Source organism: Paenibacillus sp. GCM10012306, assembly GCF_042649265.1.
Taxonomy (GTDB): domain Bacteria; phylum Bacillota; class Bacilli; order Paenibacillales; family Paenibacillaceae; genus Paenibacillus_AQ.
The window spans coordinates 346,030-461,372 of record NZ_JBHRYW010000001.1 but is presented as its reverse complement, the minus strand read 5'-3'; the positions used below and the strand labels follow the sequence as shown (position 1 = coordinate 461,372).

General features: G+C 49.7%; 99 protein-coding genes, 1 other RNA gene and 2 pseudogenes (2 of these 102 only partly in view). 10 read left to right on the top strand and 92 right to left on the bottom strand.

The window, feature by feature from the left end; genetic code table 11:
• From rnpB to ACFORK_RS01835, 32 genes are all read right to left on the bottom strand, one after another.
• Positions 1–50, bottom strand: an RNA gene (gene rnpB / locus ACFORK_RS01990) — RNase P RNA component class A; it reaches 362 nt to the left of the window's first position.
• A 60-nt stretch (positions 51–110) separates the two neighbouring features.
• Complete coding sequence (locus ACFORK_RS01985) at positions 111–1,226, bottom strand: Nif3-like dinuclear metal center hexameric protein (RefSeq protein WP_379195077.1); 1,116 nt, start codon at positions 1,224–1,226, stop codon at positions 111–113.
• A complete protein-coding gene (locus ACFORK_RS01980; protein ID WP_379195075.1) occupies positions 1,202–1,978 on the bottom strand; it encodes a tRNA (adenine(22)-N(1))-methyltransferase in 777 nt (258 codons plus the stop codon). Before ACFORK_RS01980 ends, ACFORK_RS01985 begins: the two co-directional genes overlap by 25 nt.
• On the bottom strand, positions 1,975–2,823 hold the full coding sequence (locus ACFORK_RS01975) for a hypothetical protein (protein WP_379195073.1): 849 nt from the start codon (positions 2,821–2,823) through the stop codon (positions 1,975–1,977). Before ACFORK_RS01975 ends, ACFORK_RS01980 begins: the two co-directional genes overlap by 4 nt.
• Positions 2,824–2,876: 53 nt before the next feature.
• On the bottom strand, positions 2,877–4,010 hold the full coding sequence (gene rpoD / locus ACFORK_RS01970; RefSeq protein ID WP_066364230.1) for an RNA polymerase sigma factor RpoD: 1,134 nt from the start codon (positions 4,008–4,010) through the stop codon (positions 2,877–2,879).
• A 41-nt stretch (positions 4,011–4,051) separates the two neighbouring features.
• Positions 4,052–5,872, bottom strand: a complete 1,821-nt coding sequence (dnaG, locus tag ACFORK_RS01965) for a DNA primase (RefSeq protein ID WP_379195749.1) — start codon at positions 5,870–5,872, stop codon at positions 4,052–4,054.
• Between the two features lie 39 nt (positions 5,873–5,911).
• On the bottom strand, positions 5,912–6,391 hold the full coding sequence (locus ACFORK_RS01960) for a YaiI/YqxD family protein (protein WP_379195070.1): 480 nt from the start codon (positions 6,389–6,391) through the stop codon (positions 5,912–5,914).
• A gap of 230 nt (positions 6,392–6,621) precedes the next feature.
• Entirely contained in the window at positions 6,622–8,697 is a 2,076-nt protein-coding gene (glyS, locus tag ACFORK_RS01955) for a glycine--tRNA ligase subunit beta (protein WP_379195068.1), read from the bottom strand.
• Positions 8,690–9,577, bottom strand: a complete 888-nt coding sequence (gene glyQ / locus ACFORK_RS01950) for a glycine--tRNA ligase subunit alpha (RefSeq protein WP_066365582.1) — start codon at positions 9,575–9,577, stop codon at positions 8,690–8,692. The genes glyS and glyQ overlap by 8 nt, the downstream gene beginning before the upstream one ends.
• A 459-nt stretch (positions 9,578–10,036) precedes the next feature.
• A complete protein-coding gene (gene recO / locus ACFORK_RS01945; protein ID WP_379195066.1) occupies positions 10,037–10,792 on the bottom strand; it encodes a DNA repair protein RecO in 756 nt (251 codons plus the stop codon).
• A gap of 36 nt (positions 10,793–10,828) precedes the next feature.
• Positions 10,829–10,972, bottom strand: coding sequence for a YqzL family protein (locus ACFORK_RS01940; protein WP_379195064.1), 144 nt, complete (start codon positions 10,970–10,972; stop codon positions 10,829–10,831).
• Between the two features lie 101 nt (positions 10,973–11,073).
• On the bottom strand, positions 11,074–11,970 hold the full coding sequence (era, locus tag ACFORK_RS01935; RefSeq protein WP_379195062.1) for a GTPase Era: 897 nt from the start codon (positions 11,968–11,970) through the stop codon (positions 11,074–11,076).
• A gap of 337 nt (positions 11,971–12,307) precedes the next feature.
• On the bottom strand, positions 12,308–12,703 hold the full coding sequence (locus ACFORK_RS01930) for a diacylglycerol kinase family protein (RefSeq protein WP_379195060.1): 396 nt from the start codon (positions 12,701–12,703) through the stop codon (positions 12,308–12,310).
• Positions 12,703–13,200 (bottom strand): rRNA maturation RNase YbeY, encoded by a 498-nt coding sequence (gene ybeY, locus ACFORK_RS01925; protein ID WP_379195058.1) that lies wholly within the window; start codon positions 13,198–13,200, stop codon positions 12,703–12,705. The genes ACFORK_RS01930 and ybeY overlap by 1 nt, the downstream gene beginning before the upstream one ends.
• Positions 13,197–15,452, bottom strand: coding sequence for an HD family phosphohydrolase (locus tag ACFORK_RS01920; RefSeq protein WP_379195056.1), 2,256 nt, complete (start codon positions 15,450–15,452; stop codon positions 13,197–13,199). Before ACFORK_RS01920 ends, ybeY begins: the two co-directional genes overlap by 4 nt.
• A 14-nt stretch (positions 15,453–15,466) precedes the next feature.
• Positions 15,467–16,438 carry a PhoH family protein gene (locus ACFORK_RS01915; protein WP_379195054.1) on the bottom strand — a complete coding sequence of 324 codons (972 nt, stop codon included), beginning with the start codon at positions 16,436–16,438 and terminating at the stop codon, positions 15,467–15,469.
• Positions 16,439–16,444: 6 nt separating this feature from the next.
• The gene (gene yqfD / locus ACFORK_RS01910) at positions 16,445–17,635 is read right to left on the bottom strand and encodes a sporulation protein YqfD (RefSeq protein WP_379195052.1); all 1,191 of its coding nucleotides are present in this window, start codon (positions 17,633–17,635) and stop codon (positions 16,445–16,447) included.
• Positions 17,632–17,925 carry a sporulation protein YqfC gene (gene yqfC / locus ACFORK_RS01905; RefSeq protein ID WP_379195050.1) on the bottom strand — a complete coding sequence of 98 codons (294 nt, stop codon included), beginning with the start codon at positions 17,923–17,925 and terminating at the stop codon, positions 17,632–17,634. Before yqfC ends, yqfD begins: the two co-directional genes overlap by 4 nt.
• Before the next feature lie 256 nt (positions 17,926–18,181).
• Positions 18,182–18,769, bottom strand: a complete 588-nt coding sequence (locus ACFORK_RS01900) for a hypothetical protein (protein WP_379195048.1) — start codon at positions 18,767–18,769, stop codon at positions 18,182–18,184.
• Positions 18,770–18,785: 16 nt separating this feature from the next.
• Positions 18,786–19,790 carry a flotillin-like protein FloA gene (floA, locus tag ACFORK_RS01895; protein ID WP_379195046.1) on the bottom strand — a complete coding sequence of 335 codons (1,005 nt, stop codon included), beginning with the start codon at positions 19,788–19,790 and terminating at the stop codon, positions 18,786–18,788.
• A gap of 259 nt (positions 19,791–20,049) precedes the next feature.
• A complete protein-coding gene (locus tag ACFORK_RS01890; protein WP_379195044.1) occupies positions 20,050–21,435 on the bottom strand; it encodes an NfeD family protein in 1,386 nt (461 codons plus the stop codon).
• Between the two features lie 121 nt (positions 21,436–21,556).
• The gene (locus tag ACFORK_RS01885; protein WP_379195042.1) at positions 21,557–22,000 is read right to left on the bottom strand and encodes a GatB/YqeY domain-containing protein; all 444 of its coding nucleotides are present in this window, start codon (positions 21,998–22,000) and stop codon (positions 21,557–21,559) included.
• A 15-nt stretch (positions 22,001–22,015) separates the two neighbouring features.
• The gene (rpsU, locus tag ACFORK_RS01880) at positions 22,016–22,189 is read right to left on the bottom strand and encodes a 30S ribosomal protein S21 (protein ID WP_005547957.1); all 174 of its coding nucleotides are present in this window, start codon (positions 22,187–22,189) and stop codon (positions 22,016–22,018) included.
• Positions 22,190–22,327: 138 nt separating this feature from the next.
• The gene (locus ACFORK_RS01875; protein ID WP_379195040.1) at positions 22,328–22,687 is read right to left on the bottom strand and encodes a histidine triad nucleotide-binding protein; all 360 of its coding nucleotides are present in this window, start codon (positions 22,685–22,687) and stop codon (positions 22,328–22,330) included.
• 432 nt (positions 22,688–23,119) lie between these two features.
• Entirely contained in the window at positions 23,120–26,548 is a 3,429-nt protein-coding gene (locus tag ACFORK_RS01870; protein ID WP_379195038.1) for an AAA family ATPase, read from the bottom strand.
• A gap of 1 nt (position 26,549) precedes the next feature.
• Positions 26,550–27,731, bottom strand: a complete 1,182-nt coding sequence (locus ACFORK_RS01865; protein ID WP_379195036.1) for an exonuclease SbcCD subunit D — start codon at positions 27,729–27,731, stop codon at positions 26,550–26,552.
• Positions 27,732–28,212: 481 nt separating this feature from the next.
• Positions 28,213–32,397: a UvrD-helicase domain-containing protein gene (locus ACFORK_RS01860; protein WP_379195034.1), complete on the bottom strand. Its 4,185-nt coding sequence runs from the start codon at positions 32,395–32,397 to the stop codon at positions 28,213–28,215.
• Entirely contained in the window at positions 32,394–35,924 is a 3,531-nt protein-coding gene (gene addB / locus ACFORK_RS01855) for a helicase-exonuclease AddAB subunit AddB (protein ID WP_379195032.1), read from the bottom strand. Before addB ends, ACFORK_RS01860 begins: the two co-directional genes overlap by 4 nt.
• A gap of 281 nt (positions 35,925–36,205) precedes the next feature.
• Complete coding sequence (locus ACFORK_RS01850; protein WP_379195030.1) at positions 36,206–37,945, bottom strand: ABC transporter ATP-binding protein; 1,740 nt, start codon at positions 37,943–37,945, stop codon at positions 36,206–36,208.
• Positions 37,942–39,747, bottom strand: coding sequence for an ABC transporter ATP-binding protein (locus ACFORK_RS01845; RefSeq protein WP_379195028.1), 1,806 nt, complete (start codon positions 39,745–39,747; stop codon positions 37,942–37,944). Before ACFORK_RS01845 ends, ACFORK_RS01850 begins: the two co-directional genes overlap by 4 nt.
• A 118-nt stretch (positions 39,748–39,865) precedes the next feature.
• Positions 39,866–40,924 carry a helix-turn-helix transcriptional regulator gene (locus tag ACFORK_RS01840; RefSeq protein ID WP_379195026.1) on the bottom strand — a complete coding sequence of 353 codons (1,059 nt, stop codon included), beginning with the start codon at positions 40,922–40,924 and terminating at the stop codon, positions 39,866–39,868.
• Positions 40,925–41,371: 447 nt separating this feature from the next.
• Positions 41,372–42,775, bottom strand: a complete 1,404-nt coding sequence (locus ACFORK_RS01835; protein WP_379195024.1) for a class I SAM-dependent rRNA methyltransferase — start codon at positions 42,773–42,775, stop codon at positions 41,372–41,374.
• Positions 42,776–42,868: 93 nt separating this feature from the next.
• Between ACFORK_RS01835 and ACFORK_RS01830 the strand changes: the two genes are divergently transcribed.
• Complete coding sequence (locus ACFORK_RS01830; RefSeq protein ID WP_379195022.1) at positions 42,869–43,855, top strand: Na/Pi cotransporter family protein; 987 nt, start codon at positions 42,869–42,871, stop codon at positions 43,853–43,855.
• A 187-nt stretch (positions 43,856–44,042) separates the two neighbouring features.
• Here ACFORK_RS01830 and ACFORK_RS01825 read toward each other — a convergent pair whose 3' ends face one another.
• The 23 genes from ACFORK_RS01825 to gpr all read right to left on the bottom strand — a co-directional run bounded on the left by ACFORK_RS01825 (position 44,043) and on the right by gpr (position 69,300).
• The gene (locus ACFORK_RS01825) at positions 44,043–46,244 is read right to left on the bottom strand and encodes a translocation/assembly module TamB domain-containing protein (protein ID WP_379195020.1); all 2,202 of its coding nucleotides are present in this window, start codon (positions 46,242–46,244) and stop codon (positions 44,043–44,045) included.
• A gap of 386 nt (positions 46,245–46,630) precedes the next feature.
• The gene (mtaB, locus tag ACFORK_RS01820) at positions 46,631–47,965 is read right to left on the bottom strand and encodes a tRNA (N(6)-L-threonylcarbamoyladenosine(37)-C(2))-methylthiotransferase MtaB (protein ID WP_379195018.1); all 1,335 of its coding nucleotides are present in this window, start codon (positions 47,963–47,965) and stop codon (positions 46,631–46,633) included.
• A gap of 3 nt (positions 47,966–47,968) precedes the next feature.
• A complete protein-coding gene (locus ACFORK_RS01815) occupies positions 47,969–48,733 on the bottom strand; it encodes an RsmE family RNA methyltransferase (RefSeq protein ID WP_379195015.1) in 765 nt (254 codons plus the stop codon).
• Between the two features lie 156 nt (positions 48,734–48,889).
• The gene (locus tag ACFORK_RS01810) at positions 48,890–49,573 is read right to left on the bottom strand and encodes a site-2 protease family protein (RefSeq protein WP_379195013.1); all 684 of its coding nucleotides are present in this window, start codon (positions 49,571–49,573) and stop codon (positions 48,890–48,892) included.
• Positions 49,574–49,575: 2 nt separating this feature from the next.
• A complete protein-coding gene (gene prmA, locus ACFORK_RS01805) occupies positions 49,576–50,628 on the bottom strand; it encodes a 50S ribosomal protein L11 methyltransferase (protein WP_379195011.1) in 1,053 nt (350 codons plus the stop codon).
• 86 nt (positions 50,629–50,714) lie between these two features.
• The gene (locus ACFORK_RS01800; RefSeq protein WP_379195009.1) at positions 50,715–51,293 is read right to left on the bottom strand and encodes a DNA-3-methyladenine glycosylase I; all 579 of its coding nucleotides are present in this window, start codon (positions 51,291–51,293) and stop codon (positions 50,715–50,717) included.
• Positions 51,294–51,433: 140 nt separating this feature from the next.
• Positions 51,434–53,092, bottom strand: coding sequence for a DUF4179 domain-containing protein (locus tag ACFORK_RS01795; protein ID WP_379195007.1), 1,659 nt, complete (start codon positions 53,090–53,092; stop codon positions 51,434–51,436).
• Entirely contained in the window at positions 53,052–53,612 is a 561-nt protein-coding gene (locus tag ACFORK_RS01790) for an RNA polymerase sigma factor (protein WP_379195005.1), read from the bottom strand. The genes ACFORK_RS01795 and ACFORK_RS01790 overlap by 41 nt, the downstream gene beginning before the upstream one ends.
• 149 nt (positions 53,613–53,761) lie before the next feature.
• On the bottom strand, positions 53,762–54,136 hold the full coding sequence (locus tag ACFORK_RS01785) for a hypothetical protein (RefSeq protein ID WP_379195003.1): 375 nt from the start codon (positions 54,134–54,136) through the stop codon (positions 53,762–53,764).
• A gap of 54 nt (positions 54,137–54,190) precedes the next feature.
• Positions 54,191–54,973, bottom strand: a complete 783-nt coding sequence (locus ACFORK_RS01780; protein ID WP_379195001.1) for a GNAT family N-acetyltransferase — start codon at positions 54,971–54,973, stop codon at positions 54,191–54,193.
• Between the two features lie 58 nt (positions 54,974–55,031).
• Positions 55,032–55,703 (bottom strand): 4'-phosphopantetheinyl transferase family protein, encoded by a 672-nt coding sequence (locus ACFORK_RS01775; protein WP_379194999.1) that lies wholly within the window; start codon positions 55,701–55,703, stop codon positions 55,032–55,034.
• A gap of 122 nt (positions 55,704–55,825) precedes the next feature.
• On the bottom strand, positions 55,826–56,005 hold the full coding sequence (locus ACFORK_RS01770; RefSeq protein WP_379194997.1) for a YfhD family protein: 180 nt from the start codon (positions 56,003–56,005) through the stop codon (positions 55,826–55,828).
• Positions 56,006–56,051: 46 nt separating this feature from the next.
• A complete protein-coding gene (locus tag ACFORK_RS01765; protein ID WP_379195746.1) occupies positions 56,052–56,411 on the bottom strand; it encodes a hypothetical protein in 360 nt (119 codons plus the stop codon).
• A 179-nt stretch (positions 56,412–56,590) separates the two neighbouring features.
• Positions 56,591–57,715 carry a molecular chaperone DnaJ gene (gene dnaJ, locus ACFORK_RS01760; RefSeq protein ID WP_379195744.1) on the bottom strand — a complete coding sequence of 375 codons (1,125 nt, stop codon included), beginning with the start codon at positions 57,713–57,715 and terminating at the stop codon, positions 56,591–56,593.
• Positions 57,716–57,876: 161 nt separating this feature from the next.
• Entirely contained in the window at positions 57,877–59,721 is a 1,845-nt protein-coding gene (dnaK, locus tag ACFORK_RS01755; RefSeq protein WP_379194995.1) for a molecular chaperone DnaK, read from the bottom strand.
• 157 nt (positions 59,722–59,878) lie between these two features.
• Positions 59,879–60,439 carry a nucleotide exchange factor GrpE gene (gene grpE, locus ACFORK_RS01750; RefSeq protein ID WP_379194993.1) on the bottom strand — a complete coding sequence of 187 codons (561 nt, stop codon included), beginning with the start codon at positions 60,437–60,439 and terminating at the stop codon, positions 59,879–59,881.
• Between the two features lie 48 nt (positions 60,440–60,487).
• A complete protein-coding gene (gene hrcA / locus ACFORK_RS01745; protein WP_379194991.1) occupies positions 60,488–61,519 on the bottom strand; it encodes a heat-inducible transcriptional repressor HrcA in 1,032 nt (343 codons plus the stop codon).
• 219 nt (positions 61,520–61,738) lie between these two features.
• On the bottom strand, positions 61,739–62,227 hold the full coding sequence (locus tag ACFORK_RS01740; protein ID WP_379195742.1) for an N-acetyltransferase: 489 nt from the start codon (positions 62,225–62,227) through the stop codon (positions 61,739–61,741).
• A 95-nt stretch (positions 62,228–62,322) separates the two neighbouring features.
• Positions 62,323–63,495, bottom strand: coding sequence for a radical SAM family heme chaperone HemW (gene hemW, locus ACFORK_RS01735; RefSeq protein ID WP_379194989.1), 1,173 nt, complete (start codon positions 63,493–63,495; stop codon positions 62,323–62,325).
• Between the two features lie 213 nt (positions 63,496–63,708).
• A complete protein-coding gene (gene lepA, locus ACFORK_RS01730) occupies positions 63,709–65,523 on the bottom strand; it encodes a translation elongation factor 4 (protein WP_379194987.1) in 1,815 nt (604 codons plus the stop codon).
• Positions 65,524–65,743: 220 nt separating this feature from the next.
• A complete protein-coding gene (locus tag ACFORK_RS01725; protein ID WP_379194985.1) occupies positions 65,744–66,232 on the bottom strand; it encodes a hypothetical protein in 489 nt (162 codons plus the stop codon).
• 29 nt (positions 66,233–66,261) lie between these two features.
• A complete protein-coding gene (locus ACFORK_RS01720) occupies positions 66,262–67,683 on the bottom strand; it encodes a stage II sporulation protein P (protein WP_379194983.1) in 1,422 nt (473 codons plus the stop codon).
• Positions 67,684–68,301: 618 nt separating this feature from the next.
• Positions 68,302–69,300 carry a GPR endopeptidase gene (gene gpr / locus ACFORK_RS01715; protein ID WP_379194981.1) on the bottom strand — a complete coding sequence of 333 codons (999 nt, stop codon included), beginning with the start codon at positions 69,298–69,300 and terminating at the stop codon, positions 68,302–68,304.
• A 180-nt stretch (positions 69,301–69,480) separates the two neighbouring features.
• Here gpr and rpsT point away from each other — a divergent pair, with 180 nt between their 5' ends.
• The gene (rpsT, locus tag ACFORK_RS01710; protein ID WP_066364350.1) at positions 69,481–69,753 is read left to right on the top strand and encodes a 30S ribosomal protein S20; all 273 of its coding nucleotides are present in this window, start codon (positions 69,481–69,483) and stop codon (positions 69,751–69,753) included.
• A 163-nt stretch (positions 69,754–69,916) separates the two neighbouring features.
• Here rpsT and holA read toward each other — a convergent pair whose 3' ends face one another.
• The 4 genes from holA to ACFORK_RS01690 all read right to left on the bottom strand — a co-directional run bounded on the left by holA (position 69,917) and on the right by ACFORK_RS01690 (position 74,106).
• Complete coding sequence (holA, locus tag ACFORK_RS01705) at positions 69,917–70,936, bottom strand: DNA polymerase III subunit delta (RefSeq protein WP_379194978.1); 1,020 nt, start codon at positions 70,934–70,936, stop codon at positions 69,917–69,919.
• A gap of 379 nt (positions 70,937–71,315) precedes the next feature.
• The gene (locus ACFORK_RS01700; protein ID WP_379194974.1) at positions 71,316–72,566 is read right to left on the bottom strand and encodes an anti-sigma factor family protein; all 1,251 of its coding nucleotides are present in this window, start codon (positions 72,564–72,566) and stop codon (positions 71,316–71,318) included.
• Positions 72,563–73,111, bottom strand: a complete 549-nt coding sequence (locus ACFORK_RS01695) for an RNA polymerase sigma factor (RefSeq protein ID WP_175372810.1) — start codon at positions 73,109–73,111, stop codon at positions 72,563–72,565. Before ACFORK_RS01695 ends, ACFORK_RS01700 begins: the two co-directional genes overlap by 4 nt.
• A 353-nt stretch (positions 73,112–73,464) precedes the next feature.
• On the bottom strand, positions 73,465–74,106 hold the full coding sequence (locus ACFORK_RS01690; RefSeq protein WP_379194972.1) for a bifunctional 2-keto-4-hydroxyglutarate aldolase/2-keto-3-deoxy-6-phosphogluconate aldolase: 642 nt from the start codon (positions 74,104–74,106) through the stop codon (positions 73,465–73,467).
• Between the two features lie 323 nt (positions 74,107–74,429).
• Between ACFORK_RS01690 and ACFORK_RS01685 the strand changes: the two genes are divergently transcribed.
• Entirely contained in the window at positions 74,430–75,380 is a 951-nt protein-coding gene (locus ACFORK_RS01685; protein WP_379194970.1) for a sugar kinase, read from the top strand.
• A gap of 184 nt (positions 75,381–75,564) precedes the next feature.
• Here the strand turns inward: ACFORK_RS01685 and ACFORK_RS01680 are convergent, their stop codons facing one another.
• The 13 genes and pseudogenes from ACFORK_RS01680 to ACFORK_RS01620 form a co-directional block, all read right to left on the bottom strand.
• A complete protein-coding gene (locus tag ACFORK_RS01680; RefSeq protein ID WP_379194968.1) occupies positions 75,565–76,578 on the bottom strand; it encodes a LacI family DNA-binding transcriptional regulator in 1,014 nt (337 codons plus the stop codon).
• 82 nt (positions 76,579–76,660) lie between these two features.
• Positions 76,661–77,722 carry a hypothetical protein gene (locus ACFORK_RS01675; RefSeq protein WP_379194966.1) on the bottom strand — a complete coding sequence of 354 codons (1,062 nt, stop codon included), beginning with the start codon at positions 77,720–77,722 and terminating at the stop codon, positions 76,661–76,663.
• Positions 77,719–78,267 carry an RNA polymerase sigma factor gene (locus ACFORK_RS01670; protein ID WP_379194964.1) on the bottom strand — a complete coding sequence of 183 codons (549 nt, stop codon included), beginning with the start codon at positions 78,265–78,267 and terminating at the stop codon, positions 77,719–77,721. Before ACFORK_RS01670 ends, ACFORK_RS01675 begins: the two co-directional genes overlap by 4 nt.
• A gap of 232 nt (positions 78,268–78,499) precedes the next feature.
• Positions 78,500–78,826: an AzlD domain-containing protein gene (locus tag ACFORK_RS01665; protein WP_379194962.1), complete on the bottom strand. Its 327-nt coding sequence runs from the start codon at positions 78,824–78,826 to the stop codon at positions 78,500–78,502.
• Entirely contained in the window at positions 78,817–79,554 is a 738-nt protein-coding gene (locus ACFORK_RS01660) for an AzlC family ABC transporter permease (protein ID WP_379194960.1), read from the bottom strand. The genes ACFORK_RS01665 and ACFORK_RS01660 overlap by 10 nt, the downstream gene beginning before the upstream one ends.
• 33 nt (positions 79,555–79,587) lie before the next feature.
• Positions 79,588–80,172 carry a helix-turn-helix domain-containing protein gene (locus ACFORK_RS01655; RefSeq protein ID WP_379194958.1) on the bottom strand — a complete coding sequence of 195 codons (585 nt, stop codon included), beginning with the start codon at positions 80,170–80,172 and terminating at the stop codon, positions 79,588–79,590.
• Between the two features lie 905 nt (positions 80,173–81,077).
• On the bottom strand, positions 81,078–82,229 hold the full coding sequence (locus ACFORK_RS01650; RefSeq protein ID WP_379194956.1) for a serine hydrolase domain-containing protein: 1,152 nt from the start codon (positions 82,227–82,229) through the stop codon (positions 81,078–81,080).
• A 227-nt stretch (positions 82,230–82,456) separates the two neighbouring features.
• A pseudogene (locus ACFORK_RS01645) lies at positions 82,457–82,568 on the bottom strand (DUF2441 domain-containing protein); the annotation flags it as partial.
• Between the two features lie 46 nt (positions 82,569–82,614).
• Positions 82,615–83,469, bottom strand: a complete 855-nt coding sequence (locus tag ACFORK_RS01640; RefSeq protein WP_379194954.1) for a DUF2785 domain-containing protein — start codon at positions 83,467–83,469, stop codon at positions 82,615–82,617.
• A 920-nt stretch (positions 83,470–84,389) separates the two neighbouring features.
• Complete coding sequence (locus ACFORK_RS01635; protein ID WP_379194952.1) at positions 84,390–84,656, bottom strand: hypothetical protein; 267 nt, start codon at positions 84,654–84,656, stop codon at positions 84,390–84,392.
• Between the two features lie 135 nt (positions 84,657–84,791).
• Positions 84,792–87,485, bottom strand: coding sequence for a ComEC/Rec2 family competence protein (locus ACFORK_RS01630; RefSeq protein WP_379194950.1), 2,694 nt, complete (start codon positions 87,483–87,485; stop codon positions 84,792–84,794).
• 270 nt (positions 87,486–87,755) lie between these two features.
• Complete coding sequence (locus ACFORK_RS01625) at positions 87,756–88,274, bottom strand: deoxycytidylate deaminase (RefSeq protein WP_379194948.1); 519 nt, start codon at positions 88,272–88,274, stop codon at positions 87,756–87,758.
• A gap of 106 nt (positions 88,275–88,380) precedes the next feature.
• Positions 88,381–89,136: a ComEA family DNA-binding protein gene (locus tag ACFORK_RS01620; RefSeq protein ID WP_379194946.1), complete on the bottom strand. Its 756-nt coding sequence runs from the start codon at positions 89,134–89,136 to the stop codon at positions 88,381–88,383.
• A gap of 186 nt (positions 89,137–89,322) precedes the next feature.
• Between ACFORK_RS01620 and comER the strand changes: the two genes are divergently transcribed.
• Positions 89,323–90,174, top strand: coding sequence for a late competence protein ComER (comER, locus tag ACFORK_RS01615; protein ID WP_379194944.1), 852 nt, complete (start codon positions 89,323–89,325; stop codon positions 90,172–90,174).
• A gap of 111 nt (positions 90,175–90,285) precedes the next feature.
• Here the strand turns inward: comER and leuS are convergent, their stop codons facing one another.
• The 8 genes from leuS to cymR form a co-directional block, all read right to left on the bottom strand.
• Positions 90,286–92,736, bottom strand: coding sequence for a leucine--tRNA ligase (gene leuS / locus ACFORK_RS01610; protein WP_379194942.1), 2,451 nt, complete (start codon positions 92,734–92,736; stop codon positions 90,286–90,288).
• Between the two features lie 608 nt (positions 92,737–93,344).
• Complete coding sequence (locus ACFORK_RS01605; protein WP_379194940.1) at positions 93,345–94,412, bottom strand: AI-2E family transporter; 1,068 nt, start codon at positions 94,410–94,412, stop codon at positions 93,345–93,347.
• 229 nt (positions 94,413–94,641) lie between these two features.
• Positions 94,642–94,851: a hypothetical protein gene (locus ACFORK_RS01600; RefSeq protein ID WP_066364384.1), complete on the bottom strand. Its 210-nt coding sequence runs from the start codon at positions 94,849–94,851 to the stop codon at positions 94,642–94,644.
• Positions 94,852–94,865: 14 nt separating this feature from the next.
• Positions 94,866–95,387, bottom strand: coding sequence for a PRC-barrel domain-containing protein (locus tag ACFORK_RS01595; protein WP_379194937.1), 522 nt, complete (start codon positions 95,385–95,387; stop codon positions 94,866–94,868).
• 97 nt (positions 95,388–95,484) lie between these two features.
• Positions 95,485–96,636 (bottom strand): cysteine desulfurase family protein, encoded by a 1,152-nt coding sequence (locus ACFORK_RS01590; protein WP_379194935.1) that lies wholly within the window; start codon positions 96,634–96,636, stop codon positions 95,485–95,487.
• A gap of 527 nt (positions 96,637–97,163) precedes the next feature.
• Positions 97,164–97,622 carry a 2-thiouracil desulfurase family protein gene (locus ACFORK_RS01585; RefSeq protein WP_379194933.1) on the bottom strand — a complete coding sequence of 153 codons (459 nt, stop codon included), beginning with the start codon at positions 97,620–97,622 and terminating at the stop codon, positions 97,164–97,166.
• Positions 97,623–97,751: 129 nt separating this feature from the next.
• Entirely contained in the window at positions 97,752–99,026 is a 1,275-nt protein-coding gene (locus ACFORK_RS01580; protein WP_379194931.1) for an MFS transporter, read from the bottom strand.
• A gap of 595 nt (positions 99,027–99,621) precedes the next feature.
• A complete protein-coding gene (gene cymR / locus ACFORK_RS01575; protein WP_379194929.1) occupies positions 99,622–100,041 on the bottom strand; it encodes a cysteine metabolism transcriptional regulator CymR in 420 nt (139 codons plus the stop codon).
• Between the two features lie 324 nt (positions 100,042–100,365).
• Between cymR and mnmA the strand changes: the two genes are divergently transcribed.
• Together mnmA and ACFORK_RS01565 are read left to right on the top strand one after the other, a co-directional pair.
• Complete coding sequence (gene mnmA, locus ACFORK_RS01570) at positions 100,366–101,490, top strand: tRNA 2-thiouridine(34) synthase MnmA (protein WP_379194927.1); 1,125 nt, start codon at positions 100,366–100,368, stop codon at positions 101,488–101,490.
• 233 nt (positions 101,491–101,723) lie between these two features.
• A complete protein-coding gene (locus ACFORK_RS01565) occupies positions 101,724–101,984 on the top strand; it encodes a hypothetical protein (RefSeq protein WP_379194925.1) in 261 nt (86 codons plus the stop codon).
• A 188-nt stretch (positions 101,985–102,172) separates the two neighbouring features.
• On the opposite strand, the gene ACFORK_RS01560 is transcribed toward ACFORK_RS01565, so the two are convergent.
• The 4 genes from ACFORK_RS01560 to ACFORK_RS01545 form a co-directional block, all read right to left on the bottom strand.
• Positions 102,173–102,988, bottom strand: coding sequence for a class I SAM-dependent DNA methyltransferase (locus ACFORK_RS01560; protein ID WP_379194923.1), 816 nt, complete (start codon positions 102,986–102,988; stop codon positions 102,173–102,175).
• 251 nt (positions 102,989–103,239) lie between these two features.
• Positions 103,240–104,859 carry a sigma-70 family RNA polymerase sigma factor gene (locus ACFORK_RS01555; RefSeq protein ID WP_379194921.1) on the bottom strand — a complete coding sequence of 540 codons (1,620 nt, stop codon included), beginning with the start codon at positions 104,857–104,859 and terminating at the stop codon, positions 103,240–103,242.
• Between the two features lie 189 nt (positions 104,860–105,048).
• Positions 105,049–106,038: a MerR family transcriptional regulator gene (locus ACFORK_RS01550; protein ID WP_379194919.1), complete on the bottom strand. Its 990-nt coding sequence runs from the start codon at positions 106,036–106,038 to the stop codon at positions 105,049–105,051.
• Positions 106,039–106,250: 212 nt separating this feature from the next.
• Positions 106,251–106,688: a GNAT family N-acetyltransferase gene (locus ACFORK_RS01545; RefSeq protein WP_379194917.1), complete on the bottom strand. Its 438-nt coding sequence runs from the start codon at positions 106,686–106,688 to the stop codon at positions 106,251–106,253.
• A gap of 230 nt (positions 106,689–106,918) precedes the next feature.
• On the opposite strand from ACFORK_RS01545, the gene ACFORK_RS01540 reads away from it, so the two are divergent.
• Positions 106,919–107,185: a helix-turn-helix transcriptional regulator gene (locus ACFORK_RS01540; RefSeq protein WP_379194914.1), complete on the top strand. Its 267-nt coding sequence runs from the start codon at positions 106,919–106,921 to the stop codon at positions 107,183–107,185.
• Positions 107,186–107,257: 72 nt separating this feature from the next.
• Complete coding sequence (locus tag ACFORK_RS01535) at positions 107,258–107,521, top strand: hypothetical protein (protein ID WP_379194912.1); 264 nt, start codon at positions 107,258–107,260, stop codon at positions 107,519–107,521.
• Positions 107,522–107,526: 5 nt separating this feature from the next.
• Here the strand turns inward: ACFORK_RS01535 and ACFORK_RS01530 are convergent, their stop codons facing one another.
• The 3 genes from ACFORK_RS01530 to trpB all read right to left on the bottom strand — a co-directional run bounded on the left by ACFORK_RS01530 (position 107,527) and on the right by trpB (position 110,181).
• Positions 107,527–108,111, bottom strand: a complete 585-nt coding sequence (locus tag ACFORK_RS01530; RefSeq protein WP_379194910.1) for a TMEM175 family protein — start codon at positions 108,109–108,111, stop codon at positions 107,527–107,529.
• A gap of 67 nt (positions 108,112–108,178) precedes the next feature.
• Entirely contained in the window at positions 108,179–108,568 is a 390-nt protein-coding gene (locus tag ACFORK_RS01525; protein ID WP_379194908.1) for a hypothetical protein, read from the bottom strand.
• Between the two features lie 452 nt (positions 108,569–109,020).
• Positions 109,021–110,181, bottom strand: coding sequence for a tryptophan synthase subunit beta (trpB, locus tag ACFORK_RS01520; protein WP_379194906.1), 1,161 nt, complete (start codon positions 110,179–110,181; stop codon positions 109,021–109,023).
• 251 nt (positions 110,182–110,432) lie between these two features.
• Between trpB and ACFORK_RS01515 the strand changes: the two genes are divergently transcribed.
• Both ACFORK_RS01515 and ACFORK_RS01510 read left to right on the top strand, forming a co-directional pair.
• Positions 110,433–111,263 carry a class I SAM-dependent methyltransferase gene (locus ACFORK_RS01515; protein WP_379194904.1) on the top strand — a complete coding sequence of 277 codons (831 nt, stop codon included), beginning with the start codon at positions 110,433–110,435 and terminating at the stop codon, positions 111,261–111,263.
• A 93-nt stretch (positions 111,264–111,356) separates the two neighbouring features.
• A pseudogene (locus tag ACFORK_RS01510) lies at positions 111,357–111,506 on the top strand (AraC family transcriptional regulator); the annotation flags it as partial.
• Between the two features lie 67 nt (positions 111,507–111,573).
• Here ACFORK_RS01510 and ACFORK_RS01505 read toward each other — a convergent pair.
• The 5 genes from ACFORK_RS01505 to ACFORK_RS01485 all read right to left on the bottom strand — a co-directional run.
• Positions 111,574–112,146, bottom strand: a complete 573-nt coding sequence (locus ACFORK_RS01505; protein WP_379194902.1) for a GNAT family N-acetyltransferase — start codon at positions 112,144–112,146, stop codon at positions 111,574–111,576.
• 28 nt (positions 112,147–112,174) lie between these two features.
• On the bottom strand, positions 112,175–112,702 hold the full coding sequence (locus ACFORK_RS01500) for a GNAT family N-acetyltransferase (RefSeq protein WP_379194900.1): 528 nt from the start codon (positions 112,700–112,702) through the stop codon (positions 112,175–112,177).
• A gap of 112 nt (positions 112,703–112,814) precedes the next feature.
• Entirely contained in the window at positions 112,815–114,119 is a 1,305-nt protein-coding gene (locus tag ACFORK_RS01495; RefSeq protein WP_379194898.1) for a replication-associated recombination protein A, read from the bottom strand.
• Between the two features lie 142 nt (positions 114,120–114,261).
• Complete coding sequence (locus ACFORK_RS01490) at positions 114,262–114,543, bottom strand: CD3324 family protein (protein ID WP_379194896.1); 282 nt, start codon at positions 114,541–114,543, stop codon at positions 114,262–114,264.
• A 769-nt stretch (positions 114,544–115,312) separates the two neighbouring features.
• On the bottom strand, positions 115,313–115,343 hold the 3' portion of the coding sequence (locus ACFORK_RS01485) for a tetratricopeptide repeat protein (protein ID WP_379194894.1). Its footprint extends 1,532 nt past the window's final position; only the last 31 of its 1,563 coding nucleotides appear in the window; its start codon lies off the right edge, out of view; its stop codon occupies positions 115,313–115,315.

The following is a 115,343-nucleotide window of genomic DNA, read 5'->3' as shown; positions in this document are numbered from 1 at the left end:
CGGACTTTCCTCCCGCGGCTTGCGCCGCCGGCGATTGTCTGTCAAACTTTCCGAACAACATTTATATTATACAGACTTAAGTCAGCCTGCACAAGTGTAATTGTTTGGAATTATAGAAAATTGAATGGCTCTGTATTCACCTGCGAAGCATGGACTACTGTCTCATAGCGCCCTTCGGTAAGCTTCTGGGTCATCCACTCCGCAACTTTCTCCTTCATGATTTTCTCCGCGTTATGCCCGGGATCAATCAGAGTAATACCTGCCAGCAGCGCATCCTGAGCTGTGTGGTAATCAATATCTCCAGTAACCAGCACGTCCGCTCCACGGAAAATTGCACTGTTGTAGTACTTAGCCCCGGAACCGCCCAAAACGGCAGCCTTGCGGATCGGACGATCGAGATCGCCAACCACACGCACCTTATCCACCTTCAGTCCCTGTTTGACAGTTTCCACGAAGTCTCCGAGGGTCGTAGCTTCTTTAAGCTTCCCTACTCGGCCCAGACCAAGGCTGCGGCCCTTCAGATCCATCTGATACAGATCATAGGCCACTTCTTCATACGGATGCGCCTTCAGCATGGCCTGCACCACTTTGTTGCGAATTCCCTGCGGCACTATCGTCTCAATACGCATTTCCTCAGCACGCTGCATTTTACCCGGCTCCCCAATATAGGGCTCTGTTCCTTCACCAGGCAGAAAAGTGCCGTATCCCTCAATATTGAAGCTACAGTGACTGTAGTTGCCAATTGAGCCCGCACCTGCGTTCAGAATGGCATCCAGTACCTTCTGATGATGATCCTTCGGAACAAACACAACTAGCTTGGACAACTGCTCCGAATGAATATCCTTAATCGGTGCACTGTTCTCGATGCCGAGTGCTTCCGCCATCCAGTCATTCATTCCGCCTTCGGCCACATCCAGATTCGTATGGCTAATGTACACAGCGATATCATTCTTGATGAGCTTCTCATACAGTCGACCAGCTGGCGTATCGGTAAGAATACCCTGCAAGGGACGGAAAATAATCGCATGGTGGGCAATGATTAGATTACAGCCCAGGGAAATGGCTTCCTCCACAATCTCCTCATTCACATCCAGTGCAACCAGAATCCCGGTAATCTCCTTCTGCAAAGTGCCCAGCTGCAGCCCAACCTTATCCCAATCCTCAGCGATATGCTTTGGGGCAAGCTGCTCCATATACTGAACTACAGTCTGTCCTTTCGCAAGCATTCCAGCACCTCCGTGATTTCCTTGATCTGTCCTGTAACGACTTTCCGCTTGTACTCTGCAGAAGCCAGCTCGGAGCGAGACAGCGAGGCCAAAATGCTTTCCAGCTTCCGAATCTCACCCTGCCATTTATCAAAAAACACATCATTCGGCGATCTCAGCAGCCAAGGCCCCATCTGAATCAATCTTTCCTTGCTGCAGACAACTTCGCCGCCCGCCAGTTTCAGATCGCTGTACACCTCAGCATTGGTAAGGGTTCCCGCAGCTTCCGGCACCGCGGTCAAGACCTCATAGATCTTGCCGTCTTCCTCTAGAATGTGCTCAGCAGTGAGCACCCAGCCGTGCTCCAGCAACCAACGGCGAAGGTTATCTTCGCCAACATTCGGTTGAAGCGACAGCGTAGTCACGCCTTCCAGCTTCCCTTGCTGCCGCCCCCGGTCCAGAATCGCCGCAATCAGCGATCCCCCCATACCGGCGATAGAGATACTGTCCACCTCGCCGGGCTCCAGCACCTCCAGGCCATCTCCGCGGCGAACTGAGATCACCTTTCCTTTGCCAGCTTCCGCCACGCCTCTGCGTGCAGCTTCAAAAGGTCCCTCATTGACCTCTCCTGCGACAGCAAACACAGCACGTCCGCTCTCCAAAGCCGCTACAGGCAGCAGCGCATGATCGGAGCCAATATCGGCCAGCCGGCTGCCCTGCGGAATCTGCTCCAGCACCAGCTGAAGCCGTTCAGATAATTTAGTATTGTTCATGTAGCCACCCACGCAATCCATTTTTTTCGGAAAAGAAACAACAACGCCAGCTCTGCAGCAATCTTCGCTAATAGTAAAAAGGCAATCCACTGCGGATAATTATGGCGCAATAGAAGCGCATCCAGCTCTGGCAGAAGCCAGAGCGTGGCTCCCACTGCAAAGTAAACACCGGCAACTCCACTTACCCGGTAATGCAGCAACCAGCTCAGCCAGATCATCAGCACACACAACGGGAGCCAGAGCAGTTCCAGCTCAAAAATCGAAGCATCCGGACGCATCCCGCCGAAGAAGCTGCCATACAGCAGCGCCCAGAAGGCATAACCGCAGTATTGCAATAGCCCGATACGAAGGACAAAGCCAAGCACACACCAGAGCAAACCACAGGTTCCAATAAGAATTGGCCGCCAGAAGCCCGGATCAAGATCATGCAGCGAAATGAGCCACAGCCCGAATCCCAAGGTCAGCATGCTCCCGACTCCTGCCAGCAGCAGGCTGATCGTCCGGTTTCGCTTTGTGTAAATTGCTGCATATCCATAGCAGACAACCAAGACAGACAGGACGGTTGCGATTTGCAAAGGCCAAGGAAAAACGCTAAAATATATACTAATCAAGAAAAACAAGGAAATAATGCCAAAACCAAACAACCATATTTTGATGCTGCCCTGCTGCAGATTTTGCAGCGAGATCGGGTTGCTGTCCTTGACCGCAGTTTCGTCGTCATACAGGTTAGTCAAGAAATCACAGTATTGCTCCGGTAGCAGTCGGCTCTTTCGCCAATACTGAATTTCTTTCAAGATCGTGTCGCGTTTCTCCAAATTCACCGGCTCATCCCTCTCTCCGTCCATTAAACGAAAAGAACCTCCTGCCACTGAGCAGCAGAAGGTCCAGTTCATACATCCTATTCGAGGAAATCCTTCAGCCGTTTACTACGGCTAGGGTGACGCAATTTTCTAAGCGCCTTGGCTTCAATCTGACGAATCCGTTCCCGGGTTACGCCGAAGACCTTGCCAACCTCCTCCAGTGTTCTCGTCCGGCCATCATCCAGGCCAAAACGCAGACGAAGCACGTTCTCTTCACGCTCGGTGAGCGTGTCCAGTACATCCTCCAGCTGTTCCTTCAGCAGTTCGTAAGCCGCCGCATCCGCAGGGGCCAACGCTTCCTGATCCTCAATGAAATCGCCCAGGTGAGAATCATCCTCTTCACCGATCGGTGTTTCCAGCGATACCGGCTCTTGGGCAATCTTCATGATTTCTCTTACCTTTTCTACCGTTAATTCCATTTCCGCTGCAATTTCTTCTGGCGAAGGTTCACGTCCAAGCTCCTGCAGCAGTTGGCGGGAGACACGGATCAATTTGTTGATCGTCTCTACCATGTGCACTGGAATACGGATCGTTCTGGCCTGGTCCGCAATCGCACGGGTGATCGCCTGACGAATCCACCAAGTGGCATACGTACTGAATTTGAAGCCTTTGTTGTGGTCGAACTTCTCCACCGCTTTGATCAGACCCATGTTGCCCTCCTGAATCAAATCCAGGAACAACATGCCACGGCCTACATAACGCTTCGCGATGCTGACTACGAGCCGCAGGTTCGCTTCTGCAAGACGGCGTTTGGCTTCTTCATCGCCGTTCTTGATCCGCATGGCAAGCTCCACTTCGTCGTCTGCCGACAACAGGGGAACACGGCCGATTTCTTTCAAATACATCCGCACAGGATCATTGATCTTGATGCCCGGAGGCAATGACAGATCATCATCGAAGCTGAAGTCGTCATTATCGCTGCCTTCGTTGTCCTCACTTTGTCGAAGAGTCGTAACCTCTTCGTCATTCTCGTTCACAACTTCAATCCCCAAATCGCTAAGCTGCTCATAGAACTCTTCCATTTGCTCGGGGTCTTGATCAAACGGCGATAATTTCTCCATGATATCTTTGTAATTCAGTGATGATCTTTTCTTGCCATGTTCAATAAGTTGATCCTTAACCTGATCCAAAGTAAATTCCGCTTCGAGTTCAGTATGCTGATCGTTCGCCATAATTCGACTCCCTCCTCCCTAGGTACATCCTGCCAGGCATTTCATTGTCTCTCTAGGGCTATAATCTCACTTGCTATTTGTGCCGCACGCAAAAAGTCACCTGTTTTTTCGGCCTGAATCATTTCTTCTCGCTTCTGTTCCATCCTGCGCTGCAGGGGGTATTTCCGCACTTCACGGATGTAATCGTCCAGCACCTGCGTATTCCAGTCTGGAGGGGTATCCATCATAGAAATGGCAGTCGCCGTTTTTTCCAGACGGTCATCCTGAAGAGATGAGAGAAACCGGCTGATTCCCGGTGGTTTTCCTTGAGCGTAATAGGCGTATAGATAAGCGGCAATTGCCGCATGATCATCGATGTTGAACTCTTCTCCGAGGCGTTCGCCCACATATGTGGCGGCTTCCGGGTCCTGAATCATGAAGGACAACAGGCGCCGTTCTGCGACATGGTAAGCGGGTAGCAGCGTAGGTGTCTGCACTTGCCCTTTTTTATGCCTACCATTATTCCACCTATTATCGTTATTATCCCCTTCGGGGATGTTTTTTTGCATCGATGCCCGGAGTAAATTGCAATCCTGCTTTAAACTATCATATGACAGCTCCAGCTCGGAGGCGATTTCCCGCAAATAAACTTCTCGTTCCGTAGAGGAATGCAAGGATGCAATAATCTGAAGTGCTTCTTTTACGTAAGCAATTTTACCGTCTTCCTCTAGGAGTATATGGTTTTTTTTCAGATATATAAGCTTAAATTTCACGGATGAGACCGCCGACTCAATCACCTGTTCCCTGAACCGCTCCCCGCCAAAACGGGAAATAAATTCATCCGGGTCCAGTCCGCTGGGCAGCACGGCAACTTTCACGCGGAACCCCGCTCCCTCCAGCATAGGAATAGCCTTGATGGCAGCAGCTTGTCCCGCCCGGTCGCCATCATACGACAGCACAATCTCATCAGCCAGATTTTTCATCATTGCCACATGATTCTCGGTGAGCGAGGTCCCCATGGTGGCAACGCCGTTCAGCACACCTGATTCCCAGGCTGAAATGACATCCCCATATCCCTCTAACAGAACGATTTGCCGCGTTTTGCGAATGGATGCTTTCGACTGGTGCAGATTGTACAGAACCCTGCTTTTGTTAAACAGCTTGGTGTCCGGGGAATTCAGATACTTTGGTTGGCCTTCCCCCAGAATTCTTCCGGCAAAAGCAATCACCTTGCCTGTGCGGCTCGCAATCGGAAACATAATCCGGCCGCGAAAACGGTCGATGAAGCCTTTACCCTCGCCTCTGACAGACAATAGTCCGCCCCGCTCCATCTCGGCGAGATCAAATTGGCGCTTCTCCAAAAATTGCTGGAGTGTATCCCAGCGGTCCGGCGCGTACCCGATCTGGAACTGGTCAATCATTTTATCGCTGAAATTCCGGGATCTTAAATACTCCATGGCGGCAGTGCCGTGCTCCGTATTCTTCAGCAGAAAATGATAGAACTTCGCAGACCATTCATACGCTTGCAGCAGCCGGTCCCGTTCCGGGTCAGGCGGAGACAATAGCCCGCTTTTCCCTTCCGGAAGAGGAATGTCGCTTTCTTCGGCCATCGTTCTAACTGCCTCGGGGAAGGATAACCCTTCGATTTCCATCCTGAATTTGATGGCATTTCCGCCCATACCGCAGCTAAAGCAATGAAACACTCCACGCTCTGGAGTGACCGTGAAGGAAGGGGTTTTCTCCGAATGAAACGGGCAGAGGCCCCATAAATATTTCCCCCGCTTGGTCAACTGGACAACTTTACCGACGGTATCGACAATATCATGGCGTGCCAGCACGCTCTCGATGACCTCTTCCGGGATACTTCCCTGTCCGCTAGCCATTTCAACCACCTTCATCTCTTAACAAATAAATATAATTCGCTACAGCTGAACATTCTCCTGCAAAATTGTTAAAAGTTTTGTCAGTTTATGTTGAAAAAAGTTTTTCTCCTCAGCAGTGATGGGTTTTGGCCCTTTAGAATAGCGTCCCCGCCTTCGTTCCACTGCTCTGGCATGCCTTCCCTCCAGCATGAAATCCATCGTGGAATCCTTATAATCCTGGCCACGAAATGAAAGCACACTGCAGCGTTTGCCCAGCGCCAGTGCGGCCAGTCCATAATCCTGCGTCAGCACCACATCGCCTGCGGAGATATGATTGGCAATATACAGATCAGCACTCTGATCGCCCCGGTCCACCTGCACAACCGTTACCCCTTCTTCACTCTTAAGCGCATGGTCATAGGAAGATACCATAACCACTGGAATCCCAAAGGAGCGGCCTACAGCGGCAATTTCTTTTTTGACCGGACAAGCATCTCCGTCTACGACAATTGTTCTCACCGGAGACTTCTCCATCTTCATCACCAATTTCCCGTGTAGTATATATACGCGCTTCTGGTATAAAATCCTTCTTTATTCAATATAATCTGAATCCCGAAACGTGAGCTGACAATTTGGCAAAATCATAAATACGGAACAGTTGTCAAGCTGACGCTTTGGCACTGTTCCGTATATTTATACCCTAAACCATCAATCTATACCATAAAACACTTAACTTTTTTATAGCCAGGAATAAAGGAAGCGTCCTTTGTTTACCACACCAGCTTGCCGAAATCAGCGAAAATCTTCGAGTCGGCATCAATGCCAGCCAGCAGGGCCAGACGGTTAGCGCGCACCTTCTCATCCTCTGCCATAACCATAACGGAATCGAAGAATCCGGTAACGGCATCCTTCAAGCCGGAAAGAATAGACAATGCTTCTTCAGCTTGCTTGCTAGCAAGGGCGTCACGGTAAGGCGTGTGCAGAGCCTGCCATGTCTCATACAGTTTCACCTCAGCAGCTTCCACCAGCAATGCAGGGTCGATAGTGACTTCCGTTGCCTTGGCGGCAAGGTTGCTGACCCGGGTCAGGGAATCCACAGTAATCTTGAAATCCTCTTGTCCGGTGACGGAATCCATCAATGCCTTGCTTCTGGCCACTACATTCACTACATCATCAAAACCGGCAGCAATGACAGCATCCACTACATCATAACGAACATTGTCGGACAGTAGGCGTTTCACGCGCAGACCAAAGAACTCGTAAAGAGTATTACGCAGTTCCTCACCCGAATGTTTCAGATTTCGTGAACTTTCATGCACTTCAGTTGCAGCGGCAAAAATATCCTGCAGTGAGATTGGAAGCTGACGCTCCAGCACGATCTGCACGATCCCTGCAGCCTGGCGGCGCAGTGCATAAGGGTCCTGAGATCCAGTCGGAATGATGCCAATGGAGAAGCAGCCGACAATAGTATCTATTTTATCCGCAAGGCTGACTATCGCACCTGCATCTGTCGATGGAACCTGATCCCCGGCGAAACGCGGCTGGTAGTGTTCAAAGATCGCTTTGGCAACCGTCTCCGGTTCTCCGGCTTTACGTGCATAATCTTCACCCATGGTGCCCTGGAGTTCAGGGAACTCATAGACCATTTGGGTAACCAGATCGAATTTGCAAATATCAGCGGTGCGGCTGACTTCAGACGCAGTTGCCGCAGGCAGATTCAGCTTCGCAGCCAGCAGATCCGCGATCTTGCGAATTCGACGGACTTTATCGCCGATACTGCCGATTTCTTCGTGATACACGATATTTTCCAGCTTGGCCAGTGCGTCACTGATTTGCAGCTTCTGATCCTCTTCATAGAAGAACTTGGCATCAGACAAGCGAGCACGAAGCACTTTCTCGTTCCCCTTCGCAATCACATCCAGTGATTCCGCGTTTCCGTTACGGACAGTAACGAAGAATGGCAGCAGCTTGCCTTCTGTATCCAGTACCGGGAAGTAACGCTGATGCTCGCGCATCGAGGTAATCAATACGTCCTGCGGAATATTCAGGAAGGATGGGTCGAAGGTTCCGAACAGAACTGTTGGCGTCTCCACCAGGAACAATACTTCTTCAAGCAAATCTTCCTTGATGGCGATGGTCCAGTTTTTCTCAGCAGCCAGCTTGTGAATCTGATCTAGGATCAGGCTCTCACGTTCCTTCACATCAGCCAGCACATGCTGTGACCGCAGGCTCTCTACATAAGCGGCAGGCTCGGCAATTACAGTCTCGCCCCCGAGGAAACGATGTCCACGACTCGTATTACCGGCTTTGACACCAGTGATCTCCAAATCAATAATGTCCTGGCCGAACAAGGCAACCAGCCAGCGGATCGGACGTACGAACTTGAAGTCATAGCTGCCCCAACGCATGTTTTTCGGGAACGTCATGGCATTAACGATGTCCGTCAGACCTTCTGCCAATAGTGTGGATGTTTCTACACCAGCACTGCTTTTCGTAGCGTATATATATTCAACGCCTGCCAGTTCCTTAAAGGTAAACTGCTCTGGAGATACCCCTTGGCTACGGGCAAAACCAAGTGCTGCCTTGCTCCATTCGCCGCTTGCGTCCAGAGCAATTTTGCGTGACGGCCCCTTGACTTCTTCACTGATATCGGTCTGCTTATCCGCGGCATCCTTGACCAGAACAGCCAGACGACGGGGCGTTGCATAGGCGGTAACCCCGCTATGAGAAATACGCGAGGATTCCAGCCATTTGGACATTCTGTCTTCAAGCTGCTCCATCGCAGCACGGATGAAACGGGCCGGAACTTCCTCCAGACCGATCTCGAACAAGATATCTTTAGCCACGGTCAGCACCTTCTTTCTTCAGCAGCGGGAAGCCAAGCTTCTCGCGTTCCTCCACATATGTTGCAGCTACCGTACGAGCCAGATTACGTACTCTCGTAATAAAGCCGGTGCGTTCAGTTACACTGATTGCTCCCCGTGCATCCAGCAGGTTAAAGGTATGGGAGCATTTCAGCACATAATCATAAGCCGGGAACACCAGATGGTTCTCCATCGCTCTGCGGGCTTCTTCTTCATATGTGTTGAACAGTGTGAACAACATTTTGACATCGGAAACTTCAAAGGTATATGTGGAATGCTCCACTTCCGGCTGATGGAATACATCTCCATAGCTGATTCCGTCCACCCACTCCAGGTCGAATACATTTTCCTTCTCCTGGATATAGGAGGCGAGACGTTCCATACCATAGGTGATTTCAACAGCTACCGGATGTGTCTCGATACCGCCCACTTGCTGGAAGTACGTAAACTGTGTGATTTCCATCCCATCCAGCCATACTTCCCAACCAAGGCCCGCGCAACCAAGGGAAGGATTCTCCCAGTTGTCCTCTACAAAACGAATGTCATGCAAGAGCGGATCTACGCCAAGCGCCTTCAGACTTTCCAAATAAATCTCCTGGATATTGTCCGGGGACGGCTTGATAATCACCTGGAACTGGTGATGCTGGTACAAACGGTTAGGGTTCTCCCCGTAACGTCCGTCTGACGGACGGCGTGAAGGCTCTACATAAGCCACCTTCCACGGCTCTGGTCCCAGTGAACGTAAAAAGGTCATAGGGTTCATCGTACCCGCCCCTTTTTCCGTATCGTACGGCTGGACGATAATACAGTTGTGTGCTGCCCAAAACTGCTGCAGTGTCAAAATCATCTGCTGAAAGTTCATGCTACCGACTCCTTCGCTTACAAGTTTTTTCATGCCTGATGCCTTCTTTAGGCCTTGCGCTGGAGGCGGCTCTTCTCTATTCTTGCAGCGCACCGGAAGACTCTCCGGCTAGCCACAGGTCAAAAAGCTCCCGCCCCCATGCCTGATATACAGACATAGGGACGAGAGCTTAACATGTTCTCCCGCGGTTCCACCCTACTTGATCCGTCCCGTAACTGATCATGAAAAAACCAAGAACAGGGTGACGAATCCACTTTTCGCTTGGTGCCGCTTCGTACTCCCGGGTGCCATGTTCATGAACTTTGCCCTGCCAGGCTTCCACTGCCCCCGACTCGCTGATATGACAATACGGTTCATTACTTTCCCGATCGATGCACGTTCTCCTTAACGGAGCTATTACGGCAGACCACAATTAATAAAAGTAAACTGCCACTATATTAACGGAAATTTCGAGATTCGTCAAATCTCGTATTTATCCAGCTGGTCCAGAAAGTTCTGCGATTTCAGCCGTAGCCCAAGCTGCATATCCATAAATGATCGCATAATTTTCTTGAGTTCCAAACGGGTGGCTTCCTTCACATCCACATTGCCGAGCCGGGTCAGATCCAGTGCCGCGAATAAGCGTAGCAGCTTCAGCGCCCGGGGTGAAATCGTAAGTGCTGGAGGGTCCTGATGCTTGCAGCTTCGGCACAGCACCCCGCCGAGGCGGGGACTGATCAGAAGCTGGTCATCAGGTTTTTGCGAGCCACAGATGATACATGTATCCAATTCCGGACCATACCCCGCTGCCTGGAGAAGCTTCATTTCGAAAATATTAATAATCACACCGGGTTCCTTATCTTCTTCCAGCGCATTTAGGCAGGCCGTCAGTTGGCGAAACCAAAAGCTTCCGGTCTCCTCATCATGCAGCACACGATCCAGCAGCTCGCAGGCGTAGGAGGCGTAGGCCGCTTTGATCAAATCCTCACGCAGTGGATGATGAGATTGCGTAATCTCACCGGAGTTCAGCGTACCGAGTCCCCCGTTATTTCTGAAAAAAACAAATTCTCCAACTGTAAACAGCTGAATCAGCGCAGCATGGCGGCTTTTGACCTTCTTGGCACCGCGTACGAGCACACCTACTTTGCCCGCGTTCTCGGTGCAAAGCGTAATGATCGCGTTCCCTTCACCGTAGTCCATGCTGCGGATGACGATCCCTTCCACCCTGTGTAGCATGCCTCTTCCCCCAACCATTCGGCAAGCAACCAGTCCCTATTGCGCTTCTTCATCATAGACCTGCTCTTCCTCCGCCGGTACAGGTCCGCTCTCGGGGAGCGAGCCTGCAGCTTCCCTATACAGCAGATAAGCATCGACATCTCCAGTCATTGCAAAATACTTCCACGAAAAATCTCGCATTCGTATTCATCCTTTCTTCGGAAACACGATGTCTCTTCGAAATTAGGATGTGCGATGTACCGGGTTCTATCCTTGCAATTCCTGCCAAGGTGGCGAAGTCATTATTGATCTTTATGAAAACCCAAGTCACGCAGGACACGGTCCTGATTGCGCCAGTCTTTTTTCACCTTTACCCAAAGCTCCAGAAAAATCTTCGATCCCAGCAGACGCTCAATGTCCATACGAGCACGCTTGCCGACTTCTTTCAGCAGCGCCCCTTGCTTGCCGATAATGATTCCTTTCTGTGAATCGCGCTCGACAAAAATAACAGCTGAGATGTGTACCACACCGTTCGACTCCACACGCATATCTTCAATGGCCACCGCGATGGAATGCGGCACCTCTTCACGGGTCAGATGCAGGATCTTCTCTCGCACCAGCTCGGCAACGACAAACTGCTCAGGGTGATCCGTAACCTGATCCTCCGGATAGTACTGTGGCCCTTCAGGCAGATACTTCTGTATCTGCTCCAATAGCGTGTTGACATTGTTGCCCAGCTTGGCGGAGATCGGTACGATCTCGGCAAAGTTGTGCAGCTTTTGATATTGCGTGATCAGCGGCAGCAACGCTTCCGGCTCAATTTTGTCAATTTTGTTCATCACAAGAATAACCGGCGTCTTCAGCCCTTGTAACTGCTCCGCAATAAAACGGTCGCCTCCGCCCAGTCCATCTGCAGCGTCCACCAGGAACAATACAGCCTCTACTTCGCCCAATGTGCTCATCGCTGTCTGATTCATGAAATCACCCAGCTTGGACTGTCTCTTGTGAATCCCCGGTGTATCCAGGAATACGACTTGTGATTCATTCGTTGTATATACCCCGTGAATTTTATTTCTAGTGGTTTGCGGCTTGTCCGACATGATGGCGATTTTCTGTCCAATCACCTGATTCATAAGTGTCGATTTACCTACATTCGGTCTCCCGATAATGGCAACAAAGCCTGATTTGAACTTCTTCATCTAATCTTCCTTCCTTGAATGAACAATAATTTATTCTGGAAATCATTTAACTGGAATATATCCCGTTAAATTATGCATCGCCGTTCCTGGCGAATCATCCAGCCCATCGGGCTTGCCATATCGGCGGCAGCGCGCAACAACTTGCGTGGTATGTGCATCAGCATGAAGCCCATTAATACATTTCCCTAGAGATGGCTTCGTAAGTTACTACCCTAGTATTCCCGGCAAAGAAACGTAAGAGTCCTTGCCCACTTCAAAAAGGGCGGAATCGCAAACCGCGAAATCCGCCCCTGGGTATGCCTGCAATCTTTATGCTATGAAATCTGAGGTACACTGATTATGACATAAGTCCGGTAATCCAGTCTATCACAGGGTGATAAAACACATAAATCCCCATAATTACAGCAAACACCGCCGATAGAAGCACGGCTCCTGCGGCGGTATCTTTGGCTTTCTTGGCCAGTGGGTGAATCTCCGGCGAGACCAGATCAATCGTCGCTTCTATAGCCGTATTCATCAGTTCGGCGGCCAACACCAGCGTAATCGCCAGCAGCAACAGCAGCCAGCTACCCGGAGGCAGTCTGAATACCGCTGCAGCGAGAAGGACGATTACAGCAAGACCGCAGTGCACTTTCATGTTCAATTCCGATTTGAATGCCGCGACGATGCCTTGTGCGGCGAAGCGAAAGGAATACCAGAACTTTTTGCGCCCTACTGCCGTGTTCTTAACCATTAGCGCGTCAGTCCGACCTGAGCCAGAACATGCTCTTGCTTGGACATCATTTCAGCTTCGGAGGCGTCATCCTGATGGTCGTAACCTAGCAGATGCAGAAAGCCGTGCACGAACAGGAAGCCAAGCTCACGTTCTAAAGAGTGGCCGTATTCCAATGCCTGCTCCTGAGCACGAGGGACAGAAATAATAATATCCCCAAGCACCTCCGGAACATCCTCCAGTGTCTCGCCTTCCTCCAGCTCATATATAATTTCCGGTTCATCTTCCGCCGATTCGTTCATCGCAAACGACAGTACATCCGTCGGGCGATCAATGCCGCGGTATTCCCGGTTTAATTCATGGATTCGCTCATTGTCTACGAAAGTCAGATCGACTTCGCCGCTATCAATGCCTTCAGCCTCCCCCGCTTTTTGCAGGATACTCTCCAGCAATGCAATGAGACTGTCGTTGATTTCAAATTGCTCTTGTTCATTATTCCATACCACATTCAGGCTCATGTACCAACAGCCCCTTCCTCTTTTTTCGGCTTACGCGCTTCCTCCGGATACTCAATCCGGGAGTGGAATATGCCCATCACCGTTTCTTTTAACGTGCGCGCAATGATGTCCAGTTCCTTGATAGTGAGATCACACTCGTCAAACTGATGGTCATCGAGGCGGCTCTTGATGATCTTCTCGATCATTGTTTCCACCTGCTCAACGGTCGGCTTGCGTAAGGATCGAACAGCAGCTTCCACACTGTCCGCTATGCCAACCACCGCTGATTCCTTGGATTGAGCCTTGGGCCCCGGATAACGGAAATCATCTTCTTCGAAATCAGGTGTAGTCCCCTTCTCTTCAGCAAGACGTAGCGCCTTATGATAAAAATAATGCAAAAATGTTGTTCCATGATGCTGCTCGGCGATGTCGCGGATCGGTTTGGGGAGCTTGTACTCCTTCAACATCTCGACCCCGTCCCGGGCGTGAGCCACAATAATGGATTTACTGAGCATCGGCTCTATAGAGTCATGTGGATTCTCCATATTGTTCTGATTCTCGATGAAATAAAACGGCCGTTTGGTCTTGCCGATATCATGATAATAGGAGCCTACCCGGCAGAGTAATCCATCCGCACCGATCGCTTCCGCCGCTGCTTCCGACAAATTGCCAACCATCACACTATGATGATATGTGCCGGGTGTTTCCGTCAGTAGCTTGCGCAGCAGAGGATGGTTGGGATTCGACAACTCTACCAGCTTAAGAGCCGATAGAATGCCAAAGGTAGCTTCGAAGAACGGCATCAAGCCGATAACCAGCACAGCCGTCAGAAGACCGCCGGTAAAAGCAAACCCGAGCGCATACAGCGTATCCATTTCTTTCAAGACACCACCGCTTAACAGCGTAAGCATAAAGACCGTCACACTGCCGAACAATGATACCATAATTCCGCCTTTTAGCAAGGCGGAGCGTTGTCCAGCCCGATGAGTGGCAAAGATCGCAACATAAGACACGACCAGGGCAAAAAAGCCAAACGTAAAGTCAAATACGGTATCCAGCTGCACATTCAGGATAACGCTAGCCAGAATGGCGAACAGGATCGAGCAGAAGTACGCCAGCGTCATATCCAGTAGCATCGCTACCAGCATGGCGCCGATGGCGACCGGAGCCAGAAAACCAGTATAAGGACGTACATCGCTCTGGAGAAACGCTGCAAGACGCATCAAGACGATTGTAATTACAAAGACCAGAACCAGCATCAACAGCTGGGAGTTATTATACTTGAAGCTGGATGGGCCTCCAGTATAGCGGATAAACATCAAGAGGCCGGTAGACAACATCGCAGCGAGCATCAATAGGCCAAGCTGTGGCCAATAGTTGACTTTGTTGTTCAAAAGGCCGCTCTCATCCAGAAGCTTGTACAGCTCTGGCGTGATCATTTGGCCCTTGGCAACAAGTACATCCCCTTGCTCAATGAACACCTTCGGTGCATTTTCGCGGGCCTGAACCTCAGCATCCTTGGTGGCATCCTCATCATAGAATTTGTTGCTCGTAATGACGAGACGTACCAACTCCTGCACGACTTCCCGGGCGGTACGCTGGCTGAGCGCACTGATGCTAACCTGTTCAGCCACCTTAGCCCTTGCGGTCTGAGCGTCCGTAATCTGGTCGTTCATCAGTCGATTGACAATATCACGAGCCACAGGCTTCATCTCGATGATGTCCTGGGAAGTCAGCCGCGGGATTTTGATAAACGTCTCTTCTGGAATAACATAGGTCTGATCCTTGATCACCGACTGCATTTCATCCAGTAGATGATCTGAGTATGTACCGTTATTTCGGCTTGTGCTTACAAAGTTCAGAATGAAATCACTGGCCCGCTTCGGAATCTCCTCACGGTATATGCCTGTTTTGTCGCTCTGGGAGATTAGGTCATCCTGATTAAGCCGGTCAATCCGGTCGAGCAATGACGTAACCGAATTGTCCGCTCGCATGGGGATGATTTTATAGCGTGGCTCCACATTCTCAGCAGCCTGCTCCTGTGCCTTAAGTGTAGCTTTGTTGTCCTGAATTCGCTTAGGTGATGTAATCTCCTTTGCACTCTGGGTCCCTTCCTTGATATCGTACCGCTTAGGTAACAGGTCGGGTGCGAGAGAGAAGTAGAACACAATTCCGAGCAACAGGAAAAGAGCATAGCGCGTCACCGCGCTATACTTCCATCCGTTATTGCTGTATACAAATCCGCTTAATTTCGTAGGTTGCTTTGAATCCATGGAGACAGTCCCCTTTATTCAAGGTTTTCGGCAGCCCGGTCATAGGCGACAATGATCTTTTGCACCAATGAATGCCGTACTACATCCTGTTCCGCAAAATAGACAAAGCCCAGCTCTTCTATACCGGATAAAATCGCTTTTGCTTCAATCAGGCCGGATTTTTTGCCACGAGGCAGGTCAATCTGGGTCACGTCCCCAGTAATAACCATCTTGGAGCCGAAGCCGAGCCGAGTCAGGAACATTTTCATCTGCTCCGGTGTCGTGTTCTGCGCTTCATCGAGGATGATAAAGGAATCATCCAGCGTACGCCCCCGCATATAGGCCAGAGGGGCGATTTCGATCAATCCCCGTTCTAGTGCCTTCGCCACCTGATCGGGCCCCATAACGTCGTACAGGGCGTCGTAGAGCGGTCTGAGATACGGATCTACCTTCTCCTGCAGATCTCCAGGAAGGAAGCCCAGGCTCTCCCCTGCTTCAACAGCCGGACGAGTTAGCACAATTCGCTTAACCGCGCCTTCCTTCAGCGCCGCAACGGCCAGAACTACGGCCAGATAAGTCTTACCCGTACCAGCCGGGCCAATCCCAAAAACAATATCCCGTTTCTTGATCGTAGTCACATAATGCTTCTGTCCAACCGTCTTCACACGGATCGGCTTGCCGCGGAAGGTTGTTGTAATTTCGCCTTTGAACAAGTCGAGCAGCTGATCGGCGCGATAATCCTTCGCAAGCTCCACAGCATACTGCACATCCCGCTCACTGAGTATGTATCCGCTGCGGATCAGAGACAGCAGCACATTGAACAGTTGACCCAGCTTGTCTACTTTCTGTTCTGCACCGCGCACCGTAAGCTCCGCCTCGCGGGAATCAATGGTTGCCGGAATTTCACTCTCGATGATTTTCAGAAATCCATCCTGCGGGCCGAAGAGGGATTGCGCTTCTCCCGCATTTTGCAAAGATATACGAATGCTTGCAGTCTGTTCTGACAAGTAGCCTCATTCTCCTTGGTTGTTTACTATCGGAAGTTCTTCCGCGATACTCTCTTCTACTTCAAAAAGTACTTTCATATAAACTTTACCATTCTCTTTCTTCTCATGCAAAATTTTTTGACTTTTGATGACGCTTTCGGTGCCGTAACGCGCGAAAATATCAGCTTTGGCCCGCTCCAGCCCCTCCGCTTTGGCCTCTTCTACCGTACGCGTGGCGGATGTCTCCCGGACCTCCATCTCCTTTTCTGTCATCCAACCCACTGGAAGCTCGATGGACCGCCAGGTCAGCGGGTCCATTTCGGTCAGCGTTCTCGATGCCTCGAAAGTCGATTTTCCATAGCCCCACAGCTGGATCGCCCACTTGCCGAGCACGAGATAGCTGCGATCCTTCCGTTCACCAGTGTAGGAGCTGCCCTTCGTTTCAAGTGGAACCGTGATATTGTATTCATGCCAGACAAGTCCCTTGACTTCCCCCTTGGCAACCACAGCCTTGGAGAACTCTTCGTCACCGAGGATACCAGAGATCAGGACATCTCCTTTCTTCACGCGGGAGTTACGGGCGACAACCGGCCTACCCTGCTCCGCGTATATATTGGTTACCACCGCATCGGTGCGGCTAATCAAGTGACGATTGCTAAGCAGCGGTTTTCGCTCCGGCTGGGCAGCTTCTACCACCTGTATGACTACACTTGTCCCTGTTCGCTCCATGCCTACCCATGAGACACCCGGCAGATGGTTCGTCAGTTCTGTAGCCAGCTTGTCCGGGTCCTTCAGACGCCAGATCCATTGATAGGTATAAAGCCCCTCTTTACGGGCGGCCGTTAAAATATCCTCTGAGGCAATGCGGTTATTCCCCTCCACCTTGATACTCCAGACCATAGAGCATAGAAGTAGGAGAGAGACACCGAACAGTACCACGCCCACGGCAAAAAATTTACGTTTCCACAGAAGGACCATCTTAAAGGGCAGACCATGCCGTCCGGTGACATGCATGCGGCAGCCTGTCCGCTTCAAGAGCGGCCGGAGGTTATAGAAATCGTCCAGCAGCAGCTTCAAGGAAGCGCCGTTCCCGGCAGGCTTCACGTCCCAGATGACTATGCCTGCCTCGGCAACAGCGTTAATGAATCCTTCCACCTGCGGTCCCGTCACTTGCAGAGTAACGAACCCCCGCAGTGATGACAGAGGCGGTTCCTTCATGATCTCTCCTCGCTTTCCTTGTACCTGATTTCCCCGATTATCCCCTCTATAGCCAGCTCCTGGCCAAGAATATTCCGGATCATAAGCCCCTCGCCTGTGATTTCCAGCGAGCCCTTGGCTAACGCAAGCTTCAGCTGCCCGGAGGAAAAGTGCAGCACGCCGCGATGATTCTCAATATGCAGCTCCTTATTGCCGATCAGGGTGATCCGGGGCATATCCTGCAGCAGATCCTGCGGCAGATCCAGCACCCCGTTTGTCCATCCCCGCAGCCTGCGGCCAATACGGGTCATAAGTAGACGTTCCCCCTTCCTGCCTTCTGTACACCATATGCGATAGCGCACCACTTTATGAGAAGAACTCATGGAAAAAAGCCCGCAGAACGGGATAGTTCGGCAGGCAATTCAGTAGGGAGAATCCGGCAGAAGCCTCCGCATACGAAAAAAACCTCTGACATTCCTGCAACCAGAAATGCCAGAGGCTTATGTTCTTGCTCAGATCAAATAATTGGTTCTTGCCAAAGGTCAGACATTAATATAAACAGTCCTGTTAGTTTTCTTTGCGGTAAGCATGCGGACGCTTCGAACGCGGAGGGCCGAGAATCTCTGCCCATATGAGACCTTTCCGCAGATCCTCACGGCTGGTCGCCAGAACCGGCCTTGAGGCCATACCGGCGTTCACTGGCTCGGAAGCATGCTTCACGCTTGGGGCGGGCTCACCAGACATTTCATCAAAGACAGCATGGAGCCGCTCCAGTTCCTGCTGCATTTTTTCAGTACGAGCATTTACGCTATCCAGTTCTTCCCCCTGCTCCACCGTCATTTCATTTCCGGTATCGGTATCTGCATCGGAACCAGGAATCCATTGCTGTTCCCGTTCCATCGGAAAGCTCTCTTCCAACTCACGCTCTTCCCGTGCAAGCTCCCGAGTCTCCCTGGGAACCGGAGCACCTGGTGGCGGGAACGTCCTGCCCTGCTGACCCACGTCACGCTTGACCCGGCGAAGCGGGCTGTCGTCCCCGCCTCCGAAGGTGGGCATGCCGCCCGGCGGCGCTCCCTTACCCTTCGTTTTATTAGCCTTGTTCACATTCGAGACGATGGCAAAAATAATCACTGCAACGATATAGATCCAGCTCACGGGATATCACATCCCCTTATTTGTTGTTTTTCGGACCGCTATTCTCGTCCTGATCATTCATTTTGCCGAGAGAACCGCGCATTTGCGTATCCGCCTCAATATTCTTGAGGTTCATATAATCCATCACACCGATCTGACCGCCACGTAGCGCTTCAGCCATAGCAAGGGGAACCTTCGATTCAGACTCCACCACAAGCGCCTTCATTTCCACGACGCGGGCCTTCATCTCCTGCTCATGCGCTACAGCCATTGCTCTGCGCTCTTCTGCTTTCGCCTGCGCGATGCGTTTGTCAGCCTCGGCCTGCTCTGTCTGGAGGTAGGCACCGATGTTCTTACCGACATCAACGTCAGCGATATCAATGGACAGAATCTCAAAAGCAGTACCTGAGTCCAGACCCTTGGACAAAACTGTACGGGAGATGGAATCTGGATTCTCTAAAACGTCCTTATGAGAGTTACTGGAACCAACAGTGGTTACAATCCCTTCACCTACACGGGCAATAATCGTTTCTTCACCGGCACCGCCGACGAGACGATCAATATTCGCACGTACGGTAACCCGGGCTTTAACTTTGACCTCGATCCCGTTTTTCGCTACCGCAGCAACAGTTGGAGTCTCAATGACCCGCGGATTAACGCTCATCTGTACCGCTTGCAGTACATCACGACCTGCTAGATCAATAGCAGCAGCACGCGTGAATTCCAACGGAATATTGGCACGTTGTGCCGCAATCAGGGCATTAACAACACGGTCGACGTTACCGCCAGCCAGATAGTGACTTTCAAGCTGGTTAATATTCAGACCGAGTCCGGCCTTTGTTGCCTTAATCATCGGATTGACGATCCGGCTTGGTGTAACCCGGCGCAATCTCATGGCCACCAGCGTAATAATGCTGATTCTGACTCCGGAGGCCAAGGCCGAAATCCAGAGCATGACCGGAAAGAAGCTTAAGAAAACACTCAGAACAATGATCACGACCACCGCGATCAGCAATATAGGAATCAAAGTTGCCTCATTCATACGTTGTTCAAACCCCCATCATTAAATAAATTCATTGGTGTAAAGTTCCGTCTATAAATGTTGAACTTAAGATACTAACGTAAGGATCGGCGTCGCTCCGGTGAAGCTTGGACTTTCGGTCGCTGTTGTCTCCAGATTTCATCTAAACTAATCGCTTATGCGGTTGAAATCCGGAGACAAAGGCGATCGCTTTCGCTCCTACAGTTCCAATCTTCCCCTTCACTCCTTCTCCCCTTTTCGTTCCTTTCTTCAGTTCACCTTACTTAGCCAGTTCTTTAACCACAATCCGTGCACCTTCCACGGTCACTACGGAGATTTCAGCACCAGCAGCAATAAAACTACCCTCGGTGACCACATCTATCCGTTCTCCATTCACCATAGCGGTGCCCGCCGGACGCAGTGGAGTAAGACTGACCCCAATCCCACCGACGAGATTCAGCTTCTCAAGCACAGGTATATAACCCTGCTCCTTGGTCAGACTTTCCTTCAGAATGAACCGGTTCCAGATGCCGCGCTCTTTGAATACAACGGCCACAATAATAATGACCACCGTCGCTGCCGCAAAAGCAATACCAAGGCTAAGCAGCGCATTCGTGTAGCTGTAAGCCGCCCTGACCACTCCTGCCACAAGACTTGCCGACCCTAACAGTCCCAAGATGCCAAAGCTCGGCATGAACAGCTCCAGCACCAGCATGACTAGCCCAAGGATGAACAGCAGCCAAGTCTCGGAACCAGCGAAACCTGCCACATAATTCCCGAAGAAATACAGGGTAAAGGCTAATGTTCCGATAATGCCAGGCGCTCCAAACCCAGGAACGATCAACTCAATAACGACCCCTGCAATGCCGACGAACAGCAAAATCGTCATAACAACCGGATTAGTCAGAAATTGCGATATCTTCTCAGCACCGGTGTGTTGCACCCGAAAAATATCGTCCGTAGTATACCCCATCCAGACTATCGCTTCTTCCGGAGTGTCTGCTATGTAATCAGCATAACCAGCTTTTAGCGCCTGATCGCTGCTAAGGGCAATAATCTCACCGCTACCCTTGCTCACGCCAAGCTTCGGCTTCTCTACAACAAGATTAATATCGGTCATTCCCGCAGCAATCTCCGGGTCCCGGCCGTTCAGCTCCGCAGCCCCCATCATCTTTGATTTCCAGTAGGATATCAGCTTCGGGTCCTCAACGTGACTTCCACTCTTGTCCACCAGCGAGGCTGATCCAATCATACTCCCCGGCTTCATCACAATCTTATCGGCGTTCAGTGCAATGTAACTGCCCGCGGAAGCTGCATCACTTTTAATAAAAGCTAGCACCGGGATAGCGCTTTCCCTAATTAGCTTACCAATCTGTTCAGCCGCACTAACTTGACCTCCTGGCGTATTGATATCCAACACAATCAGCACCGCACCGTAATTGTTCGCTTCCGCAAAACCCCGCTCCAGAAAACTCTGTAGACCCCGTTCGATTGCCTGATCAACAGGAATGATGAAGACCGGCCCCTTGACGGACTCTCCAGCTGCCAGCTCAGGCTGCCTAGGTGGATCAACATCAGCACTTGCCAGGGATGACAGCGGCACGAACAACAGCAGAAACAGCAACCCTGCAATGCAGGCATATGTAGTTTTACGAAGCCCTCTCATCTCTTCTCCCTCCCTTCTTAGAAAAATGGACATAAGCACATAATCAGTAGTACGAAAGTCGGGAGCATTCGTTTCAAAACAAAGAAAAACACCCCTTATAAAAAGGGGTGCTGACGTTCTATTATTGCAGAAATTGCTGAACCACTTGGTTCACAAGCTTACCATCGGCGCGACCTTTGACTTTCGGCATTAGCGCGCTCATGAGCTTACCCATTTCACTTTTCGAAGAAGCACCGGTTTCCTGGATGGTCTGCTGTACAATTACTTTAATTTCTTCTTCGGAAAGTTGCTCGGGAAGATACTTAATGATAATCTCGATTTCTGCCTTCGTACTCGCGGCAAGCTCGTCGCGACCCGCTGTCTCAAATTCTTGGAGGGCATCTTTGCGCTGTTTGATTTCACGACTAAGGATATCAAGCACTTCGCTGTCGTCTAATGTTCTCTTTAAATCTATTTCAAGATACTTTATCGTAGAACGAACCATTCGAATGGTGGAGAGTGTGAACTTGTCCTTACTCTTCATCGCTTGCTTCATATCTTCGTTCAATCGATCGCTAAGATTCATGCTTGGGTATTCCTCCTAAAACTTTCTCTTACGAGCAGCCTCAGACTTCTTCTTGCGCTTTACGCTTGGCTTTTCATAATGCTTGCGTTTCTTCACCTCAGCCAAGACACCATCTTTAGCGATGGAGCGTTTGAACCGACGAAGTGCAGCATCAATTGTCTCGTTTTTGCGAACTTTAGTTTCAGACACCAGTTTTCCCTCCCTCCGACCAGACCGTCCAAGAGCATAACACGGTTCATCAACTTTCATTATAGGTGAAACAGAAATACAGTGTCAACTGTGTAACACCTTTTTTTTATAACATACCCTCAAATCAACTCTTCAGTCTTACTCATGGGAATCCGAGATTCCCGTCAGAGCGCCCAATTTGGCCCCTCCGAGCAAGTGGTAATGCAAATGCGGTACAGTCTGTCCACCGTCAGGTCCGCTATTGTTGATCAACCGATAACCGGATTCCGCAATCCCAAGTTGAATGGCAAGCTGCTGGGCGACACTGTGAATCTCGGCAATCAGCGGCAGATCCTCAGGCGTAACCTCATTCATCGACCCAATGTATTTCTTCGGGATAATCAACACGTGCACCGGAGCCGCAGGCGCGATATCATGAAAGGCCAAAATGCGCTCATTCTCGAATACTTTGTTAGAGGGAATGCTGCCCTCAATGATTTTGCTGAATATGGTTTCCATACTGCGACTTCCTCCCCGAATTGGTTGTCCTATTATCATACAGGATAATCATGGTTAACGAAAGTCGGACAGAGCCTGCTACTGTAAAACCTGTCGACGGTATTAACTGGCGGTTGTATTAAAGTGAAATTAAACCTCAAACAGTCTTATCATACACTCTCTTTTTTCCGTGGCTTTGTTTATCACTTTAATGCGTTCTATAAATAAATTTTGATAACTGTATCTGCTACAGCTCAACAAACCACTCAAAAGGACAAAAAAAAGAAACACCCTTCACAGCTTAGAAAGCTGATCGGCGGCGGGCGTATGAAAAGGAGTCTTGCTCCCGGTCATACGTCCGCCGAGGTGTTTCAAAAATGATGTCGGCTTAGCTGTATTATAACAGGGGGGTGGTACTGTCTCTGTGACTGTTATCACACTGTTTGCCAAACCTCACATTTTTTCCAAAATAATACGTGACCCTCCTCCACCTTGCTCGGCAGGGACAACAACCAGCTTGCGCGGCAGCCGGGCCCGCAGTTCTGGAACGTGGCTTATAATGCCTACGGACAACTGATCATTATGCAGCCGCTCCAGCGAAGTTATCACGGTATCCAGCAGATCAGGGTCCAGTGTGCCGAAGCCTTCATCCAGGAAAAAGAACTGGAGTGGATACTGTCCACGCAGCTGAATCTGGGCAGACAAGGCCAAGGCCAGCGATAGTGAGGTCAAAAAGGTCTCGCCGCCAGACAGCGTTGATACCGGGCGCTTCACTCCGCCGTTGCCATCGTCGCGAATGACGAACCCACCGCCGGAATCAACCTCTAGCGCGTAACGCTGTTTGCTCAAGTAACGTAGGCGCTGGGAAGCCGCCTGACAGACTTGCATCAGCTGCTCCTCAGCGATATATTCCACAAAAGCATTACCGCGCAGACAGGACTGCAGCTTGGACAGGCGGTCCTGCAGAGCTTCATGCTCCAGTCGCTGAGTCTCAAGCTCCTTCCAGCGAATATGACGATGACGCAAATCCTCCAGATCACGTTCCCCGCGGGCCCGGTTCTGGAGCGAAAGTTCATCCTCTTCCTTGCAGCGGCGCAGCGTCTCCTGACTCTCCGCCCAGTCCACTTCGCTAAGCTGGGCTCCAGCAAGCTTCTCCTCAATATCACGAAGCTGTAAATTCACTTCCACTTCATCGTCCCGGTGATTCTTTACACGGGCTGCCGCAACGCCCCGCGCTTCTGCCGACAGCGCTGCACCTTCAACTTCGGCTGCTTCCGCGAACGGCGATAATACTAGACTATCCTCCCAGGCTTTGGCCGCAGTGGCATAGTGCTCTTGAGCGGAGTCTGCCGCCTGCTGAGCTATAGCCGCCTCTTTGCCTTCCTGCTGCGCTGCATCTGCAGCAGCACGGTAAGCCTTTTGACCGTCCTCCACAGCTGCCAGCAGCTCCTGCAAGCGCTGCTCGCAAGTCGCCAGCAGCCCAGCCGCAGGCCGCCCCTCCGTCCACTGGACCAGCCGGGCTTTCTTCTCACGCAACAGGGCATCCTTGCCTTCAAGCTGAGCATTCCACTGGGCCAGCTCCCTGTCGAGCACAGCGATACTTTCTTGAAGTTCCTGAATAGCAGCTGCTTTATCGTCTAGGAACTTCACGCTAATATTCAGCCGCCCACGAATTTCCTCGGCCTGCTCGTCTTTTTGGAGCCGTTCACGGTATGCGTTCTCTGTATCTTCAGGAGCTAGCTCCGGGAACTGCTCACTCCAGCTTTGCCGTAGACTTGCGGCTTGCTGGGTTAATTCACCGGCTTTGGCGGTTATACCTTCCACCCAGGCTTGTTCCGCCTGGACAGCCGCTGCCGCCTTGTGACAGGCCTGCTGGCCTTCTTGCAAGGCACGCTGCCATTCAGCTGCCGTCCGGCGCAGCTCCGCAGATCGCTGCTTCATGCTAGTCAGACTGCTGTCCAGTGAAGACAGCAGCGCTGCTGACTCTCCTGCGGACTCTGTGAACAGCTGATCCATTTGCCCTGTCTCGCCCAACATCTCGCGGCCTGCCGCGGCTGGATGATCCCAAGCCTGGGTGACTTCACCGCCATAAATCTGTTCCAGCCAGGTCATATCCTGCTCCCGCTGACTGCGGAAGCCAAGACGCAGCTCCAGCGCAGCCTTGGACCTGCTGCGGACTTGCTGCAGCAAAGCTTCCTGTCCCACCGGCACCCCGCTGTCTTGAAGTGTCGCAGGAGCTGGGTGATGCTGGCTGCCGCAGACCGGACAAGGGACGCCCTCCTCCAGATCACGGGCTAGTGACAGAGACAGGCGATGTATCTCCTGGTCCTTCAGTGCAGCTTCCAGCGCAGCGGCCTCATGTTCCAGGGTCTCCGCTGCATGCACCGCGGCGGCCTCTGCCGACCGCAAACCTTCAAGGTGCAGCACCGCCCCGCGGACCCGCTCAGCGCGGTCCGCTTCCAGTGCCCCAAGCGCCGCCTCAGCCCCGGCCAGGCGGCGCTGCGCGTCCGCGAGCGCGGCCTGGCGCTCGCGCTGCTCACGCTCTGCAGCATCCCGCTGGGATTCCGCAGAGCGCAGCCCTTGCAGTCTCTGCATGGCTTCCTGCAGAGACTGGCGCTCCTGGGAGCGGACCTCGAGCGGCTGCAGGCTCTGCTGCAGCTCGTGCTGCCGCTTTTGGCCCTTGGCCAAAAGCTCCCGCTCCCGGGCCAGCCCTTCCCGCATGGCGTTCAGCCTGCGGGAAGCCTCCTCGCTGCGCTCGCGCAGCGCAGCAAGCTCGCGCAGCAGCAAGTCGCGCTCGGCTTCCAGCTCGAGCGCCCGCCGGTACGTGCCGGCCGCCTCGCGGAGGGCCGGCTCTTCCCCGGCCAGCGCAGCCTGGGCGGCTGCTTCGACCGCTGCGGTGCGCGCCGCCTCGGCTTCGGCGGCGACAGCTCGGGCCGCCAGTTCCTCTGCACGGGCCTGGCGGTTCTTCAGGGCACCTTCCGCGCTGCGCCAGGCTTGCAGGAGCGGCAGCCTTTTCTCGGCTTCGTCAGCCTTGCCGAGCCGCTGTTCCAGAAGCAGGATATCTGCTTCCTGGGCCAGCAGGCGCTCCCGCTGCAGTTCCCGCCGGGAGCGCTCGCCTTGCAGCTCGCGAATCCGGGTGAAGCGCTCCGACAAAGCCAGCGCTTCTTCCAACCGGCGTCTGCATTCCGCCGCATGGACCACCGCCTGCTGCAAACGTTCAGCAGCAGCCTCCAGATCCTGCTCGCCAGCGCTGCCCAGACCCTGCTGTTCCGCCTCCAGCGCACGCAGCGCCGTATCGTTCTCCTTGACCCGGCGGCTAAGCTTCAAGGCAAGCTGGTCCCCGTACTGCTCCAGATGAAAGAGACGCTGGAGCATCTGCCTGCGGTCTACGCCACGCAGAGACAGAAACTCGGCGAACTTGCCTTGTGGAAGCACGACCGCCCGGGTAAAGTCATCCATTTTGAGACCGATTTTCTCCTCAACACAACGTGTCACATCAGCCAGCTTGTCCGCCAGTACCTGATCACCGTCAGGCAGAACCTCGATGAAACGACTGATCGTATTACTGACCGTCTGTTCACCCGTGCGCTTGAACTTCCGCTCCACACGGTAACGGTGCGAGCCTGCGGCAGAGGTCAGCTCGAAGGTAAAGGCCACGCTAAGCTGATCCTCGGAATGGTTCATAATCCCCTGGGTTCCGCCTACGGCGCGTTCCACCTTGCCGTACATGGCCAGTGTAATTCCGTCCAGCAAACTAGACTTCCCGCTGCCTGTCGGCCCGAAAATACCGAATAATCCCGTCTCCGTCAGACTCTCAAAATCTATCTCCTGCTGCTCTCTATAGCTTTGAAGTCCCGCTACCTTTAAAGAAATCGGCTTCATGTCAGTTCTCCTCCCCTTCCTCCGGCTGACGCCGTTCTTCTTCCGTAAGCTCCAGGAACAGCTCAATCAAGCTGTCATCCGGTTCAGCTCCCCCGGTCTGCCGCTGATAGAATTTACGAAATAATTCCTGTACAGGCATGCGAGAACGCGAGACCTGTTCCAATTCTTGCTCCATCTGTGGATAGATAGGACGAATATGTACGATTCCTTCCCGTGCCTTACGCAGTCGCTGGATATCGTTCATCGAGAGGGCTTCGTTCAGCCGGATTTCCAGATCAATAAAAGCGGAAGCGTCTCTGCCTTCATCCAGCCAGCGGTATACTTCCTCAAGCCCGCCGCTAGATTTCCAGTTCACCAGCGGACGGCCGCAACGCAAATAAACTTCTTCACAGACAGGCTCCTGGCCCGGAACGACATCAATCAAGGTCACCGACTTGGCCTGTCCCGCTTCGGAAAAGCTGTACGCGAGCGGGGAACCGCTGTAACGGATCATCCCATCGCCCTTAACCCGTTGTGCACGATGCAAATGACCAAGGGCCGTATACTGCGCTCCACAATATAGAGCAGAAGGATCGACCGTATAAGCGCCGCCAACCTGGATTGGCCGTTCAGAGTCACTTTCTACTCCACCCAGCACATAGATGTGGCTCATAGCCAAATTGACCGTCTCCGGGGTGAATTCTCGGCCCAGCAGCTTCATGAGCTTGCCCACACGGGCACTGTAGGCGAGGCGCAGCTCTGCTTCGCCGCTTTCTCCTGCCAGCAGCTCCCCCAGCCGAGCTTCAGATGGATAGGGCAGCGCAGCAATTTTGGCAACTTCTCCTGTACGTGCCACTTGAACCGTCACCGGATCAGAGGTTGGCAAGCCGACCAGCGTAATTCCTTGTCTACGCACAAGCGGGGAGACGGAAGAAACACGTTCCGGCTGGTCATGGTTACCCGCGATGACTACTAGCGGCCGTCCGCCTGCTGTCAGGCGTGCTGCTGCATCATAGAACAACTGCTCTGCCGCAGCCGGAGGGTTCACAGAATCATACACGTCTCCCGCCATCAAAATAAGATCAGCTTGTTGGTTATCCGCGATCTCCACCAGTTCATCCATGAACTGTTCCTGCTCCCGCTGGCGGCTTCTTCCCTCCAGCGTACGCCCCAAGTGCCAGTCCCCTGTGTGCAATATCCGCATCTTCTGTCCTCTTTTCCCGCCTTGCTTCAGATCTGATATAACACCACGACAGCTATACGTAACGACCATCGCAGCTTTATATCAAACCTGAAAAGGCCTGATTAATATAAAAATATGGCTCACCCCAAAACCAGCGACTGCTAAAAACAACTTCGTCAAAGCAACTCGATCACAAGGTTAAAAAACTCACGCCTGGAAGCGAGCGGACCGCATAGCAACGCATAACACCACATAGTCGTTATGTGCATGAAGCCACTCGCTGAAATATGCAGTGGACTCAGGTGAACCTATCTCCTCCGTAATAGCGGATTTTGATCAGCTTTATGCCTATAGAGTCCCTGTGGTCCTTTATCCTACTAAACGGTGAAATGGATAGGCAATAAAGACTCTGTAGTCCGTTGCTTGACGAAGCAAATACTGATTTTGAGGTAGCCCCTCTTGTTCATCTTCTACGCATAATAGAGTGAGACATTCACTCCTGCTAGATTTCAAGCCGTACAGGATGCCCTCCGTCGAAGAAATACAGCCAGATCTCACTGATGCTTTCTCCCAAAATATCATTCAAAGCTTTGCTATACAATTCCAGCTGGAAACGGTATTTCTCCTGTAGTGCCTTCAGGCCACCCTGATGCTCCAGAACGGAATCTGTCTTGTAATCCAGCAGGATTAGTCTCCCATCCTCACGAAACAGACAGTCGATAACCCCTTGAATTAACACCTCTTCACGTTCATGCTCTGGCGTCTCCGCTTCTGATGATGGTAGACCGGAGACTGCTTCGTCCAGTGGACCAAGTCCACGATAAGCCTCATCTGCTGGAACCATATAACTGAACGGTAATTCTCTCCGGTTCCATTCCGATGCCAGCAACCTGCTTCCAAGCTCGGTAGCATAAAACGCTGCAATTTGTTCCGCATCTATGACTTCAACCTGTTCCGGCGTCAAGATTGCCACCTGTTTCAGCCGGGCCAAGGTCTCTTCCACCACAGTGCGAGTCACCGCCGCGTCCAATGGAATATGCTGCATCACCGTATGGTAGGCCGTTCCCCGTTCTGCAGAGGTAAGGCTGCGCCGCTCCATAAACTTGGGCCGCCGCAAGCGCAGACTGTCCCGGTATGCCAAACCAACAGCCTCTTTTTCACCAGCAGGTCTGCTGCGATCCTCGTACAGATCATAAGAGGGCTGTTCTTGCATGGACAGCAGCGATTTCAGCTCCGTAACCGATGTCTTGGCAGGTATACGGGAAGCCGCAGCATATGGATAGTCCCAATCAAGCCTGCTTGCAATCTCGGTTCTCGCTGCTGTCGCTAGAGCTGGAATTGGCTGACCTTCCTGCAAAGCCGAAAGCGCCAGCTCGCGTTCTGCCCCGGCTTCGCTGTCCTCATCCCTCTCGGAAAATGCAGCTGAACTGAGTCCGTTGGAATCCATTACATGTATACTCCAGTGGGAAGCATCGCCATGAAGCACTGTGGATACTGTACCTTCCGATCCCGACAGCTTGCGCAAGATAGCTGCGCCCGGATGACGGATCAGCGCAGGCCCGACCCAATCAAGGTAGGTGCGCCCCCGGGCCAACAGATGGTCTGCCAGCAGCAGTTCCTCCCGGCCCTGTACAGCGCTCCAGCCCGCAACTTTGCGCGGTAAGTCACGCATCGTGCCGACCAGAATCATTTTATCCCGGGGACGGGTCAGCCCCACATAGAGTACACGCATTTCTTCAGCCAATAGTTCCAGCCGTGAACGCCGGTTAATTGCTAAATAAGGCAGAGTCGGATAAGTCACCCTTGTCTCCCGATCCACAAAACGCGGACCAAATCCCAACTCCTTGTGCATTAGAAACCGAGCGTGCAGATCCTGGCGGTTAAAGGGCTTGTTCATACCGGCCAGGAAAACAACCGGGAACTCCAGCCCTTTACTCTTGTGAATGGTCATAATTCTGACCCCGCTGCCCTCTTCGCCACTGCCACCCGCTATCCCTAAGTCCCCACCGTTTTCCCTCAGACGGGAAATATACAACAGGAACCGGAACAGACCGCGTGCCGAAGTATCCTGCTCATACTGGACAGCTCGATCATACAGAGCTTTCAGGTTGTTTTGCCGCTGAGCACCACCAGGCAGACCGCCAACCCATTCCAAATACCCGCTTTCCCCATAGATACGCCAGATCAGGTCGCTAAGGCTACCCTGACGGGCGGCCAGTCTCCAGCTCTCCAGTTGATCCAGAAAATGCTTGAGCTTGGCTATAAGCTCGGGCGCCAGGTCAGGACCAGATTGACTTACTGCTAATTCTTGAATCGTCAACTGATTATGCACACTGACTAATTGATCAAGTTCTTCCAAGGAAGCTGCAGGCGCCTCCAGACTACTGAGCGCGGCCGCAATCTCAGTTTGACCTGACTCTGCTGTCGGCAGCGCCGTTGCGGCATTTTCAGCTTGTCCTGACCCTGCCATTGGTAGCGCCGTTGCGGCCTGCACAGCTTCATAGAATGTCCCGTGACTGCACAACCGCACTGCAGACAACTCTTCCTCACTCAAACCGACTACCGGTGAGCGCAGTACGCCCGCCAGCGGAATATCCTGGCGCGGATTATCCACTACTTTTAAGAGCGAGAGCGCAATCTCTACTTCTGTGGCTTCAAAGTATCCCTTGTTCTGGTCGCCATAAGCAGGGATACCCTCCATTCGAAGCTCCTCAATCATGAGCGGTGTCCAAATTCTGGCTGAACGCAGCAGGATTACAATATCTCCGTATGCCACCGGGCGCATCATTTTGAGGCCTTTGTCGTAGATGAGCATTGGCGTTCCGCCGCTCATTCCGGTCATCACCGAAATTCTGCGGGCAATGGCCCGCGCTTCGAGCTGTGCCGTCTCACTCTCGATGACCTCACTCTCCGGTGCTGCTTCCCCGTCCCCAGGTTCTTCCTCTGACCTATCGGCACCAGATGTACCACGGTCAATCAGCAGCAGCTCCGGAGCAAAATACAGATCGGCTTTCTTGCCTTCCGTTCCTGGAAAACCGGCACCATAGACCAACTCAGCCCGCTCATCATAATCGATCTCCGCCACTGTCGCATTCATAATCTGCCGGAAAATCATATTCACGGCATTCACAACCTCCATCCGGCTACGGAAGTTTCGGGCCAGGTCAATAACCATTCCCTTGGAGGTACTGATCGCAGGATCTCCCCCAGCTATAGCCCCATCTGCCGGATGCTCGTCCGCTGACTCTAACGGCGCTCCTCCCGCACTGCTAAAGCTGCGGTATTTCTCTAGGAACAGACCTGGCTCCGCCAAGCGGAACCGGTAGATACTTTGCTTCATATCGCCGACCATGAAACGGTTCCCCGGGTCTTCCCTGGCAATCAAGCGAACAATTTCTTCTTGCACGCTGTTCGTATCCTGATACTCATCGAGCAGGACTTCATCGAACTGGGCGCGGTATTCCATCGCCGCATCGGAGGGCATGGAGTGGCCCGGCTGTGAGTCCGGGTGACGGAGAATTTGCAGGCAATAATGCTCCAGGTCGCTGAAATCGACCAGTCCTTTGCCGGCTTTCTCCAGCCGGTATCGCTCACCGAAGGCGATGACCGTCTCTGCCAGCTCCTTCATCAGCGGCGCCGCTTCATGCAGTTCGGCCAAAAAAGCCTCTGCCGGACGCCCAAACAGAGCATTCTGAAGTTCGGATAGGGTCTTCTTAACGCTTTCCCGCAACTCCTTGACCATCTCCTGCAGCCCAGGATCTGTGGCATCCTTCTTGCACAGCTTCAGCTTCCCGAAGCTTACGCTGCGGAAAGCCTCATACAGCTCGGCCCAGGGCCGTCCGCTTAAAGCGGCCTGCAAGCCTTGCACCATATCCAAATCTGCCGCAAGATTCTCGGCATATGGAGCAGGCCCCCCCGGCTGCAGGGCTATTTCCCGGCCTTGTAGCAATTGGCTAGCCGCACCGTCCAAGGCCAGCTTCGCCTCTGCGAGAATGCTCTGCACCCATGGTGTGCGCCCCAAGCTCTCCGTATCCGGCAGCGAGAAGTCCGCTGCCGTATCGCGCAGCCACTGCTCCGGCCATGGATGGCTGCGAGCAAAATCATGCAGCCGCTGTATTAGCGCGTGTACTGCATCATCTGTACGCTCGCCGCTGAACCAGTCGGCCAGCGCGACGAACACACTGTCCCCGCCATCTTCCCCGGCCTCGCCATACTTCTCTTCCAAGAGTTCCATCAACAGCTCTTGTCGCATCATTTCCGCTTCATGCTCGTTCAGGATGCGAAAGCCTGGATCAATCGGAATCAGTTGATAATACCGCCGAATAACCTCCAGACAGAAGGAGTGCAGAGTCGTAATAGAGGCTCTGCCAAGCAGAGCAAGCTGGCGACGCAAATGCTCATTCCCATTATCATTCTCCAGCGCGCGGTCCAGTGCCTCGCGGATCCGCTGCCGCATTTCCGAGGCAGCCGCCTTGGTGAACGTGGCAACGAGCAGCCTGTCTACACTGAAGCCGTTCTCTTCCCGGCTGATTTTACGAATAATCCGTTCTACCAGCACCGCTGTCTTCCCGGAACCCGCCGCAGCCGCGACCAGGATATCATCGCCGCTCTCGGCAATGGCGCGCCATTGGTCATCGCTCCATATGCTGCCTTCGGGCTTATTGTCTATAGCAGGCCTTACATTCACGGCGTTAATCCTCCTTTGCGGGACAGCAGGTCCCAGATGTCGTCCTTGCCCGGCTTGCCGAGATGGTTATATCCGCTGCCTTCAATACTCTCATCAAACTGGCATACCGGTTTGAAGGAGCAGAATGTGCAAGCTGTCTCCTGTTGAATCCGATAGGGCTGAATGGCTACGTCCCCTTCTGTAATTCGGGTGCCGATTTCTGCTATTGTGCCTTTTACAGAGGACAGCAGCTGACCCCATTGCTCCGGCGTTGCTACAGAAGCGCTGCTGTAGAAGCTGCCGTCGCTTTTCACCGCAACTGGAACAATCGCAGAATGTCCTTTGTCGAGTGTAGTGTCCATTAAGGATACGACTTCACGGTCAGCCAGCAGCAGACCCTTCATTTTGAACCGTTTCAGCAGTTCCTGCTCCGCCTGCTCGCGGTTCATGCCGTTGGACGAAGAGAGCAGCGGATCATGGACGTGAAAATAAAGCGTGCCTGCCGGGAGTGCTGGCTTACCCAGCCATTCCTCGGAATAGGTTAGCAGCACTTCAAGATACGTCAGCATTTGCAGCGATAGACCGTAGTAAACTTCGTGGAGCTTGAGGTCCTTCTGACTGGACTTATAGTCAATTACACGCAGTAGAATGCCGTTCTCCCCTTCCGCCTGATCCACCCGGTCAATCCGCCCGACCACTTCCATCACACAGCCGTTGGGCAGTGTAATCCGCAGGGGAGGAAGTTTTTTACCCGGTCCAAAATCAAGCTCCAGTCCGACCGGCTCAAAGCTACCCCGGCGGGCATGCTCGCCCAGAATTACGGAAGCCCGGCCCACAATACTCTTCAGCTTGCGGGTGATATAACCGTACCGCTTCGTACTGAGGAGAATCTCACCCTGAAGCAGCGGTGACAGGCGGTCCACTGTCTCCCCGGCTTCGCGGCGACATTCCTCCGGTGTCAGGCTGGCCCAGCCACGGCCCTGCTCTTGCAGCCGCTGCGCCATTTCACTAAGCGCCGCATGGAACAGCTGTCCGATGTCCGGGGCCTGAAGTCTGTACATCTGCCGCTCCTTAAGGCGTAAACCGTACGCGGCAAAATGAGAGAACGCACAGGCCGAGAACTTCTCCATCCGGGACACGCTACCACGCAGCGTAGAGCCGCCATACAGCCTGAGGCTCGTCCCCCGCTTCAGTTGAGTGCCTTCGTTGCGGTAGAACAGTGAGCCGAGAAGCCGCTTCAGGCGTATCTTCTTCGCTTCCTCCTCTGCTCCGGAAGCGAACCAGTTATAGACATCCCACCAGAAAGACGGTATATCGACACCCTGTCGCCACTGTCTCAGTTGCACCATCAGGATGCGCAGACTTTGTTCCGGATCCCCAATAAAGTCCATATGCAGGGGTAACACGGTCTGCGCCGCTTCATCTGATGCCGCAGGCGGACTGGCTGGAAGCTGACGTTCTGTCAGCTTGCCCCCGAACATCAGCTGCAAATGACGAATCACTTCAGACGGCAAAAGGGCCTTCCCTTCCTCGTCAGCAGTCGCATAGCTAATCCACAACTTATGGCTCGCTGTTGTGAGCGCATTGTAGATCAGGAAGCGCTCGTCAAGCAGCCTACGGGATGCCCCCGGAGCAAGCTCCAGGCCAACGTTCTCCAGTATCCCACGCTCTCCCTCGGACAAAATACCATCTTCCTTGAATTGTGCGGGAACAACACCCTCATTGAATCCAAGCAGAAATGCATACTTCACACCCGAAGTACGCGTCCGGTCCATGCTACCTACCAGAACCTGATCCAAAGCCGGTGGCACCAGTCCCATCTTCAGCTCGGCGAGACCGGTCTCCAGCACACCCGCGAACATCGCAAACTCCATTTTCTCGTTGCCCATCATTTCCACGATCTGATCCAGCAGATCAAGCACCGCACTCCATATCTGGCTGTTCTCACGGACACTAGCAGCCTTTCCCGATTTCAGCGCCTGGGTGCTCATCTCCTCCAGCTTACCCGCCGTACCAGCATCCTCAAGAAGAGTGTATACTGCCCGGCAGAGATCTTCTCCGCTACGGCTTTTCTTTACCCGCTTCTCGAAAGCTTCCAAGGGACCGATAATGGCTGCCCTACATTTCTCCATCGTAGACAACAAGCCTTCATCCACAGTCCTGTCGCCTTCCAGCGAAAGGCTGGGAATACCTCTCCAAGGACGACCATCCGTCCAGCGATACCCCTGAATACCGCACGCCAGCACATAATTCTCCAGATTGTCCATGTCTTCACTAGTCAGGCTCCCGTCATCTGGAAGAAGCAGTCCGGTCTTCACGCAGCGAAACACATCTTCATAACGCCAGCGACGCCGCACCACATCGAGCGCAGAGCGGATAAATTCTACTAGCGGGTGATGTAGCTCATTCACCTTCTGATCGAGGAAGAACGGTATCTTGTAATCGTTGAACAGCGGAGACACTAACGATTCATAATCGCTGATGTTTCGCATGAATACCGCCATTTCGCCGTATTTGGCACCTTCATCCCGTGCTAGTCTGAGCATTTCGCGCAAGGCCCCTTCCACTTCAGCCCTGTGCGATACAGCAGCGCCAATGGTAATGGACTGCGCTGTGTCCCCCTTATGTCCACTCCAGCCCAAACGGCGGTCATACCCCCGCTCCAGATGGCCGAGTACAGGGCTATCCTTGAAGCGCGGCAGCACTTGAGGCGATAATAGCTCGTCCCAGACCTCTAGCCCCGCTTCCTCGGCCATACCACGGAGCTTGATATACGTCACCGCAGCCGGATGGAACAGATCAAGCTCGTGCAGCCCACCACCGGATGGATAAGACTTGTCCAGGGTTAGCGATATTGTCATACTGGAGGCATGCAGCATCAGTTCCCGCAGCACCTTGAATTCCTGAGGGGTAAAGCCGTGAAAGCCATCCACCCAAATCTCCGCACCCCGAACATAGGAAGACAGTGAAATCTGCTCGGCCAGTTCGACCAGCCGGTCCTCTTCGTCCATATACAGCTGCGACATCTCTTGCTCCAGATCGCTAAATACGATATATAAATCCTCCAGCTTGCCTGCCAGAATGGGGCTGTTACCAATAGAGTCGCGCATACTGGACAATTGCTCGTTCAAATCATTAGAACCGATACAGCATCGCTTCAATTCGGTATGCAGCTGGCTCAGCCGTTCCACAAAGCCCGGACGATCCGAAGAGGGTCCGAAGAGCTTCAGCTCCTCCTTGCGGCGGCTGATGATTTTATAGATAAGCATCTTCTTGCCTTCTTCACTGATCGGAAGATTTGCACTGCCGCCCGTTTCCTGCCTTACCCGATAAGCCAGCCGCGAAAAGCTCAGGGTCTGGGCGCGGATGCTTCCCTTGGCACCACCCGCAGTGAGCAGCCCCCGTTCGGTCCCAAAAGACCCCTGCTCCGGCACAAGCACAATCATTGGTGCGCCAAGCGGTTCCTGCGCTAGCTGAGAGGAAATCGACTCCCGTATTTTAGTTGTCTTACCGCTGCCCGAGCGTCCGATTAAAAAGGTTATCGACATAAATAAAGACTCCTCCCATGACAAAACAAAAATGTAACTCCAGTCACTTACTCGTCCCAACATTATACCATATCACCCTTCATTCGGAACATACGTTTGGATGATCTTCAAATGTTTTACAAGTGTTCTGCGCTCCTACAGTTCCAAACTTCCCCCTTCATTCCTCTTCGCTTTTGTCATTTTCTTTTGTTCGGCTTATATAACTTTCTACCAAAACGCGCAAAAGCCCGCCGTATCTGATAGATACGACAGGCTCTTGTTACAATAAACAGATTATAGTACTACGATGATATGCGAAAGCCGCCGGATTCCTGCTGCAAGGTCCACAGCTTGGCGTAAAGCCCACCCTGCTCCAGCAAACGTTCATGACGGCCCTGTTCCACCAGCCTGCCGTCCTCCAGCACGATGATGTTGTCGGCACCGCGGATCGTTTTAAGCCGATGAGCGACGACAATAACAGTCCGCCCTGTGATCAGGGCGTCAATCCCTTTCTGAATCTCAGCTTCATTTTGCGGATCAAGCGAGGCTGTGGCTTCGTCCAGCAGCACCACTGGCGCATTTTTGAGAATAGCGCGAGCGATGGAAATGCGCTGTTTCTCCCCACCGGATAGCGTGCTACCACCCTCACCAACCGGTGTATCATAGCCTAGCGGCAGCTTCATGATGAAATCATGACAACGCGCCATTTGAGCGGCCTGCCGTACCTCTTCGCTTGTAGCCCCCGGCCGTCCAAAGGCGATATTGTTGCCGATTGTGTCCTGGAACAAGTACACATCCTGAAACACCACCGAGATCGAACTCAGCAGATGCTCCGGCTCTGTTTCCCGCAAGCTGCTTCCCCCCTGCAGGACACGTCCCTGATCCGGATCGTAAAACCGCGAGATTAGCCGCAGCACGGTACTTTTTCCGCTGCCCGAGGGTCCTACAATGGCTGTCAGGGTCCCCTGAGGCATTGTAATACTCAAATCCTTGATCACCGGCTTTCCGCCGTAGCTGAAGGTTACATGATCGAATTGAATTCCACGATCAGCGGGCAGGGGTTCGGTGTTCCCGGTCATTACCGGCTCATGGAGCAGATCCACAATCCGTCCGCCTGCTTGCTCGTTATAGCGGAATTCAGCGTAATTGGAGAGAGCCGTGTTCAGCGGATCATAGATACGAGTCCCGATAATGAGGAATACCGCCAGCTCCAGGATACCGATCTCTCCACCCAGCAGAAGCTGGACGCCCACGAAGATCAGAAGCGTTAAACCGGCGCGCAAAAGAGCCAAAGCCAACAAAATAACTGGACCGAATATCCCCTCCAGCTTGATGCTTTCCTTCATCAGAACCTTGAACGAGTCGTCAAGGCGGACAAACCTGTCTCCAGTCAAATTGTAGGCCTTCATTACGCGAATACCGTTCAGGTACTCCTGCAGACGGTTCGCCGCATTCAGCTTGGCCTTCATGTGCCCTGCGCCCAGCTTGCGCTGCAACCCCGTCGTTACATACATGATCAACAGAGCTACGGGCAGGGCGGCGAACATGGAGAGAGCCATGCGCCAATCCAGCACGATCAGACCAACTAGCGCAAGGACCGGCAGAACGAAAGCCCCGGCCAGTTGGGGCAGCATGTGGGAGAGTCCGCTTTCCACCAGAGAGAAGTCACCCATCATCATATTGGCAAGATCGCCAGGATCACGCCGGGTCAAATAGCCCAGCGGGAGCTTCCGCAAATGTTCAGCAAGTTCAGCCCGGCCCTGTGCAGCCACTTCATAGGCCCCACGATAAGCTGCACGGTAAGCTGGAATCTCGCTGAGATACATTAGGAGCATTGATCCCACCAATCCGCCGCAAACCCACCACAGACGTTCGGTCTGCAGAACCGCTCCCGGCGTAATAAAAGGTGCAAAAATAAGTCGCACCGCTTCAATAATCAGGGCAAAAGGCAGTACGTTCACCAGATTGGATAATAGCGAATACAGGACAGGCTTCAGCAATTTCTCTGGATGACCAGCGGTAATATTATGCAGCATCTTCACGTCAGCGCCCCCCCTTTCTCGATAATCCAGTCTCCAGCATCACTGTAAGTGTGCCACATCTGGGCATAGAGTCCTTCCTTCTGCACCAGCTCCCCATGGTTTCCACGCTCTGCAATGGTCCCGTTCCGAAGCACTAGAATTTGCTCCGCATCACGAATCGAGGACAACCGGTGAGCGATGACGATAACCGTCTTGCCGCGCATCAGTTCAGTAAGCGCCAGCTGCATTTTATGTTCATTCTCTGGGTCGGCAAAAGCAGTCGCTTCATCCAGCACCAGAATCGGTGCATTTTTGAGAATCGCCCGGGCTACGGCAATTCGCTGTTCCTCCCCGCCAGAGAGATAGACGCCCCCTTCACCGATGAACGTATCATAGCCCTTCGGCAGTCTGGAGATAAAATCATCACACTGTGCCGCCCTCGCCGCAGCCTGTACTTCTTCCAGCGAAGCCCCCGGCTTGCCTACGGCGATATTCGCATAGAGGGTATCATAGAATAGAAAGGTCTCCTGAAAGACAAAAGCGACCGTGTTCATCAAATCATCCAGCGCCATTCGGCGGATGTCTACGCCACCGATACTGATTGTCCCGGATTGCGGGTCCCAGAAGCGTGGAATCAGGCTCGCTACGGTTGATTTTCCAGATCCCGAAGGACCTACCAGTGCAGTAACCTGCCCTTGTTTCGCCTGGAAAGACACTCCCTGCAAAGCATCAGCAGCCTTGTCCTCAGGGGTTCCGTAAGAAAAGGTAACCTCCGCAAATTCGATGTCAAAAGTGTACGGTGACTCCGGATCCTGCGGAATTGGCACCGGGGTCTGAGCCAGAAGCTGATCCATTCGCGCCACTCCCTCTCCGATATCCCGCGTACTGGAGGCCAGCAGCAACAGCTTGAAGAGTGGTGCGGAAATTCCCGGAGCCATCACTAGAAAGAATAGTAGCACTATAGCAAAAGACATATTATCCGGCTGACCGCTCAATAGAAAAACCCCTACCGGCAAAATAAAGGTGAACATAGATGACAACAGCGTTTTGAACAGAATATAGCCGTTCTGATACCGGTCTGTAATTTCCAAACTATGATCACGATAATTGACCATATCACTGTAAAACTTGCGGAACGAATGGACAGTCTGCCCAAAAACCTTCACCGCAGGCATCCCCCGGATGTACTGCACGGCCGAAGCATTGATCTGTTCCAGGGAATCATAATACAGCTTTATGCCCTCCTTGCCCTTGCTCCCTACCATCAGCAGCGTTTGAGCAATAAAGCCTAGCAAAATCGGCACCAGACAGGCAATCGCCAGCGGAGGACTCAGCCAGAACATGGCAAAGATCATCACTATGGTCGTAACCAGAGCACTAATGAGATCAGGCAGCTTATGCGCAATAAAGTTCTCCACCTTCTCCACATTCTGTTCCAGTGTTTTTTTGACCGCACCGGTTGAGGTACCTGTGAGGTAACCGAGCGGCAGTCTGCCGAGATGCTCGGTCATTCGCACCCTGAGATTGTACTGGATGCGAAACGCTGCAATATGCGAGCACATCCCCCCGGCATAGAGCAGTATCAGCCCTAAGACCAGACCGCCCAGCGCTATAAGTCCCCACTGCATCATGTAGCTCCCGTCCGCCTGTCCCGGCGTCGAAGCGTGGCGGAGCAGCTCCGCCAGCACAAAGTATACGGAGATATACGGTACCAGCATCAGCAAAGCACTGGCGGAGGACAATACACCCGATAGGAACAGAAGAGCTCTCTTTTCTCCGGCGATTTCCAGCAGTCTGGGCAGGCCAGTTTTGGTTTTACTCACAGTATCTTCCTCCAATTTTGTTTAAAAGCGCAAAAAAAGTGCACTGAGAATCATTCTCTGTGCACTATATTAGAGGAGCAATGCTGTCCGGCTCTACTCCTTACGGGATTATTATGAATCAAAAAGGGAGCAATCCAGGCAAATTCCCATCCTGAACGTCATCAGCCAACCATCCTGTCCGGCTCGGACCTGCCCCCCGGGAACGAAGGGCATATTCTCCGGGCCGAATCCCGAATTTCTTGCGGAATGCGGCCGCAAAGTGGCTGGCATTGCCGTACCCTACACGGTACGCGGCTTCCGTCACGGTCACGCTGCCTTGGTCCAGCAAATGACGGGCCTGCTGCATCCGTTGTTCAATCACATAGGCATGCACGGTATAGCCGAACATTTCCTTAAATCCTTTTTTGAGCTTGAATTCGTTGAGACAGATGCTCCGGGCCAGTGCTGCCAGTGTCGGTGGCTCGATATAGTCCCGTTGTAAAATCTCCCGGGCCTGCTGTAAGCTGGCCATATCGTCTTTGGAGAGACGAACGGTTTGTGGAATCCGCTCCGCTTCATACAGCGATTCATTGAGGTAGACGGCGAACAGCTCTAGCATTTTCGCTTCCAAATAGAGCTCCCTAACACCTCCACTATAGGGGCATTCCCAAATTTGCGACAGAACAAGCCGGATAGAAGACGTAATCCTATTTTTGTTGAAAAATACGGCTTCATTTCCGGTAAAACGAAGCCGTTCATCCTCGGTCAGTCCACTCGTCATCCGCTTGAACTGCTCTGGGCTCATATCCAAGCTGAGAAACCGATAATCGGCATCCCGCACATACTGACAATTCTCAGCCCGTACGCCGCCATAAAGCAAAGCGCTCTGCCCTGTGTCAAGGCCAAAGGTATCACCCTTAAGCGTAGTACCCCATTCAATTCCATGCCCAAGACAGAACACCAACTCTGTCCGTGGAGAGCGGAACTCTCCGTTAGCCTGTATGTCCCGGTTAAAAGTAAGGCTGAAGTTGGTCATCTGAATATTTCCTCGGGTGAGCAAACTGCGGCAAGCCCCAGCCCCTATCTCTTCCGGAGGCTTAATTTCGAAATGGCCTCCGTCAAGACGGTAGGTATGGCTGAATCCCTCGCAAGCAAGTGTCTTTTGAGCATCTATTCTTTCATGATCGTATACGTTCACATTATGTCCCATTCCTTAACCCCACTTCCTCTTGCTTTGGGTTCATTATATACGCAAATGAGAACTATTATCAATGGAGTGAGACGAGTTTAAGATTATCTATTAAAGCTCGCTCGTCACTACGGTGAATGTTTGGACTTCCGGTCGCTGTTGTCCCCAAATTTCTTCTTTATTACCGATTCCAACGGTTGAAATCTGGTGACAAAGGCGAACGCTTCGCTCCTACAGTTCCAACCATTCCCCTTCGTTCCTTCTGGCTTTTTGTTACTTTTTTTCATTCGTCTTATATAAAATCAAAGAGTACTTTACTGCCTCTAGTCTCCACACATAAAAAAGAGCACCGAGAAGTCCGTAGACATTCTCGACACTCTTATTCTGGTTAGGAAGGCAGCTTCCTATTTTCACGTCAAGGCATAGCTCACATTTCCAGCGTACCCAACGGGAGGATTAATTACTCTTGCTTCGCACTTCAAAGATCGCGAATTTCAGGTAATGCCCTTCATCCACACCGAGAATTTGCGGGTGGTCCTTGCCAGCGGCACGCCACTCTACCAGTCTAAGCACTTTACCAGCATCCTTGGCCGCTTCGCCGATGGTTTCCAGGAACAGATCCGGCTGCATATGATAGGAGCAGCTTGCCGTTACTAGATACCCACCTTCGTTCACCAGCTTCATGCCGTGCAAGTTAATATCCTTATATCCGCGGCAAGCTCCTGCTACCGCGCTTCTAGTCTTGGCAAAAGCAGGCGGGTCCAGAATTACGACGTCAAAGGTCCGTCCGCCGCCAGCGGTCATCGGCTTGGCGGTATCACTCTTGGCCACCTTGGCGCCAGAAGCAGACTGTCCCGCTCCTGCGGTGGCACGTTCAGAGCGTTCTTCCAGCCCCTTCACCTGATTACGCAAGTATTGGAATGCGTCATCGACCACGAATTCCACCCGGTCACTGAATCCATTCAGCTCCACGTTGGTCTTGGCACTTTCAATTGCATGAGCGGATACGTCAAGGCAGGTCACCTTCTTGGCTCCGTATTTGCAGGCATGCAGGGTGAAACTTCCTGTATGCGAGAAGCATTCTAATACTGTAGCCCCATCCCAGTATGGGAAGGTCACGGTCTTGCCGCTCTTGTTAACTGGCAGCACCTGGCGGGAGCCATCCTCGGCCTCCACTTCCTGCAGTGTAATACCGCTGCGTTCCCCCCAGCCTGTCATTAATGGTGCAATCGAGGCCCGGTTCTCACGCTGATCGAAGAAGTAACCGGTCTTCTGGCCTTCCACGATATCTACGATCAGCTTCAGACCATTCTCGGTAACCGTCACATGACGGGGACATTCCCCGTAAAGAAGCCCGGTTACCTGCTCCAGTCCCTCCAGCTCGCGCACGCTAACGTCGCTGCGCTCATAAATCCCGCGCGGTGCCATCACCTGCACCAGCGCCTCTACAATCTCTGCACGCCGCTTGTCCATACCAAGCGTCAACAGCTGCACGACCAGAACATCCCCGAACCGGTCCACAATCAGTCCCGGCAGAAAATCGGCTTCGCCGTAGACCAGCCGGTATGCGTCTGCGCCGGGCAGGAAGCGATTCCGGTGACGCAGGCAGTTCGTGAACCGCTCCACGAAGAATGCTGTGTCCATCTCTTCCAGATGCTGATGGGAGACGACGCGGACCCGAATCTGTGAAGACGGGTTATAGTATCCTGATGCCAGAAAGCGGCCTTGATGATTCAGAATATCGACCAATCCACCAGCTTGTGGCTCTCCTTCTACTGAGGCCACTTCACTGCCATATACCCATGGATGGCCCTGCTCCAGTCTTTTTTTACGGCTGCGTTCCAAAATTACCGATGCCAATGACTTCAACTCCCTGATCTTATGGTTTTATACATGTCTACTGCGCTGCATTCATATATTGGTGTACAACCCCAGTCAAAGGAGCATGTTGTTATGATCCGTGATCTGTTGTTCCCTGTCATATATGGTCTTGTTATTTTTCTGGCCGGTATGAAGCTCATGGAGACGTCCATGACCCGGCTAGCTGGCCCGCTGCTAAGGGCCGGATTGAATAAAGCAACGGCTACGCCGCTAAAAGGCATGATATCCAGCAGTCTGCTATCCGCCCTGCTGCAAAGCAGCACCGCTGTCACCGTGCTGACGATCGGTATGGTGAATGCCGGGCTGCTTACTTATGCCCGCACACTGGGCATTATTCTCGGCAGCAACATCGGCACATGCCTGACTACGGAACTGATTGGACTGCAGATCAGTTCCTATTCCTCGCCACTACTGGCCGTCTCACTCACCCTGTGGGGTGTTGCGGTCATCCTGGGTGAGCTGTCGCCTAACCATCCCGCAGCGTTATCGCTCCGGCGGTTATCCACGCCACTCCAATACACTAGCCTAGCTATCGCCGGTTTCTCGCTTGTCCTGTGGGGCATCAAAGTCATGCAGTCGATCGGCCCTGCGCTGCAAGAAAACGGACTGTACTGGTGGTTCCTGGATCATGCGGCCACCAGCGCCCTCTGGGGCATCATAGCCGGTGCCTGCCTGACAGCGCTCGTACACAGTAGCGCTGCTGTTATCGGTATGGCCATCGGGGTTGCTACCTCGGGGGCCTTGCCAACCGAAGTAGGGATTGCCATTGTGCTGGGCGCGAATGTCGGCACATGCGTCACCGCCGTGATCGCATCCATCGGCGGCTCCATGGCTGGAACCTTCGTCGCCTGGACGAATGTAGCACTTAACGTAGGCGGCGCGCTGCTGTTCCTGCCGCTCATCGGCCCGCTGCAGAGCCTGTCCGCCTGGATTGGCGGAGGCTCTGGCGCACAGATTGCGCACGCCCAGACCATTTTCAACGTCGTCTGCTCCGCGCTCGTCCTCCCGCTGTGCTACTTGCAGTTATGGTCCAGGCTGGAGACCCGGTTCCAGTCCTAATATGCGGTTCCATAGCATACACCTTACCGGCTCTTCTGCTGTCGCTGTATTATTATACTTCAATTGGGCTTTTTCATCTAATACAAAGAAGAAAAGATGCCCGTCATAAAAAAAGAACTGCAAAGGCCCGATAATCAGGTCTGCAGTTCTTTCTGTCTTTCAACTATTTTTAAGCATAATGCTGCAATTACTTAACTGTGACAGAGACCGTTACAGTCTTGCCGTCGTATTTGCCCTTAAAGGATGTCGAACCCTTTGCCAGTCCTGTAATGCTGCCAATTGACCATTTGGCTACCGATGGCTTCGAGTTGGTCCAAGCTACAAGACCTGTCACATCAACCGTTTTACCATTATCATACTGAGCTGTTACCACTATCGTTTGCTTGGCGCCTGGAGCCAGCTTGAGACGTGTTTCATTCACGGTCAGCTTGGTCAGCTTAGGAATTACGTTGACTTTCAGACTGATATCAATGCCTTGATAGGAGCCATTCAATGTAGTCGTGCCTTCAGCTATAGCTTTTACGGAAGAGCCAGTTACCGTAGCCACTGCAGGATTACTGGATTCCCATTTGATGCTGCTGGACAGGTTACCAGTTTTTCCATTGGAATAATAAGCTGTTACTTTAACTGTCTTACTGCTCTTGATGTTCAGATCCAGTGAAGCCGGTTCAACCACAATCTTGGTGATCTTCTGCTCAATGGTTACCGGGATTGAGATAGTCTTGTTAGCATACGTCCCTTTCAGGCTCGCGCTGCCTTTAGTGAGACCTTTAATGGTCTGACCGCTTGTGCTCGTCTTGAGTACGGCGTTCGTGCCGGTAATCTCCCACTTGATCTTATCCGCGGTCTCACGTTCGTCCCCGTTCTCCATAACCGCTTTTACTGTAGGCAGCGCCTTCTCTTCACCGGTCACCACCACAAGGTTGTCCTCAGATCCGATCAATACCAGTACTTTATCCTGAATTGTAAGTTTCAGTTCCACGCTCTTCTTGCGGATATCCGCTTTGGACGCGGTGGCGCCGCCCTCTTTAATTTTACCATACAGAGTGACAGTACCTGCAGCTTTGCCTTCAATCTTGCCGTCCTTGATCAGCGCGATCTCTGCATTGCCGGACGTCCACTCTACCTCTTGGGTGAGATCAATCTTGCTGCCGTCGAGTTTGGTTCCATCTACTTTTGGCAGGCCCAGCGTATCGCCTCTGAACATCTCTTGCTCGGTCTTCTCGATAGACAATGCTGTAAGAGTTGGCAGCACCTTCACCTTAATATCTCTGCTGATTCCTCTGTACTCGGCTTTGATGGTAGTATCGCCCACACCTTTGGCTGTAATGTCTGCAGCATCAGCTGCTGCTTTAGTTGTAGCCACCAGTTGGTCACTGGATGTCCAGGTGGCGTTCAGGGATACATTCAAAGTGGAGTTAACCGCATCTCTTACCTCTGCCTTCACATCCAGCACTTCGCCCATGAACAGTGTCTGCTCCTTGGCAGGTGTCAGCAGCAGGGCTTCATAAGGCGAACGGACATAGACATCTACGGAGGCTTTGACACCCAGACTTGTAATCGTAATCACTGTTTTACCCGTAGTCAGAACTTTGAGTTCCCCGTCCTTAACTGTAGCTACAGCTGGATTAGAAGAGCTCCAGTCTCCCTTGGTAGTTAAATCTTCCGCTTCCGATGCCGTAGCCGTTTTGCTGAACGCCGTCAATTTGATAGGATTGTCCCCGATCAGAGTCTCAATATCCTTGACCACCTTGCCGTTCTGCTTGATTTCAATCTCAGTATAAGCAACTTCTACTTCAGCCTTATATGTAGCCGTCAAGCCTTTGTATTTCGCTGTAATGGTAGACTTGCCCTCTTTCAGAAGATTGACTTTACCATCCGATATCGTCAATACACTGGTGTCAGAGCTGGACCATTCAACATCTTTGGTAACATCAGTCGCTTCGGTAATGGACTTTCCACCGAGCACCGTTGCTTTAATCGTCCGCTTCTCTTCGCTGTCTCCCAGCTTGTAAATGCCATCTTTATGTTCAATCTTCAGGTCTTTAAACGGATGGGTAACCGAGACCTCGATTGTAGTCAACGCAGTATTATAAATCGCAGTAATTGTAGCTGTACCACTGTCGAGCGGGGTCACAAGACCATTCACAACCTTAACAGTAGTAGTATTAGAGGAGCTCCAGCTCACTGCGCCCGTCACATCTTTCTTGGAGGTAGACCCTTCCACATTGGCGAACACTCTCAACTGTTTCGGTGACTGCCCTACAACCAGATCCAGCTTGGCCGAACTCTCAAACTCAATCGAGTTGATGTCCCCCTTCTCCGCAAAGACACTTGCCGGGAATACTACGGTAGCCAGCAGTGCTATGATGAGAAGCAACTTCGTCATTTTCCTGTTCACAGTCATCATTTCTCTCCTTCATTTCTGATGTTGTCCTGGGAGGGTACATTCCCACACTCTTCCACTACTATCGACATTTTGCATCGAAGTGTTTACTCTTTCTGAAATTAAGGGGGCTGGAAATCATAATTCAGGACTTTATGACTATAAAAATTCCGTGAAAAGCAGTTCCATCGCCTTATGCGAAATTTGTCTGCCGACTACTACATCTTCTTAAAAAAACGCTCCGCTCCTACAGTTCCAAACTTTCCTCTCCGTTTCTTCTCACTTCTTGTTATTTTCTTTTGTTCATCTTATGTAGAACATAAAAAAAGCCAAGCAGCTTCTCCAAATTATTCTGAGGAATCGCTGCTTGGCTCTTGTCTCTGCAAATTTTAAAGCGATAGACTCGCCTGTTTCACACTAATCAGCTCGCCACGGCATTCATTCACGCCGGCTTGCGTGATTTTCACCTGGCACAGCTCACCTTGCAGGGAATCATCGCCTTCAAAGAAGACCTGCAAGTAATTGTCGCTGAAGCCATGCTGTGTGCTCCGGCCTGGAGCATCCTTCGCAGACCGTTCAGGAATCACGTTCAGCGTCTGGCCTACGAACTTCTGCGCGTACGCCAGCTGCATTTCCTCTGACAAATCAATCAGTTCCTGCACACGGGCATTCTTGATCTCTTCATCCACCTGATTATCCATACGAGCAGCCGGTGTACCTGTCCGTTTGGAGTACGGGAATACGTGCATTTCCGAGAAATTGACCGCCTTCATAAAATCATATCCGGCGCGGAACATTTCATCGGTTTCTCCCGGGAATCCGACAATGACATCCGTAGTAATGCCGACATCCGGCATAGCCTGACGGATCAGCTGCATTTTGGCGTAATATTCCTCGGTTGTATACTTCCGGCGCATCGTCTTCAGCACATCGTTATGTCCAGCTTGCAGCGGGATATGCAGATGACGGCACATTTTGGAGGAACGATTCAGCACCTCAAGCAGCTTCTCATCAATCTGACTAGCTTCAATGGAAGAGATGCGCACCCGCTCCAGTCCGTCTACCTTATCCAGCTCCCAGAGCAGGTCGGACAGACGATAGTTGTCGAGGTCATCACCATAGCCGCCGGTATGAATACCGGTCAGAACAAATTCCTTGTACCCGGATTCCACAAGCTGACGCGCCTGCGTGACAATACTCTTCGGATCACGGCTGCGGGACAGTCCGCGCGACCAAGGGATAATACAGAAGGTACAGAAGTTATTGCAGCCGTCCTGAATCTTCAGGAACGCCCGTGTCCGGTCAGCAAAGGCCGGTACGTCCATTTCCTCAAACTCACGCGTCTTCATGATATTGCGAACCGCATTCACCGGCTGGCGCGACTGCTGAATGTTCTTCACATGCGTCATGATTTGATCTCTGTCCTGGTTGCCGATAACTAGGTCGACACCAGGAATATCAAGAATCTCCCCTGGAGACGTCTGCGCATAGCAGCCTGTAACAGCTACGATGGCCTCAGGGTTGCGGCGCACAGCGCGGCGGATCATCTGGCGACTCTTCTTATCACCGGTATTGGTAACCGTACAGGTATTGATCAGATACACATCGGCGGTACCCTCGAAATCCACCTGCTCGTAACCTTCATTTTTGAACAGTTGCCAGATGGCTTCGGTATCATAGAAATTAACTTTGCAACCCAACGTATAAAACGCTACGGATGACATCTCTCAAGCTCCCCCCATTTCTCCGGATTCATATAACAGGCATGCTGCAGCTACCATCCCTGCCGTCTCGCAGCGCAGAATGCGCGATCCAAGGCCCACAGGCACAGCTCCGGCTGCCTCAGCCTTCACGGCCTCATCGGTCGTAAAGCCGCCCTCTGGTCCAACTACCACCATTATTTTGACAATAGACTGGTTCTTCAGGGCTTCAAGCTTTGGAGCCGCGGCACTGCGTAATTGCAAGCCCTCTTCCTTCTCATAGCAAAAATACACGGCGTCATATTCCGCAAACGATTGCAGCAAAAGCTTCCAGGATACCGGCGGCTCTACCAGAGGGATAATGTTCCGGTGGGCCTGCTCCGCGGCTTCCTTGCAGATTTTGCGCCATCGTTCCAGACGCTTGCCTTCCTTACGTTCGTCATATTGCACAATAGTGCGCTCTGACAGGAACGGCTGAAAGGACACGGCACCGATCTCGGTACATTTCTGAATCACGGTCTCCATCTTGTCGCCTTTGGGAAGGCTTTGGGCTACTGTGATCTTGACGCGTGCTTCATGCGTCATCTCCAGGACTTCCACTACATTCGTCGTAATTTCTCCGATTTCAATCTGAACAATCTCAACCAAGGCTTCACGGGAGGACCCATCGCTGACAATCAGCTTGTCCCCTTCCTTGCCGCGCATGACCTTGGCGATATGGCGAGCATCCTCGCCGCCGATAGTTACGGTATCGCCGCTGAACTGCTCCGGCGTCACAAAATATCGTTGCATCGTATCAACATCCTGTTCGTTATTCAGGCGCCGGGGGACGCCAGACCTGCCTCTGCAGATTGACTCCCGTCATCCGGCGCAACATAATCTGCCGTCTTAACGCCAAAAACCATCATACAACGTTTGCCATGTTGTGACCAGCCTTATTCCCCCGCGTTAGCTGCCAAACATCCAGAGAAACAGCCTTAGAAAACCTCGGGTCATTTCATCGCCCCAAATATGCAGCGGGGTAATCGTGTACATTCTTAGTGCCGGAATAAATAGAATCAGTAGGAAAATCAGGCTTCCCCATTGCTCATACTGCTGCAGTCGCCCGCGAAGCGGACGTGGGGCCAAATCCTCGACAATCCGATAGCCGTCCAGTGGTGGCAGCGGGATCAGGTTGAACAGGAACAGGAAGAAGTTCCACTGAATGAACATGCCGAAGAACAAATACACGGCTTGAAGCAGCCGAACATTGGTAATCGCTTCGATCGTTCCCGTCGCCAGAAGCGCCGCGTAGATCAATGTTCCGATAATCGCCAGCAGCAGGTTACTGATTGGTCCTGCAATCGAGACGATAATGCCCATCAGGCGGGGGTTTTTGAAGTTGTCCCGGTTAACCGGAACAGGCCGCGCCCAACCGAAACCGACCAGCAGCATCAAAATAACGCCCAGGAAATCAAAATGAACGGCAGGGTTCAGCGTCATACGGCCCATCAGCCGTGCAGTAGGATCGCCAAATTTGTTGGCAAAATATGCATGTGCAAATTCATGCACAGTAAATGCGATCAGTAGTGTGATCAAAAAGAACGGAAGCTGTTCAAGCGGAATACTAATAAAATTTTGCAAGAAATCCATCTTTACCTCTTTCCGGCTGTAAATGCCACCCAATCTTCTTCACGGGTAATTTCGATAATCTCAAAGCCGGAAGCCGTCAGCGCCTGTGACACCAGACCTTCCTTGTCCTTGTAAATGCCAGAGGTAATGTAGATGCCGCCTGGCTTCAGCGCCCGGTAGACATCATCTGTGAACAACACGATAATCTCTGCGAGAATGTTAGCTACCACAATCTGCACTGGCAGCGTAACGCCAAGGCTGTCCTCAGCAGGATTGGTCTCAGGCTGTACAGAGGCATTAGCCTCTGGTCTTGCCGATGGCCACATGTCTCCGGCTGGCGTATCTGCAGCCTTTTCGCCGCCCAGTAGCGACAGCAGGTCACTTTCTTTTACAGTAATGGAATCTTCAAGCCGGTTCAACGCCACGTTCTCCGCAGCACTCTCTACAGCAACGGGATCAAGATCCAGCGCCAACACAGAGCCTGCGCCCAGCAGCATCGCGCCGACCGCCAAAATACCGGACCCGGTACCGACATCAATGACTTCTTCCCCACCTGTGATATTCTTCTCCAGTGCCCGCAAGCATAGAGCTGTCGTGGGATGTGTGCCTGTACCAAAGGCCATACCAGGGTCGATCTCAATAATTTTTTCGTTTGGACTTTCCGGCGTATACTCTTCCCAGGTCGGTTTGATGGTCAAACGCTCCGATACACGCAGCGGTTTGAAATACTGTTTCCAGGCATGTGCCCATTCTTCATCATCTACAGTTTTCCAGGAGATCTGAGCCTTGCCCGGATCAATGCCATATTCCCGCAGTTCCTCTACACGGGGAGTCAACTCCGCAATCACTCCATCCATGTCGACAGATTCTGCATAGTACCCCTTAATTACTGCTTCCCCTTCGGGAATATCATTCAGCGGCTCGTCATACAGTTCACCGTAGCGGGTATCCCGCTCTTTGCCCAGTATGCCGGATTCCTCGATGGAAACACCGCCTGCGCCTGCTTCATATAAAAAATTGGATATCATTTCTTGAGCTTCTTCGGTTGTATGTATCGTAACTTCATGCCATAACATCTTGTTGGAATCCTCCTTAAATTTGCGAACATTACCAGTATAACATTTCTCCTTGCCTGAGTGCCAAACTGCACGCATAGACAGAGTTAATCTTGGCTGCGACAGAAACAATCCAGGGTATGGTCATTCACCATGCCGGAAGCCTGCATAAAGGCATAACAAATCGTGGTGCCGACGAATTTCATGCCTTTCTTCTTCAGCGCTCTGCTCATCTCATCGGATTGCGGGGTGCTGGCAGGCACTTCGGCCCTGCTCTTCCAGTGATTCAGGACAGGCGTTCCGCCAACAAAGCTCCATAAATAACTTGCAAAGCTGCCTTCCTCCCGGATAATTTCCTGATAGACGCGCGCATTATTGATCACGGACAGGATTTTCAGCCGATTGCGGATAATTCCGGCATCCTGCATCAGTTCGTCGACTTTCGACTCCCCATAAGCGATAATCTTCTCGGGATCGAAACCGTCAAAGACCGCCCTGAACCGCTCCCGCTTTTGCAGCACTGTAAACCAGCTTAGTCCTGCCTGCATCCCCTCCAGTATCAGCAGTTCGAACAACGCCCTCTCATCATACAAAGGTTGTCCCCATTCCGTATCATGATAAGCGATATATAAGGGATCAGCGGTGACCCAATCACACCTTTTAATCGTCATCTCCTCCTCTCTCATTAATGCCGTGGTGTCTTATAGACTGATTCTTTTGCCCTTCCTTGGCAACGTCTTCTTAATGTATACGAAAAAAAGGGAGGAACACAAGGTTCTCCCCATTAAAATAAGGTTAATATTTTGAATTATTTTCCCCGAGCAAACTAGGGCTGCAGCTGCACCCGGGTCTCTTTGTCCGGCTCGTCGGTCGTATAGTAGAACATATAAAGGGATGCTTCCTTTTCTTTGAAATCCTTATAGACATCAATAGCCTTGTTATTGCCATCACCAGAGAAGTTGACCGTAACTGGTCTGCCAAGAATTCTGTCTTTACCAAGGTTAATATGAGTCTGGTTGATCCCGCCAAAATGGGCATCCTCGCTTCCGGTCTCTACATACAAATTTCCGTCCTGCATATAGTACGTCCAGTGAACGGGATAGCCGCCAACCTCCCTATTCAATGTCTGCTTTTTAGTGGAGATGTCGGTCAAGAGAACCGGTGTCTTGTCATCTTCATGGACCGTAACCTTATACTTGCCTACAAAAGTGATCGGCGTCTCCTTGGTGATTACCAGATCGGAAGGCAATTCGAACTTGTAGCTAAGCAAATTGGGATCATCCTTGGGCGAACGCTCCCTCCAGCCTTCAAGCGTTCGTCCATTTACCTCAAGCGAGATTTTTTGATACGGTATATCTGCGAACCCTTTAACCTTAGATCGTACGGCCACCCGGATTTGGGTAGGCGTTACCACCATCTTTTCGATGATATGGTCGTAATCTCCAGCTTCAAGTGGAAGATCCAGCGCCGTCTTGATCGTTCCGCTTTCCATTTGCTTTTTACTCAACTGCAGGTCAAATTTCCAAGGTCCATCTATATTTTTTTCCATCTTAGTATATTGCAGTTTGTAGGTCGTCTGTCCCGCAGGCAAGTCACTGCTTTTAAAATACTGCTGGGTTGTATATTCGCCATGATCCCCCGGCTGACCGTAGGTACTTCCAGACAGTGCGTGCAGCGTCTTTCCTTGGACAACCGGCGCAATCATCGGATAAGCCCAGGTTTTGGCTTCTGCTTGATCGAATATTATCGCTGAGGAGAACAGAATCTTATCTGCTTGCTTAAATGCCTTGACCTCCATTTTTTGCAGGCCGTCCTTGCCGATCTGGAAGCTCTGTACCTGCTCGGAACTACTGTCCAGTTGCAAATCCTCTTCCTGCTGACTGTATAATTGAAGAATATCCGCTGTCAGCGTAACCTTTGCCGTCGCCTGCTTGGAAGACCAATCACTCTCGAAATAACCGTTATATCTGTGGTTCTTCTCATCCCACTGCAAATAGCTGAATTCTCCTTCGCTATTCTTTCCCTGCTCATCCTTCAGGCTCAGGCCCTTAAGATCCCAGAACTCGGTATCCGCACGTTTCCCCACATCCAGGTTGTACAGAATGACCGTCCGGTTCTCATCCACAATCGCCGTGCGGAGCGTTAGCGTAACACCGTCCCTGCTGATCGTCTGCCCCAGTGACTGTCCCATATTCTGATCCAGAACAGCCTGAAGTCCCCCTTTGTCCCGCAACACGTTGCCCCAGTCGTAATGAATGGCGGCATACACTGGAGCAGCAGCCAATAGTGCGCTGAGTGAAGCGGCCATTGCTATTCTGCGCCAGCTTTTGTGGCGACGTGTGGATACACGGGCCGGTGTAGAATCCACTACTGCTGAGGTATACCCCGCTTCTTCCATCCTGCTCCACATGTTCTCAAAATCGGGATAAGGCACGTGCTCATCCTTATTTAATTGACGCTTTAGCGTAGGCTCTATTTTGTCCATAAGACTCTTCCTCCCTGTCTTGGGTGTGGGCGCCTGCTTCTTGCAGAATCCCCTTCATCAATCGCAGCCCCTTGTGCAGCCTGGATTTCGTCGTTCCCAAGGGGATCGACAACAAGCCGGAAATCTCAGCTAGACTGAAATCATGCATGTAACGCAGTGTCACTACTGCCCTGATTTTGTCCGGGAGACGCTTCATATACCCTGCCCACTCTACTGCGGATTCCCGTTCCTCCGCTAGCCGGTCTACCGGCTTCTCTTCATTTCCAGTGAACAGATACGGATGATCTGCAACTTTCTCATTCAGACTCCGCCGTCGCCGCAAATGATTCAGACAATGGTTGACTGTTATTTTCATGATCCAGGCCCGAATATGTTCGATCTGTTCCCGATTGCTGCGGAAGACCGTAATAAATACTTCCTGTGTTATGTCCTCCGCATCTGCCGCATTATGCAGCATGTAGTAGCAAGTTCGATATACATCCCTGTTGTAGGCTTCGAACAGCTCCCGATTGCTCTCCAATGTTCCCCCTCCTCTCTGGTCTCGGATATCTATATAACAATTGAGCCGCCCAAAAGGTTCATTCCAAATATGTAAAGAAAAAATAAAGAGGGCAAGCGGTCTGCTTGCCCTCCATTGGTCCAGGATATGTATGCCACAGCATCCACTACTTATTTCTTGGAGCTATAATCGCCGATCCTGATCCCCCAGACGCTGTCCTTACGGTACGCTGCTACCTCCTGTAGAGCCGGAAGCCTGTTATCCTGCGGATAATGCCGCTCCAGATAAGAAGCAAACGTACCACGCAGCCTTAGTTCAGCTTCCAGCTTGTTGAACTCGCCCGGATGCTTCTCCAGCTCTGCCAAAGCCCCTTCCCAGCGGCTGAGATCAGCGTCAGAGGATTGTCCAGCGTTAATATCTTGGACCAGTTCACGTAGTTCGCGGTAGGCGAACCTGACACTGGAAGAATAGCGCTGCTTTTGATTAAGATAGGTGAGAAGTGTGATCACAAGCACGAGTCCGCCCCATAATATGATGTTGTCCATTGCCTCTCCTCCAGATTCTGCAACAAATTCGCTGATAGCAGGGGTTACGGTATACTAGCCGGGAAGACCATACTTTTCAATCCAGCCTGCCACCGATTTCTCAAACTTGTTCCGGGTCATGATTTCATGCGTAATGAAATGCCCTTTGTAGAACAGGCTGTAACTGGTATAGGGGGTCGGTGCGTTCTGCGCTTCTTCTGCAGTCATTATTCGGCGCACCTGCAAAGGAATTCCGCGTTCCTGAGCGCATGCCTCAAGTTCGCCTACATAATGGATAGTATATGGGCACTGTACGGTATAAAGCAGTTGTAAGCCCTCCGAAAATCCTACCTCTTGCTTCTGTACGGATGCTTTGAATTTCGGCGTTGGTGCAGCCTCGTTGAATTTCAGGACCACCAGTTCAAAATAAGGTGGCGCCTGATCGCATACCTGAAACCCGTTATGGAGGAAATAAGATTTGTCTGACAGATAAGGCTTCTTCGTCTTGCCTGTTACAGCCACAATACCATTAGCTCCTTGCGCTTCCTCTAGGCATTCAGCCAGCAACTGCGCGCCATGTCCCTTCCCCTTGAAGGAACCAGCTACCCATAAGCAATTGATAAATAAATAACCAGGTGCCTCTACTGGACACCAAGCATAATCCGCCGGAAGATATTCAATAAATACTTTCTGTCTGACATCCAGCTTCTTAAAACGAAGCCCCTCCTGAAAACGTTCCTGGAGCCACTCCTTCTTCAGCCTAACTCCCTCCGCACCCTTCTTGTCCGAGATCGCACAGCATATATGCTGCTGCTCGATATTGTTACTATTCACCGTTATAATGGCAGTGTCGCTCATCTCAGAGCTCTTCCTCCTCAGCACAACTTAATATCAATATTAAAATATGAGAGCGGATTCAATCGTTCAACCAAGCCTGCTGAAGTCTCTGAATATTCTGAAGGATGAACCGGTTCGGTAGATCGTCCTGACTGGAGCAAGCAGAGAACTTATAAGCGCTGTTAATATCATAGGTTTTGAAAAAGTAGGTCCCCGCGTCAGGCGAAAGTCCGACTGAACCATCCGGGTGCTTGCGCACAGAGAATGAGGTCAAAGGATGGGATAAACCGCTACCGAGCGCTTTTACATAAGCCTCCTTCAACGTCCATATCTCGTAAAAACAATCATTTCGTTCTGCCTCCGGCCGCAGCATTAAATCCTTGTACTCCTCGTCTGAGAAAAAGCGTTCCGCGATAGTCAAATCGATGGGGCGAATCTCTTCAATATCCACACCAAGCCTGCCTGTTCCATAAATCAAGGACACCCACTTGCCTGAATGAGAGACATTGAAGGAGAAGCTCTCGCTGCCATCCAGATGCGGTTTTCCATATTCGTTCTTCTGAAAATGAATTTCCTCATTAGGAATACCGAGTTCCCGGCGAATCACCGTCCGAACCAGAATTTCTCCAAACAGAGAACGGTAAGCATCCTCAAGACGCAAGAATCTGCCGATTTGATTCCGACGTTGTACCGAGACCTTGGACTTCCAAAATTCATATGTATTACTGTCCAGCTTACCGGGTATTTCCAAAAGTACAATTTGCGACAATATCATCACCCAGCTTTATGTTTTTTAAGCACAGCTTCCTTTAATTATACACCCCTTACATGAAAAAAAGCCCCATCAAGTGGGGCAATTTCTAATATTTTCTTTTACTTTTTCTTCAAAATCTCGTGCAGCTGCCGCTTATCAGCTTCCAGTGCTCGCTCCTGAGCTTCCAAATCATCATGATCCGCTAATGCGGCAGAGAATTCAACATCCTCCGCTTTGGCTTCGTACAACATCTTCTGCTTGTCTATCTTGGAGAAAATTTTGGAGTTCTCTCTATCCATCCTGGCTTCACAATCCCTTCAGGTTATAGTCATGTTGCCTGCCGCTTTAGATAAAGCCGCCAGCTTCCTCGATTAAACGCAGCGCCCTGTCATACGAGCCTGAGTCCACCACTACGGTCAACAAAATATCTCTTCCCGTGGGGCCGCCGTCCCCTCCATGGCTCATTCCGCTGGCACTGGTGTCCGCTGCAGCAAGAATACCAGTATGATTACGATCTGCGGTCATCGAAGCCATGCCGGCTATATTGCCAGTGACTGGATTAATGCTCTGAATCGGACCGTTCCCGCCATATTTGCTAAAGCGGTCGATCGAGAGCTCAATTACCCGCAGCGCTTGTAGCTTCCTTGAGACTCCCTCGGCTTCCTCCGGGCTTTTAAAATAGGACAAAATAAAGCGTTCCGGCATGATATCCCCGCTTTCCAATGTAATCAAGCTCCGCATGCGGCTAAAGTTATATTGTCTTAACTCCCCTGAGTTTATGCTTCTATTCCAATACAAAAAAGAGGATGCCCCAGAATGAAAGCCATAGAATGGCTCTTGGGACACCCTCACTACAAATTAAGCTATGCAAAAAACGATATGCTTTATTCCCCGCGGAATGCACGCTTCACACGGTCAAAGAAGGATTGCTCCTGCTCATGCGTATTCTCCCCATTAAGGGCTCCGAACTGGCGCAACAAGTCCTTCTGCTCTTCGCTTAGCTTACTTGGCGTTACGACGATAACTCTGACATGCTGATCACCTTGGCCCATACCGCGCAAGCGTGGCACACCATAGCCCTTCATACGGTAGTAAGTACCCGTTTGCGTCCCAGCATGGATTTTGAGCTTCACTTTACCAGTCAAAGTCGGGACCTCAATATCGTCACCAAGTGCTGCTTGAACGAAGGTAATCGGCATTTCGCACAGAATATCATTATGGTCGCGCTCGAAGAAATCATGCGGCTTCACACGGAAAACAATGTACAGGTCGCCCGCAGGACCACCCCGTAAACCGCCTTCACCCTCACCGTCTATACGTAGTTGTTGGCCGTCATCAACACCAGCCGGAATAGAAATATGGACCTTACGCTGCTTCTTCACCTTACCGCTGCCGGAGCAAGTGGTACACTTCTCCTTGATAACTTTACCGGTCCCGCTACAATGGGAGCATGGACGGCGGTTGCGCATTTGGCCGAGTGGCGTGTTCTGCACAAACTCCTGTTGGCCGCTACCGCGGCAGACCGAGCAAGTCTCAGGCTTCGTTCCCGGCTTAGCACCGGAACCAAAGCAAGTGTCGCAGTCTTCGGTACGTGGAATTGTAATATCCGTTTCCTTGCCGAACACCGCTTCCTTGAACTCAATGGTCATTGTATACTGCAAATCGCTACCGCGCTGCGGAGCATTAGGATCACGGCGTCCGCCGCCGCCGAAGAACATATCGAAGATATCGCCGAGGCCTCCGAAGTCTCCGCCACCGCCGAAGCCGCCGCCACCCATACCTTGGTTAGGATCAATATGACCATATTGGTCATATCTTGCACGCTGCTGACCATCGCTCAGAACGTCATAGGCTTCCTTCACTTCCTTGAATTTAGCCTCGGCATCGCTGGCTTTGTTCACGTCCGGATGATACTGGCGGGCCAGCTTACGATAGGCTTTCTTGACCTCGTCATCTGATGCGTCTCTTCCAAGACCCAGTACTTCATAATAATCGCGTTTCTCTGCCACTGCATTCACCCCCGTACCTCTAATTCCGCCCGACAATTCATACTATTCCTCTATCGTTTCAGACGGTGCATACACTTATCCCTGTTACATGTAAAAGGAAAGCCAAAACACGGGATGACCCGGTTTTGACCTTCCCCACTTACGACACTTATCGTCTAAGGTTACCCTTGATTCTTCTCGTCGTCAACAACTTCATAATCAGCATCTACCACATTTTCTCTCTTAGACGCGCCTTCAGAAGCACCTTCGCCGCCGGCAGCACCTTGTTCAGCTGCTGCTTGCTCGTACAGCTTCACGGACAACTGTTGAACGATCTCGTTCAAAGCTTCTGTAGCTGCATTGATTTCTTCGAGGTTGTCGGTTTGAATAGCCGCTTTTACCTTTTCTTTAGCTTCATTAGCCTTTTCAACTTCGGAAGCATCGGCCTTGTCACCAAGATCCTTGATTACTTTCTCAGTGGAGTACACGAGTTGGTCAGCGTTGTTCTTCGCTTCTACCAGTTCCTTACGCTTACGGTCTTCCTCAGCGTGCAGCTCGGCATCCTTCATCATTTGTTCAACTTCAGCATCGCTCAAGCCGCTGGAAGAAGTGATGGTGATCTTCTGGCTCTTGTTAGTGCCTTTATCGGTAGCCGATACGTTCACGATACCGTTCGCATCGATGTCAAAAGTAACTTCGATTTGTGGTACACCGCGTGGTGCCGGTGGAATCTCGTTAAGCGTAAAGCGACCCAGTGTTTTGTTGCCGTTCGCCATTTGACGCTCACCTTGCAGAACGTGAATTTCCACGCTTGGCTGGCTGTCAGCAAAGGTTGAGAACACTTGAGATTTGCTTGTAGGAATCGTTGTGTTGCGCTCGATCATCTTCGTGAAGACGCCGCCCGCAGTTTCGATACCCAGGGACAATGGAGTTACGTCGAGCAGGACTACGTCTTTAACGTCGCCTGTCAGAACGCCCGCTTGAACAGCAGCACCAAGGGCTACCACTTCGTCCGGGTTAACGCCTTTGTGAGGCTCTTTGCCAGTAAGCTTCTTAATGGCATCTTGTACGGCTGGAATCCGTGTAGATCCACCTACCAGTACGATTCTTGTAAGATCAGCAGGAGTCATACCTGCATCGCTCAATGCTTGACGTGTTGGGCCCAAAGTACGTTCTACCAGACCAGCAGTCAACTCATCGAACTTAGCGCGAGTCAAGTTAACCTCCAAGTGCTGAGGTACGCCGTCAACGACAGTGATGAACGGAAGGGATACTGTAGTTGTAAGTACGCCGGACAGTTCTTTCTTCGCTTTCTCAGCAGCGTCTTTCAGACGTTGTACAGCTGCTTTATCTTTGCTCAGGTCGATGCCTTGTTCTTTCTTGAATTCAGCTACGAGGTAATTCATAACTACTTCGTCAAAGTCATCGCCACCAAGCTTGTTGTCACCGCTTGTAGCTTTTACTTCGAAGAAACCATCGCCCAGCTCAAGGATAGATACGTCAAACGTACCACCACCAAGGTCATAGACAAGGATTGTTTGATCTTCGGATTTCTCAAGACCATAAGCCAAAGCTGCAGCAGTTGGCTCGTTCACGATACGCAAAACTTCCAGGCCGGCGATTTTACCCGCATCCTTAGTAGCTTGACGTTGGCTATCGTTGAAATAAGCTGGAACTGTAATTACGGCTTGAGTAACTGTTTGTCCCAGGTAAGCTTCTGCATCGGATTTCAGCTTTTGCAGAATCATAGCAGAGATTTCTTGTGGGGAGTAGTCTTTAGCATCGATGCTTTCTTTATGGTTCGTACCAATATGGCGTTTAATCGAGCTGATTGTGCGATCAGGGTTCGTAATCGCCTGGCGTTTAGCAGTTTCTCCGACGATACGCTCGCCGTCTTTCTTAAAGCCTACAACCGAAGGGGTTGTGCGTGCGCCTTCCGGATTCGGAATAACAACGGCTTCGCCGCCTTCCATAACGGCTACGCAAGAGTTGGTGGTTCCAAGGTCAATACCGATAACTTTACTCACTGTAATTTGCCTCCTCAAAATGTAATGGAGCATATGCTCCGTTTAAATTTCCCTCTTTATGTGTACCAAATCCCAACGATTCAAGAAGCAAGCTGACCGCAAATGGTGCAGTTGCTTCACTTCGCGGGCCAAGGCTTTTCCCGCTTATATAGACAAACTACATGCTGACTTTGACCATGGCTGGACGAAGGACTTTATCCTTCAGGAGATAGCCCTTTTGGACCTCTTCCGTCACGATACCCTCTTCGTACTCCTCGCTCTCCACCTGCATAATAGCTTGATGATATTCAGGGTTAAAAGGCTGGCCCACCGATTCCATCGCTGTAAGTCCCTCTGACTTCAATACCCCATCCAGTTGACGGAAAATCATGTTCACGCCTTTCGTGAACGCCTCAATCTCTGGACTTGTAGGTGCTGTTGCCAAGGCCCGGTCGAAATTGTCCAGAACCGGAAGCAATTCGTTGATGAGCTTGGAAGTAGCGTACTGAGCCAGTTCTTCTTTCTCTTTCAGGGTCCGGCGGCGGAAATTGTCAAAATCGGCTTGTACGCGGAGTACACGTCCCTGCAATTCATCAGCCAGCGTCTGCAGACGAGCTGCGTCCCCGGCTTCTTCTGCCGATACAGTACCGGCCTCCGAGACAGTTTCCTCAGTCGCTTGTTCTTCATTAGTAGCATTATCATTCAATTCATTCGGATCTTGAACTTGTTCCTCTTTCAAGTTGTCTTCACCTCCTTAAAATCATCACGAAAATCAATATGGCTCTGTTCACTTATACCAGTGTGCCAGCATCGCTGTCAAATCTCGGGATAAAATGCCCAAGATGCCCATTACCCGCGCGTATTCCATTCGGGTAGGACCGAGAATACCAATGCTGCCTAGCGCCTGACCGTCAAGGGAATAAGTCGCTGTAATAAGACTGCAATTCGCAAAGGCCTCATGGTCGTTCTCGGTACCTATCCGAACTTGAATGCCAGGTCCACCTGGTACGGGCGACATCATCTTGAGCAGCGTAGGCGTCTCCTCCAGCAGATCCAGAATGTGCTTAACCTTGTCGACATCCTTAAATTCTGGCTGGGTCAGCATATTCGTGGCCCCGCTCAAATAAATCCGCTGTTCATTCTCACTGTCAAGCGCGGTATCAAGCATCTGCATCAGCTCTTCATAATGAGAGATATGACGCTGCATTTCCTCGCCAAGCTCGGTATAGAGCTGGGTCTTCAGCTTGTAGAGCGGCACATTCTTCAGTTTGCTGTTCAGTAGATTGACGACCTTCTCGATCTCGGAGATTGAAATCTCCGGCGGAATGTTAACAGTTCGGTTCTCTACCTGCCCCGTGCTGGTGACAATGATCGCTACAGCGGTCTTATCGTCCAGGGGCAGCAATTGAAAATGGCGTAGTGAAGTATGAAAAACCTCCGGTCCCAGAAGGATGGAAGTGTAATTCGTCATATTAGAAAGAATCATCGCCGCATGCTGGATAACCTGTTCCGTTGCATTCAGCTTCTCAGCGAAAAATGTACGGATCGTTCCCATCTCAGCGATTTCGGCAGAATTCCAGGGTACCAGGTGATCCACATAATAACGGTATCCCTTATGAGACGGAATTCGTCCTGCCGATGTATGAGGCTGTTCAAGATATCCCAGTTCCTCAAGGTCGGCCATTTCATTACGGATGGTAGCAGGACTGTATCCTACATCGCCCCGCTTGGAAATGCTGCGTGAGCCTACCGGCTCAGCCGAAGAGATATAATCATCCACTATAGCATTCAATATCATTCTCTGGCGATCGGTTAACATGTCATTCCCTCCTGTCACCCTGTGGCCGACATTCGTTAGCACTCGACTTAGATGAGTGCTAACCACTATTACAAAAATACCAAACTGACATTGACATTGTCAAGTCAGTTCAGCATCTTGGGGGGACGCTTTTTTTGCTGCGCCGTGGGATTCTTCTTCATGAGACTGATCAAGCATTGATTTGAAAAAAACGCCGAACCGGCGTTGACAAAAGTCAAGTCAGTTCAGCATTTTAAGTACTGCTATTTCATCGCAGGCATGCTGCTTTTTACAATTTACACAATCGGTCCATACCTTCTCTGGGAAAATCTCTTTTTCAACGATAGTAAATCCGTTTCTCAGGAAGAAATCAACCGCATAGGTCAGGGCCATAATCTTGGGAATCTTCTGCCGTCTGGCTTCTTCAGTCAGCTTATCCACGATCAGGGAACCGATCCCTTTACCTTTGCATTCAGGACGCAAACCCAGCGAACGAATCTCCACGAGGTCATTCCCTAGCTTGCAGAGCGAGCCACAACCGACGAATCTGCCATCAATCTCTGCAATGACGAATTGGTCGATCTGGCGGGTCAGGGCTTGCCGGGATCGGGGCAGCATAATACCACTCTGTGCATATTCTTCTATCATCTGATACAGTGGTTCAACATCTTCCACCGTGGCACTTCTGCATTTAGCCCCTGTATCCGCCTTAGCAGAGACACTGGGCATCAAATCCGGTTTGGCAAGCACTCTAATTCACCCCTCGTTGATAATATGAATAAATATACAACAAGGTGAATTTGAATTCAAGAGTTATTTTAAAATTAAACCTCTGTCAGCGCGCCAACAAATTCGCCGAAAACATCGTTGCCAAACAGCACGCCCTGCTTGCTGAGACGGTAGCCGTCGCCCACGCGCTCGAGTAGACCTGCATTCAGCATTTTATGCAATGAACCGGCAAATATGTCCTCCATGGATTGCCCAAATTGTGCCCGGAATGAAGCATCCGAGATTCCTTCGCGCATCCGCAGGCCCACCATCATAAAGTCCTCCATCGCTTCCTGCGGCGTTACCGGGTAGGAGTCCAGGCGAGGCAGGCCTTTGCTTGCAGCTTCAACATATGGATTCACGCCTTTGATATTGATATGGCGGTTGCGGCCTACGTAACCATGTGCACCTGCACCGAGTCCGTAATAATCCTGATTGCGCCAGTAGGTGATATTGTGACGGCTTTCCATCCCCGGCTTGGCAAAGTTGCTAATCTCATACTGCCCGTACCCGGCCTCTTCCATCTTTGACATCAGCAGCAGATACATTTGCAGTTCATCCTCTTCATTAGGAAGCGGGAGCTTGTTCTTGTTAAAGAGAGTATGGAAAAGCGTATTTTCCTCCACTTTGAGACTGTAGATTGAATAGTGCGGCAGGTCTAGCTCCAGCGCTTTGCGGACACTTTCAGCCAGCATATCCACGGTCTGGTTCGGCAAGCCGAACATCAGGTCCACGGAAAGATTGTTCAGACCTACAGCGCGCGCATTCTCCAGACTGCGATAGACATCGTCCACGTTGTGAATGCGTCCGATTCCCGTGAGCAGCTCGTTCTGGAAGGCCTGTACGCCGAAGCTGACCCGGTTAACGCCGCCTTCCTTCATCACAGCAAGCTTGTCGATATCGGTGGTACCAGGGTTGGCTTCCATCGAGAACTCGATATCATCAGCCCAATTCGGAAAGTGTTTCCGCACGGAAGCCAGGAAATAAGCCATCTCGTCCGGCTTCAGCACGGTCGGCGTTCCACCGCCCACAAAAATCGTCCGGATCACACCGGGCGGAGTGATTGCAACCGTCTGCTCCATCTCCTGATCCAGCGCACGAAGATAGTCCATTACAGGCTGGTCCTTCAGGACATAGGAGTTGAAATCACAGTAAAAGCACTTGTTCGTGCAAAATGGGATATGAATATATACAGCCTCAGGGGGACGGCCGTGGATTGGTGTTGTCATAGCTGTCTCCTTTGTTCTATCGAATGATGTCAGGGTTGAATCGCCTGATCTTAAAAAGTAAGAAGAAACGGCTCCGCCGTCCTCTATGAAGAGGTGGGTACCCGTTTCTCATATAGATTAAGCCTTCGAATCTCCAGAAAAGGGAAGCCTGACGGCTTCCCTTACAGGATTGTTCTCTTATAAATCAAGCAGCTTGGCTGTAATTACAGTGTCTTACTCGTCGATCTTGAGCACCGCCATGAACGCTTCTTGCGGCACCTCTACGCTACCGACCTGCTTCATGCGTTTCTTACCTTCCTTCTGCTTCTCCAGCAATTTCCGCTTACGCGAAATGTCACCGCCGTAGCATTTGGCAAGGACGTTCTTGCGCATCGCCTTAACGGTTTCACGCGCAACAACCTTCGTACCAATTGTCGCCTGAATCGGTACCTCGAACATCTGGCGCGGAATGATGCCGCGCAGCTTCTCGCAGATAATGCGTCCGCGGTTGTAGGCGCGGTCGCGGTGCACGATAAAGGACAAGGCATCGACCTGTTCGTTGTTAAGCAGGATATCCATCTTGACCAGATTAGAACGGCGGTAGCCGGAAATCTCATAGTCAAAGGAAGCATAGCCCTTCGTACCGGATTTGAGCTGGTCGAAGAAGTCGTATACGATTTCCGATAATGGAATTTCGTAAGTGATAGTTACACGGTTGGAATCGAGATATTCCATGTTCACGAACTCGCCGCGCTTGCCTTGGCAAAGTTCCATGACTGTTCCGACATAATCATTCGGAACGATGATCGCAGCCTTAACATAAGGCTCTTCTACATAATCGATCGTGCCAATCTCCGGATAGTGTGACGGGTTGTCGATCTGGATCATTTCCCCGCTCGTCAGCATAATCCGGTAAATAACGCTTGGCGCTGTCGTAATCAGCGGCAGATTGAACTCGCGCTCGATCCGTTCCTGAATGATCTCCATGTGGAGCAGACCCAGGAAGCCGCAACGGAAGCCGAAGCCAAGTGCACTTGAGCTTTCCGGCTCAAAGCTAAGCGATGCATCATTAAGCTGTAGCTTCTCCAGCGCTTCACGCAGGTCGTTATAATCCGACGTTTCGATCGGATAAAGACCGCAATACACCATCGGGTTGATTTTACGGTAACCCGGTAGTGGTTCTGGTGTCGGATTCTTCGCATCCGTTACCGTATCACCGACACGAGTATCGCCGACATGCTTGATCCCGGCCACGATAAAGCCGACATCGCCGATGTTAAGTTCATTGACAATGGTCATCCGCGGCATAAATGCGCCCACCTCAATGACCTCAAAGGTCTTGTCGGTAGCCATCATCTTGATCTTCGAGCCCGCACGGATACTGCCGTCAATGACGCGTACATAAACGATAACGCCTTTGTACGGATCGTAATGGGAGTCGAAAATCAGTGCCTTCAGCGGATCTGTCGAGCTGCCTGTTGGCGCCGGAACCTGCTTGACGACCTGTTCCAGAATTTCCTTGATACCAATTCCGGCCTTGGCAGAAGCCAAAACCGCTTCACTAGCGTCGAGGCCGATTACATCCTCGATCTCCTGTTTGACCCGTTCAGGGTCGGCACTCGGCAGATCGATCTTGTTAATGACCGGCAGGATCTCCAGATTGTTGTCCAGCGCCAGATAGACGTTGGCCAACGTCTGGGCCTCAATCCCTTGCGCCGCGTCTACAACCAGAAGCGCACCTTCACAGGCGGCAAGGCTGCGGGAGACCTCATAGGTGAAGTCGACGTGTCCCGGTGTATCAATCAGATTGAGCAGATATTCCTCACCGTCGTCGGCTTTATAGTTCAGCCGAACGGCCTGCAACTTGATGGTAATCCCGCGTTCGCGCTCCAGATCCATCTGATCGAGCACTTGCTCCTGCATTTCACGCGTGCTCAGTGCACCCGTGTATTCCAGAATGCGGTCAGCCAGCGTCGATTTGCCATGGTCTATATGTGCAATAATCGAGAAATTGCGGATTTGTTGTTGTCTTTTCTGTACGTCAGTCATTCCTTACCCCCACAGACAGCCTATGTTAATCCATTTATTATAACAGTACAATCTATCCCCAGCAATCCCGGGCTGGCCTCTGGGGCAAAATGTCATTGCAAAAAAAACAGCGAATGATCCCCCAAGAAAGGGAACATCCACTGCTGTATAGTGTAGGGAGTAAATGAAGACTGCATCGGAAGATGCCTTGTTGCTGAAAAATCTGATGCTGGATCGTCCCTCACTCCGCTGAAGAGAACAACGAGACGACCCAGCGAATACCCTTCTGCGAAGCCTCCTGCAGTAGCCCTGCCGTCTTGTCAGCCAGCACATCCACCGTAGGCTTCTGCCCCTCCGGAACCAGAATTTGCTCTGGCGTCAAAGTCGTACTGTAGTCCTCCGTCTCCTGCTGCGGCTGATTATCCGGTGTCTGCCCCGCTGCCCCCGTTTCTGTCCGCACCGGGAGCGGCATATACGCTCCAGTGGCGGGATCGACCGCCATAGGAACATACACATAAGTCTGGGGAGCGCCTGCGCTGGGGGCAGGCTTCTGTCGGACTCCCCCATTCCCCGCTACTGCGGGAACACTCTTTGCGGTTTGTGTCCCGTCATTCCAGCCCGGAAGCACATCGGAGATTCTGGTTTCGCCCCCTCCGAATTGCATGCCAATCAGAATACCGATGCCAGCCCAGATCGTAACCATTGTCAGCTTTCTTCCGACTCGTGACATTATCCTCACCTTCTCTCCTTAACGTTAAATTAGGATGCCTTGTCTGCTGAGGCTTTCCCTGACACCTGATCTCCAGCTTTACCTGTTGTCTTGGCACTCTCGCCGGATGATTCACTCCCAGGCTGCGCAGATGGAGCCGCTGAAGCGGGCGCAGTTACAGTCTGTGGTGCATTCACCTTGTCCGCCTTCTGATTATTCCAGTACACATCGGCGATGGTATCCCCGAGAATTTCTGCAGTCCGTTTCAGTTCCTCCTCGGTACTGTCAATTCCGCCAACCTCTATAAGCACACTGTTGGGGGAAAGCGACTGATTGTATTCCCCGTTGCCCTGGCTGGAGGTCTTGCCCCAAATGCCTCTGGAAAGGCCAGGGTAGCTCTTCTCCAGCTCCTGATGAATCTTGTTCGCAAAAGCCTCATTCTTCTTCCAATCTTTATTTTCATGCCCCAGAATAAAGTAGACTTGGGCATAGCTTTTACCATCGATAACCGTCGTCGTTTTGCCATGCCGCTGTGAGTCACGGTGAATGTCGATGAGATCGGTTAGCTGATCATTACCTGCCAGTGCCGCCTTAACTGTGATCCTGGAATATTTATAAGAGAAGTTCCATTTGTAATCCTTCACCTTGGTGGCATAGTCCTCCTGCGAATGAATGGTGCCAACGCCATGCTCTTCGAGTCGTTTGGCAATATATGAACCGACCAGCATAACATTCTTCGAAGGAAGCGACGAGCTGGGATTATCGCTCTGTGCCGCTAGCAAGGGGTTGAAGGCTTCTCGAGGATGAGAGTGATAGATCAGTACACGTTTGATTGAAGTGTCCTCTGTGCCGTTGTCACCGCCGCTTTTGCCGCCTCCATCGCTCGTTCCATCTCCGTTCGTCTCTGGCGCCGGAGTGGCCACCGGTGCATCTGGTACAGAGCCATCGTCGCCGGGATCCTCCGTCCCGTTGATTGCAGGAGGATCATGTTCCTGCCCGCCATCCCCCGAAGCCAGCTCATCGGTTCCCGGATGATAATCGGCAGGCGCGCCCGCCACACCGCCGGAACCTTTGCGGAGCAAAAACGGGTCATCTGCGCCCATTCCCGGTACCTCGCGGGCCAGAAGACTTTTAGGATCGCCAGGATTCACACTGGTTAGTAATTGGAACACAAATGATGTTACATTTTTGGGTGACAGCTCCTCCGCTTCCTTGCCCTGAGGCAAATGCGGAACCTCCATCCCCAGGATTTCCATGAAGAAACCACTGGATAACGAGGCGGCAAGACCTTTCATAGAAGGAATGGGTGAAGAGTTCAACTTCTGTCCGGCAATTCCGCCAGCGCCGAGCAGCATAAAGAAGACAAGCGAACCTCCGGCGAGCAGCAGCATCGTTCTCCCCAGCGACAAAACATCCAGCACTTTTCCCCGCAACCGGCCGATGTTCCATAGCTGAAACCATTTTTTGTTCATTATTGTTATGTCCTCCTCCAGCCCTCTGTAATCTCTTATACTTCAAATCTATGAGTAACAGAGCTCTGCTAGAACCGAAAATAGAAGACGAACAAATAGAGCACCGCCCCCTTCATAAGAACAGAATCAGTGGCAATGTAATAGGAGTGTACTTTAAGGAGCATTAAAAAAAGCAAGTCCCACCAGAACGCCATCACGGCAGACCACCGGTCCATGCTTGCTAAATTGAAAGAAGAAGAACTAACCGCTTCTATATTGAATGCATTAAAGTAACAAATGCAGGCAAAAAAAAAGCGTTTGTCTATCTATAAAGTCCCCAAGTATAATTAATAGCATTTTCGCACCTTAATTCTTCTAAAGCTGAGGGTCAGCGAAAATTAAGTGCAAAATTGTACCTTAAATTTTCCAAAATGCCCATCGAGCAATACTTTTTCGGAAAATAAGATACAATAATGCCCTTATTTACCTCATTTGCCTGTATTAAAGAAAAATAAGGTGCGAAAATGCCGTTATATCGTATGAACTAAAAAGTCTAACCTCCTTGTGCCTCAGGTTCAAATTATACTTTAGGCTTTATACAGCAATTAAAATCCGGGAACAGCCTTCAGCGCATTGGCTTTAGTGGGTGTAAGCACCCACATTACTAGGATCTACTGCCTCATGCAGCGCCGCATTCAATCCGGTCGCTACAATATTGGCGATATCTTCAATGAACTCATCTATTTCTTTGGGCGTAACAATCAGATCATGGCCGAGCGGTTCAAGCACTTCCTTCACCAGCGCAAGCCGTTCCTGTTCTGAGATATCGTCGAGCATCCCCATAATTTCCTTAGTATGGGCACCCTGACCGAAATGACTTTTCATCATTTCCAGCACGTTGTTGACAATCGTTGACGCATAGCAAACGGTGGGAACGCCGATGGCAATGCAGGGAACACCCAACACTTCCCGGGTCAGACCACGCCGTTTATTGCCAATCCCGGAACCGGGATGGATACCAATGTCAGCAATCTGAATGGTGGTATTAATTCGCTCCAGAGAACGGGAGGCCAGCGCGTCGATCGCGATAATAACATCCGGCTTCGTGCGATCCACAATGCCCTGGACCACCTCACTGGATTCAATCCCCGTCAAACCCAGTACACCCGGGGCAATCGCGCTAACCTTTCGGTAGCCGGGAGACACCTGATCCGGGACCAATTCATAGAACTGGCGTGTGACAAGCGCGTTCTCGACCACCAGCGGACCCAGTGAGTCCGGCGTCACATTCCAGTTCCCCAAGCCGACAATGAGGGCAGAGGAATCTTTGCCAATGCCGATCCGATTCATAAAGCTCTCAAATTCACGGGCAAAGGCTTCGGCCACTTTTTGCTGCAGACCTGTATCCCCGCCGCGCAGACCCGGCACTTCCAGTGTCACATAATTGCCGACAGCGCGCCCAATTGCCTGCGATCCGGCAGGAGTCGCTACACCAAGCCTGGTGATTGTAATACCGTCCGATTCTTCGACCTCCTCGTTCACACCGGGGATCGGCGATTTCTTCGGCCCTTGGGCCATTTCCCTCGCTTCAAGCGCCAAATCCGTGCGCACCGAATACAGCTGCAGATCCAGTTCCATTGTTATATCAGCCTCCTATGCTCGTTTATCGGTAGTGTGCGAGTGTAAGCCAACGTTTATGCAGAGGTCATCCTTTAATTTCAAAGCTTTTATATGTTGCATTTTAGTATGGAGCATGCTAAACTATTTTAAGTTGTGAATCATTTGATGATTTCGAATGTCTTACAGGAGGTGAATGCAATGCCAAATATTAAATCCGCGGTTAAACGTGTAAAAACGATCGAAAAACGCCGTGCACTGAACGCTTCCCAAAAGTCCGCGCTTCGTACAGCCGTGAAAGCTGCTGATGTAGCTCTGACTGGCACGGAAGTTGAAAATGCTCAAACTGCTTTCCAAGCTGCTTCTCAAAAGCTGGACAAGGCCGTTACTAAAGGTCTGGTTCATAAAAATGCGGCTGCCCGCAAAAAATCCCGCTTGGCGAAGAAATTGAACGCTCTTAAGGCTCAAGCCTAAGAACGACTTTCATATTGAGCATTGAAGAACCTGACCGCTATGCTACATACGGTTAGGTTTTTTTGTATTCTCATTACCTCATTCCGCCATATCCAAAAAGCCTGTCCGCCCTGTAACAACAGGACTGGACAGGCTTTTTCAGGTCCGGACACACACCTACCACTTAGGCACCCAGCTTCAACATGAACATCTCAAGTCCCAGCACCTTATCGACGGCCCCCGTCTTCATTTGGTAATCGAGATCAGCGAGGGCGCTCAAGATCTGGCGCAGCCGGTCGGTACCGAACTTGCGTGCCTGCTCACCAGCGATCTTCACGGCATAAGGATGCAGGCCAAGCTGCGAAGCAATCTGTCCCTGTGAATAGCTGAGCGCCGATAAATCCTTTACTTGTAAAATCATTCGGAACTGCCGGGCGATCAGCGCTGCAATCTTAATGGGCTCCTCCCGCTGCTTAAGCAGTTCGTATAATGTATTCAGCGCCTTGTCGAGTCGCAGGTTCGCAATATCCTCCACCAGTGTGAACACGTTCTGTTCCGTGCCGCGGTGGACGAGACTCTCTACAGCCGCCGTGTCTACAATCCCGCCCTGACCCGCGAACAAGCAGAGCTTGTCCATCTCCCCAGTCAGACCCTGCAGTCCTGTCCCGGCATTGGCGATCAGCGCTTCAGCCGTCCCTGGCGCCACCGCGCAGCCGCGATCCTTGATGCCCTTCTCTACCCACCGGAGCAATTCCTCTGCTCCCAGGGGATTGAAGGCCAGCACCGTTCCGGAGGACTTCACGGCCTTGACGATTTTTTTGCGCTCGTCGAGTTTATCGCTGTTAACCATAAATACAATCACACTATAGTCTACAGGATGCTGTAGATAGTCATTCAACAGATCTACCTTGTGCTCCAGTTTTGCATTCTCTTTGCCCGCAGTGAACAACGAGGCGTCCCGTACCAGAAGCAGTTTGCGCGGTACCATAAAGGGTACCGTCTCCGCCTCTTCCACCACCGCCTGCACCGGCGTTTCGGACAGATCAAAAGGGATAACCGCGAAATCACGGTCCTCCTTCGCAATCAATTGATCTTCCAGCATGGCCGCAAATTCATTCATCCGGAACTTTTCACTGCCGTACAACACATACAGCGGTGAAATTTTCCCCTGTTTGATCTCTTTGGCCGCCGCTTTGGCATCCATCTTGCCACTTCCTTTTCTTCATTCATCTGGCGTTCATTCCCTTGAACTTTCCCGAAGCTTTATTGTAACAAAAAAATCGTTTCAAAATAAGGCTCAATCTCAAAATCAATAGTTTTAACGAATGAAAAGACCGCCGCTAGCTTAGAGCCCCATATATTAACTAAACGCAAAAACGGAGGAACCCCGGCAGCCTGTGCCAAAGTCCCTCCGTTTCAGCGGCGCATCTATATAAACGACGGTATGCAAGGCCCTAGAAACCTCACAACCGACGGTCATACCGATGTTCTGCGAACCTGCAATTTCCGGTTCCATCTTCTCTCTTGCCATAGTATATTCCTGTGCCGGTAAAATAGTGACACCCCGGAATCAATTTGTATATTTAATTCCCCGTAGGCGTTACCGACGGCTGCGGAGTAGGCGAAGCCGAAGGGGCAGCGGAGCTACCAGCAGACTCCACAGTGAAAGTCTTGGTTACGTTCGCCCCCTGTTGTGAAGTCACATAGGTGAATTCCTTGCCATCTGGCGACCACCCTCCGGACACCCATGTTCCTTCCAGCGGAAGAGAAGTCACCGCCTGCTCACCGCCTGACCCATCCACAGCCAGATTATAGATAACCAATTGCTGCCCGGCTAATTCCGCTTTGTGAAGTCCATCCGGGGAAGTCCATGACGTCTGTGATATCGCTGCATTCAACGCCGAGCCCGGCGGTAGCCACCCCATCGCAGCGTCCTCAGCTTCGCCCGGAGACGGTGCACCTCCCCCTGCTGAATTCACTGGATCTTGCAATCCCCGGTCAAGGCTCTCCGTGTCATTCTTCAAATCCTTCTGCACCTTAAGCTCATCTGCCGGAACAGTAGCCTTCGGGGATGGTGTAGTGACACGACTGCTCTTCTTGGGTTTTTCCGGTTTGACCGGCTCCTTGGTCTTGACTGGAGCAGTCCTGGAGACCTCTTCTGGTGCAGCACTTTGCGTAGCGGATGGAGCAGCATCCTGTGAAGGATCAGCGGTACCGCCTCCATCCTGAGCAGTGACATCCGTGGCACCAAAGGAACTGATACTCTCACCGGAATTCGTTCCATTATCATCCCCTTCAGCTTTCTCCGCTTCTGCAGTTTTAAATGAGGATTCGGAAGAAGCGCCACCGGCCGCGTCATTGTTTGAAGCCTTATTTGCAGCGCTCTGATTCAATAACTGATCCACCTCAGCACTAGGCATTTTTGGTGGCGCATAGAATATTGCAATACCCAATATAACTGCAGCGGCTGCCGCCCCAATGCCTGTCCGTTTCGCCATGGAATAGTTCCTTGCGGGCTTCTTATGGGAGACTTTGCGTGAGAACGGCACTACCACCTGTTCATCTTGTGGTTGATTCTCGGCCTTGATGGCGCTTGGCTGATGAAGTCCACGATCCAGTTCATCTAGCTGCGGCAGAATAGAATCCACCAGACTGAAAGGAGGCTTCACATCTGGCATCTGCTCGAGTGACTTGGACAGCGTGGATAATGAGTCAAAAACTTCCGCGCAGGAAGGACAATTGTCGATATGACGGAACATCTCTAATATCTCATCCTGACTAAGATCATGATCCAAATAGCGGTGCATCCATTCCATCACCTCCGCGCAATTCATCCCGATACACCACCTTTCTGATACTCTTGGAGTCTATTTTGCAGCTGCTGCCTCGCTCTGAACAGATAGGATTTCACCGTATTCAGAGGTAAGTCCAAACAGTCTGCAATCTCGTTGTAAGAAAAATCCTGCAAATATCGCAGTACGATGACCGTCCGGTGATGCTCCGGGAGCTGGTCAATCGCCTCACGTATATCCTGGGCCAAATAGCCCGACAACACTTCCCGCTCTACGTTATGCTTATCCTGAAACACCATTTCGTGCTCATCAATAGACACCGTAGGCTTGGTTCTCCTGAACTTGTCAATGCATATATTGGTCACGATACGCTGTACCCATGTTTTGAACTGGGCTTTTTCCTCGTAGGAACCAATTTTGGTATACACCCGGATCAAAGCCTCCTGAGACGCATCCAGCGCATCCTGTTCATTATGCAAAATGTAAAAGGCTGTCTTGTACACAGTCCCTTCTATTTCTCGCAATAGGGTGATTAGAGCGTCGCGATCGCCCGCTTGAGCGGCTCTGATGAGTCCCTGCTCCACCACGAAGGTTCCCCCTCTCTATGCAATCTTACTGACGCGCAAGACTGCGAATATGTTGCATCTCTGTAATCGTTATTTTTAGAATACCAAACTTTATTTTCCTCGTCATGCCATATCCGGCATTTCCTTACTACTTTTCGGTACAATCTAATAATCCTTACTAAGCATACAGGGGAAGCGTCCGTCATTCAAATACTCTTTTCAATAAATTGATTACAAAAATGACACCAACTGCCACTCCGCACCCATCGCTTGGACAAAAGTGACAACATTGAAAAAGGCCGCCGCACCGCCACCCGGTCCGCCAGCCTTATTATTGATAAATTCTCCTTGTTATACGTATCTTTAGAAAGAGTTCACGCGCCCTTGATCTCCTTGAATTTGGCTACATATTGGGCCGCCAGTTCCGTGACGAGATCGTAGCGCCCTTCCTTTGCCGGAGCCGTCAGATTGCCCCCGATACCGACAGCGAGGCTGCCGCCGTTAATCCATTTGTCCATATTGTTCAGATCCACCCCGCCCGTCGGCATGATGTTCACATAAGGCATCGGTCCTTTGACTGCCTTGATATAGTCCGGACCGAAGGCACTGCCCGGGAACAGCTTGAGTACATCCGCACCAAGCTTCAGTGCCTCCTTCATCTCGTTCAGCGTCATACAGCCAGGCATATAAGGAATGCTGTAAAGATTGCACATTTTCGCCGTTTCCTCTTCAAAAGAGGGGCTGACCACAAACTCCGCGCCTGCCAATATCGCAATTCTCGCCGTCAGCGGGTCCAACACCGTTCCAGCACCAATCACCGCACGGTCACCATACTCCTCAGCCAGCCTCTTGATAACAACATCTGCGGAAGGCGTAGTGAAAGTTACTTCAATATTGTTCAGACCGCCCTCAATGCAGGCTGCCGACATTTTGTAAGCACCCTCCGGATGATCTCCCCGAATCACCGCCACCACACCAACGGACGCCATATTCTGCAATACCTTTATCTTCTTCATTTCGAACTCCCCTCCCTCACATAATTATTTAGATAAACTTTTTTTATTAAATTTACTAATATTCTTCCGAATTCGTTAATGAAATAGTAATAACAATACCACTAACAGTCAATGATTTTTTTCAAAATAAACTAGAACTACACTTTTTAAATTAGCTAATAACCTTATAAATAAAGGATTTTCATAATCCCTTAATACTAATTCTTTTTTAAAACATTCGACTACACATAATGAGTCATTGTACAAAACCGATTTATATGATAATTTCAATTTATCATTCTTCGTCGTAAGGACTTACCACTTCCCCTGAGGAGGATTAATACATGATTAAACATTTACATGCCGTTACTTTCGGCGAGCCGATGGCTATGTTCTATGCCAATGAGACCGGGCCACTGCACGAAGTATTTTCGTTCTCCAAAGGCCTTGCCGGGGCAGAAAGCAATGTCGCTATCGGCCTGTCCCGCCTGGAACATCCCACCGGTTATGTGACCAAGCTTGGTCAAGATAACTTTGGGACTTTTATAGCTGATGCGTTAAACAAAGAGAATATAGATACGAGCCATATCTCAGTTACCAAGGAACACTCCACAGGAATGCTAATCAAGTCCAAGGTTATCACCGGCGATCCCAAAGTCGAATATTTCCGTAAGGGTTCCGCCGCGTCCAGGCTAAGTCTGGCTGACTTTGATGAGTCTTACTTCACCGCTGCTGACCATCTGCATGCCACCAGCATTTCAGCTGCTTTGTCCCAGAGCTGCCGCGAATTCTCTGTACACGTTATGGATTTTATGAAAAGCAAAGGCAAAACCGTGTCCCTCGATCCCAATCTGCGCCCGGCACTGTGGCGGGACACAGAAACGATGGTTAGCACTATTAACGATCTTGCCACGCGCTGCCACTGGTTCCTGCCAGGGCTGAACGAGGGCCGCATCCTTACAGGGCTGAACACACCCGAAGAGATTGCCGATTTCTATCTAGCGCGCAATGTCTCACTCGTCGTCATTAAGCTGGGACCGGAAGGCGCCTATTTTAAGTCGGCACAAGAAGAAGGGTACGTGCAGGGCTTCAAAGTGGATAAGGTGGTCGATACAGTCGGTGCGGGGGATGGGTTTGCCGTTGGTGTAATAAGTGGGCTGCTGGAAAAACTACCAACCTCTGAAGCTGTGAAGCGAGGCAATGCTATCGGAGCACTAGCCGTGATTTCCCCCGGGGACATGGACGGACTTCCGAGCCGTGAGAGGCTGGAGCAATTTATGCGGCAGAGTGTGTAGACTAAGATCCGCTAGCTCAGAACTACATGTCGTTACACAATCGAATTTTTTTAGAAGATAACTCAATAAACGCTAAACCCTGGTGAACCAACCCGATAATTATAAAATAAAGCAAGCCCCCGAACCAATGTAACTGGCAACAAGGGCTTGCTTTATCTATGAAGCTATAGAGGTTTCGTACAATTCACAGTGTCTTAACCGACTGCCCTTGCTCCAAGGACGGAACAAAACGGTAGGTAATCGGCACGTTGGCCCCCTTATCCTCTATACAGGACAGCATGATCCGGGCAGCCTGTACGCCCATCTCGTAAGCGGGCTGGGAAATCGTCGTAATAACCGGATTGTAGATATGAGCAAATTCAGCATCATCAATACCGATAACCGAAAGCTGGTCCGGGATGGAAACAGACTGACGGTTGGCATATTTCAGAATCTCAGCCAGCACGATATCATTGGCGGCGAGCACGGCTGTTGGCGGCTGAGACAGCGCTGCGAGACGTTCCAGCTCAGCAGAGATATTTTCACGGGCAGCGCTGACAATGTACTCCTCCCGCAGCTCCAGTCCAGCTTCCTCCATTGCTCGCTTGTAACCGCTCAGTCGCTCCTTGCGGGGCGTGATGGAATGCTCACCCAGCGGAAGCGTCAGCAGAGCAATCCGTTCGTGGCCATGACGAGCCAGTTCGCTGACCCCGAGCTTCACAGCCATTTCATTGTCGAGCAGCAAGCTCTGGGTAGACATCCCTTCTACTAGCCGATCCATAAAGACAAGCGGGAAGGGTTCTTCCACAAGACGAGCATAGGCTGATCCATCCTGTCCTGCTGGGAAAATAATCAGTCCATCCACCTGGCGCGCAAGCAGTGTCTCCACATACTTCGCTTCTTTGTCAGCATCTTCGTCCGCATTGCAAATGATCACCTGTATGCCATGCTGCTGAAGCTCGCTTTCGATCGCCCGAATGCAGTGAATGGACAGTGTATAATCAATATTGGCCACAATAATGCCGACCATATGCGTCCGGTTCTGCTTCAGACTGCGGGCCAACCCGTTCGGCTGGTAGTTCAGCTCCTCAATGACCGCAGCAATCCGGTTTTTAGTGGCTTCACTCATATATTTAAAACGCTGATTTAGAAATTGGGAGACGGTACTCTTCGAAACTCCCGCCTGCCGGGCCACATCATCAATCGTTAATTTCTTCATTTCTTCCGCTCCACTTCTTCTCTAAAGAAAACACTTTAAGGAAAAGTATAGCTTTTTCTCAGGATTTTTTCTACAGGCCGGCTTAATGCTTAGCCTCATTCGCATACCATTGCCAGCCAATTTTCATGAAGATTTCCGCTGTCCGTTGCACTCCATCTAATTTATAATGCGCTATTGCATCGGAGCTTTCCTTATCCATCTCGATGGCGGTATCCAATTCGCGCATAGTTTGAGACCTCAAGTCATAAAGCCTAACCTTGTCTTTATTATTCCCATTCTGCTCGATAGCCATATCCACAATTAGAATCCTTTCATGTTGTTGGTCAAAGGCGAGAAATGACTTGTTTTGATCGTTCAATGAAGTATCCAATGTCAAGAATTCCTGTGGTTTAACAGCTTCTCCGGACGCCACTTGTTTCATATTCAGTATAGATACCTTTAGTGGGTAGGCTGTCCGTTCATTTGCATTCTGTGCGCCAGTCGCCAGAAATACATGCTCGCCAAAACCATAGATACCAATCAAAAAGTTATAGACCTGAGCCCCTCCGGCATATAACGGGAAGGTATAGACTTTGCGAGCTGAATAAGGCGACAACTCCGTCTGTTCCTTGGAGCTTAAATATAATGTGTATGGCTCCGTGGGATACAGAAGCTTTGTTGTTTGGTTCTTCTTCATAGGTGGAGCCGGTGACCATAGAATCCCTTCCGAGGTATCAGCCGCATAGGAAGCGTTCTTGTCCCGATCAAGAGGAAGCGTCATAAAATAGTATTTTCCGTTAAATTCAAAGTCAGCCGAACTAAAGGTAGGCAAATACTTTGTTGCTCCAGGAGAAGGGAAGGGTTGTGACGCAGCAGCTGACTGAGTCTTTATGGTGGATTCCGAATTCAAGTCTCCCTGTCGCAGCCCGCTATTAGGCCACACTAGAAGGATAATCAATAAAGCAGCAGCCAACCCGGTCAAGACCCTTCTTTTCCCTAACTTGAATTTAATAGAATACCGGGGATGACGATGTACTGCCGCCTGTTCGATTCGTAGCATAAGTTCCGGTGTGAAGCCCTGTTCGCGCAAGGGGTTCTTTCCAGCAACACTGTACCAGTTCGTATCATCAATTCTCACATTTTCTCTGTCCGCTTTGTTCTTCATTCCCGCTCCTCCTCCTTAATGGCAATCCGAACTTTATCCCGGGCTCGCGCCAGACGTGACTTGACGGTTCCTTCAGCTACTCCCAGCAGCTTCGCCATCTCAGCAATAGATAATCCATGCTGGATATCGAGTGCCAACACTTCCCTGTTCTTCTTCGGGAGTGCCATGATGATTTCCCAAATTCGGTTAGCATACGCATTGCCGAGCGCCTCCTGCTCTGCAGAGCGGACTTCGCCCGGTGAATGCTGCTTCGTATCCAGTGTGATGAATCTGCGCCAAAAGTTGCTTTTGCCATAGCTGAAAGCCGTATTTCTAGTAATCGTCAGCAGCCATGTCTTGAGCGAAGAGTCCCCCCGGAATTTCCCGATGCTTCGGTACGCCTTCAGAAAAACCTCCTGACTGATATCATTCGCTTGTTCGCGGCTGCGGGTCAGAAAGAACGCATAGTTCCACACATCCGAACCGTATTCCTCCATCATTTCCCTCAAAGTCACAGCTGGAGCATAGCTAGCTTTGGCCATATACCCCATATCATTACTTTGCATTATGTATCTCACCTCTTGCCCAATAAGACTTCCCAGGATGCAAAAAGTTCCCTGTTCTCATAAAAATATACTATAAGAATATCATTCTGCTCTTTGTTCGCCGTTAATATTTGCACTTTCTCTTTTACCATGGGGTCCATATCCCCTCTAAAAAGAAAAAATACAACAGGCGTGAATGCCCATTGTATTGCGTTTGAACTATTTTATAGTTTAGTGTTATGTATGCAGATCACTAAACTAGGAACCGCAGAACCATAACCGTTATTATGCCAACCCCAACCGTCCCTAATAAGCTTTTGGTGAAAATGGCTGTCAAAAAAGTAGGCAACGCCGCCCATAACTCCACGTTATTTGATAGAGATGCTAGCTTCCCGTCCGATATTAAGAGCTCTTGTGCTACAAGAGCCGCCATAACGGCTACAGGGATATAACTCAACCAGCGCATCAACCATTCCGGCAAAGCCTTACGGCTAAGCACCATAATCGGCAACACTCTTGGAATAAGCGTTACTAAAGAAGCTCCTACGATGATAATAAATACATGCCATCTTATTTCCACTTGTCGATCACCATTCCTATCGTAGCTGCTATAACCGTAGCAACAATTACAGCCATGCTAGGTGATAATACATAACTTGCACCGATTACGCTCGCGACTGTGCACAGCACAACGATCATATCTTTAAGTAGCTTTCTGCGACTTACCAATTGAAGAACCAGTAGACCGATGAACATCGCAGACAAGGCAAAATCAAGCCCGAGCTTCTCGGGATTCGCAATCCACTGGCCCAGGTACGCACCAGCTAATGTAGCGATTATCCAGTTGATGTACGCCGTAACATTTAGCCCATGCATCCATCGTTCACTGAGGTGCTGCCGATCCGTCACCTTGTTCATCGCAACCCCGAAGCTTTCGTCCGTAAGCAAAGCTCCAATCAGCATATTTTTAAACGGGGTAAGCTGACGAAAATACGGAGCCACCGCAGCACTCAATAGAAGATGGCGAAGATTTACGATAAATACAGTTAAAATGATTGCAGCAGTCGAGCCTTGGGTTGCGATCATTCCAGCCACGATAAATTGTGCCGATCCTGCATAAATTAAGATTGACATAAGCGTAATCTCAGCCATGCTCAGACCTGATGTATGACCGATCACACCAGCAGCGAAGCCGATGCTTAAGTACCCTAGTAAGGTGGGGATGCAATCCTTAACCCCTTGGAGAAAGCTGTCCTCCGATTCGGTTAACTCTATTCCAGTGCCTTGTAATTGAACATTCTCCCTCATGCTCTCACCTCTCTTTCTTACGTACCGCATATCCTAGTTAGGATAATGAATAATATTAAAAAACTTGACCGTCGACGTCCCCACATTCCGGTAGGTATGTGGTCTATTCGCCTGAAACATGACCGACATCTCCGGCTCGATGATGTACTGCTCCCGCTCAATGATAAGCTCCAATACCCCCTCAGAGACCAGCACATACTCCTCAACTCCGTCGTAATGAGCCTCTGATTCATGGGAACAGCCCGGCTCAAGCTCAATACTATAAATTTCGAACTGCTTCTTGGAGTCGAAGGGAAATAAAGAGTGAACCCGATAATTTCCGTCATCTTCTGTAATCGCATTTTTTTTGGATACGACTGTTACAAGCGGTGCTTCTTCCTTAATCAGAGACGAAAAGGACACATGCAGTCCATTGGCAATTTTCCACAGCGTAGTTACCGTAGGATTCGTCTCGCCTCGCTCGATTTGACCAAGCATCGCCTTGCTTACCCCAGTTAGTTCCGCAGTCTGATCCAGACTCAGCTTACGTTCCTTGCGTATTCTGGACACATTCTTGCTTATGCTGATATTTATGTTGTTCGGATGAATGACCTTCTCCTCCTCCACAGTTTCGTTCATTATATTATTTATTTGTATAATATAACGCACAAAAAGGAATGAGTAAATACCCATTGTCGCCGATGAAACAGCTTCGATGGTAAATATGCGGGTTACCGCTAGGTATTTTAGATTGGGTTGAAATTTTGAGCGTATCTCAAAATCAATGCCTGCTTCGTCAGGGAGCTGGCCCTGGCTCCAGCGATTTTACGCCGGTTAAGAAGCTAACGGACTCCAGAAACCTTATTGCCTATAATTCGGCCATCTAAGAAGCTAACGGACTTCAGCGACCTTATTTCCTAATTCAGCCATTTTAATAAGCTAACGGACTTCAGCGACCTTATTGCCTATAATTCAGCCATCTAAGAAACTAACGGACTCCAGCGACCTTATTGCCTATAATTCGGCCATTTAAGAAGCTAACGGACTCCCGTGACCTTATCGGCAGAAATACTGTTAAAATATCGCTACTCCGTAGGAAATAACGTCATCTGAGTCCGCTACATGTCCCAGAATAAATTCTTATGGAAAATAACGGCTATACGGTCCGTTCGATGGCATAAATACGCTATAACCTGCTCAAGGGAGTGCGCTCTTAAGCAGATTTAACCAGGTTCATTAACCATGCACTGATGACGATGATGAGCCGAACCTTTTTTTGTAATCATAGTCGGTTTGAAAATGCTGGGGGATGAGCGCTTGCGTATGCACAAACCATTATCATTATTGTGGGCTAAGCTTCTATTAGCTTCAGCGGACTAGAAGCAGTAGACTGGAAGCATTAAACTGCTACTTATATAGGCTGGCGGATGAACAGAGGATGATACAACGGGGTAAATGAACTCTTTGGAGATATACATCAATCAACAAGAAGCGGAATAAGGCCCTGATCAGCTCTCCTCCCGCTTCTTGCCTATATAGCAAACTTAATCTTCCCACACGCTGGCATAAGCGTAGTTGCGAATGGTGCCATGCCAACGGAACCACGGAGTGCCACTCTCTTGCTGTGCGTAGAACATTGCTATCTCGGCCTCCGGATCTATAACAACATAACAACCGCGGGCGCCATCCCATCCAAACTCTCCGTTAAAGCTAAGGGAGTTGTTATCTTCCCGATCGACCAATGTTCGTACGCCAAGGCCGTAGCTATATCCGCTTTTACTTACGCCGCCAAACTGGGCAAAATCCTGCTGTGCCTGTGGGTTCAGACGTCTTGTTCTCATCTTGTTAACAGTCTCTTTACGCAAAATCCGCTCGCCGTTCGTTGCCAGACCATAATTACATAGCGCCTCAGCAAACAAAATATAATCCGGAACGGTCGAATATAACCCCCCGCCACCGTTCTCATAAGCAGTGCCTGGCTGCAGCACAAAATGTTCTCCTATGCTCTCGTGCGTATGGTTCTGCCCATTGAAGTGATTGTACAGCTTGGAGAAGCGATTCTCATCCTTCAACTGGAAAGAAGTGTCCTTCATCCCAAGCGGATCAAAAATATTCTCCTTCAGATAAGCCCCAAATGTTTGTCCAGACAGCACTTCAATCAGGGCTCCAAGCACTTCATGACAAGAACCGTATTTGAAACGTGAACCCGGTTCGAAAATGAGCGGTTCGCTAGCTAACGCCTTAATCACATCCAGCGTTTTGCCTTCCCCGTTCGACTCTTCAACAACACGCATCGTTTCCTTCGTATCTCGTTGATCGATACCGGCTGTCATACTGAACAGATGCTCGATGGTGATAGGTTGCTGTGCAGGCCGCAGCTCTTCCGATCCATCCTTGAGTGTATGCCGCACGGTCATATGCTTGTACTCCGGGATATAGGCGGACAATGGATCATCCAACCGGAACTTCCCTTCCTCATATAATTGCAGAAGCGCCGTACATGTGATTACCTTCGTCGCGGAGTATAACCGGAAGATCGTGTCCTGTCCAAACCGCACTCCATTCTCTACGTCTGAAAACCCGGCATAATGCTCAAATACCGGCTGATGCTTGTGATACATTGCAAACCCCAAGCCGGGGACATTCTTCTCTTTGTAGAATGAGTCCAAATACGCCTTTAATTTTGAAAAGTTCACATGTCCTTCCTCCAATCGAAAGTTAAGTAATTCAAGACATGAAACCGCATTCAAGATAGAGCATAAATATATGTGCTAGATGAAAAACCGTCCCTTTGGGTACAGATGGTACGCCCTCAGCTTACCACCTAGTAACTTCTCCCCTAGCAGCTCGTCTACGGTTTTAAGCTAATATTTCATGATTACAACATACCTGAAAAGTTCCCCGGAGGCTATAGAACTTTTAATTAAACAGAGAAATCTTCAATAATTTCAACGATCTCTTTCTTTCCATTAAACGAGGAGCTCAGGCAGTTCATTATTTACAGTTTCCTCCCAATACTCTCTAGCCTGTTCAACTATAACCCTAGAATGGCGCTCATTTTCTGCCCGATATAACCCATCACTACATCAGCATCTTCTGTCGGTATTTATTCAGTTTAGCTTCAGCGGCAAGCAGCGACGCGGTAAAATCCTTTCCCCGACTATTCTCATCTCTCCTGTGGTACAAGCTGCGCAAAAAATTCTTGCTGTTCACCCGGGCAATCATCTGTTTACGACTTCTCGGCCAATCGACGCATTGTGTCAGGGTATTGATCCAGTCAGAGATATCTTGCCTTGGAAGCAGCTCTCTTTCTAGCATGACATCCACGATGCTGACCATTCGTTCGTCATCTTCCTCATTAAAGCTTTGTTTTCCGTTATAAAGCATTCCATGAATGGCATCGAGAACCTCATAAAGCAACGCACTATCGCTTTCCGGACACTGAACCAACTCTACCAGGGTATCCGCACCGTGAGCCGCGCTATGGGCCCAGCCACCTTCGGCCAAATACCCACGTAGATCCTTTTCTTCACGATAATAACGGAGCAGCGCATGCTTCAAATTCGCAAATTCCCCTGCTTCCAGCAAAGGCTGCTGTCTGTGGCGACGAACGATTAGGGCAATAACTAGCACAGTGAAGGTTCTTGTAAATACACTAGGGTCTTCGTCGCTGCCAATACAGTAAAATAGATGCTCTTTATCGGTCAGAGTCATTAGCATTTCGCTGAGTTCCTCTGCCGTGAACCGCTTTTGAACCTCTATCCATTCATAAAAGGTCGGATAAATAAGTCCATCCCGTAGCTCGGACATAGGATCACCAATATATTGCAGCATCAATGTAATGAAATCCTGTATTTGCTCATTTTCACGAAACTGATAATGCTCCTCCTCGATTCTTTGCAGATCCATTATGAGCTTTGACCTTGTCTTGTCCATTGGTTCGTCTCCTTTAATCTTGGCGTTAATATTTCTATTACAATCTTCAGCCCATCGTGAAATATAAGCCGAATGCAGCAGCGCTTCTACCACTTGTGATAATTAGATTTTTTATTTTCATTTCATTAATAAAAGAGAAAAATAACTATTTATGTTTTTAAAAAGAAACATACATTAGGACTAGCACTAAAGAAAATACAAACGAAGAAGTACAATACAAATACATTTTAGATAATAGTAATGTTAAAATGAATCCCAGCAAACTAACCACTAATACACCAATGTATAGTGCCATAGCTTTTTCGTTACTTGCGATAAAAGTCCCTCCGGTATTTAAAAGGTACCCTACCAATCCATACCAGCTGAAGAATCCAGATAAAAGACTCATACCAATAGAAATAATTACTTTCATATACTTTTCTATGTAGAACACCCTTTCAGCTGAATGACAACGCCCCTATATAAATATAATTATCGGAAATCATCGCATAAATCTGAAATATTAGTATTTTTTACAATCTATATTTAAACAGCGCTTACCTCTATCTAGTAACGGACACCAGTGACCTTATTCCCTATATATTCGACTGTTTAGGCACATAACGGACTCCAGTAACCCTATCAATGTAATAACTTGTCCAAATCTCCTGCTTTACTGTAAATAACGTCACCTGAGTCCGCTTCATATTTCAAAACACGAATCATCACAAATAGCGGCGATACAGTCCGTTCGTACCCAAGTTGTCTCACTTACTCAATCTTCAGATAATGACCCTGCAGTTTGAGACTTATTACTTGAATCCAGATTGTCACCTAAGGTTTAGGAGCCGCCTATATATTCCCCTCAAAAAGATTAATTATTAAAATAAAAACTAAAATTGAAGGAAATATTTTGTTTTTCATATCAACGTTCCCTTCTACTAAGACGAGGTAAAACTAAACGTAACAAAAATACAAATCCCTAGAAAAAGCGCAAGAAAACAATAACCGTATACTTTCAATCGAGCTACAGTAAAAATAAAAATTGCTAAACTTAATACTAGGATTACTAAATACAAATAACCATCTGGATCACCAATTGTGAAATCCCCCATTAATGAATAGCCAAACAACAAAAGTGAAAAGGGTATGACATAGCCAGCTATCAACCCTACGCATATTGAAACTATAGTTTTTACATTTTTCATATATTCTCCCCCTTTCGAGTCCAAAACTTATATTGTCTTTTTCGGAAAAAAACCAATAGCCTTCATAGCAAAAAAAGTCGAATAATATAATTAAAAGGAATTAATATGACAAAAATAGATATTCAATCTCATCCCTCATTCCCCCACATCCAGCTTATGCCGCACCTTGATCTCATCCTTCGTAACCTTCATCTGAATTTCCCCCTGCCGATCTGTACGGTACACCGTTGTACCGCTGTCGGCCAGACGCTCCATTACCACTGGTGCTGGATGCCCGTACATGTTGTTAACGCCCGCCGAGATGACTGTAGCTACTGGCTGCCAGAATTGCAGCCAATCCTCTCCCGTTGAAGTCTTGCTACCATGATGCGCCGCTTTCAGTACATCGACCTGTGGTCCAGTGTGAAAACCTAATGCGTTCCCCTGGGCGACAATCTCTTCTTCCGCAGCTATATCCATATCCCCTGTGAACAGGAAATTCCGCTCATACATATTCAGGCGAAAGACTACGGAGGCATGATTCTGGTTGTCCGTCTCAGGAAGATGCCCCTCTTCCCCCTCTAACGGCGGCGGCCACAGGAAAAATAAGCGAGTAGCCTTGTCCGGAGCAAGTTCCATCCCCTGATGCACAGCATACAGCTGGACACTGGCTTCCAGTGCGGTCCGCATCAGCTTCTTATATGACTCCTGGTCAGCCATAGTCCCGTTGAATAAGAAGGCAGAGACCGGAATATTCTCCAGCACAGCCTGTAACCCTCCGGCGTGATCCTGATCGGCATGGGTCAGAATGATGGCATCCAAGCGGTGAATGCCGCGTTTTTTAAGGAGCGGGACCAGCACCTTAGCTCCTACCTCGAACGGATTGCGACGGATACGCCACTCTTCTTTTTTGCCAAAATTGACCGTTCCGCCGCCGTCGACCAGAATGTGAGACCCGCCCGGGGTGGTGATCAGACTGCTATCGCCCTGCCCAATGTCAAGATAACTGATGCTGCCGCCACCTGGAAGCTTATCCGGTAGATAGCCCTGATACAATAGCAAACTGAATCCTGCAAACATTGCAAACAGTATTACCCCACTCCAGCGTAGTGCTGGTGACCTCCATCCAGTGTACATCGTTGACAGTTCCTTAATTCCACGTACGTCCCGGAATCTTTCAGATCCCATTGATTCTTCTAAGGGTCTTGTCTCGTCCTCTGCATATTGCCTTGCACTGTCCCTCGCTTCGATCCGCAGTTTGGCGAAGTACAGCAGTGCGAAGAGTAGGACGTAATATGCACAGATCCATAGTAGAGAAGGTGAACGCCAGATCATCACCCCTCCCGAAAATCCGTTGATCCATTCTACCAATCCAAACGTGACATTATTCAGCAGTTCTGTAACAGTTGCCAACAACCTTGCCGCATCCCCCCAGAGTCGCCCCAGCATTAAAGCGAGCGCCCCTAGCGGCAGAACAACAAGGGTTATCAAAGGCACCAGTACAAGATTGGCAACAAAGGACATCAGTGAGAATTGGTTAAAATAGAAGATTGTTAATGGAAAAGAAATGAGCTGCGCGACGAGAGTCACCGATACAGCACTCCTGAGCCATTGAGGCAGTCTCCTCAGCAAAACATCAACCAGCGGTATATAAATCATCAGCCCGGCCGTCACCAGGAACGACAATTGGAAACTGACATTCACCAACATATAGGGATTCCAAATCAGCATGACGAGCGCAGAAGCGCATAGAATGTTCAGACCGTCTTTCAGAATCCCTGCACGCGCAGCGGCCAAAGCGATCATACTCATCAGTCCGGCGCGAATCACCGAAGGTCCCGCCCCTGACAAAAGCACATATACAGGTACAAGCATGAACGTGATAGTTAAGGTCGTCTCCCGGGTCAGGCGGAAGCGTTTTAGGAGAAAAAGAATTGCCCCCACGTACACCGCCACATGCATTCCTGAAATCGCCAGGATATGTGTCAGCCCCAGCTGGGAGAACTGCCGAAACGTCTCTGGATCGAGGTCATCCTGCATCCCGATAATAAGACCCTTCATATACCCTGCATGCAGCTTTTGAAATAACTGATCCAGTTCAGCCCCAAGCGCTGACCGTGCTCCATCATTCCAGCGTAACACCGTGGACAGTCTCCAAGACCCTGGCGGTGCTGTCTCCACAGTCTCTGCTCCCGTTACTTTCAGCAACCAATAGATGTCCCGGGTCTGGAGGTAAGCTCTGTAGTCAAAACCGCCAAAGTTCCGGGCTTCCTGGGGCTGCTCCAGCACACCTGTCAGCTTTACAAGGTCGCCCCGCTTCCACGCAGCAGCTATCTCTATCTCCGATTCTGCCTGCAATTTCACCTGCACAGCAATCTGTTCTCCTGCCCCTGTGCCGCCAGAAGACTTCTCGCTGCGTTGTACACCAGTGTGGTCAGGACCACTTCCGAAGCCGCCCCCTGCCTGTCCTCCTAACTCCTCGCTGCGAGTAATCTCCGATATTTTCATTGTAAAATCTGCACGATCCCCGTCCTGATTCACCGGAGAAACTATAACTCCCTCTGCCTTCACTTCAACCTCTTTCGTCTCTGTGGGTTGCAACTGAAGGGCGCCGGGGAGTCTACTGAAATGATGAACTTCATTCCATTCCCAGTAACCACCCGACAGAATCAAGGCTGCTGCCAATACTGCGATATATTTCAGACCCAGCCTCCCCGTACAGGCGAGCGCCGCGAGCAGCAACAATAATCCCGCTCCGACAAGAAGCAATCTGCTCCCGGAATATAAATAGGCCGCAGTACTGCCGATCACCCAACATACGGTAAAGCTTAACAGTGGTCTAGCTCGCAAATCCTCATCCTCCCTCTCTTCGCTGCACCCGGCAGCAAATCTGTATTCGCCCCTCTAACGATTCAAATGAGAAATATACTCAGGGCAGATGAAAATCATCTTTTCCACACCTTTTCTCATGCATAAACACTTTCATGAGTCTGGCTCATAACACGTACTAAAAACGCTAAAGCCATGCATTTACGCAAAAAGACCCCTGTATCCGCACCAATCATGCGTCAACAGAGGTTCTTCCCCAGCTCATTACTTAGTTAATTCGTAGTTTCCAGCCTATTCCGATACCGTGATCATCGTCTCCGGCGGTGGCTCATAGCTCTCCAATTGGCGGAATATAATCCCCTTAGAGGCCATCATGGCCCGTACTTTCTCCATATCCTTTCGGTAAGGACGATAGTACACGATCTCTACAATCCCGCTATTGGCCAGCATATTGGCGCAGGTCCAGCAAGGCTCATCGGTGACATATACGGTACTGCCTTCACGGTCAATCCGATCGGTGAACAGCAGCAGATTCTGTTCGGCATGAATAGTGCGAATACAGCGCTGCTTCTTGACCATCGTCTCGACACCGTCCACAACCGCCATCTCAACCGTCTCCGAGACCATACAGCCGGCCTCCGAGCAATCCGGCACTCCCATCGGTGCGCCATTATAGGCGGTTCCGAGCAGCTTTTTGCCCTGCACTAGTACAGCACCGACATGACGACGATTACAACGCGAACGGGTTGAAACCATGCAAGCAATGTCCATAAAGTAGGTATCCCAGTTTTTGCGTTTGACTCCAGTCATCTTCCATCTCCATCTTCTCTTCTTCAAAATATTTGTTTACTATTGTAGCACATCACCGCATGTGTCCACTAGGACAAGAAGTGCCATCTACCCTTGGAGAGTATGATTAAAAGGCCACCATCGGCCGTAGTTTCTCCAGCACCTTCGGTCCGATCCCCTTAACCTTGCCCAGGTCTGTCGCACCTCGGAAAGAACCTTTACTGTTACGGTAATCGATAATGGCTTGCGCCTTCTTCTCCCCAATTCCTGGCAAATTCATTAATTCTGCTACGGTTGCCGTATTTACATTGATCAGTCCGGAAGCGGGGGTAGCGGGTGGAGGGACAGGGGGAGCAGCTGCAAGTGCTGCGGCGCTTGCCCCAGCACTTGCTCCAGCACCCGCTTCACCATTCGCTCCACCACTCGCTCCACCACCCGGCTGGCCCGGCGCTTGTCCCTCTACAAAGGCCTGCTGCCCTGACGGAGAAACTGCATTTGCAGAATTTGTATCGTTTGCAGCATTTGCAACGTTCACAGCATCTGTAGCATTTGTGGCATTTGTGGCATTTGCAGCCCCTGCAGGCAGCGCCGCCCCTATATTTGCCCCCGCATCAGTTGCGTTCCCCAATGCTACAGGTGCGGCTACCGAAGCGGCTTCTGCCCCTGGCTGAACAGACTCGGCCAAAGCCCCTTTGTCCTGTCCACCTTTTTCACCAGCCGGCACTTTTCCTTCCTCCTGAACAGCGACCCCAATAGCCTGCCCCATACTGACATTAAGCGTCTCCCAACCGGCTATACCGGAACTACTGCCGCTCGCGGCCCATATTAAACCACTACCTATAAGCGCTGCGGCTATTCCACCGATGATTGTTCCTTTATTCACCTAACTTCACTCCCTTCTTTGTATCCTTCTATTCGTTTTTTTGAATATAAATACAACCCATGCAATATAAACACTTGCCCTTTTAAACAAAACCTGTCATGTGTCCAAGGCTACTCTGCATACATATAACGAAGAGAATTCATGTCATTCCTCAAAAAAGCAACATGGGAAAGGAGGAACCTTAGGATGAAGATAGGATTTATCGGAACCGGCAGCATGGGCAGTCTATTGATTGACGCGTTCATTTCCTCCGGTGCACTTGAGCCAAGTCAGGTGCTAGCCAGCAACCGCAGCACAGGCAGGCTGTTGCAGCTTCAAGAGCGGCATCCTGGAATCAAGCTATGCGAGAGCAACAGCGAGACTGCTAGCGGAAGCGATATCCTTTTTATATGCGTGAAGCCCCTGGAATTCAAAACGCTGACAGATGAGATCGGCTCGATCTTAACAGAAGAGCAAATCGTGGTTTCCATTACTAGCCCTGTGCAACTTCATCATCTGGAAGGCGTTCTACCGTCCAAAATCGCCAAAGTCATCCCTAGCATTACGCACTGCGTCAAGAGCGGCTCATCTCTTTGCATCTTTGGCAGTCGCCTAAATACGGAAGACAGGCAGCAGTTGCTCAGCCTTCTGTCATTTATCGGCGTTCCTATAGAGATCAACGAAGCCCATACCCGGATTGCTTCTGATTTCTCCAGCTGCGGACCTGCTTTTCTAAGCTATTTCATCGAGCGCTGGATCGATACCGCTGTCGTTACAACCGGTATTGACGGGACTTTAATCAGTCGTCTGGCCGGTGAAATGCTGCTTGGCACAGGCAAGCTACTGACTGAAGGAAACTTCAGCCCGCAGGAGCTACAGGAACGGGTTGCCGTTCCCGGTGGGATTACAGCAGAAGCTCTGAACCATTTGCGTCTCAGTTTAAATGGTGTGTTCGAGCAGCTGATCGCTACAACCCATGACAAATATGACGAGGATGTCGACAAGCTGAATCTGCTCTTCGGATTGGACGATACTCCCCAGGACTCACCTGATAGCTAGTAATTCCCCTACTTAAACAAGCCTCGTTCAGACAGCGTCACCCCTTATTCTGCAAAATAAAACCCGCAGCACGGATCACTCCGATGCTGCGGGTAATATTACGTTCTTCGCTTAACCCACTACGATATTTACAAGCTTGCCTGGAACGGCAATAATCTTGCGTACAGTCTTGCCTTCAACGGCTGCACTCACATTCGGGAGCGCAAGCGCATGAGCCTGCATTTCATCCTGGCCCATATCCTGCGGGATCAGAGCGCGTTGTACGATTTTGCCATTGACTTGAATGACAATCTCAACCTCAGCATCCACAGTCCATGCCTCATCATAACTTGGCCAAGCTACATAGCTGATGCCATCTTCATGACCCAGCAGCTGCCAAAGCTCTTCTGCCAAGTGAGGCGCCAGCGGCGACAGCATTTGTACGAAGTTCTCGGCTGCTTCCTTGGAGATTGTGTCCTGCTTGTAGGCGTCGTTGATGAAGATCATCAGCTGGCTGATCGCCGTGTTGAAGCGCAGGTGCTCGAAGTCCTCAGTAACCTTCTTCACCGTCTTGTTCCAGGTCCGTTTGAACTCATCCGTACCGCCATCAGCTGTAATCTTGCTGCTCAAGCTTCCGTCCTCGTTCACGAACAGGCGCCATACACGGGACAGGAAGCGATGAATCCCTTCCACACCCTTCTCGTTCCATGGCTTGGTCGCTTCCAGCGGCCCCATGAACATTTCATAAACACGCAGTGTATCACCACCATAAGCGTCCACGATCTCATCCGGGTTGATGACATTACCGCGTGATTTACTCATTTTCTCATTGTTGTTACCCAGGATCATTCCCTGGTTCACCAGCTTGTGGAACGGTTCCTTGGTATCCACTACGCCGATATCGTACAGCACCTTGTGCCAGAAACGGGCATACAAGAGGTGAAGTACCGCATGCTCGGCTCCGCCAATGTACAGATCCACCGGAAGCCATTCTTTCTGCTTCTCTGGCGAACAGATCTCATCATTGTTGTGCGGATCGATATAGCGCAGGTAGTACCAGCAGCTGCCCGCCCATTGAGGCATCGTGTTGGTCTCACGGCGTGCCTTCATACCGGTCTCCGGATCAACAGTCTCTACCCATTCGGTCACGTTAGCCAGCGGAGATTCTCCTGTGCCAGACGGCTTGATGACATCGACATGCGGCAGCATCAGCGGCAGCTGATCCTCCGGTACAGTCTTCATTGTGCCGTCTTCCAGATGCAGAATTGGAATCGGCTCACCCCAATACCGCTGACGGCTGAACAGCCAATCGCGCAGACGGTACGTCACTTTGCCTTGACCCTTGCCGTTCTCTTCGAGCCAGGAGATCATCTTGGCAATGGCGTCTGCATTGTTCAAGCCGTTCAGGAACTCGGAATTGACGTGCGGACCGTCTCCTGCGTAAGCTTCTTCCTCGATATTACCGCCTTGTACCACTTCAACGATGTTCAGACCGAATTGCTTCGCGAATTCCCAGTCGCGGGAATCGTGTCCTGGTACCGCCATGATGGCGCCTGTGCCGTAACCTGCCAGCACATAGTCCGCAATCCAGATCGGCACTTGTGCACCATTCACTGGATTTACAGCATAAGCACCTGTGAATACGCCGGTCTTTTCTTTTGCCAGATCGGTACGTTCCAGGTCACTCTTACGCGAAGCCTTCTCACGGTATTCCGAAATTGCTGCACGCTGTGCCTCGGTAGTAATTACGTTCACCAGTTCATGTTCTGGCGCCAGTACACAGTAGCTGGCTCCGAACAAAGTATCCGGGCGGGTCGTAAATACTTGCAGGCTGGACTCGTGGCCCTCGATGGCGAAGGTCACTTCCGCACCGGTCGATTTGCCAATCCAGTTGCGCTGCATATCCTTGATGCTCTCGGACCAATCCAGTTCTTCCAGATCCTCCAGCAAGCGCTCAGCATAATCTGTAATCTTCAGAATCCACTGACGCATCGGCTTGCGCACGACAGGGTGGCCACCGCGCTCACTTTTACCGTCAATTACTTCTTCGTTCGCCAGAACTGTGCCCAGTGCCTCACACCAGTTCACAGGCACTTCGTCTACATAAGCCAGTCCACGGTTGTAGAGTTGAATGAATATCCATTGCGTCCATTTGTAATACTCAGGGTCTGTTGTGCTGATCTCGCGATCCCAGTCATACGAGAAGCCCAGGGACTTGATCTGGCGGCGGAAGTTATCAATGTTCTTAAATGTGAATTCCCGCGGATCCTGTCCGGTATCCAGTGCGTATTGTTCTGCTGGCAGACCGAACGCATCCCAGCCCATCGGGTGCAATACATTGTAACCACGCATACGCTTGTAGCGGGAGACGATATCAGTTGCCGTATAGCCTTCCGGATGGCCTACGTGCAGCCCTGCACCTGAAGGATACGGAAACATATCCAGTGCGTAAAATTTCGGTTTTCCAGACTCTTCACCAGTCTTGAAGGTCTTGTGATCATCCCAGTATTTCTGCCATTTCGGTTCAATGGCCTGTGCCCGGTAGCCGCCAGCGGCTGTGTTGTTTGGTTGATTGTCGCTCATGTCATGCCCCTCCTTGGAGTGTTGCTAATCAGTAGAAACGGCTGTGCCTTCCCCTTGAAGAGGAAGACCTGCGTTTCTCGTAAAAAAATATAAGCCGTATGTACTGCACGAAGCATATACATTCTTATATTCAAGTAGAAACGACTTAACCGTCCGCTAAGTGACGGCATCCGTTTCAGCGAGAAATATAAGGGTGGTTTATAAGCGTAAAACTTATAAATCCTTATATTTTCAAAAAAACCTCCCATCCCTAGCGTATAATCGCTAGGGACGAGAGGTCTGAATTCCCGTGGTACCACCCTAGTTAGCGGCTGGATATGCTTTACCGGCCACTCACTTTGCACCCTTTAGCGGGGGTGAGGCGACGATGGTTCACACACTGTGATGCTCCCCCTGGGGAACGCATCTCTTCTGCGGCTTGCATCGTTACTCCGAGGTGAGTTCATTCCTTTCCGTCAACCGGCTCGCACCCTTGTGCCGGCTCTCTGCAATAACGGTCTACTCGGAACTAATACTCCTCATCATTGAACAGCTATTCAAGATTTGAATCGTAATATTCCACAACATTATATACAATAGCCCTGCCTGTAGTCAATCATTAACCACATCTACACCGGCTTTCTTCTGATATAGTATGCCACGAAATGCTGAATGACAACCTTGGCCGCCGCGAAAAAAGGCACTGCCAGAATCAATCCCAGCATCCCGGCCACCTCGCCCCCGACCAGCAAGGCAAAAATAATCAGCAGTGGATGCAGATGAAGCGTTCGGCCCACAACCTGAGGCGAAATAATGTTGCTCTCCACAATCTGGCACAGGGTGTTCACCAGTGCAACCAATAGCACCAGCTTCAGCGAGTCGGTCGAAGCCATCACAATAGCCGGTGCTGCGCCGAGAAAGGGTCCCATATAGGGCACGATATTAAACACCGCAACGACGCTGGCGAATAGCAACGCATACGGCATTCCGATGATCGCATAGCCAATATAGGCAAACACTCCAATAATTATGCAGACCAGAAATTGACCGCGAATATAGTTTCCTAGCGCCTCATCGATATCTTTGAACAGGGTAACAATTGATTTCCTACGCGACCGGGGTAGACACGACACAATTGTCCGTTCAAACACTTCAAAGTCCTTAAGGATGTAGAAAACAAGAAACGGTACGATAAAGGCATTGAACAGCACGTTGATGGTAGAGCCGATATTATCAAGAAAGTTAGAGATCCCTTCTGCCAAACGATTTTCCAGTTGAAAAAACCAATTGTTCATCCCCATCTCCACACCCGGCGGAATCAGCTTGGAGTTCATACCGCTCATCAAGCTCTGGGCACGGAGTGTCATTTCCGGCAGATGCTCGTTTAATTCTTCCAACTGCTCGATGAACATGGGGATCAAATTGATCGCCATGACGGCAATTGCTGTTAGAAATACGGCATATATGAGCAGAACAGCGACACTTCGCGGCATTTTCCGTCCGGCCAGCATGCTGACTACAGGATTAAGCACATAAGAAATAATCATGGCTGCCAGAAACGGCGCCAGAATTGCTTTTAAAAACATCCAAATTCCCATCAACATCGGACGAAGCAACCAAACAAAATACAAAATGATCAGAGAGAGCAGCACCCCGATCATCCAGCGGAACCATTTACTTTGGGACCATTGCTCCATGAGTGCGACCTCCTGCGGTATAACTGGACTGGCTACGTACATAAGTATATGTTCTACCGCAGTAAAATAATCGCTTCTACTCCAGCCGCGCCAAAATAAGGCTTATTCTTCGGCCCAAAAGAGTCCGAAAAATCAAAAAACGCCAATAACCCTGCAGCTTTGGTTCGCTGAAAGGAAATTGACGTTATATGACCTATGTACCGCTATTCAGACCAACTCCAATGAAGGCTTAGGAAGAGGCGTGAATCTGCGGGAAATCCTGGGCGATTTCTTCTCCGGGAAAGAGGTCGTCAAGCGAGCTGAGCGTACCGTCTTCCTCCACCTGGTACACGGACATTTTCTCCCCGTTCACCGTTAATTCAATAAAGCAGCCCCAGCAATAAAATTGATGCGAGCCGATCTTGCCAATATCTTTAGAGCCACAGTTTGGACACTTCATAATAAATATTCCACCTATCCGTTAACAATATTAATGGCTTTCTGTAGCCGTTCTTCGCTCATCGCGGGCACCATGACGGTATCCTCACCGATAGACATCTCTTCAGAACAAGGCAGCCATTTGCGGCCTTCGATCAAATCAGTCACAAGTCCGTCACTGATTTCCAGCGCTACTATTGTGTTTCCCATCTTTTGGTCAAAATAAACATCGGAGATCCGGCCCAGTATCGTTCCGGCTGCAGTAATAACCTGCAAATCCTTCAATTTACGTTTGCCCAGAAGAAAAGTATATGGTATGTGGTCAGCTTCTGCCTTTTCAATCGACTCTTTACTGCGAATCATGACAGCATCCTCGCCATAGGCGATCATTTCGTTCCATGCCACAACTTTCACATGATTGGTGAAAAAAGTTTTGCTTTCCAGTTCAATACCCGTAATCTTCCAGTTTGAATCCACTAGAATATCGACAATTTTTCCGACTACCTGACCTTCCTCTACCTCAAATACAGCAAGGCCGATCATATCCTGAAGTTTCATGGCTGTTCCTGGTCCCCCTGATTGTGAAGTGTTATTCGGAATTCCAACGAGCCGGATGCCCAAATTCCATCACTCCATATCAGAACCGCAAAAATGCCTAGTCTCTACTACGCAGCCGATTCAAAATGGTTGCAACTTTTTGGGCAACATGCTCTATTTCTTCAGTAGTATTACCCAAACCCGTGCTAAAACGAATCGCCGTGTCCAAAAGATTCCCAGGGAGCTTCATCGCTTGCAGCACATGGGAAATCTCCAGTGATCCTGAGGTGCAGGCCGAGCCACTGGCTGCGGCAATTCCCTCCATGTCCAGGTTCATCAGCATGACATCGGTCCGAACCCCCGGAAAGCTCACATTCAATATTCCCGGTAGAAAATGTTCGGAATTCCCGTTCACCACGAATCCCTCGTTTCCAACCAAACGGGTCAGCTCATCCTGCAGCAGCTTCCGCAGTTCCAGCGCCTTCGCGCTGCGCTGCTCCTGCCCCTGAACCGCCAGCTCTACCGCCTTCGCGAACCCGGCTGCGCCAGCCAGATTCTCTGTGCCTGCACGCCGGCCACGTTCTTGCAAACCGCCGTGCAGCCTTGGATGCACCGGCGCACCGCGCCGTACATAGAGACCGCCGATCCCCTGTGGGCCATTTATTTTGTGAGCGGTGAAGCTCATGTAATCCACAGGAAGCTCACGCAGCTTGATCGGCAGCGCTCCTAGCGCCTGAACCGCATCGACGTGAAACAGGATACCCCGCTCCCCAGCCAACCGGCCGATCTCTGCAATCGGCTGAACAGTGCCCACTTCATTGTTGGCATACATCACACTGATCAGCACGGTGTCTTCACGCAAAGCGGCCTCTACATCAGCTACAGAAACAAGGCCTGTCTCATCAACAGGTAGATAAGTAACCGTATACCCTTGATGCTCCAGTTCCTCGCAGGTATGCAGCACTGCATGATGCTCAATCATCGTGGTAATGATATGACGACCTTTGTCAGTAGAAGAAGCCGCAGCACCGAACAATGCCAGATTGTCACTCTCTGTTCCTCCACCAGTGAACACCCACTCGTCGGGGAAACAGCCCAAAAAGGCCGCGATGGAATCACGCGCCCCGTTCAAAATTCTTTTGGCCGAACGCCCGAATTGGTGCACACTGGACGCATTGCCATAGCTTTCTGTCATTATATTCAGCATGACCTTCGCTACCTCAGGATGAATCGGGGTTGAGGCAGCATGGTCCAAATAGATGGATTTCATAGCTAAAGTTCTCCACTTCTATAAATATGGGAATTGATGATTTGATTATAACGCCGAAGACGGATATTTGCCAAAAAAAGTTATTGCAAATCTAGAACACATTAATAAGAAGTATCGAAGTGTAATTAAAGGCATTTTTGCACCTTAAATCCTCTACAGCTAAGGGTTAATGGAAATTAAGTGCAATAATGTACCTTAATTCTCCCAGAATACCCGTCCAGCGTGCTTTTTTCGAGAAATAAGATACAATAATGCCCTTATTCCCCCCATTTGCCTATATCAAGGAAAAATAAGGTGCAAAAATGCCATTAGTTGGGGAGATAGCCCTCTTTTTCACCGTTAAGACTACTGATGAAGGGGATATACCGCTTCTAGTAATTGAAATCTTTCAAAAAGTCTGTGTTCCGGTGCTAGCTTTCTACGGAAAGCTTCCAGGCGAGAGCTTTGCGCCTACAGTTCTAACTTCTTCGTTCGCTCATCTTCGCTTTTTGTTCATTTCATTTGTTCGGCTTATATGTTTTTATCGATCACTCAAACAGGCCGGCCAGATTATCCTCGGAGAACACGGTGATACCATGCTTACGCAGAAGTGCAGTGGTGACGCCATCCCCGGCAATCTTCTCACCTGAAAACTCACCGTTATAGATCATTGCGCTGCCGCAAGACGGACTGTTCTCCTTCAGCACAACCATGGTGGCTCCGATCTCCTGAGCCTTGTTCAGCGTTATCTGCGCGCCACGAAGGTACAGCTCAGTCACATCGACTCCAGACCTGTCCATCACTCGGGCCTTTCCTTCTAGCACATCGTACCCGTCTCCGCCAACGATCTCAGCCGGCTCCCGTGGGGTAGAGAAGCCGCCCAGCAATTCTGGGCAGACCGCCACAGCCTTATTCTCGTCCAGGAGTTTCTGAATGCTTCCATGCAAGCAATCGGTGCCGTTATATCTTACTTTCATTCCTGCCAAACATGAGCTTACCAGAATCACCCGGCACACCTCTATTCATAAAATATAATGCCTTGGAGGCGCAAGAAAAAACGGATGCACCGTCCCATAAGGGACAGTGCCCGTTTTGTTTGAGCAACACTGTATTGTCAAGTATATCAGAAAATCGCCTTAACCGCCCTGTTTTTCTGATGTCCGAGCTCGGATTTGTCTGGCGAATAGCCCAAGAACTGGCATTAGCAATACTGCTGAAGTGACGATGGAGGCCCGAACCGACAAACGATTGCCGATCCAGCCTACCAGTGGTCCGCCCGCCGACTGACCCAGGGCATCGGATTGGCTCATCATCGAGATCACCGTTGCCCGTGACTTACTCTCGACGTGCTGATTGAGCCATGTATTGTAAATCGGTCCGTTCAGGGTCATGACTGTATCGTGCAGAAGCACAGCGGCAAGCGCCCATCCGAAGCCGGGAGCAAATGCCATGAGCAGGATTGCCCCGATCCGTAAAGCAGTCAGTACAATCAGACTAAAGACGATCAGCGGCCGGCTGTTGATATCCATTTTTTTCTCCGCAAGCCAGACCACCGGCAGACTGACCAGTGTCGACAGCAGAGAGATCAATCCAACCCACACCGCTACCGAGGCCGTTATCCCTGCGGGAAATCCGATGTCTGTAATCAGATGTGCTTGCCATAACCGATCATATCCTTCCGACGCCGCACCGCTGAACACGGTAACGAGCAGTAGCATCAGCAAAACCGGATGACGGCGAATCATGCCTGCTCCAGATAACCAAGCAGTTTTCATACTTTTCAAATGTGCAAATGACGTTCCCTCCGTCTTCTCCGGTCTGACAAACTTCGTCTCCCTCATATAGCGGATCAGAAAGAATCCCAGTACCAGATACATCAAGCCTGCAGCCACATAGGGCAGATTCGACTGGATCATAGACAGCCCTACACTAATGCCGATACCAGCCAGTGTTCCGAACAGACTCAGCCGCTTGGCAGTCAGAAAAACACGTCCAGCCTCCTGCTCGCCGACCTCATCTACAATCCAGGCAATGTCAGCACCGCTCGTGAACGTGTACCCAATGCCAAAGAAAAGCTGCGACACTAACAGCCACGCAAAAGCCGAAAACAACGGAACACTGCTCTCCAGTGCCTGTACACTACCTTCAACTACAAAGCCTACACCTAAGATGAACATACCTATGATCACCGACCATTTGCGGCTGTACACATCCGCGATCACGCCGGTAATCCCTTCAAAAATCAATACCGTTAGCTCCAGCACCACACCCACCATCAGCAGCTGCAGCGGACTAAGACCAAGGGTAATGACCTGATACACCGCATAGGTAGTAAACATCGTGGCATTGGCAAGGGATGTCCAAAATCCCATAAAGGAATACACATGTCTTGCATTTAGCTTGCTTTTCATAAAACCGGGTCCGCCTCTCTATTAACGGCAGAATCATCCGTACACGTTCATCCCAGCTTCATGAGTCCCAGTCTAAGCCGTGCGAAAGTTCTACCGGTCTGTTCTTCCTTTCCATACTGTGAGTGAACAAGCAGCCAAGTTTCTCTGTCGCATAAGAACACACCTCCGAAATTAGTTGAGATTAATTATATTCATTAGATACCAGTTAGGCAGGGGAAAGAATGAGTATAGTTGAAAAGTACCTGGGGGATTCCGATAGAAGGAACATGATAAATGAGAGCTAGGGGGCTAATACATTGCAATCACATATTATAGATTATTTAAAAAGAATTCGTATAAAGGTAATCCCCAGCATTTGAAAATGTTATTTACTGCTTTGGATGTTTTTTGTAGAGCTATCATTATAGAGAAGGAAATTTTCTCAAGCTACGCTGATTCGATAAAACATGTTATAGCTGAACTCTTTTATCCGCTTGATGATTATATTTTCAATTGCACTGAATATATTTGCTTTGTCAATTCTGACGGAATGATTTAGCTCGCAAAAAAAGTCCTCCCCAAATTTCTTGAGAAGGACTTCTATTAAAACATTTCTTTAGATGTAGAACATATAGTTATCGGCATGATTCTCTTCTTTGAAGTTAATCAGATCCGACAATGAAGTGGAATCCAGAACATCAGCGATGCTGTCGCGGATACGCAGCCACAGATCGCGCTTGGCCGGGTCATCTTCTTCCGTAAAATCGACAGGCGAAATAGGACCTTCCAATACGCGGATAATATCTCCAGCAGTGATGGTAGCAACTTCGCGGGACAGAATGTAACCGCCATAGGCTCCGCGAATACTTTTTACAAGACCTGCGTTCCGCAGGGGAGCGATCAGTTGCTCCAGATAATGTTCAGACAATCCATTTTTCTCAGCAATGCTTTTAAGTGATGTTGGACCCTCACCGAATTTCATGGCAAGCTCCATCATGATTGTTAATCCGTAACGTCCTTTTGTCGATATTTTCAAAGGGGCACCTCTTTCGGTTTAGTTGCTGTTTATAGTATAATCATTTGTCGGGTAATACAAAACTTACATTTCAACGTATTCCGATGTTTCCTATGAGTTTATGTTAACATATCTGCGGCCACATTTGGAGAACAAAACGTAACTTTTTGCAAGAATGTTCTCTCCCAGTGGACAAATTGTCATGACTTTGGGCTTTTTTGGCTGATTTCAGCCTAAAATGGACAGTCTGTGGTAGACAGGTATGTTATAATACAAATTGAGCCGGGTGTTTCATAAATGCTTCGGCCCGTTCGCTTCATATTTTGCACAGAAATGGTGATTACGATGACAAAAGCAAAGCAAGACACACGTGTCGTCGTCGGCATGTCCGGAGGAGTCGATTCCTCCGTCACGGCGCTTCTGCTCAAGCAGCAGGGCTATGACGTCATCGGCATCTTCATGAAGAATTGGGACGATACCGACGAATTCGGCGTTTGCACGGCGGAAACGGATGCAGAGGATGTTCGCCGCGTCTGCGAGCAGATTGATATCCCTTACTATACCGTAAACTTCGAGAAGGAATACTTTGATAAAGTCTTTTCCTATTTTCTCGATGAATATAAGGCTGGACGCACCCCCAACCCTGACGTCATGTGCAACCGTGAGATCAAATTCGGGGAATTCCTGAACAAGGCGCTGCAGCTCGGCGCAGATTATGTGGCTACCGGGCACTATGCCCGCGTGGTTGAGGAAGATGGCGTGTACAAGCTACTGCGCGGTGTCGACAACAACAAAGATCAGACATACTTCCTGAACGCATTGAATCAGTACCAGCTCTCCAAAGCCATGTTCCCGATCGGTCATCTGCCGAAACCGGAAGTACGGAGAATTGCCGAAGAAGCAGGTCTATATACTGCAAAGAAAAAAGACAGCACCGGCGTCTGCTTCATCGGAGAGCGCAACTTCCGTGAATTCCTCAGTCAGTACCTGCCAGCCCAGTCGGGCGACATGGTCGACATCGCTACCGGCGAAGTCAAAGGCCGTCATGAAGGGCTGATGTACTACACCCTGGGACAACGCCAAGGACTTGGCATCGGCGGATCGGGCAATGGCGAGCCATGGTTTGTGGCTGAGAAGGACTTGAGCCGCAACATCCTGTACGTAGTGCAAGGCGACAAGCATCACAGCCTCTACTCCACCGGGCTGGTAGCCTCCGGAGTAAGCTTGATCAACGGCATAGAGCTCGGCGCGGAGCCGCTGAAATGTGTAGCGAAGTTCCGTTATCGTCAGCCGGACCAAGGCGTAACCTTGACTGCCCGCGAGGACGGAACGGTGCATGTAGCATTTGACGTGCCACAAAAAGCGATTACGCCAGGACAAGCCGTTGTCTTCTATCAAGGCGAACAGTGCCTTGGCGGCGGGACGATTGAGTATGCGGAGAAGATTGAGCCTGCGACGCAGATCGTCTAAAAGTTTCGGATTAAGAACGCATTGCCCAAAGTTCAAATAGACATGGGCTACATCAAAAAGGTGACCACGGAGAAATCCGTTTGGTCACCTTTTTTTGCGTACCCTAATCCTTACTAAAAAGAATTGATATATAAACATCCACCTTCGCTCCTCCCCGCTTGTTATTACCATCTTTTGTTCAGCTTATATACCAAGAAAATATTACTTTATCTTCCAATCGAGAAGCATGTATAATGGTCATTAAGCACATAAGTCGTTCAATTGCTATTACAAATCAGCTTCATTCATTAATCAAACTGTTGCCGATAGATGCTGCTGAAATAAAATACATAGTATTCTCACAAATCGGACAGTCTCTGAACAATGCCTTCAATCAGTATTCGCTTGAGATATCTTCAAAAGAAACTGAGGAAACAAAAATTGTTGGGGTTATTGTTTGGGGCGAGGAAGAGTTAGTCCGGGCGACTACAAAAAAATATAGTGTCTTAAAATAAATGTTAAATTTCACAAAAAGGTTGACACAGAAAATCCCCCTCTGGGGGACTTCTGTACATCAAAACTCAAGTTATTCAAAGAGCCTAGTATTTGCAAAGCTTTTGGTCTTATATTTTTTTAAAACATGTATGCTTTCATCCGTATGGTTTCTTCTAAATTCTCTGACTTTCTTCGCGTGTAAATCTTCTTACTCATCAATTTCGCTCCCCATCACTGCAGCAACTTGAGAATAAAATTTTCGAGCGGTCACTATAGGCTGGTAGTAGCCTGTATCAGCGGGGAAATGCCACTCAACATCGCTGAAACCAGTCACACTCAATGCTTTGTTAATATCCTCTCGCAACAATGCTCTGTACTTAGTTTTATTATGTGTTGTTTTCCATTCACCGTTCATTTCTTGCACGATAAATTGGTTAGTCGTATACGTTTTTCCGTCTTCCGCCCAATCCCATACCTGAAAAACAATCCTCTTCCCCTCATCGAAAACACGCGGCTGTGTCGTTGATAGTTTCTCTTTTACCAATGCATCGTAGTCTCTTATGGTAACTAACAACAAACCATCCGGATTAAGTTTTGTATGGATATTTTGAAAAGCTTTATTTAAATCTCCGTCTGTAAGAAGATGCGGAATAGCATTGTCGGCGGACAGAACTATATCAAATGATCCCGATACATCTTTATCTAACGAGCGAAAATCTGCTACTCCAAAGTTTATATGAACCCCGCGGGATACCGCTTCTTTTTCTGCTCTTTTAACGGAAACAGGACTAATATCAGTCGCACTTACTTTATAGCCGTATTTCGCCAATCCGATTGCTTGTGTACCTATACCGCACGAACAGTCCAGAAGTGAAATGTTATGCGTGTTAGAAATATTCAATTTTGATTTGATAACTTTGTCGAGAACCTCACCTTGTTGTGAAATTGCTTGATCCCAATCAACAAATATAAGATGGTAATCTTCTGCACTCTCATCATAGAACTTTAGCACGGAATCATTCAATTCAAGTTCCCCCTATCGATAAAATTCATCAATTGATTATAACCTTTTTGACAAACAACTTGGCATTCAATTCGTTGCACGCACCCAATCATTTTTCAATAAGATGAACGCAATCCAAGGGAAGGACTGGGTCCGCAGTTTTTAGGGCCATCCTTTGCAGGTTGGCCCTTCTCTTAATCTAACTTAATTCGACTTGTTAACCGAACGTCCTTCAAAAAGCATGATGTTAATTTAGCGGTGGTAACCCCGCGTTAGCTTTGATTCATGAACATGATCGTAGAAATACCTTTTTGCCGGTGCGGATCAGGTATTTTTAACATGCCGCTGTCGACCAAATGTTTGAGTACATAGGCACGCATTGTCCCTGACGCCAAGCTGTTCTGCGACCAGTAGCGCACATATTTATGAGCTTGTTCTGGCTGGCCGTCAAGATTTAATCGATAGACCTCCTGGTCCAACTTCGCTGCAGCTTCTTTGATTATTTCGGACGGTTGTGGAATCGCCGCTCGCAGACGTTCTCCTGTTTGCTTATCTTTGCAATAAACAATATTAACTTCAAGTCCGTTCTCCGTTCGCAGCAGATACTGCTTCTCGAATAGACGGCGATACGCATCAATATTCACATCGTTTTGCGGCAAATTCCCATTAATCACGTGCATCAGGTTGATGAAATCCGAACTTAGATTGTCTCTCCAGCCTCCCTGTCTGCCACACCACCAGGTATCGGCTTGCCATGCCTTCAGTCCGTGTTCATCGGAATCCCGGTTCATATCACCGTTAAAGAAATATTGAAGGCGGTCAAAGCTGACGTCATACTTTCTATCGATTGCTGCAAAAGCGGCATAATGGCCACCGTCTTTGCGGCTGACTGAAACATCTATATGACTCACCTTATTGAGCTCCTTGAAGCTCAACTGTTTACCGGCATACGGAATGAGACTCCACAACAGTACATTGACATCACCGCTCGGAATGTAGACACCCGATTCTTGGAACAATTCGACCATTGAGAAAAATTGCTTGAAATGATGCTCGGCCACAATCTCGGCATACACTTTGAACAAACGGTGTAATGCCTCACTTTTCAATTGGGATGGATCTTCAATATACATATTGGTGCGATATTTCCCACCCGATAATTGATCCATGAATCCGTATTCTTCCAGTGATTCGATTTCATCTTCGATAAATACTGGTGAAATGCCCAATTCTTCAGCGATTTCATTAACCGTGAGCGGTTTGTGATAAGCAGAGAATGCGATATTTTGTCTGATTGCCGTCGCTAGAAAGTCGGAGGTGTCGCCTTTGTTGCCGGGGGATCCGCTGTGTCCTAAATTTGTCATACGGATCGGGTTAATGCCGAGTTTGCCCATTGATCGGATTGTGTTCATCTTGTGTTTTAGCTCCTTTTTCGCTTCGAATAAGTGCCATTTGACTGTGCCACAGGAAAGCTCCATCACAGCCGCGATTTCGCGGATTTTCAGGCCACCGTAATAGTACTTGACTACGATTTCCCGTTGCTGGTGAGATAAAAAGGCGATTTCCCGCCGCAATGCACCAGCTGTTTCTTGACGGATGATTGCGTCGAAGGCCTCGTCTCTGTACATCACCTCGTTATCATCTATCGTCAATTGGTTGGTCGCTTTTACTTTCTCACCGACGTATTTCGCCCACACATAATGCGCGATCTTAAAGACGTAGCTGTTCAGATCGAGAAACTCCGTCTTATTGAGAAGCGCCTGATAAACCTCCAGCGTCATTCTTCCGGCCAGTTCCTCCGCTTCGGCGATATTGCCTGTTTTGTTCAAAGCAAATCCATACAACGGCTTGATGTATTCCTTAATGACACGATCGGCTTGTTGTTTATCCATCACTTGAAGCTCCTTCTTATCAAATGGCACTTAACTAAATACTGCAAAGAAAACGGAAAAGGTTGGGTAGATGAGGAAAAAAATTTCGCTTGGAACGTGTCTTTCCTAAATATGTGGCGCAAGTTTTAATATCAGGTAAAAAACGCACCGACTCCAAGAGCCGATGCGTTTCTGTAAACACTTTTGCAGCTATGAATTTTTCAGTTTGATTGGGAACAGCAGGTCAATTTGATTCTGGTCATTCCATGGCTGATTAAGATGGCAATGGTAGACATAATTCAAATGTTCCTCTAACAAGCCGTTCATAAACTCCCCATTGTCGTCCAAAGTATTCGCTTCAACCTTCGGATTATCCTGATAAACCCAGCGCGATAACAATTCCCACTCTTGGAAATTATCAAGTGTTATCGTATGCGCTGCATACAACCCGCCAGCAAACTTCTTTTTCACAAGTGGTGCAGGAACATCCCATTCTTCTGGAATAGTAACCCAAAACTCGTATCCATAGAATGGTCTTTCATTAGATGGGTTTGGATGATTAAAACCAAATACCCGGGCATCCGGCTTCACGTTATACAACTGGCTCTCCTGTACGAACTGATACAACTGCTTCCCTGCATGCTCTTCGGGATTTTCCCCGATAAAATGGCTAGACGCAACGGTAAAGGGCGGCACGTGGACAATCCTCACATTTTCAATCGTCTGTAATGTCTCCGCAGCTTTGTTTAAATCCTTCATTGACTTATCCTCCTTCAAATCGAGATAGGTTAAGGATAAGGAGGCTACTTCGCGCAGTAGGGCTTCATCGTTTAGCATATTTTGATTGATATCAAGCTGGTGACTGTTTTCCAGCCCTTCGATGAGCTTAAGTATGATTTCCTTGATCGTTGTCAACGAATCGATTCTACCGGTTACCTCTTTGACTCTTTCTTTAAAAATTTCTACAGTCGCTCTGACATCTTCATTCTCAAGAATGCTGGCAATTTGTTTGAGCGGAATATTGAGCTTTCTTAGAATGATAATCTGCTGAAGACGCCGGAGGGCACATTGATTATAAGTACGATAAGCATAGCCCTCTAATTTTGAGCTTGATATAAGCCCTAGTTGTTCATAGTATCTAAGCGTTCTGGTCGTCACTTGATAATGCCTTGATACTTCGCTGATGGTTACGAGCTCCATAAGCAGCCTCCTTTCCTTTATTTGAAGTGTAGAGAACGCCGCGACGTCAAAGTCAATATAGTAAAAGCTTGCCGTTACTTATGATAAGATTCCCATCTCTAGACGAAACGGCAAGTTTTTAGGTCTAGTTTCAGAGCCATCCTTTAATCAAGGTTGTTTGTGATGCTAGTTCCCCTGCAGCCTTATTATCTCGCACAGTTAATTTTAATGAATCAAATATTTATTGACATGAAGTTCTTTCCTTCAACAAAACCAAGACTTTCATACATCGATTTAGCCATATCAGACGAATGTAGCAGGATTTTTCTAATTCCTTGTGCCTTCAAATAGTCTATTGCTTCACTAACAAGTTTGGATACTATACCTTGTCGACGGTAATTTGGGATTGTGAAAACATTAGTCATGTATGCAACCAATCCAGAGGGATTTTCAAATCGTGGTGCAAATTGACATAAGCAAAAACATACTGCAGATACAACTACTCCTCCATCATCAGCAACCCATACAACGAGCGACTTGTCTGATAATGAGGAATCAAAGTAGTTTCTAAATGTTTCATCCATACTACTGTTGTCCTCATTACATAGCAATATCTTACGAAATTTAATTAACTGTGGTATATCGGTCGTAGTCGCCTTTCGAAATAGCATGATTAACTTCCTTCCTGTACAAAATATAATTTTTCAAACATTAAATGCTACACCAAGATACACGCTGGAAGCAGCAGATGAAATCAAACAAGAGAGGTTTGTCAACGAACAATTTTCCCAGTTTAAGAAGACTGATGAACGACGAATTCCATCACTTATATTGCTGTTATTTTATACTTCATATTGAAAGGTGGTAGAGTAATGGATTGCTTACTAGGATGAATCAGACTATGGACTACATCGAAATGAACTTGACCGGGGAGATTGAATTGTCTGAGGTTGCTCGAAAAGCATGTTGTTCATCACATCATTTCCAGAGAATGTTCTCATTCATTACGGATATAACGCTTGCAGAATATATTCGATGTAGGCGGTTAACCTTAGCCGCGCTTGAATTACAAAACAGCGATATTACGAGAATCATCGGTATCGCATTTAAATACGGATATGGATCGCCCGAGCTTTTCATTCGCTTCATGGAGTCACTCCTTCAATAGCACGTCAAAATGGAGTTGAACTTAAAGCTTTTCCTCGTCTCTTCTTCCTTATTACGATAAGGAGCAGAATCTATGAATTATCGTATTGAAACAAAGGAATCTTTTCAAGTATTTGGTATTGAAGGAGTGTTTCAACTGGAAACGATGAATCTCCTAATACTCCAACGCAATTGTGTCAGCAGTGCCACGCCAACGGTGATCTTTGCGGGCGACTTGCCTTCATTTGTTGATAAGAACTTATATAAAGTGAATACCAAAAGAAGACATCTTCCCCGAAGGTTAATGTCTTCTTTTTCTAACACCCCTGTAGCGCAATTATCGAGTAACTGGCATTAATCTGTTTAAGTTTGATGGCCTCGCAGAGCGTGCTCAATTCGCTTATCCGGTATGAACCAGATCAATGCCACAAGTAGGAAAAAGAAGCCGGATATCCAAGGACTCGCATAGGCAGTCAAGGATGCGGTCAAGTAGAGCACGGGAGATAATTTCCCCTTCAAATCTCTGCCCATCGCCAGAACCAATGGGGAATCGCCGGGATGCTGGTTAATAATCGCGCGCTGAAGCAGCCAGTACGATATCGACGCGAGTAGTAAAATAATACCGTATAACGCCGTTGGTGTTGCTGCAAAATGGCTTTCACCCATCCAAGCTGTCGTGAACGGTATAAGGGATAACCAAAAAAGAAGCAGTAAGTTGAGCCACATTAAACGCCCGTTCATCGTTCGAACCATGTGTAGTAGATGGTGATGATTATTCCAGTAGATTCCAATATATACAAAACTGAAGATGTAGCTTAAAACCTTGGGGCCAAGCGTGATCAGCGAATACCAGTCATGGTCTTCCGGCACTTTAAATTCCAGCACCATAACCGTAATTATGATCGCCAACACGCCATCGCTGAACGCTTCCATCCGATTCGCTTTCAAAATACTTCACCTTCTCCTCTCTTCTCATTCAGGGAACCACCGAATCTGTTCAGCGGATGCTGCAATATTACGGAAAAACGATTTCACCGTTGTCGCTACTGACATCAAAAAAGCCCACCATGTGTTTTAATGCTAATTCCCGCATTGTCGTATAGGCCTCCTCAGCAACGGAATAAGCAAAAGCCGCATAGATGACGGCAGAACCAAGCGAGTAGTCGGTCAAGCGGTTATCAGTTCCAGCTTCCTCCATAGCTTCAAAAATTTCATCATCTGCATTCATATTGGGGAAATGTTCCGCCAGCTCACTGTAAAAGTGCTGTAACGCCTCGGAGCAAACGGAAGGAGCATTATATTCATGGTCTTCCGACCATTGCACTTGCTGCTCATACCAATCCATAAATGCTTCCCTTTCCTTCGGCGCCTTGGACGGCTCGAAAGCCATTAAATCATAGCTCACTTGAATTCCTCCTGTATTAAAATTTCAGAACACGCCTATTTCTCTTTATACAATCGATATAACCTACAACATTTTTTTCAGAACCAAGAACCATAGCATCTTCCACTCATGGTTTGATCTTCTGACTCTAAAAAGTCTTCCTCAACTACCATGCATTCAGATTATCACATCCCCAGCGTAAGAAAAATAACTTATTAGAACTAAGCAAACCACAAGAAAGTGAAAAAATGAGCAGCCCTGTCCGGAATCTCGTTGTTACCTAATCTTAGTCGATGTATTTCAAATCTCTGTGGATGAAAGCAAAGGTTCCCCGACAAGCTCACCATCTTGATCTGACATTAAAAAAGCCCCAAAAGCACTATCCTCTATAGAGAAAAATCAAAGGGCACCCGATAGGGCGCCCTTCCGTCTTGCATACCTGCATTTAATATATAAGTGATGCATCCGCTATGTTATTTGAGTAATTGATACACTTGTTCGACATCCTTATCCCCACGGCCGGACAGATTGACGATGATGATCTGATCCTGGCTCATCGTCTGCGCCAGCTTCTTCGCATGTGCAATCGCATGTGCGCTCTCCAGGGCAGGAATAATTCCCTCTGTGCGAGACAGTTCCTGAAAAGCCGCCAGCACTTCTTCATTGGTAACTGTTGCATATTCAGCACGGCCCGTTACCTTCAGGTGGCTATGCTCCGGTCCAATGCCCGGATAGTCAAGTCCAGCGGCGATCGAATAGGTCTTTCTTGGCTGGCCTTCCTCGTCCAGCAGAACTAAACACTTGAAGCCATGAATGACGCTCGGTACACCTTCGGTTAAGGATGGCGCTTGATCGGGCTCAACGCCAATTAAGCGGACAGTCGGCTCATCGATGAAGTGGGCGAATGCACCGATCGCATTGCTTCCCCCGCCTGTACAGGCCACTACCGCATCTGGTAAACGGCCTTCTTTTTCCATAATCTGAAGCTTCGATTCTTCGCTAATAATGGCCTGAAAGTGCTTGACCATCGTTGGGAACGGGTGCGGCCCCACTGCGGATCCTAACAAATAAAACGTATTTTTATAATTACGGACCAGATCATCCAGCGCTTCATCTACTGCGTCCTTCAGTCGTCCTTGGCCTTTATGTACCGGTACAACCGTTGCACCGAGCAGTTCCATTCGGAACACGTTAAGGGCCTGGCGCCGCGTATCTTCGGCTCCCATGTAGATGACACAATCCATATCAAACATAGCGCAAGCAGTAGCCGTAGCAACACCGTGCTGGCCCGCTCCAGTCTCAGCGATAATCCGTTTAGCCCCCATCCGCTTAGCAAGCAGAATCTGGCCAATTGCATTGTTGATCTTATGTGCTCCGGTATGATTCAGATCCTCACGCTTTAAGTAAATCTTCGGCCCACCCCAGGCTTTGGTCAACCGCTCTGCATACGTCAGCGGATTCTCGCGGCCAACATATTCACTGAGATAGTAACGAAGCTCTTCCTTAAAATCTGGGTCGTCTTTGTATTTATTAAATTGCTCACTCAAATAACTCAGCACTTCCTGCAATTCCGGCGGAACAAAGCTGCCACCAAACTCTCCAAAGTAACCCTCTTGCTGCAATTGTTGATCCATAAGAAAGCGCCTCCATTAGTCGACATAAGAATGGTAATTACTCCTACCATCTTAACATAAATGACTGGAATACAATTACAATTGACCTTTGTTTAATAAAATTTTGACTGACTCTGTCGAAATTTGATACGGAAAGTTTCTTCTTCAAGTAAAAAATAGGAAATCAACTTTAATATTTTTCGCTTTTATCCCTTTTAATGTTAGCGTTATTATATCCTATGAAACTTATAATCTGACTGGAGGCAATAATCTTGGAAGCACGTAATTCAACATATAACTTTCAGAATGTTAGTATTGGTGCTGAAGCAGAGTTACTACGCTTAAAAGAACAAGCATTAATGGGCTGGGAAAAAGAATATCGCACACTGAAATGGTTTGGACTAGAGGATGGAATGAAGGTATTGGAAGTTGGCAGTGGTCCGGGATTCGTTACGGAAAAATTACTTGATAACTTGCCGGGCAGTGAAATTACAGCATTGGATATCGACGATATTTTACTTAAAGAGGCTAAGCAACGCTTAAATCACATACCCGAATCAAGACTTAAATTCACTAAAGCATCCGTCTACAATACTGATTTACCTAATGATTATTATGACTTTGCTATTGCACGTCTCTTATTCCTTCATCTACATAACCCGTTGCAAGCAGCAAAAGAAATTAGACGCGTACTCAAACCGGGTGGAACGCTCATAATTATTGATATCGATGATGGAGTATTTGGCGCTATCCAACCTGAACTAGACGTATTGCAATCAATATTAAAAAAACTGTCGAGGATGCAAGCTTCAATGGGCGGCAACAGAAATATTGGAAGAAGCTTGCCACGGATATTATCTGATTCAGGCTTTACAGATGTTGATTTAGAAGCAATCGTTCAACATAGTGATTTACAAAGTATCGAGGGATTCAAACGACAATTTGATATAAACCGTTTTTCTGGATTCTATCAGAGTGGGGTTATTACGGAGTATGAGTATGATGAGCTAAATAAATCCTATAAAAATTTTGATAGTTCCCCAGACGCTCATGCAATGATGTTATTTTTTATGGCTTGTGGAAGAAAACCTATGCCCGAGTAAAACTATTCCTAAAGGGCAAACTTAATTGATCACAAATAGTTGCGATCCGAATCTACCGTTATTTTATACTTCATATCGAAAGGAGGTGGACGAATGGATTGGCTTACTAGGATGAATCAGGCTATGGACTACATCGAGATGAACTTGACCGGGGAGATTGAATTGTCTGAGGTTGCTCGAAAAGCTTGTTGTTCATCACATCATTTCCAGAGAATGTTCTCATTCATTACGGATATAACGCTAACACTGAGCACTCCACATGTGTGGAGTGCTCAGTGTTAGCAAAATAGAAAAGGCAGCTTAAGCCGTTTTATTGATCTGAAGGTTCATATTCGCTCTTCAATCTAGAAAAGACAACAAGGTCCACATATTTGCCTTTTTCGAACTCATGTTGCCTTAAGACACCCTCTTTGTGGAAGCCGAGCCTATACATCAATCGCATCGACGCCTCATTCTCTGGTTCCACTTTCGCTTCAATTTTATTGACATTCATAGTCAAAAAACCAAAATGCATGATACATTTCACTACCTCTGTCATAATACCCTTTCCCCAAAAATCAGGATTTAGGTCATAACCAATTTCAATACGATTGTGTATCTTCTCGTAGTTTAGAAATCCACATGTTCCAATCACTTTTTTGGACTCACTATCTTCAATCATCCATCGTAAACCGGATTGTTCCTTAAAAATTTTCTGATACCAATTCATTTCATTTATCGCATCTTCGACTGAAGCAAATGGTATGCATGGCATATATTTCACAACAGCTTCTTTTGAATAAAGTTCGAAAATATCATAGCGATCTTTTTCTTCTTCTCTCCGCAGTATGAACCGTTCTGTTTTTAACTGGGGGAACTCAATAAATGCGAACTCTGAATTCATGTTACTCCTCCTTTTTTCCCACTTCGACTCACAATTTTTTCAGCATATGAATGTCATCAGGTTCTTTGTTGAAAAGCTCCTCATCGACTTCTGACGCGATAGAAGAACCAAAGCTCGAATAGAACTTCACCGCAGATTCAGTTTCTGTGGAGGAGATATAGAGGTATTCTGCTCCTTTTTCGATGGCAGCTTTACTTAATGCGGCGAAAATTTGCCGACCGATGCCCCGTCTTCGATATTCCCGAGTAACATACATCAGGTCGATTTGAAGTTGATTATGCTCTCTTCCCCGCACCTTATGGGCTAGAACTCCGAACCCCACCAACTTACTCCCGTCGAATGCGCCAAATGCCACCCCGCCATGGGCAAGCTCATACTCATATCGTGAAATAATCTCCTGATGATGGTCTTCCATCCAATTAGGGCACTCATGGGGTGTCTTTAATTCTTCAAGAGCCCCATCCCGATATCGGTACGTTAGTTCTATGGTTTCAGAGCGATCTATATCGCGGATTTTATAAGAATCCTCAAGCTTCATTTGAACGAGTGTAACCATACTTCCCCTCCAAAAGCTCAATGTATTATTCACATAAGGATTAATGTTAAAAATGAAGCACTAACCGTTGGAAAACTATCCAGCTCAGAGTTATGAAACGCTCTACACTGTTCTACCGCTCCCGCCGCAGCGCCTGGTTGTGGCGAATCTTCGACTCATTGCCCTGCTCGGTGGCTTGATAGAACACCCTGCGGGCAATCGCTTTGGGCAAGTATTCCTGCTTCACATAATGGCCCGGAAAATCATGCGGGTACTGATATCCAGCATGACCTAGTGCGGCTGCACCTTTGTAATGCGTATCGCGCAGGTGCAGTGGCACCTCGGCTGATTTCAGCTCCTCGATGCTGGACATCGCCTTGGAGATGGCCGTATACACGGCATTGGATTTCGGACTCTCCACCGCAAACAGAATCGCCTGGGCGATGTTCAACTTCGCTTCCGGCCAGCCATTGTTGCGGTACGCCTCCAGAGCGCTAACAGCTTGCACCATGGCCTGCGGATTCGCGAGGCCAATATCCTCGCTGCTAGCCGCGATCAGGCGGCGGATGAAGGTCATTGGGTCCATGCCGAGCTTCTCGACGGCATAGAGGAACCAGAACAGCGCGGCGTCACTGGAGCCGCGAATGCTCTTGTGAAAAGCAGACAACACATCGTACTGCGTCGATTCATCCGCCTTCACGATTGGGCGGCGGATCGACTCCTCCGCGACCTCCAGCGTGATATGCACGCTGCCGTCGCTCTGGGGCGCTGTCGTGAGCGCAGCCAGCTCCAGCGCATTCAGTGCCCGCCGGATGTCGCCGTTCGCCATCGTGGCGATATGCTGTAGGGCCTCCTCGTCCACTCGGAGGTCCATGAACCCCAGGCCCCGTTCCTTATCGTCCAGGGCCCGTTTCATCGCCGTGAGGCTATGCTCCCTCGTCAGCGACTCCAACTGGAACAGCGTAGACCGACTCATTAAGGCCCCGTTCACATAATGGAACGGGTTCTCAGTCGTCGCCCCGATAAAGATAATCGTGCCCTTCTCCACCGCGGGCAGCAGGGCATCCTGACGCGAGCTGTTGAAGCGATGCACCTCGTCCAGGAAGAGAATCGTCTTCGTCCCGTACAGGGACTTGTTGCTCTGCGCTCGCTCGATCACTTCCCGCACATCCTTGACGGAAGCCTCTACGGCATTCAAGCGCACGAACTCGCCCTGCGTGTGATGGGAAATAATATGAGCCAGCGTCGTCTTGCCGCAGCCCGGCGGCCCGTAGAGCAGAATCGACGAGACCTGATCAGCCTCAATAGCCCGGCGCAGCAATTTACCCCGACCTATGATATGCTCCTGTCCGATATATTCATTCAGATTCTCCGGGCGCATGCGATCAGCCAGCAGCCGTCCGTCCCCCCTGCTCTCTTCAAAAGAAAATAAATCCATGATCTCCACTTCCTTGCGATATTCTATATAGGTTGAACCTGACTATTTTAGTTCTCCTATCATACCATATCAGAGAAAAACATAATAAAGAGCATGACCTCGTCAACGGGACGGGAGCCATGCTCTTTGTTCAAAGTGCAGCCTAGCGGCTCAACGCTAGCCGCATTTTTGATATAATTTTACGGATACTTTCTTCCGATAGATGATATCTTTGCTGAAGCTCCGATACAGAGCATCCACTGCGGTGAGAACAAAAAATCTCTTCGTTACGGTTCGCAATCTCCTGCCTTGAACCACTGTTCTCGCCCCATCTGACACGCTGTTCCGACTTCTTGGGGATGTATAACAGTTCTCCCTGGATGTATCCCTGAAGCTCCTCTAGAAGCCTAGGGGGAAGAACATCCCTCCCATTTACATAACTCACGTTTCGTATCCTCCTTCAGTAGGTGTGTTCCTTGAGTTCCCGCCAACTTCTTGTTAAAGATAATCATGTCACGCTCTCCTTTCTTATTCTCAAATTTGGTAAATACCGTAATTTCATTATATTAAACCAACCGTTAGGCGTCTATATTCGGATAGAAAATTTTTGTAATCGTTTTATATGTTTGTAAATCGGACAAAAGCAAGTGCTCGGCACATGAAGACACAGCGCTCACATTATGCCTTAGCAGTCTAAACCTCGAGCGGCGCAGTTTAACAAAAGTAGGGCCCAGTTCTTTTAAATAAGGAGGCCTTGCGGCCTCCCCTTGTATTGCGATCTCCGTCGTTAGACGGAGACCACCTCATATACTGAAATCATCGTTAATCAGCCTCCTTCCAGAAGTAATCTTGCCCGGCCGGACACTTATTATTAAGCCATAGCCCCAGTGGAGTTACAAGTTCAAAAACAGTTTAAAACATTCTCCACCAAAGATACCGCCGCATGGAGGCGTTCAGGTTACAGCGAATGAGGTGTCTAGCTTCAGCGTATTCAGTTGCCTGACTCCAACGAATTCAGTTACCTAGCTTCAGTGTATTCAGTTGCCTGACTCCAACGAATTTAGTTACCTAGTTTCAGCGATTCAGTTACCTGACTCCAACGAAATCAGTTACCTCGCTTCAGGGTATTTAATCGCCTTATTCCGTGCATTCAGCTAACCTATACATTACTTTCTGGTTCCTTCAATTCAGCGCAGCCGCGTTCCACTATAGGATCATTCTACTCCCTGTTTCAAAGCGTTCAAT

What these genes read in the sequence shown, in the direction of transcription:
- ACFORK_RS01985 (WP_379195077.1), bottom strand. Translation starts at nt 1,226, where the DNA reads ATGCTTGCGAAAGGACAGACTGTAGTTCAGTATATGGAGCAGCTTGCC.
- ACFORK_RS01980 (WP_379195075.1), bottom strand. Translation starts at nt 1,978, where the DNA reads ATGAACAATACTAAATTATCTGAACGGCTTCAGCTGGTGCTGGAGCAG.
- ACFORK_RS01975 (WP_379195073.1), bottom strand. Translation starts at nt 2,823, where the DNA reads ATGGACGGAGAGAGGGATGAGCCGGTGAATTTGGAGAAACGCGACACG.
- rpoD (WP_066364230.1), bottom strand. Translation starts at nt 4,010, where the DNA reads ATGGCGAACGATCAGCATACTGAACTCGAAGCGGAATTTACTTTGGAT.
- dnaG (WP_379195749.1), bottom strand. Translation starts at nt 5,872, where the DNA reads ATGGCTAGCGGACAGGGAAGTATCCCGGAAGAGGTCATCGAGAGCGTG.
- ACFORK_RS01960 (WP_379195070.1), bottom strand. Translation starts at nt 6,391, where the DNA reads ATGAAGATGGAGAAGTCTCCGGTGAGAACAATTGTCGTAGACGGAGAT.
- glyQ (WP_066365582.1), bottom strand. Translation starts at nt 9,577, where the DNA reads ATGAACTTTCAGCAGATGATTTTGACACTGCAGCAGTTTTGGGCAGCA.
- recO (WP_379195066.1), bottom strand. Translation starts at nt 10,792, where the DNA reads ATGCTACACAGGGTGGAAGGGATCGTCATCCGCAGCATGGACTACGGT.
- ACFORK_RS01940 (WP_379195064.1), bottom strand. Translation starts at nt 10,972, where the DNA reads ATGCGAGATTTTTCGTGGAAGTATTTTGCAATGACTGGAGATGTCGAT.
- era (WP_379195062.1), bottom strand. Translation starts at nt 11,970, where the DNA reads ATGAAGAAGTTCAAATCAGGCTTTGTTGCCATTATCGGGAGACCGAAT.
- ACFORK_RS01930 (WP_379195060.1), bottom strand. Translation starts at nt 12,703, where the DNA reads ATGGTTAAGAACACGGCAGTAGGGCGCAAAAAGTTCTGGTATTCCTTT.
- ybeY (WP_379195058.1), bottom strand. Translation starts at nt 13,200, where the DNA reads ATGAGCCTGAATGTGGTATGGAATAATGAACAAGAGCAATTTGAAATC.
- ACFORK_RS01920 (WP_379195056.1), bottom strand. Translation starts at nt 15,452, where the DNA reads ATGGATTCAAAGCAACCTACGAAATTAAGCGGATTTGTATACAGCAAT.
- yqfD (WP_379195052.1), bottom strand. Translation starts at nt 17,635, where the DNA reads ATGAAGGAACCGCCTCTGTCATCACTGCGGGGGTTCGTTACTCTGCAA.
- yqfC (WP_379195050.1), bottom strand. Translation starts at nt 17,925, where the DNA reads ATGACCCGTATTGGCCGCAGGCTGCGGGGATGGACAAACGGGGTGCTG.
- floA (WP_379195046.1), bottom strand. Translation starts at nt 19,790, where the DNA reads ATGAATGAGGCAACTTTGATTCCTATATTGCTGATCGCGGTGGTCGTG.
- ACFORK_RS01890 (WP_379195044.1), bottom strand. Translation starts at nt 21,435, where the DNA reads ATGAGAGGGCTTCGTAAAACTACATATGCCTGCATTGCAGGGTTGCTG.
- ACFORK_RS01885 (WP_379195042.1), bottom strand. Translation starts at nt 22,000, where the DNA reads ATGAATCTTAGCGATCGATTGAACGAAGATATGAAGCAAGCGATGAAG.
- ACFORK_RS01875 (WP_379195040.1), bottom strand. Translation starts at nt 22,687, where the DNA reads ATGGAAACCATATTCAGCAAAATCATTGAGGGCAGCATTCCCTCTAAC.
- ACFORK_RS01870 (WP_379195038.1), bottom strand. Translation starts at nt 26,548, where the DNA reads ATGAAGCCGATTTCTTTAAAGGTAGCGGGACTTCAAAGCTATAGAGAG.
- ACFORK_RS01865 (WP_379195036.1), bottom strand. Translation starts at nt 27,731, where the DNA reads ATGCGGATATTGCACACAGGGGACTGGCACTTGGGGCGTACGCTGGAG.
- addB (WP_379195032.1), bottom strand. Translation starts at nt 35,924, where the DNA reads ATGTCGATAACCTTTTTAATCGGACGCTCGGGCAGCGGTAAGACAACT.
- ACFORK_RS01830 (WP_379195022.1), top strand. Translation starts at nt 42,869, where the DNA reads ATGATCCGTGATCTGTTGTTCCCTGTCATATATGGTCTTGTTATTTTT.
- ACFORK_RS01825 (WP_379195020.1), bottom strand. Translation starts at nt 46,244, where the DNA reads ATGACGAAGTTGCTTCTCATCATAGCACTGCTGGCTACCGTAGTATTC.
- mtaB (WP_379195018.1), bottom strand. Translation starts at nt 47,965, where the DNA reads ATGTCATCCGTAGCGTTTTATACGTTGGGTTGCAAAGTTAATTTCTAT.
- ACFORK_RS01815 (WP_379195015.1), bottom strand. Translation starts at nt 48,733, where the DNA reads ATGCAACGATATTTTGTGACGCCGGAGCAGTTCAGCGGCGATACCGTA.
- ACFORK_RS01810 (WP_379195013.1), bottom strand. Translation starts at nt 49,573, where the DNA reads ATGGATTTCTTGCAAAATTTTATTAGTATTCCGCTTGAACAGCTTCCG.
- prmA (WP_379195011.1), bottom strand. Translation starts at nt 50,628, where the DNA reads ATGTTATGGCATGAAGTTACGATACATACAACCGAAGAAGCTCAAGAA.
- ACFORK_RS01800 (WP_379195009.1), bottom strand. Translation starts at nt 51,293, where the DNA reads ATGAGAGAGGAGGAGATGACGATTAAAAGGTGTGATTGGGTCACCGCT.
- ACFORK_RS01795 (WP_379195007.1), bottom strand. Translation starts at nt 53,092, where the DNA reads ATGGACAAAATAGAGCCTACGCTAAAGCGTCAATTAAATAAGGATGAG.
- ACFORK_RS01785 (WP_379195003.1), bottom strand. Translation starts at nt 54,136, where the DNA reads ATGGACAACATCATATTATGGGGCGGACTCGTGCTTGTGATCACACTT.
- ACFORK_RS01780 (WP_379195001.1), bottom strand. Translation starts at nt 54,973, where the DNA reads ATGAGCGACACTGCCATTATAACGGTGAATAGTAACAATATCGAGCAG.
- ACFORK_RS01770 (WP_379194997.1), bottom strand. Translation starts at nt 56,005, where the DNA reads ATGGATAGAGAGAACTCCAAAATTTTCTCCAAGATAGACAAGCAGAAG.
- ACFORK_RS01765 (WP_379195746.1), bottom strand. Translation starts at nt 56,411, where the DNA reads ATGCCGGAACGCTTTATTTTGTCCTATTTTAAAAGCCCGGAGGAAGCC.
- hrcA (WP_379194991.1), bottom strand. Translation starts at nt 61,519, where the DNA reads ATGTTAACCGATCGCCAGAGAATGATATTGAATGCTATAGTGGATGAT.
- ACFORK_RS01740 (WP_379195742.1), bottom strand. Translation starts at nt 62,227, where the DNA reads ATGCCCAGTGTCTCTGCTAAGGCGGATACAGGGGCTAAATGCAGAAGT.
- hemW (WP_379194989.1), bottom strand. Translation starts at nt 63,495, where the DNA reads ATGACAACACCAATCCACGGCCGTCCCCCTGAGGCTGTATATATTCAT.
- lepA (WP_379194987.1), bottom strand. Translation starts at nt 65,523, where the DNA reads ATGACTGACGTACAGAAAAGACAACAACAAATCCGCAATTTCTCGATT.
- ACFORK_RS01725 (WP_379194985.1), bottom strand. Translation starts at nt 66,232, where the DNA reads ATGTCACGAGTCGGAAGAAAGCTGACAATGGTTACGATCTGGGCTGGC.
- ACFORK_RS01720 (WP_379194983.1), bottom strand. Translation starts at nt 67,683, where the DNA reads ATGAACAAAAAATGGTTTCAGCTATGGAACATCGGCCGGTTGCGGGGA.
- gpr (WP_379194981.1), bottom strand. Translation starts at nt 69,300, where the DNA reads ATGGAACTGGATCTGCAGCTGTATTCGGTGCGCACGGATTTGGCGCTT.
- rpsT (WP_066364350.1), top strand. Translation starts at nt 69,481, where the DNA reads ATGCCAAATATTAAATCCGCGGTTAAACGTGTAAAAACGATCGAAAAA.
- holA (WP_379194978.1), bottom strand. Translation starts at nt 70,936, where the DNA reads ATGGATGCCAAAGCGGCGGCCAAAGAGATCAAACAGGGGAAAATTTCA.
- ACFORK_RS01700 (WP_379194974.1), bottom strand. Translation starts at nt 72,566, where the DNA reads ATGAATTGCGCGGAGGTGATGGAATGGATGCACCGCTATTTGGATCAT.
- ACFORK_RS01690 (WP_379194972.1), bottom strand. Translation starts at nt 74,106, where the DNA reads ATGAAGAAGATAAAGGTATTGCAGAATATGGCGTCCGTTGGTGTGGTG.
- ACFORK_RS01685 (WP_379194970.1), top strand. Translation starts at nt 74,430, where the DNA reads ATGATTAAACATTTACATGCCGTTACTTTCGGCGAGCCGATGGCTATG.
- ACFORK_RS01680 (WP_379194968.1), bottom strand. Translation starts at nt 76,578, where the DNA reads ATGAAGAAATTAACGATTGATGATGTGGCCCGGCAGGCGGGAGTTTCG.
- ACFORK_RS01675 (WP_379194966.1), bottom strand. Translation starts at nt 77,722, where the DNA reads ATGAAGAACAAAGCGGACAGAGAAAATGTGAGAATTGATGATACGAAC.
- ACFORK_RS01670 (WP_379194964.1), bottom strand. Translation starts at nt 78,267, where the DNA reads ATGCAAAGTAATGATATGGGGTATATGGCCAAAGCTAGCTATGCTCCA.
- ACFORK_RS01660 (WP_379194960.1), bottom strand. Translation starts at nt 79,554, where the DNA reads ATGAGGGAGAATGTTCAATTACAAGGCACTGGAATAGAGTTAACCGAA.
- ACFORK_RS01655 (WP_379194958.1), bottom strand. Translation starts at nt 80,172, where the DNA reads ATGAACGAAACTGTGGAGGAGGAGAAGGTCATTCATCCGAACAACATA.
- ACFORK_RS01640 (WP_379194954.1), bottom strand. Translation starts at nt 83,469, where the DNA reads ATGGACAAGACAAGGTCAAAGCTCATAATGGATCTGCAAAGAATCGAG.
- ACFORK_RS01635 (WP_379194952.1), bottom strand. Translation starts at nt 84,656, where the DNA reads ATGAAAAATGTAAAAACTATAGTTTCAATATGCGTAGGGTTGATAGCT.
- ACFORK_RS01625 (WP_379194948.1), bottom strand. Translation starts at nt 88,274, where the DNA reads ATGACTGGAGTCAAACGCAAAAACTGGGATACCTACTTTATGGACATT.
- comER (WP_379194944.1), top strand. Translation starts at nt 89,323, where the DNA reads ATGAAGATAGGATTTATCGGAACCGGCAGCATGGGCAGTCTATTGATT.
- leuS (WP_379194942.1), bottom strand. Translation starts at nt 92,736, where the DNA reads ATGAGCGACAATCAACCAAACAACACAGCCGCTGGCGGCTACCGGGCA.
- ACFORK_RS01605 (WP_379194940.1), bottom strand. Translation starts at nt 94,412, where the DNA reads ATGGAGCAATGGTCCCAAAGTAAATGGTTCCGCTGGATGATCGGGGTG.
- ACFORK_RS01600 (WP_066364384.1), bottom strand. Translation starts at nt 94,851, where the DNA reads ATGAAGTGTCCAAACTGTGGCTCTAAAGATATTGGCAAGATCGGCTCG.
- ACFORK_RS01595 (WP_379194937.1), bottom strand. Translation starts at nt 95,387, where the DNA reads ATGAAACTTCAGGATATGATCGGCCTTGCTGTATTTGAGGTAGAGGAA.
- ACFORK_RS01590 (WP_379194935.1), bottom strand. Translation starts at nt 96,636, where the DNA reads ATGAAATCCATCTATTTGGACCATGCTGCCTCAACCCCGATTCATCCT.
- ACFORK_RS01580 (WP_379194931.1), bottom strand. Translation starts at nt 99,026, where the DNA reads ATGAAAAGCAAGCTAAATGCAAGACATGTGTATTCCTTTATGGGATTT.
- mnmA (WP_379194927.1), top strand. Translation starts at nt 100,366, where the DNA reads ATGACAAAAGCAAAGCAAGACACACGTGTCGTCGTCGGCATGTCCGGA.
- ACFORK_RS01565 (WP_379194925.1), top strand. Translation starts at nt 101,724, where the DNA reads ATGGTCATTAAGCACATAAGTCGTTCAATTGCTATTACAAATCAGCTT.
- ACFORK_RS01555 (WP_379194921.1), bottom strand. Translation starts at nt 104,859, where the DNA reads ATGGATAAACAACAAGCCGATCGTGTCATTAAGGAATACATCAAGCCG.
- ACFORK_RS01550 (WP_379194919.1), bottom strand. Translation starts at nt 106,038, where the DNA reads ATGGAGCTCGTAACCATCAGCGAAGTATCAAGGCATTATCAAGTGACG.
- ACFORK_RS01545 (WP_379194917.1), bottom strand. Translation starts at nt 106,688, where the DNA reads ATGCTATTTCGAAAGGCGACTACGACCGATATACCACAGTTAATTAAA.
- ACFORK_RS01540 (WP_379194914.1), top strand. Translation starts at nt 106,919, where the DNA reads ATGGACTACATCGAAATGAACTTGACCGGGGAGATTGAATTGTCTGAG.
- ACFORK_RS01535 (WP_379194912.1), top strand. Translation starts at nt 107,258, where the DNA reads ATGAATTATCGTATTGAAACAAAGGAATCTTTTCAAGTATTTGGTATT.
- trpB (WP_379194906.1), bottom strand. Translation starts at nt 110,181, where the DNA reads ATGGATCAACAATTGCAGCAAGAGGGTTACTTTGGAGAGTTTGGTGGC.
- ACFORK_RS01505 (WP_379194902.1), bottom strand. Translation starts at nt 112,146, where the DNA reads ATGAATTCAGAGTTCGCATTTATTGAGTTCCCCCAGTTAAAAACAGAA.
- ACFORK_RS01500 (WP_379194900.1), bottom strand. Translation starts at nt 112,702, where the DNA reads ATGGTTACACTCGTTCAAATGAAGCTTGAGGATTCTTATAAAATCCGC.
- ACFORK_RS01495 (WP_379194898.1), bottom strand. Translation starts at nt 114,119, where the DNA reads ATGGATTTATTTTCTTTTGAAGAGAGCAGGGGGGACGGACGGCTGCTG.